This window comes from Azonexus hydrophilus (assembly GCF_001956855.1).
GTDB classification, from domain to species: domain Bacteria; phylum Pseudomonadota; class Gammaproteobacteria; order Burkholderiales; family Rhodocyclaceae; genus Azonexus; species Azonexus hydrophilus_A.
The window spans coordinates 336,904-452,246 of sequence record NZ_MTHD01000001.1; the positions used below are offsets into that span (position 1 = coordinate 336,904).

The 115,343-nt window shown below is 62.0% G+C and carries 97 protein-coding genes and 1 riboswitch (2 of these 98 only partly in view); of the genes, 61 read left to right on the forward strand and 36 right to left on the reverse strand.

Annotated features, from left to right (window positions below):
• From dapF to BJN45_RS01695, 9 genes are all read left to right on the forward strand, one after another.
• Positions 1-360, forward strand: the end of a protein-coding gene (dapF, locus tag BJN45_RS01660; RefSeq protein WP_076091427.1) for a diaminopimelate epimerase. Its footprint begins 471 nt before the window's first position; the window shows 360 of its 831 coding nt (coding positions 472-831); its start codon lies off the left edge, out of view; its stop codon occupies positions 358-360.
• Positions 357-1,028 carry a DUF484 family protein gene (locus BJN45_RS01665; protein ID WP_205750527.1) on the forward strand — a complete coding sequence of 224 codons (672 nt, stop codon included), beginning with the start codon at positions 357-359 and terminating at the stop codon, positions 1,026-1,028. Before dapF ends, BJN45_RS01665 begins: the two co-directional genes overlap by 4 nt.
• Positions 1,025-1,918: a tyrosine recombinase XerC gene (gene xerC, locus BJN45_RS01670; protein ID WP_076091429.1), complete on the forward strand. Its 894-nt coding sequence runs from the start codon at positions 1,025-1,027 to the stop codon at positions 1,916-1,918. The genes BJN45_RS01665 and xerC overlap by 4 nt, the downstream gene beginning before the upstream one ends.
• A 114-nt stretch (positions 1,919-2,032) precedes the next feature.
• Complete coding sequence (locus tag BJN45_RS17730) at positions 2,033-2,185, forward strand: hypothetical protein (RefSeq protein ID WP_170873004.1); 153 nt, start codon at positions 2,033-2,035, stop codon at positions 2,183-2,185.
• A 73-nt stretch (positions 2,186-2,258) separates the two neighbouring features.
• Positions 2,259-3,452, forward strand: a complete 1,194-nt coding sequence (locus tag BJN45_RS01675; protein WP_076091431.1) for a class I SAM-dependent rRNA methyltransferase — start codon at positions 2,259-2,261, stop codon at positions 3,450-3,452.
• An 87-nt stretch (positions 3,453-3,539) separates the two neighbouring features.
• Positions 3,540-4,823 (forward strand): STAS domain-containing protein, encoded by a 1,284-nt coding sequence (locus tag BJN45_RS01680; protein WP_076091433.1) that lies wholly within the window; start codon positions 3,540-3,542, stop codon positions 4,821-4,823.
• A 10-nt stretch (positions 4,824-4,833) separates the two neighbouring features.
• The gene (hslV, locus tag BJN45_RS01685; RefSeq protein WP_076091435.1) at positions 4,834-5,370 is read left to right on the forward strand and encodes an ATP-dependent protease subunit HslV; all 537 of its coding nucleotides are present in this window, start codon (positions 4,834-4,836) and stop codon (positions 5,368-5,370) included.
• Positions 5,367-6,710: an ATP-dependent protease ATPase subunit HslU gene (gene hslU / locus BJN45_RS01690; protein WP_430793408.1), complete on the forward strand. Its 1,344-nt coding sequence runs from the start codon at positions 5,367-5,369 to the stop codon at positions 6,708-6,710. The genes hslV and hslU overlap by 4 nt, the downstream gene beginning before the upstream one ends.
• Positions 6,711-6,783: 73 nt before the next feature.
• The gene (locus BJN45_RS01695; RefSeq protein WP_083650718.1) at positions 6,784-7,674 is read left to right on the forward strand and encodes an AEC family transporter; all 891 of its coding nucleotides are present in this window, start codon (positions 6,784-6,786) and stop codon (positions 7,672-7,674) included.
• A 56-nt stretch (positions 7,675-7,730) separates the two neighbouring features.
• Here the strand turns inward: BJN45_RS01695 and BJN45_RS01700 are convergent, their stop codons facing one another.
• From BJN45_RS01700 to lptM, 4 genes are all read right to left on the reverse strand, one after another.
• The gene (locus BJN45_RS01700) at positions 7,731-8,027 is read right to left on the reverse strand and encodes a hypothetical protein (RefSeq protein ID WP_076091437.1); all 297 of its coding nucleotides are present in this window, start codon (positions 8,025-8,027) and stop codon (positions 7,731-7,733) included.
• A gap of 86 nt (positions 8,028-8,113) precedes the next feature.
• Positions 8,114-8,491 carry an RNA-binding S4 domain-containing protein gene (locus BJN45_RS01705; RefSeq protein WP_076091439.1) on the reverse strand — a complete coding sequence of 126 codons (378 nt, stop codon included), beginning with the start codon at positions 8,489-8,491 and terminating at the stop codon, positions 8,114-8,116.
• Positions 8,488-9,750: a diaminopimelate decarboxylase gene (gene lysA / locus BJN45_RS01710; RefSeq protein ID WP_076091441.1), complete on the reverse strand. Its 1,263-nt coding sequence runs from the start codon at positions 9,748-9,750 to the stop codon at positions 8,488-8,490. The genes BJN45_RS01705 and lysA overlap by 4 nt, the downstream gene beginning before the upstream one ends.
• Positions 9,747-9,893 (reverse strand): LPS translocon maturation chaperone LptM, encoded by a 147-nt coding sequence (lptM, locus tag BJN45_RS17570; RefSeq protein ID WP_139326270.1) that lies wholly within the window; start codon positions 9,891-9,893, stop codon positions 9,747-9,749. Before lptM ends, lysA begins: the two co-directional genes overlap by 4 nt.
• A 42-nt stretch (positions 9,894-9,935) precedes the next feature.
• Here lptM and cyaY point away from each other — a divergent pair, with 42 nt between their 5' ends.
• Complete coding sequence (gene cyaY, locus BJN45_RS01720; protein WP_076091443.1) at positions 9,936-10,253, forward strand: iron donor protein CyaY; 318 nt, start codon at positions 9,936-9,938, stop codon at positions 10,251-10,253.
• Here the strand turns inward: cyaY and BJN45_RS01725 are convergent, their stop codons facing one another.
• On the reverse strand, positions 10,254-12,614 hold the full coding sequence (locus BJN45_RS01725) for a penicillin-binding protein 1A (RefSeq protein ID WP_083650724.1): 2,361 nt from the start codon (positions 12,612-12,614) through the stop codon (positions 10,254-10,256). It abuts the gene before it with no gap.
• A 164-nt stretch (positions 12,615-12,778) separates the two neighbouring features.
• On the opposite strand from BJN45_RS01725, the gene BJN45_RS01730 reads away from it, so the two are divergent.
• From BJN45_RS01730 to fusA, 13 genes are all read left to right on the forward strand, one after another.
• Positions 12,779-13,864 carry a pilus assembly protein PilM gene (locus tag BJN45_RS01730; protein ID WP_170873005.1) on the forward strand — a complete coding sequence of 362 codons (1,086 nt, stop codon included), beginning with the start codon at positions 12,779-12,781 and terminating at the stop codon, positions 13,862-13,864.
• A complete protein-coding gene (locus BJN45_RS01735) occupies positions 13,861-14,424 on the forward strand; it encodes a PilN domain-containing protein (protein ID WP_076091444.1) in 564 nt (187 codons plus the stop codon). The genes BJN45_RS01730 and BJN45_RS01735 overlap by 4 nt, the downstream gene beginning before the upstream one ends.
• Positions 14,421-15,122, forward strand: coding sequence for a type 4a pilus biogenesis protein PilO (locus BJN45_RS01740; RefSeq protein ID WP_076091446.1), 702 nt, complete (start codon positions 14,421-14,423; stop codon positions 15,120-15,122). The genes BJN45_RS01735 and BJN45_RS01740 overlap by 4 nt, the downstream gene beginning before the upstream one ends.
• On the forward strand, positions 15,119-15,664 hold the full coding sequence (locus BJN45_RS01745; protein ID WP_076091448.1) for a pilus assembly protein PilP: 546 nt from the start codon (positions 15,119-15,121) through the stop codon (positions 15,662-15,664). The genes BJN45_RS01740 and BJN45_RS01745 overlap by 4 nt, the downstream gene beginning before the upstream one ends.
• Entirely contained in the window at positions 15,661-17,826 is a 2,166-nt protein-coding gene (pilQ, locus tag BJN45_RS01750) for a type IV pilus secretin PilQ (protein WP_076091450.1), read from the forward strand. The genes BJN45_RS01745 and pilQ overlap by 4 nt, the downstream gene beginning before the upstream one ends.
• 79 nt (positions 17,827-17,905) lie before the next feature.
• Positions 17,906-18,436 (forward strand): shikimate kinase, encoded by a 531-nt coding sequence (locus BJN45_RS01755; protein ID WP_076091452.1) that lies wholly within the window; start codon positions 17,906-17,908, stop codon positions 18,434-18,436.
• Positions 18,436-19,518, forward strand: coding sequence for a 3-dehydroquinate synthase (aroB, locus tag BJN45_RS01760; protein ID WP_076091454.1), 1,083 nt, complete (start codon positions 18,436-18,438; stop codon positions 19,516-19,518). Before BJN45_RS01755 ends, aroB begins: the two co-directional genes overlap by 1 nt.
• A gap of 185 nt (positions 19,519-19,703) precedes the next feature.
• Complete coding sequence (gltB, locus tag BJN45_RS01765) at positions 19,704-24,341, forward strand: glutamate synthase large subunit (protein WP_076091456.1); 4,638 nt, start codon at positions 19,704-19,706, stop codon at positions 24,339-24,341.
• The gene (locus BJN45_RS01770) at positions 24,341-25,810 is read left to right on the forward strand and encodes a glutamate synthase subunit beta (RefSeq protein WP_076091458.1); all 1,470 of its coding nucleotides are present in this window, start codon (positions 24,341-24,343) and stop codon (positions 25,808-25,810) included. Before gltB ends, BJN45_RS01770 begins: the two co-directional genes overlap by 1 nt.
• Positions 25,811-25,903: 93 nt before the next feature.
• Entirely contained in the window at positions 25,904-26,638 is a 735-nt protein-coding gene (locus BJN45_RS01775; RefSeq protein WP_076091460.1) for a YEATS-associated helix-containing protein, read from the forward strand.
• 39 nt (positions 26,639-26,677) lie between these two features.
• Positions 26,678-28,036 carry a bifunctional UDP-N-acetylglucosamine diphosphorylase/glucosamine-1-phosphate N-acetyltransferase GlmU gene (gene glmU / locus BJN45_RS01780; protein WP_076091462.1) on the forward strand — a complete coding sequence of 453 codons (1,359 nt, stop codon included), beginning with the start codon at positions 26,678-26,680 and terminating at the stop codon, positions 28,034-28,036.
• Positions 28,036-28,341, forward strand: a complete 306-nt coding sequence (locus BJN45_RS01785) for a hypothetical protein (protein WP_076091464.1) — start codon at positions 28,036-28,038, stop codon at positions 28,339-28,341. The genes glmU and BJN45_RS01785 overlap by 1 nt, the downstream gene beginning before the upstream one ends.
• A gap of 38 nt (positions 28,342-28,379) precedes the next feature.
• Positions 28,380-30,431 carry an elongation factor G gene (fusA, locus tag BJN45_RS01790; protein WP_076091466.1) on the forward strand — a complete coding sequence of 684 codons (2,052 nt, stop codon included), beginning with the start codon at positions 28,380-28,382 and terminating at the stop codon, positions 30,429-30,431.
• Positions 30,432-30,440: 9 nt separating this feature from the next.
• Here fusA and BJN45_RS01795 read toward each other — a convergent pair whose 3' ends face one another.
• Both BJN45_RS01795 and BJN45_RS01800 read right to left on the reverse strand, forming a co-directional pair.
• Positions 30,441-31,181, reverse strand: coding sequence for a response regulator transcription factor (locus BJN45_RS01795; RefSeq protein ID WP_076091468.1), 741 nt, complete (start codon positions 31,179-31,181; stop codon positions 30,441-30,443).
• Positions 31,178-33,196: a PAS-domain containing protein gene (locus BJN45_RS01800; RefSeq protein ID WP_076091470.1), complete on the reverse strand. Its 2,019-nt coding sequence runs from the start codon at positions 33,194-33,196 to the stop codon at positions 31,178-31,180. Before BJN45_RS01800 ends, BJN45_RS01795 begins: the two co-directional genes overlap by 4 nt.
• Positions 33,197-33,472: 276 nt before the next feature.
• On the opposite strand from BJN45_RS01800, the gene BJN45_RS01805 reads away from it, so the two are divergent.
• The 3 genes from BJN45_RS01805 (at position 33,473) to BJN45_RS01815 (ending at position 38,145) form a co-directional block, all read left to right on the forward strand.
• Complete coding sequence (locus BJN45_RS01805) at positions 33,473-35,251, forward strand: acyl-CoA dehydrogenase C-terminal domain-containing protein (RefSeq protein ID WP_076091472.1); 1,779 nt, start codon at positions 33,473-33,475, stop codon at positions 35,249-35,251.
• A 9-nt stretch (positions 35,252-35,260) separates the two neighbouring features.
• Positions 35,261-36,898 carry an electron transfer flavoprotein-ubiquinone oxidoreductase gene (locus BJN45_RS01810; RefSeq protein WP_240494473.1) on the forward strand — a complete coding sequence of 546 codons (1,638 nt, stop codon included), beginning with the start codon at positions 35,261-35,263 and terminating at the stop codon, positions 36,896-36,898.
• A gap of 176 nt (positions 36,899-37,074) precedes the next feature.
• Positions 37,075-38,145 carry a GGDEF domain-containing protein gene (locus BJN45_RS01815; RefSeq protein ID WP_076091474.1) on the forward strand — a complete coding sequence of 357 codons (1,071 nt, stop codon included), beginning with the start codon at positions 37,075-37,077 and terminating at the stop codon, positions 38,143-38,145.
• Here the strand turns inward: BJN45_RS01815 and BJN45_RS01820 are convergent.
• From BJN45_RS01820 to BJN45_RS01860, 8 genes are read right to left on the reverse strand one after another with little or no spacing between them, the layout of a single operon-like run.
• Positions 38,142-40,121, reverse strand: coding sequence for a bacteriohemerythrin (locus BJN45_RS01820; protein ID WP_083650726.1), 1,980 nt, complete (start codon positions 40,119-40,121; stop codon positions 38,142-38,144). The two genes, BJN45_RS01815 and BJN45_RS01820, sit on opposite strands and share 4 nt — an antisense overlap.
• Entirely contained in the window at positions 40,118-42,358 is a 2,241-nt protein-coding gene (locus BJN45_RS01830) for an ATPase, T2SS/T4P/T4SS family (RefSeq protein ID WP_076091476.1), read from the reverse strand. Before BJN45_RS01830 ends, BJN45_RS01820 begins: the two co-directional genes overlap by 4 nt.
• Positions 42,355-43,560, reverse strand: a complete 1,206-nt coding sequence (locus BJN45_RS01835) for a sensor histidine kinase (protein WP_076091478.1) — start codon at positions 43,558-43,560, stop codon at positions 42,355-42,357. The genes BJN45_RS01830 and BJN45_RS01835 overlap by 4 nt, the downstream gene beginning before the upstream one ends.
• The gene (locus tag BJN45_RS01840; protein ID WP_076091480.1) at positions 43,557-44,201 is read right to left on the reverse strand and encodes a GTP-binding protein; all 645 of its coding nucleotides are present in this window, start codon (positions 44,199-44,201) and stop codon (positions 43,557-43,559) included. Before BJN45_RS01840 ends, BJN45_RS01835 begins: the two co-directional genes overlap by 4 nt.
• A 3-nt stretch (positions 44,202-44,204) precedes the next feature.
• Positions 44,205-44,762: a response regulator gene (locus BJN45_RS01845; protein WP_076091482.1), complete on the reverse strand. Its 558-nt coding sequence runs from the start codon at positions 44,760-44,762 to the stop codon at positions 44,205-44,207.
• The gene (locus BJN45_RS01850; protein ID WP_076091484.1) at positions 44,759-46,075 is read right to left on the reverse strand and encodes an HD domain-containing phosphohydrolase; all 1,317 of its coding nucleotides are present in this window, start codon (positions 46,073-46,075) and stop codon (positions 44,759-44,761) included. The genes BJN45_RS01845 and BJN45_RS01850 overlap by 4 nt, the downstream gene beginning before the upstream one ends.
• On the reverse strand, positions 46,072-48,309 hold the full coding sequence (locus tag BJN45_RS01855) for a PAS domain S-box protein (protein WP_076091486.1): 2,238 nt from the start codon (positions 48,307-48,309) through the stop codon (positions 46,072-46,074). Before BJN45_RS01855 ends, BJN45_RS01850 begins: the two co-directional genes overlap by 4 nt.
• On the reverse strand, positions 48,309-51,263 hold the full coding sequence (locus tag BJN45_RS01860; RefSeq protein ID WP_076091488.1) for an EAL domain-containing protein: 2,955 nt from the start codon (positions 51,261-51,263) through the stop codon (positions 48,309-48,311). Before BJN45_RS01860 ends, BJN45_RS01855 begins: the two co-directional genes overlap by 1 nt.
• 160 nt (positions 51,264-51,423) lie before the next feature.
• Between BJN45_RS01860 and gpmI the strand changes: the two genes are divergently transcribed.
• From gpmI to BJN45_RS01875, 4 genes are read left to right on the forward strand one after another with little or no spacing between them, the layout of a single operon-like run.
• Complete coding sequence (gpmI, locus tag BJN45_RS01865) at positions 51,424-53,064, forward strand: 2,3-bisphosphoglycerate-independent phosphoglycerate mutase (protein ID WP_076091490.1); 1,641 nt, start codon at positions 51,424-51,426, stop codon at positions 53,062-53,064.
• Positions 53,065-53,072: 8 nt separating this feature from the next.
• A complete protein-coding gene (locus BJN45_RS17735) occupies positions 53,073-53,297 on the forward strand; it encodes a hypothetical protein (protein ID WP_170873006.1) in 225 nt (74 codons plus the stop codon).
• Positions 53,275-54,600 carry a PAS domain-containing sensor histidine kinase gene (locus BJN45_RS01870; protein ID WP_170873007.1) on the forward strand — a complete coding sequence of 442 codons (1,326 nt, stop codon included), beginning with the start codon at positions 53,275-53,277 and terminating at the stop codon, positions 54,598-54,600. The genes BJN45_RS17735 and BJN45_RS01870 overlap by 23 nt, the downstream gene beginning before the upstream one ends.
• On the forward strand, positions 54,600-55,238 hold the full coding sequence (locus BJN45_RS01875) for a response regulator (RefSeq protein ID WP_076091494.1): 639 nt from the start codon (positions 54,600-54,602) through the stop codon (positions 55,236-55,238). Before BJN45_RS01870 ends, BJN45_RS01875 begins: the two co-directional genes overlap by 1 nt.
• A 44-nt stretch (positions 55,239-55,282) precedes the next feature.
• Here the strand turns inward: BJN45_RS01875 and BJN45_RS01880 are convergent, their stop codons facing one another.
• The 3 genes from BJN45_RS01880 to BJN45_RS01890 form a co-directional block, all read right to left on the reverse strand.
• Positions 55,283-57,982: a response regulator gene (locus BJN45_RS01880; protein ID WP_076091496.1), complete on the reverse strand. Its 2,700-nt coding sequence runs from the start codon at positions 57,980-57,982 to the stop codon at positions 55,283-55,285.
• A gap of 5 nt (positions 57,983-57,987) precedes the next feature.
• The gene (locus BJN45_RS01885; protein WP_170873008.1) at positions 57,988-58,833 is read right to left on the reverse strand and encodes a phosphate/phosphite/phosphonate ABC transporter substrate-binding protein; all 846 of its coding nucleotides are present in this window, start codon (positions 58,831-58,833) and stop codon (positions 57,988-57,990) included.
• A 90-nt stretch (positions 58,834-58,923) separates the two neighbouring features.
• Entirely contained in the window at positions 58,924-59,940 is a 1,017-nt protein-coding gene (locus tag BJN45_RS01890) for an AraC family transcriptional regulator (RefSeq protein WP_240494474.1), read from the reverse strand.
• 196 nt (positions 59,941-60,136) lie between these two features.
• On the opposite strand from BJN45_RS01890, the gene icmF reads away from it, so the two are divergent.
• From icmF to BJN45_RS01910, 4 genes are all read left to right on the forward strand, one after another.
• Complete coding sequence (gene icmF, locus BJN45_RS01895; RefSeq protein WP_076091502.1) at positions 60,137-63,400, forward strand: fused isobutyryl-CoA mutase/GTPase IcmF; 3,264 nt, start codon at positions 60,137-60,139, stop codon at positions 63,398-63,400.
• A gap of 223 nt (positions 63,401-63,623) precedes the next feature.
• Positions 63,624-65,249 (forward strand): methyl-accepting chemotaxis protein, encoded by a 1,626-nt coding sequence (locus BJN45_RS01900; RefSeq protein WP_076091504.1) that lies wholly within the window; start codon positions 63,624-63,626, stop codon positions 65,247-65,249.
• Positions 65,250-65,396: 147 nt separating this feature from the next.
• Positions 65,397-67,805, forward strand: coding sequence for a cache domain-containing protein (locus BJN45_RS01905; RefSeq protein WP_076091506.1), 2,409 nt, complete (start codon positions 65,397-65,399; stop codon positions 67,803-67,805).
• A gap of 104 nt (positions 67,806-67,909) precedes the next feature.
• Positions 67,910-69,238, forward strand: coding sequence for a M48 family metalloprotease (locus BJN45_RS01910; RefSeq protein ID WP_076091508.1), 1,329 nt, complete (start codon positions 67,910-67,912; stop codon positions 69,236-69,238).
• A 39-nt stretch (positions 69,239-69,277) separates the two neighbouring features.
• On the opposite strand, the gene BJN45_RS01915 is transcribed toward BJN45_RS01910, so the two are convergent.
• The gene (locus BJN45_RS01915) at positions 69,278-69,952 is read right to left on the reverse strand and encodes a Crp/Fnr family transcriptional regulator (protein WP_076091510.1); all 675 of its coding nucleotides are present in this window, start codon (positions 69,950-69,952) and stop codon (positions 69,278-69,280) included.
• A 182-nt stretch (positions 69,953-70,134) separates the two neighbouring features.
• Here BJN45_RS01915 and BJN45_RS01920 point away from each other — a divergent pair, with 182 nt between their 5' ends.
• Genes BJN45_RS01920 through BJN45_RS01955 form a run of 8 tightly spaced genes read left to right on the forward strand, consistent with a single transcriptional unit; the run spans position 70,135 to position 78,919 of the window.
• Positions 70,135-72,102 carry an AMP-dependent synthetase/ligase gene (locus BJN45_RS01920; protein ID WP_076091512.1) on the forward strand — a complete coding sequence of 656 codons (1,968 nt, stop codon included), beginning with the start codon at positions 70,135-70,137 and terminating at the stop codon, positions 72,100-72,102.
• Between the two features lie 12 nt (positions 72,103-72,114).
• Positions 72,115-72,897 (forward strand): ABC transporter ATP-binding protein, encoded by a 783-nt coding sequence (locus BJN45_RS01925; protein WP_076091514.1) that lies wholly within the window; start codon positions 72,115-72,117, stop codon positions 72,895-72,897.
• 12 nt (positions 72,898-72,909) lie between these two features.
• Entirely contained in the window at positions 72,910-73,839 is a 930-nt protein-coding gene (locus BJN45_RS01930; RefSeq protein ID WP_076091516.1) for a branched-chain amino acid ABC transporter permease, read from the forward strand.
• A 15-nt stretch (positions 73,840-73,854) separates the two neighbouring features.
• Positions 73,855-74,931, forward strand: coding sequence for a branched-chain amino acid ABC transporter permease (locus BJN45_RS01935; protein ID WP_076091518.1), 1,077 nt, complete (start codon positions 73,855-73,857; stop codon positions 74,929-74,931).
• A 50-nt stretch (positions 74,932-74,981) separates the two neighbouring features.
• Positions 74,982-76,310 carry an ABC transporter substrate-binding protein gene (locus BJN45_RS01940; protein WP_076091520.1) on the forward strand — a complete coding sequence of 443 codons (1,329 nt, stop codon included), beginning with the start codon at positions 74,982-74,984 and terminating at the stop codon, positions 76,308-76,310.
• Positions 76,311-76,362: 52 nt separating this feature from the next.
• Positions 76,363-77,178: an ABC transporter ATP-binding protein gene (locus BJN45_RS01945; RefSeq protein ID WP_076091522.1), complete on the forward strand. Its 816-nt coding sequence runs from the start codon at positions 76,363-76,365 to the stop codon at positions 77,176-77,178.
• The gene (locus BJN45_RS01950) at positions 77,175-78,404 is read left to right on the forward strand and encodes a phenylacetate--CoA ligase family protein (RefSeq protein ID WP_205750528.1); all 1,230 of its coding nucleotides are present in this window, start codon (positions 77,175-77,177) and stop codon (positions 78,402-78,404) included. Before BJN45_RS01945 ends, BJN45_RS01950 begins: the two co-directional genes overlap by 4 nt.
• A 14-nt stretch (positions 78,405-78,418) precedes the next feature.
• Positions 78,419-78,919, forward strand: a complete 501-nt coding sequence (locus tag BJN45_RS01955) for a hypothetical protein (protein ID WP_076091524.1) — start codon at positions 78,419-78,421, stop codon at positions 78,917-78,919.
• A 5-nt stretch (positions 78,920-78,924) separates the two neighbouring features.
• Here BJN45_RS01955 and BJN45_RS01960 read toward each other — a convergent pair whose 3' ends face one another.
• Positions 78,925-80,118, reverse strand: coding sequence for a CaiB/BaiF CoA transferase family protein (locus tag BJN45_RS01960; RefSeq protein WP_076091526.1), 1,194 nt, complete (start codon positions 80,116-80,118; stop codon positions 78,925-78,927).
• 108 nt (positions 80,119-80,226) lie between these two features.
• Between BJN45_RS01960 and BJN45_RS01965 the strand changes: the two genes are divergently transcribed.
• Complete coding sequence (locus BJN45_RS01965; RefSeq protein ID WP_076091528.1) at positions 80,227-80,823, forward strand: hypothetical protein; 597 nt, start codon at positions 80,227-80,229, stop codon at positions 80,821-80,823.
• Here the strand turns inward: BJN45_RS01965 and BJN45_RS01970 are convergent.
• Together BJN45_RS01970 and BJN45_RS01975 are read right to left on the reverse strand one after the other, a co-directional pair.
• Entirely contained in the window at positions 80,820-81,674 is an 855-nt protein-coding gene (locus tag BJN45_RS01970) for an SPFH domain-containing protein (protein ID WP_076091530.1), read from the reverse strand. The genes BJN45_RS01965 and BJN45_RS01970 overlap by 4 nt on opposite strands.
• A 3-nt stretch (positions 81,675-81,677) precedes the next feature.
• The gene (locus tag BJN45_RS01975) at positions 81,678-82,127 is read right to left on the reverse strand and encodes an NfeD family protein (RefSeq protein ID WP_083650815.1); all 450 of its coding nucleotides are present in this window, start codon (positions 82,125-82,127) and stop codon (positions 81,678-81,680) included.
• A gap of 106 nt (positions 82,128-82,233) precedes the next feature.
• On the opposite strand from BJN45_RS01975, the gene BJN45_RS01980 reads away from it, so the two are divergent.
• The gene (locus BJN45_RS01980; protein ID WP_076091534.1) at positions 82,234-83,130 is read left to right on the forward strand and encodes an AEC family transporter; all 897 of its coding nucleotides are present in this window, start codon (positions 82,234-82,236) and stop codon (positions 83,128-83,130) included.
• On the opposite strand, the gene BJN45_RS01985 is transcribed toward BJN45_RS01980, so the two are convergent.
• Positions 83,131-83,586, reverse strand: a complete 456-nt coding sequence (locus BJN45_RS01985; RefSeq protein WP_076091536.1) for a PhaM family polyhydroxyalkanoate granule multifunctional regulatory protein — start codon at positions 83,584-83,586, stop codon at positions 83,131-83,133.
• Between the two features lie 88 nt (positions 83,587-83,674).
• Here BJN45_RS01985 and BJN45_RS01990 point away from each other — a divergent pair, with 88 nt between their 5' ends.
• Positions 83,675-84,337: a response regulator transcription factor gene (locus BJN45_RS01990; RefSeq protein WP_076091538.1), complete on the forward strand. Its 663-nt coding sequence runs from the start codon at positions 83,675-83,677 to the stop codon at positions 84,335-84,337.
• Here BJN45_RS01990 and BJN45_RS01995 read toward each other — a convergent pair.
• The 3 genes from BJN45_RS01995 to BJN45_RS02005 form a co-directional block, all read right to left on the reverse strand.
• Positions 84,334-86,415: an ATP-binding protein gene (locus tag BJN45_RS01995; RefSeq protein ID WP_076091540.1), complete on the reverse strand. Its 2,082-nt coding sequence runs from the start codon at positions 86,413-86,415 to the stop codon at positions 84,334-84,336. The genes BJN45_RS01990 and BJN45_RS01995 overlap by 4 nt on opposite strands.
• Positions 86,416-86,421: 6 nt before the next feature.
• On the reverse strand, positions 86,422-87,171 hold the full coding sequence (locus BJN45_RS02000) for a class I SAM-dependent methyltransferase (RefSeq protein WP_076091542.1): 750 nt from the start codon (positions 87,169-87,171) through the stop codon (positions 86,422-86,424).
• Positions 87,172-87,268: 97 nt separating this feature from the next.
• The gene (locus BJN45_RS02005) at positions 87,269-88,171 is read right to left on the reverse strand and encodes a LysR family transcriptional regulator (protein ID WP_076091544.1); all 903 of its coding nucleotides are present in this window, start codon (positions 88,169-88,171) and stop codon (positions 87,269-87,271) included.
• A 135-nt stretch (positions 88,172-88,306) separates the two neighbouring features.
• Between BJN45_RS02005 and BJN45_RS02010 the strand changes: the two genes are divergently transcribed.
• Complete coding sequence (locus tag BJN45_RS02010; RefSeq protein ID WP_076091546.1) at positions 88,307-88,906, forward strand: FMN-dependent NADH-azoreductase; 600 nt, start codon at positions 88,307-88,309, stop codon at positions 88,904-88,906.
• Between the two features lie 37 nt (positions 88,907-88,943).
• A complete protein-coding gene (locus tag BJN45_RS02015; RefSeq protein ID WP_430793409.1) occupies positions 88,944-89,822 on the forward strand; it encodes a pirin family protein in 879 nt (292 codons plus the stop codon).
• A 24-nt stretch (positions 89,823-89,846) separates the two neighbouring features.
• Here BJN45_RS02015 and BJN45_RS02020 read toward each other — a convergent pair whose 3' ends face one another.
• The 3 genes from BJN45_RS02020 to BJN45_RS02030 form a co-directional block, all read right to left on the reverse strand.
• The gene (locus BJN45_RS02020; RefSeq protein ID WP_076091550.1) at positions 89,847-90,737 is read right to left on the reverse strand and encodes an HDOD domain-containing protein; all 891 of its coding nucleotides are present in this window, start codon (positions 90,735-90,737) and stop codon (positions 89,847-89,849) included.
• 73 nt (positions 90,738-90,810) lie between these two features.
• Positions 90,811-90,903: riboswitch (cyclic di-GMP riboswitch) on the reverse strand.
• A gap of 171 nt (positions 90,904-91,074) precedes the next feature.
• Positions 91,075-94,557, reverse strand: coding sequence for an indolepyruvate ferredoxin oxidoreductase family protein (locus BJN45_RS02025; protein ID WP_076091552.1), 3,483 nt, complete (start codon positions 94,555-94,557; stop codon positions 91,075-91,077).
• Positions 94,558-95,243: 686 nt separating this feature from the next.
• Positions 95,244-96,623 carry an FAD-binding oxidoreductase gene (locus BJN45_RS02030; RefSeq protein ID WP_076091554.1) on the reverse strand — a complete coding sequence of 460 codons (1,380 nt, stop codon included), beginning with the start codon at positions 96,621-96,623 and terminating at the stop codon, positions 95,244-95,246.
• A 163-nt stretch (positions 96,624-96,786) separates the two neighbouring features.
• Between BJN45_RS02030 and BJN45_RS02035 the strand changes: the two genes are divergently transcribed.
• The 7 genes from BJN45_RS02035 to BJN45_RS02065 all read left to right on the forward strand — a co-directional run bounded on the left by BJN45_RS02035 (position 96,787) and on the right by BJN45_RS02065 (position 105,051).
• Positions 96,787-98,055, forward strand: a complete 1,269-nt coding sequence (locus BJN45_RS02035; protein WP_076091556.1) for a branched-chain amino acid ABC transporter substrate-binding protein — start codon at positions 96,787-96,789, stop codon at positions 98,053-98,055.
• A gap of 70 nt (positions 98,056-98,125) precedes the next feature.
• Positions 98,126-99,049 carry a branched-chain amino acid ABC transporter permease gene (locus tag BJN45_RS02040; protein WP_076091558.1) on the forward strand — a complete coding sequence of 308 codons (924 nt, stop codon included), beginning with the start codon at positions 98,126-98,128 and terminating at the stop codon, positions 99,047-99,049.
• Complete coding sequence (locus BJN45_RS02045) at positions 99,046-100,119, forward strand: ABC transporter permease subunit (protein WP_076091560.1); 1,074 nt, start codon at positions 99,046-99,048, stop codon at positions 100,117-100,119. Before BJN45_RS02040 ends, BJN45_RS02045 begins: the two co-directional genes overlap by 4 nt.
• On the forward strand, positions 100,116-100,877 hold the full coding sequence (locus tag BJN45_RS02050) for an ABC transporter ATP-binding protein (protein ID WP_076091562.1): 762 nt from the start codon (positions 100,116-100,118) through the stop codon (positions 100,875-100,877). The genes BJN45_RS02045 and BJN45_RS02050 overlap by 4 nt, the downstream gene beginning before the upstream one ends.
• Complete coding sequence (locus tag BJN45_RS02055) at positions 100,870-101,574, forward strand: ABC transporter ATP-binding protein (protein ID WP_076091563.1); 705 nt, start codon at positions 100,870-100,872, stop codon at positions 101,572-101,574. Before BJN45_RS02050 ends, BJN45_RS02055 begins: the two co-directional genes overlap by 8 nt.
• A gap of 177 nt (positions 101,575-101,751) precedes the next feature.
• Positions 101,752-104,334 (forward strand): bifunctional diguanylate cyclase/phosphodiesterase, encoded by a 2,583-nt coding sequence (locus BJN45_RS02060; protein WP_076091565.1) that lies wholly within the window; start codon positions 101,752-101,754, stop codon positions 104,332-104,334.
• A gap of 108 nt (positions 104,335-104,442) precedes the next feature.
• Positions 104,443-105,051 carry a TetR/AcrR family transcriptional regulator gene (locus tag BJN45_RS02065; RefSeq protein WP_076091567.1) on the forward strand — a complete coding sequence of 203 codons (609 nt, stop codon included), beginning with the start codon at positions 104,443-104,445 and terminating at the stop codon, positions 105,049-105,051.
• Positions 105,052-105,054: 3 nt separating this feature from the next.
• On the opposite strand, the gene BJN45_RS02070 is transcribed toward BJN45_RS02065, so the two are convergent.
• Positions 105,055-105,669 (reverse strand): LysE family translocator, encoded by a 615-nt coding sequence (locus tag BJN45_RS02070; RefSeq protein ID WP_076091569.1) that lies wholly within the window; start codon positions 105,667-105,669, stop codon positions 105,055-105,057.
• A 2-nt stretch (positions 105,670-105,671) separates the two neighbouring features.
• Positions 105,672-106,679, reverse strand: coding sequence for a CDP-6-deoxy-delta-3,4-glucoseen reductase (locus BJN45_RS02075; RefSeq protein ID WP_076091571.1), 1,008 nt, complete (start codon positions 106,677-106,679; stop codon positions 105,672-105,674).
• 33 nt (positions 106,680-106,712) lie between these two features.
• Between BJN45_RS02075 and BJN45_RS02080 the strand changes: the two genes are divergently transcribed.
• From BJN45_RS02080 to BJN45_RS02110, 7 genes are all read left to right on the forward strand, one after another.
• Positions 106,713-107,603: an SDR family oxidoreductase gene (locus BJN45_RS02080; RefSeq protein WP_076092504.1), complete on the forward strand. Its 891-nt coding sequence runs from the start codon at positions 106,713-106,715 to the stop codon at positions 107,601-107,603.
• The gene (locus BJN45_RS02085; protein WP_076091573.1) at positions 107,591-108,007 is read left to right on the forward strand and encodes a CopD family protein; all 417 of its coding nucleotides are present in this window, start codon (positions 107,591-107,593) and stop codon (positions 108,005-108,007) included. The genes BJN45_RS02080 and BJN45_RS02085 overlap by 13 nt, the downstream gene beginning before the upstream one ends.
• Position 108,008: 1 nt before the next feature.
• Positions 108,009-109,151: a THUMP domain-containing class I SAM-dependent RNA methyltransferase gene (locus BJN45_RS02090; RefSeq protein WP_076091575.1), complete on the forward strand. Its 1,143-nt coding sequence runs from the start codon at positions 108,009-108,011 to the stop codon at positions 109,149-109,151.
• Between the two features lie 102 nt (positions 109,152-109,253).
• A complete protein-coding gene (locus BJN45_RS02095) occupies positions 109,254-110,549 on the forward strand; it encodes an acetyl-CoA hydrolase/transferase family protein (protein ID WP_076091577.1) in 1,296 nt (431 codons plus the stop codon).
• A gap of 7 nt (positions 110,550-110,556) precedes the next feature.
• Complete coding sequence (locus BJN45_RS02100; protein ID WP_076091579.1) at positions 110,557-110,886, forward strand: hypothetical protein; 330 nt, start codon at positions 110,557-110,559, stop codon at positions 110,884-110,886.
• Between the two features lie 86 nt (positions 110,887-110,972).
• Positions 110,973-111,308, forward strand: a complete 336-nt coding sequence (locus tag BJN45_RS02105) for a hypothetical protein (protein WP_076091581.1) — start codon at positions 110,973-110,975, stop codon at positions 111,306-111,308.
• Positions 111,309-111,320: 12 nt separating this feature from the next.
• Positions 111,321-111,848, forward strand: a complete 528-nt coding sequence (locus tag BJN45_RS02110) for a YMGG-like glycine zipper-containing protein (RefSeq protein ID WP_076091583.1) — start codon at positions 111,321-111,323, stop codon at positions 111,846-111,848.
• A 1-nt stretch (position 111,849) separates the two neighbouring features.
• Here the strand turns inward: BJN45_RS02110 and lipA are convergent, their stop codons facing one another.
• The 5 genes in view from lipA to BJN45_RS02135 are tightly spaced (at most 7 nt apart) and all read right to left on the reverse strand, a layout consistent with a single transcriptional unit that may run on beyond the window.
• A complete protein-coding gene (gene lipA, locus BJN45_RS02115; RefSeq protein WP_076091585.1) occupies positions 111,850-112,803 on the reverse strand; it encodes a lipoyl synthase in 954 nt (317 codons plus the stop codon).
• Positions 112,796-113,407 (reverse strand): lipoyl(octanoyl) transferase LipB, encoded by a 612-nt coding sequence (gene lipB / locus BJN45_RS02120; protein ID WP_430793410.1) that lies wholly within the window; start codon positions 113,405-113,407, stop codon positions 112,796-112,798. Before lipB ends, lipA begins: the two co-directional genes overlap by 8 nt.
• 7 nt (positions 113,408-113,414) lie before the next feature.
• Positions 113,415-113,684: an HP0495 family protein gene (locus tag BJN45_RS02125; protein WP_066882903.1), complete on the reverse strand. Its 270-nt coding sequence runs from the start codon at positions 113,682-113,684 to the stop codon at positions 113,415-113,417.
• 1 nt (position 113,685) lies between these two features.
• Positions 113,686-114,561 carry a D-amino acid aminotransferase gene (locus BJN45_RS02130; RefSeq protein ID WP_076091589.1) on the reverse strand — a complete coding sequence of 292 codons (876 nt, stop codon included), beginning with the start codon at positions 114,559-114,561 and terminating at the stop codon, positions 113,686-113,688.
• Between the two features lie 4 nt (positions 114,562-114,565).
• A protein-coding gene (locus BJN45_RS02135) for a D-alanyl-D-alanine carboxypeptidase family protein (protein ID WP_076091591.1) crosses the window boundary here: on the reverse strand, positions 114,566-115,343 show its 3' portion. It continues 359 nt past the right edge of the window; only the last 778 of its 1,137 coding nucleotides appear in the window; its start codon lies off the right edge, out of view; it ends in the stop codon at positions 114,566-114,568.

Consider the following 115,343-nt stretch of genomic DNA (forward strand, 5'->3'; position numbering starts at 1 on the left):
GGCAACCCGCACGCGGTCCAGGTGGTCGACAGCGTCGACCTGGCGCCGGTCGGCATGCATGGGCCGCTGATCGAGTCGCACGAACGCTTTCCGCAACGGGTTAACGCCGGCTTCATGCAGGTTGTCGACCGGCATGCGATCAAGCTGCGGGTCTATGAGCGCGGCGCCGGCGAGACCATGGCCTGTGGTACCGGTGCCTGTGCTGCAGCGGTCGCCGGCATTCGTCGCGGCCTGCTTGAATCGCCGGTACGCGTGACCACGCGCGGCGGCGACCTGACCATTGCCTGGGGCGGTGAAGGGCGTCCGGTGCTGATGACCGGGCCGGCCATGACCGTCTTTTCCGGAGAAATCGAATTATGAGTGCCATGTTTCCCGACGAAATTGCCGACTACCTGAAGAACAATCCCGGTTTCTTCGAGCATTACGCCGATTTGATGGCGCAGATCTTCGTCCCGCATCCGCACGGCGGCCGCGCCGTTTCGCTGGCCGAGCGCCAGATGCTGACGTTGCGCGAGAAGAACCGGGCGAGCGAGAGCAAGCTGGCGGAACTGATCGCCTTCGGCGAGGAAAACGACCAGATCAGCGAAAAGGTGCATCGGCTGGCGGTCGGCCTGATCGCTGCCGAAACCTTCCAGGCGGTCATTCACCTGCTCAATTTCCACCTGCGCGACGACTTCTCCGTTCCGCATGTTGCCTTGCGCCTGTGGGACAAGCCGGCGGGGATCGAGGATCTGCCGGAATTTGCGGCGGTCAGCGAGGAATTGCAGGTGTTCGCCGAAACGCTTTCCCGTCCATATTGCGGGTCGACCGCAGGATTTGGCACGGCTTCGTGGTTTGGCGAAGCGGCACCGCATATCCGCTCGCAGGCCCTGATTGCCCTGCGCAACGGGGGCGGCACGATTGGCATGGTGGCGCTGGGCAGCGAGGAAGCGCAGCGCTTCTACGCCGACATGGGCACCCTCTACCTCGAACGCATCGGCGAAATGGTTTCTGCCGCGCTGGCGCGGGTGACCAAGAGCGCGCTGTGACCCCACAGCAGGCGGTTGATGCCTGGCTGGCCGAGTTGGCCGAGCAGCGCCGCCTGTCGCCGCTGACCGTGGCCAACTACCGGCGCGATCTGGCAAAGCTGCTGGCAGCGGCGGGTGAGCAGCCGCTGGATAGTCTGCTGGTGCATCACGTCCGTCGCTTTGTCGCCCGTTTTCATGGTCAGGGACTGTCCGGGCGCTCGCTCGCCCGCACGCTCTCGGCATGGCGCGGCTTCTTTGCCTGGCTGGGCGAGCGCGGGCTGGTTCGCGCCAATCCCTGTGAAACCATCCGGGCACCCAAATCGCCGCGTCTGTTGCCGAAGGCCTTGTCGGTCGACGAGGCGGCGCAGTTGATGCAGCCGGCTGAGAGTAGCGACGAGCCGCTGGAAGCCCGCGATGCGGCGATGTTCGAACTGATCTATTCATCGGGCTTGCGTCTGGCCGAACTGGTGGGTCTCGACCGCGATGCGCTCGACAGCATCCTGCACGAAGGCGAGGTCAGGGTGCTCGGCAAGCGTGCCAAGTTGCGTCTGGTGCCCGTTGGCACCCTGGCACGCAAGGCGCTGGCGGCGTGGGCGCAGGTGCGCGAGCAACTGGCGGCGCCGGATGAGCCGGCTTTGTTCGTCAATCAGCGCGGGCGTCGCATCAGTCCGCGCACGGTGCAATTGCGCCTGGCGCAACGGGCGATCCGTCTCGGACTGCCCGGGCATGTCCATCCGCACATGCTGCGTCACTCCTTCGCTTCCCATGTCCTGCAGTCGTCCGGTGACCTGCGGGCGGTGCAGGAAATGCTCGGCCACGCCAGCATTGCCTCAACCCAGGTCTATACCCATCTCGACTTCCAGCATCTGGCCAGTGTCTACGACAAGGCGCACCCGCGCTCCCGGCGTTGAGCCTTTTGCGGTCAACGAACAAAAAGCGTAAAAAATCAAGCTGTAATTGACCTCTTCCGCCGCAAGCCCCATAATTCGCGTCTTTCAAAATTCTGCCGAAATCCGGAGTCATCCATGGCCATCAACCGTACCCGCCGCAACATTCTGGAACGCCGCTGCGTTTCCAAGTCCGTCAAGCGCCTGTTCAAGGGCCTGGGCAAGACCATGTTCAAGACCATGTATGCGGTCGAATGCCATCAGCGCAATCGCAAGCAGCTGGGCAACTAAGCAGCAACCGTCATTCAGGGCCCCGGTTATCGCAAGGTAACCGGGGCTTCTTGCATTTGCAGTCGAGGAAATCATGGCTCAGTTGATACTCATGCCCGGCAAGGAACGTTCCGCGTTCAAACAGCATCATCCGTGGTTGTTCGCCGGCTCGGTCGGGCGCCTGGAAGGGCGTGCCCGTCCCGGCGACACGGTCGAGGTGCTGGCTGACAACCTGCGTCCGCTGGGGCGCGCCGCGTATAGCCCGCAATCGCAGATACGGGCGCGTTTCTGGACCTTCGATCCGGAAGAGGCGGTGGACGATGCCTTCTTCAAGCGTCGCATCGAGGCTGCCGTCGAGCGTCGCCGGGCATTGCCGGGCTTGCGCGGCCAGCAGGGACTGCGCCTGATCCACGCGGAGTCCGACGGCCTGCCCGGGATCATTGCCGATCAGTATGGCGATACCGTGGTCGTGCAGCTGACTTCGGCCGGGGCCGACAAGTGGCGCAAGGCTATCGTTGCCGGCCTGATCAAGGCGACCGGTTGTGCCCGCATCTACGAGCGTTCGGATTCCGAAGTGCGCGGCCTCGAAGGCCTGGAGCCGACCACCGGCTGGTTGCACGGCGAGGCCTCAGGAGAAGTGCTGGCAATCGAGGAAAACGGCGTGCGTCTTGCGGTCGACATCGCTGGCGGGCATAAAACCGGTTTCTATCTCGACCAGCGCGACAATCGCCAGCTTCTCGGTCAGTTATCCGCCGGCAAGGATGTCCTCAACTGCTTTTGCTATACCGGGGGCTTTTCGCTGCAGGCGCTGGCCGGCGGTGCTGCCAGCGTCCTGTCGATCGACTCCTCCGGGCCGGCGATCGCCCAGGCCCGGGCTAATCTGGCGCTGAATCCGCAATTGCCGGCGGCGCGTGCCGAATGGCTGGAGGCCGATGTCTTCCAGGCACTGCGCGATTTTCGCCAGGCCGGCAGGAAGTTCGACCTGATCGTCCTCGATCCGCCCAAATTCGCTCCGTCGGCCGCGCATGCCGACCGGGCGGCGCGCGCCTACAAGGACATCAACGTCCTCGGCTGCCGTCTGCTGCGTCCGGGGGGCTTCCTGATGACCTATTCCTGTTCCGGCGGCATCGGTCTTGAGCTGTTCCAGAAGATCGTCGCCGGCGCGGCGCACGACGCCGGGCGGCCGGCGCGTATCGTTCAGCGCCTGTCCGGTGCGGCGGATCATCCGGTGGCACTGAACTTTCCTGAAGGCGAGTACCTAAAGGGCTTGTTGGTTCAAGTCGACTAAAGCGGGGTTGATGACATTTGCCGGCGCCAACCGTTGCCAGAAACGGTCGGTGCATGCTAAAACAATCACTCAGCACGCGGAGTGGTCATGGTTTTCTCTTTCTTCAAGAAACAGCCCGAGAAAATGCCGGAACGGACGGCGGCCCGTCCGCGCGCGCCGCTGCCGGAAATGAAGCTGGCGCCAGCGCCGGCCGAAGTGTCCACGCCGCTGGCCGAACCACTGCCCGATCTGGAATTTTCGGTCGAGAAGCTGCCGACGCCGGCGAAACCTGTAGCGGGACGGCACGATTCACTGGTTGCCGCCAGCGCGCCGCAGCGAAAAATCGACCTGGCGATGGCCATCGATGATTTCGAGGCCGACTTCACCGAGTCGAGCGTCATGGCCATCGATGTCGAACATGACATCGATCCCTTGCAGGCGGATGTCGAACAGGTCGCCGTGCTGTTTGCCAATGGTCAGGATGCTGCCGCCCGGAGCATTCTCGAAGGCTTGCTGAAAGCCTACCCGAATGATGATGGTGTGCGTTTGTGGCGCTTGCTGTTCGACTTGCTGCAGATTCTCGGGGATCGTGCGGCATTCGATCGCTTCGGTGTCGAGTTTGCCGAGCGTTTCGAGATGTCGCCTCCCGCCTGGCGCGATGAACAGTGCATCAAGGCGGGGCAGGTCAGTGCCGGCCAGGTTTTTGCGCTGCAGGGCGTGTTGACCGATGATGACCGGAAGCCTCTGCAGAATCTGGCGACCCTGCTGGCCCAGCCGGGTGATCTGCTGCTTGATTGCAGTCGCCTTGCGGGTTGCGACGATCTGGCTGCCGGTATTCTGGCGGATGCCCTGATCGCTGCACGTGGTGCGCGCAAACTGGTCGCGTTGCAAGGCGCCGATGCCTTCATCACCCGTCTCGATGAGCGTCTGAAAGCCGGCGAGCAAACCCACGAGCCGTCCTGGCATCTGCTGCTGGAGCTGCTGCAGCGACAGGGAACGCAAGCGCATTTCGAGGAACGGGCGGTCGATTACGCGGTCACCTTCGAGCGCTCCCCGCCGTCCTGGGAAACCTTACCGGTGGGTTTGGCCGAGAAAAAGCCCGGTGCCGGCGCTGGCAATGTCGTTGGCGTGCATTATCTGTCCGGTGATCTCAGGAATCAGCGTTTCGAAGAGTTGTTGCCCCTGCTGGAAGGCAGCGAACAGCCCATCGTCGATTTTTCCTGTGTGCGTCGCGTCGATTTCTTTTCCGCTGGTCAGCTGGTCAACCGGCTGGCACCATTCAAGGCGGCTGGCAAGGAAATCATCATCCGCAGTCCGAACCATCTGGTCGCCGAGTTGATGGCCGTGGTTGGTCTCAACAAGCAGGCACGCATCATCGTTCCCAAGTCTTAAAGGTCATTCCATGGAGCAATATCACGGCACGACAATCCTGTCGGTGCGCCGGGGCAATGTCGTCACGATGGGTGGCGATGGTCAGGTGACGCTGGGCAATATCGTCATCAAGGGCACCGCGAAAAAGGTACGTCGTCTCTATCAAGGCAAGATTCTCGCCGGTTTTGCTGGTGGTACCGCCGATGCCTTCACGCTGTTCGAGCGTTTCGAGGCCAAGCTGGAGAAGCATCAGGGCAATCTGGTGCGTTCCGCCGTCGAACTGGCCAAGGACTGGCGTACCGATCGCGCGCTGCGTCGGCTGGAAGCGATGCTGTCGGTGGCCGATCGCGAATCGTCGCTGGTCATCACCGGCAACGGCGACGTGCTTGAACCGGAGCACGGCATCGTTGCCATCGGCTCGGGCGGCGCCTACGCGCAGAGTGCGGCGCGGGCGCTGCTGGAGAACACCGAACTGAGCACGCTCGACATCGTCACCAGGTCGCTGGAGATTGCCGGCGATCTGTGCATCTACACCAATCGCAACTTCACGCTGGAGACGCTGGAATGAGTGGCGCCACGATGACCCCGAAGGAGATCGTCTCCGAACTCGACAAGCACATCGTCGGCCAGAATGCGGCCAAGAAGGCGGTGGCCATCGCCCTGCGCAACCGCTGGCGGCGCGCCCAGGTGGCCGAGCCGCTGCGCCAGGAAATCACGCCCAAGAACATCCTGATGATCGGCCCGACCGGCGTCGGCAAGACCGAGATCGCCCGCCGTCTGGCGCGGCTGGCCGATGCGCCCTTCATCAAGGTCGAGGCGACCAAGTTCACCGAGGTCGGCTATGTCGGCCGCGATGTCGAGACGATCATCCGCGACCTCGTCGAGATGGCGATCAAGTCGAACCGCGAGCGGGCGATGAAAGCCAACCGCGCCCGTGCCGAGGACGCCGCCGAAGAACGCATCCTCGACGCGCTGCTGCCGCCGGCGCGCAGCCCGGGTTTTTATGCCGAGGATGCGGCGGCGAATGCCGATAACGCGACCCGCCAGAAATTCCGCAAGAAGCTCCGCGAAGGCGAACTCGATGACAAGGAAATCGACATCGAAGTCGCCGCGCCGTCGATGCAGGCCGAAATCTTCGCGCCGCCTGGCATGGAGGAACTGACCCAGCAGATCCAGGGCATGTTCCAGAACATTGGCGGCGGCAAGAAGAAATCGCGCAAGCTGAAGATCAGGGAAGCTTTCAAGTTGCTGACCGACGAGGAAGCGGCGAAGCTGGTCAACGACGAGGAAATCAAGCTGGAGGCGGTCAAGGCAGTCGAGCAGAACGGCATCGTTTTCCTCGACGAAATCGACAAGGTCGCCAGCCGTTCCGACGTGCAGGGCGCCGACGTTTCGCGTCAGGGCGTGCAGCGCGATCTGCTGCCGCTGGTCGAGGGCACGACGGTGTCGACCAAGTACGGCATGATCAAGACCGACCACATCCTGTTCATCGCTTCCGGTGCTTTTCACCTGTCGAAGCCGTCGGACCTGATTCCGGAACTGCAGGGTCGTTTCCCCATTCGTGTCGAGCTCGAGTCGCTGTCGGTCGCCGATTTCGAATGCATCCTGACCCAGACCGACGCCTGCCTGACCAAGCAGTACCAGGCCTTGCTGGCGACCGAGGGGGTGAGCGTAGACTTCGCTGCCGACGGTATCCGCCGGATGGCCGAGATCGCCTACCAGGTGAACGAGAAGACCGAGAACATCGGTGCCCGTCGCCTGCACACGGTGATGGAGAAATTGCTTGAGGAAGTGTCATTCGAGGCTGGCAAGGCCGGTTTTGAAAATCTTGCGGTCGACGCCGCCTACGTCAATGAAAAGCTTGGCGAAGTGGCAGCGGACGAGGATCTGTCGCGCTACGTCCTCTAGGGACATTCCCTGATGTGCGGGTGGTCTTTTCGCCCGCACAATTCCTTTTTTCCTGATTTCGCGAGGCCACACGGTGGATGAGCAAAGCCTGACCTTCCGCCTGCTGGCCATCCTCTTTCCGATTTTCGGTATCGTCGCCGCCGGCTATTTCTACGCCCGCAAGCACAAGCCGGAAATGGCAGTGGCCAACCGGCTGAACATGGACGTCTTCGTGCCGGCGCTGGTGTTCGCGGCGATGGCCGGCAAGTCCTTCGACCTCGCTGCCTACGCGCCACTGGCGCTTGGCGGTTTCATCGTGCTCGCCGTGTGCGGTCTGATCGCCTGGCCGCTGGCGAAAGTCTGCGGCGTGCAGGCGAAGACCCTGGCGCCGCCGATGATGTTCAATAACTCCGGCAACATCGGTTTGCCGCTGGCCGTGCTCGCCTGGGGCGAAGCGGCGTTGCCGGCGGCGGTGATCCTGTTCATGGTCGAGAACACGCTGCACTTCTCGTTCGGTGCCAAACTGCTTGACCCGAAAACGCGCATCCTGATGCTCTGGCGCATTCCCGTGGTTTTTGCCGCAATTGCCGGGTTGACCGTAGCAGTTCTGAAAATTCCGGTCTGGCAACCCTTGGTCATCGCCATCAAGATGCTCGGCGATGTCTCGGTGCCGCTGCTGCTGTTCTCGCTCGGCGTGCGGATGACCGACGTTTCATTTGGCGAGTGGAAGCTGTCGGTTGGCAGCGCGCTGCTGCGCCCGCTCGGCGGCATGCTCATCGCTTGGGGCGTCATTCAGCTGCTCGGCCTGGAAGGGCGCGATGCGGCAATGCTGCTGGTGTTTGGTGCGCTGCCGCCGGCCGTGCTCAACTTCCTGTTTGCCGAACGTTACAAGCAGGAGCCGCAGCGGGTGGCGTCGATCGTGCTGGTCGGCAACCTGGCGGCGCTGATCTTCCTGCCGCTGGCGTTGGCAATGGTGCTTGAGTAGCTGGCTCAAAAAATAACCGGGTGCTGGATCGCAGCGCCCCGGTTATTTTCCTGGCACTATTCAGCGCAGGCTGGATCGTCCGGGTTGGCGACGCAGTAATCGACATCCTCGGCTACGCATTCCCAATGGTTGCGATGACCGGAAGCCTTGTTCCCCGGTGCTTCGATATGGCCGTTGCCTTTACACCAGCCGGTGTGCTTGCCGTTGTCGCGTGCCTTGAAGTCGAAGCCGCCGTTGCTGCTTACTGTGCTGGGGTTTACGCCCTGCTTTGCGGCAACGGACGAGGGACTGCTGGCATGAGCCAGCGGGGCTGAACAAAGCAAGGCAGCGAGAAGGTAGTTGTGAGTTTTCATGGCTTTCTCCGTGGGTGGCCTTAAACAGCGCTTCTGCTTGTAGCTTAGGCAGTGTCTGCCCCAAATGCGTAAATTTTTGTAATTGGCTACTGGCGGCCTACCTGGCCAAGCCGTCGCCGATCGCGCTTGGTCGGGCGGCCGTGGATCTCGGCAGCCGGTTCGTTGGTGCACTTGCGCCGCATCTGTTCCGCCTCGCGCGCGGCGATGCTGTCCGGCGTTTCTTCGTAGAGCTGCCGCGCCTCGCTAGCCGGGCCACGTTTTTCCGACAGACCGAGAACGATCACTTGCCAGCGTGTTTCGCCGTTGAAGATGTCGAGCCGGTCGCCAGGCTTGACGTCGCGTGCCGGTTTGGTCGGCGCGCCGTTGAGTCTGGCCTTGCCGCCACTGACGGCGTCGGTGGCCAGGCTGCGCGTCTTGAAGAAACGCGCGGCCCACAGCCATTTGTCGATGCGGACGCCGCTCACTGCGGCAGGACGGATTCGCCGGCGTAAAGCTGTTCAACCGTCTCGCGCTGACGGATGACGTGAACCTGCCCGCCATCGACCATGACTTCGACGGCACGCGGGCGGGTGTTGTAGTTCGACGCCATCGCCATGCCATAGGCGCCGGCCGACATTACCGCCAGCAGATCACCCGCTTGCAGGTTGAGCGGACGGGCCTGGCCGAGGAAGTCGCCGGTTTCGCAGACCGGGCCGACGACGTCGTAATCGCGCGTCGCGCCTGCGCGCGGTACGACCGGGTCGATGTCGTGCCAGGCTTCGTACAGCGCTGGCCGCATCAGGTCGTTCATGGCCGCATCGATGATGGCGAAATCCTTGGCTTCACCATGCTTGAGGAATTCGACGCGGGTCAGCAGCAGGCCGGCATTGCCGACCAGGCGGCGGCCCGGTTCGAGCACGACCTGCAGGCCACGGCCCTGCAACTTGTCGAGCAGCGGATTGAGATAGGAAGCGACGGTTGGCTGGACCTGGTCGGCCTTGTACTTGATGCCGAGGCCGCCACCAAGATCCAGGTGGTGAATGTGAATGCCTTCTGCGGTCAACTGGTCAATCAGCACCAGAATGCGGTCAAGCGCCTCGACGAACGGCGACGGATCGAGCAGTTGCGAGCCGATGTGGCAGTCGATGCCGGCAATGGCGATGTTCGGCAGCGCGGCGGCGCGACGGTAGAGTGCCAGCGCGTCGTCGTAGGCGACGCCGAACTTGGCTTCCTTCAGGCCGGTCGAAATATACGGGTGCGTCTTCGGGTCGACGTTCGGATTGACGCGCAGGCTGATCGGGGCTTTCTTGCCGCTGCGACCAGCCACCTCATTGAGGCGCTCAAGTTCCGGGATCGATTCGATATTGAAACAGAAAATGCCGACATCAAGGGCCTGCTGCATTTCTGCAGCCGTCTTGCCAACGCCTGAAAAGACCACTTTTTTTGGATCGGCACCGGCAGCCAGCACACGCTTCAGTTCGCCACCGGAAACGATGTCGAAACCGGCGCCGAGGCGGGCAAACAGGTTCAGGATCGCCAGGTTGGAATTGGCCTTGACCGCATAGCAGACCAGTGCATCAGTACCGGCTGGATGGGCGCCGAGGACATCCTGGAACTCGCGCAGTGATTCGGTCAGCGCTGACCGCGAATAAACATAGGCCGGGGTGCCGAATTGTTCGGCAATTGCCGGCAGGGCAACGGATTCGGCGTGCAGGACGCCGTCGTTCAGGGCAAAGTGGGTCATTGGGTATTGCTGCGTTGAGCCGTGCTAACATCCCCGGCACCGGCAGATGCCGGCTTGCCGGCTTGTGGCGGCAATTCGAGCGGGCCTTTCATGCCACAGGCGGCAAGGCTCAGGATGATCAGTACGGCTGCGATTCTGGACATGATTCGGGTCGCGGTCTGCGGAATTCGGGATGGTAGCACACGATGGATGACAGCGAATTCAATACCCTGGCCGACCAGACACTGAGCCGGATCGATGCCGCCCTTGAGGCCTGTACGGCCGATATCGACTTCGAACTGGCAGCAGGCGGTGTACTGGAAATCGAGTTTTCCGACGGCAGCAAGATCATCGTCAATCGTCACGGCGTCGCCAGGGAAATCTGGGTCGCTGCGCGTGCCGGCGGCTTCCACTTCCGCCGGGATGGTGAAGTGTGGCGTGATACCCGGGACGGTGCGGAACTGATGGAAAAACTGTCGAGACTTGCCAGCCAGCAGGCCGGCGAGTCCATCGTCCTTGCCTGATCAGTTGCCGCCGGTCAGGTGACGTAACTCGGCTGGCCAGCCGTTGGGGGGGGCAGCCGTGCCGCCTTGTTGTCCCGGTGACGGGGACGTTGCCGGTGGGATGGTGTCCGGGATTTGCGGCGGCGTCCTGGGCAGGTTCTCGGTATAGATGAAACTGCCGCCTTCTCCTGCTGCGTCGGTGACGGTGCTGAGTCCTGACGGAGCGGCCGGAACCTGGTGCGGAACATTTTTCAGGGCAGTAGCCATGTAGCCGATCCAGACTGGCAGCGCAGCAACGCCACCGGTTTCCCGGCTACCGAGCTTTTTCGGCTGATCAAAGCCAACCCACGCACATCCGGCAACTGTCATCTGATAGCCGCAGAACCAGGCGTCTACATACTCGTTGGTCGTTCCGGTCTTGCCTGCCAGGTCACGTCGTTTCAATTGGGCGGAAGCGCGGCCGGCCGTGCCGTAGATGGTGACGTCGCGCATCATTGAATCCATCAGGAAAGCATTGCGCGGATCGATCGCACGGTTGGCCTCATCGCCGGCTTGGGGTGCATTGGCCATGGCTACAACCTGATTCTTTTCATCGCGGATTTCCCGAACCACATATGGGGTGATGCGATAGCCACCGTTGGCAAAGATCGCATAGCCGGCAACCATCTGCCATGGAGTAACCGAGCCGGCACCCAGTGCCATCGTCAGATAGGGCGGGTGCTTGGCGGCATCGAAACCGAAGCGGCTGACATAGTCCTGGGCATATTGGGGGCCGATCGCCTGCAGCAGCCGGATGGAAACCATGTTTTTCGACTTGGCGAGGGCAGTCCGCATGCTCATCGGGCCATCGTACTTGCCATCATAGTTCTTGGGTTGCCATGCTTGGGACCCAGTTTCTCCCGCCGAAATGACAAGGGGTTCATCCTCGATCATGCTGCCCGGGTGAAACCCCTTTTCCAGCGCCGCCGAATAAATGAACGGCTTGAAGCTCGAGCCTGGCTGGCGCCATGCCTGGGTGACATGGTTGAATTTGTTGCGGTTGAAGTCGAAGCCGCCGACCAGCGCGCGAATGGCACCGTCGCTCGGGTCGACCGCGACAAAGGCTGATTCCACTTCCGGCAACTGACTGATCTGCCATTTGCCGTTGCCATCCTTCTGGACGCGGATGATCGCGCCTCGTTTGATGCGTTTGTTCGGTGGGGCCTGCTCTTCCAGCATGCGGGCGGCAAATTTGATGGCGTCGCCGCTCAAAATGGCTGTTTCTCCTCCCTTGATGTAGGCCTGTACCTGCTTTTTGTCAGCCTGCATGACGAGCGCCGGGAGGAGATCGCCTGCATCGTTGACGTCCTGAAGCATGACGTCGATGGTCTCGTCATGCTCCGAGGTGATGTTCTTCATGTCGAGGTAGGATTCCGCCCCGCGATAGCCATTGCGCCGGTCGTAATCGAGCACTCCCTTGCGCAGTGAGCGATAGGCTGCTTCCTGGTCGGCCTTGATCAGGGTTGTGTAGACCTTCATGCCCCGGGTGTAGACGTCTTCAGGGAAGCTTTCGGCCGCAATCTGGCGGGCCATTTCTGCTGCGAATTCGGCGTTGACCGCATATTCGGAAAGCTCGCGCTTGATAACAAGCGGTTCCTTGAGCGCCTGTTCGTGCTGCTCGTCGGAAATGAAAGACAGTTCGTGCATCCGGCGCAGGACATATTGCTGCCGGATTTTTGCCCGGCGCGGATTGGCGACCGGATTGTAGGCTGACGGCGCTTTGGGAAGGCCGGCCAGCATTGCAGCTTCGGCAATGGATATTTGCTGGAGGGGTTTTCCGAAGTAAATCTGGGCCGCAGCGCCGAAGCCATAGGCGCGCTGTCCGAGGAATATCTGGTTGATATACAACTCAAGAATCTGGTTTTTGCTCAGATTGCTTTCAATTTTGAGTGAAAGCAGCGCCTCGTAGAGTTTTCTCGTGTAAGTTTTTTCGGTGGTCAGGAAAAAATTGCGGGCCACCTGTTGGGTAATTGTCGATGCTCCCTGCTTTTTTCCTCCGCTGAGCAGATTTGAACTGGCTGCACGTATGATCCCGGTATAATCAATGCCGATGTGTTGATAGAAACGATCATCTTCAGCAGCCAGGATCGCTTGTTTCATGATTTCCGGAACGTCATTGATGGCTACAACAGCCCGTCGTTCTTCGCCGAATTCTCCGATCAGGTGGCCGTCTGCTGTGTAAACACGCAGCGGGACCTTGGGGCGGTAGTCGGTCAGTACTTCGAGCGACGGAAGGTTGGGGTATGCCAAAGCGACCACAATGGCGATGATTGCCAGTGCGATGGCGATCAATCCGGTCAGGGCGAGGATGGGGTAGGCAAGCAGGCGAAGCGCAGAGGGCATCAGGAGTAACAGTCACGAGTGTGGCAAGCGTGGGCGCATTATACGCTGAGGTCATTGGGGGGTATAAAAGTGCTTTACACTACCAATGCTTGTTGCTAGCATCTGAAGTGAATTATTGGTTTTCCGTCTAAGATCGTAATCTGTAAGGACTTTTTGGGGGTCTGGTGGGCTTCGATATCTCCGCTTTGCTAAATCCGAAGGCGCGTCCCTTGCTGGGGCTCGACATCAGTTCATCGGCGGTGAAGCTGGTTGAACTGACTGCCAACGGTAAAGAAGGGTATCGCGTCGAGCGCTACGCCATAGAGGTGTTGCCCAAAGATGCGGTTTCGGACGGCAATATTGCCAATCTTGAGGCGGTTGTAGAGGTTGTCAGGCGAGCTTGGAAGCGCCTTGGTACTTCCACTAAGAATGTGGCCATGGCCCTGCCCGCCTCGGCAGTAATTACCAAAAAAATCATCGTGCCGAGTGGCTTGCGTGAGGAAGAACTGGAGGTGCAGGTTGAAACCGAGGCAAACCAGTACATTCCGTTTTCAATCGATGATGTAAATCTGGATTATCAGGTTCTCGGCCCCGCGCCATCCGTTCCGGACGAGGTTGAAGTGCTGATTGCAGCCTCCAAGAAGGAGCGCGTCGAAGACCGGGTTGCGGTCGCTGATGCTTCAGGCTTGAAGGCTGTCGTAGTCGATGTCGAATCTTTTGCCACCTTGTCAGCATTCGAGTTGATTGAGCGTCAGTTGCCCGATGGTGGGAAAAATCAGGTGGTGGCATTGATTGATGCTGGCGCCAATGTGATGAATCTCACCGTCATGCGTAACGGTCTTCAGGTGTATGCACGGGAGCAAGCGTTTGGGGGCAGCCAGTTGACGCTGGATATTTCCCGCCATTACGGCATGACCATCGAAGATGCTGAAGTGGCAAAGCGTGCAGGCAATTTGCCGGAAGGCTACGAGGCAGAATTGCTCAATCCGTTCATGGAGAATCTGGCTCTTGAGGTTTCCCGTGCGCTACAGTTCTTCTTTACCTCGACCCAGTTCAATCAGGTGGATCACGTCGTCCTTGCCGGTGGGTGTGCTGTCATTCCGGGGATTGACGAGGTTGTCGCGACAAGAACACAGTTCAATACCCTGATAGCAAACCCGTTTGCCAACATGCTTCTGTCGGATCGAGTAAGGGCGCGTAATCTGCTGGCTGATTCTTCGTCCTTGATGGTTGCCTGTGGCCTGGCGCTGCGGAGGTTTGACCCAGCATGATACGTATCAACCTATTGCCGCACCGTGAAGAGGCCCGGAAAGCCCGGCGTGAACAGTTTGTCGTTCTGGCAGGTTTGATCGTTTTGTTGGGCGTGGTTGTCATCTTTGCGGTTTATTCGCTAATTGATGCCAGTATTCAGGGACAAAACGGGAAGAATGCATTTCTGAAGCAGGAAATTGCCGTTCTGGACAAGCAGTTGGATCAGATCAAGCGCCTCAAGGAGCAGACCCAGGCACTCTTGGCGCGCAAGCAGGTTATCGAGAATCTGCAGCGTGATCGTGGTGAAACCGTTCATCTGTTGAGCGAGATGGTCGGCCAGGTTCCCGAAGGCGTTTACCTCAAGTCCCTGAAGCAGGATGGGCTGAACATCAATGTCACCGGCTATGCCCAATCGAATGCCCGGGTTTCTGCGCTGATGCGCAATATCGATGGTTCGCCCTGGCTGGAAAATCCACGTCTCATCGAGACAAAAGCAGTGGTCCTGAACGGGCGTCGGGTCAATGAATTCGGTATGGATTTCACCTTGAGTCGAACGGCTACTGAAGGGGCTGAGCAATGAAATCGAAAAAGCTCGGACTGCCATCCACCATGCCCAAAGTAGACATTCAGGCAATCCTTGACGACTTCCGCTACATGAACCCGAATGATCCGGGGGCGTGGCCGGTCGTGCCCAAGGTCACAATTCTTGTCGGATTGTTTTTTGCGTTGTTGCTGGCAGGGTGGTGGTTCCTGTGGAGCGATCAACTGAGCGTGCTTGAGCGCAGTGAGCAGGAGGAACTGACGCTCAAGGATCAGTTCATCGCTAAAAAGCGCCAAGCGGTTAATCTTGATCTTTATACCCAGCAACTTGCCGAAATTGATCGTTCTTTTGGCGCGTTGCTGAAGCAGTTGCCCAATAAATCCGAGATCGAGGCGCTGTTGATCGAGGTCAATCAGGCGGGGCTGGGAAGAGGCTTGCAATTTGAGCTTTTCCGCCCTGGTGCCGAGCAAATCAAGGATTTTTACGCTGAATTGCCGGTCACAGTGAAGATCAATGGCTCGTATCATGATATCGGTACGTTTGCCGCAGATATTGCCAAGTTGCCCCGTATTGTCACGCTCAATGGGGTTTCCGTTGCGCCGCTCAAGAGTAGCGAGTTGCTGACCCTCGATGCAACAGTAAAAACATTCCGTTATCTGGACGAAAACGAGATTGCACAGCAGAAAAAACCCGAACCGGATGGCAGTAAAAAGCCGGTGAAAGGAGCTGCCAAGTGAAACACGTTGCGCTTGTAAGCTTGTGCCTGGCGCTTGTTGCGTGCTCGGGTGGAGAGCATGAAGATCTGCGCCAATGGATGGAAGACAATACCAAGGATCTGCGCGGCAGGATCACCCCTCTTCCTGAGGTCAAGCCGTATGAGCCGGTTCCTTATGAAGTCGAGGCACAGGTTGATCCTTTCCGGGCCAGCAAGATAGAGCCGGACTCGAAGTTTCGTCAGGGGGCTGGCAAGGGGGGGCAGTTTCAGCCGGATTTCGAGGCACGTGAGGTTCGTAACAGCGTGCTTGAAAAATATCCGCTGGAGTCGCTTTCAATGATTGGGCGACTGGTCATGAACAATCGTCCGATTGCGGTGATCAAGTATGAAGATAATGTCAGGCAGGTAAAGGTTGGCGATTATCTCGGGCTGGATTTTGGCATGGTGACCGAAATCGGCGAAAACGAACTGAAATTGCGAGAATTGATTCAGGATTCTGCGGGGGACTGGAGCGAGCGTCAGAGCTCGTTGTACCTGCAGACCACGGAGGGGAGCGGTAAATGAAATTGTTCAACTACGCAGCTGTCGTTGCGGCAACCTGTATTGCAATGATATCTCCTCTGAAAGCGGAGACGGTCCCGGCAAATGCCATCGAAGCGGTGAATGTTGCTCAGCAGGGTAATGAAATTGCCGTGAAGATAGACATGCGTGAAGCCTTGGGTGCGCCTCCCGCTGGCTTTGCAGTAGCAAATCCTGCAAAAATTGCTTTTGATTTTCCGTTGACCGCAAATGCGCTGGGGAAAACCACTCAGGTCCTTAACGAGGGTGATTTGCGCAGTCTGAATGTTGTTCAGGTGGCTGACAGGACGCGCTTGGTGCTGAACCTTGTACGAAACATGAATTACCGTACCCGGATTGAAGGCAAGGCGCTTTACGTAACGCTCTCGCCGATCGAGCGCTTGACTGATGCTGTGGCCGAAAGATCGGTCCGCTTTGCCGAGGAAAGTCTGGTTGGTGCCAAGCATACTGTCCGGGATGTGATGTTTCGTCGTGGTAAGGACGGAGAGGGACGGGTCGTCGTCGAGCTTGGCGATTCGGGAACCGGAATCGATATCCGCAAGCAGGGCTCCAATCTGATTGTTGATTTCATGAAAACGGGTATTCCGGAACATCTGCGCAGGAAGCTCGATGTGACTGATTTCGCTACGCCGGTTCTGGGGGTTGAAACCCGGGCGATGGGTGAAAACGTTCGCATGACCATTTCCCCGAAGGGCCTTTGGGAACACAACGCTTATCAGACTGACAACCAGTTTGTAGTTGAAGTAAAGAAAATAGTCGAAGACCCGAACAAGCTTGTCCAGGGTAGCAAGATTGGCTATCAGGGTCCGCGGGTCAGCATCAACTACCAGAATGGTGATGTTCGGGCGCTGCTGCGTCTGATGGCCGAAGAGCTTGGATTGAATGCAGTGATCAGCGAAACGGTGACGGGCACGACGACGCTGGTGCTGAAGGATGTGCCGGCAGACCAGGTAGTTGACATCATCTTCCAGCAAAAAGGCCTTGATATGCGGAAGAATGGCAACATCATCATGATCGCGCCGCGTGATGAAATTGCGACCCGAGAAAAGCTGGAATTCGAATCGAAGCAGCAAATCAACGAGCTCGAGCCGCTGCAGATGGAGCAGTTTGTCCTGAATTACCAGCGAGCCGTCGATGTGGCGCGGCTCCTGTCGGGGGCTTCTTCTGACGGTTCGGCAGGGGCTGCAGGTGCGGGCGCTGCTGGAGCGGGCCCTACGACTACGCAGCAAATCCTGAGCAAGCGCGGTAATGCGGTTGCTGATCCGCAGTCAAACATCCTGTTTGTGAACGACATTCCGTCCAAGCTTGAAGAAATCCGGTCATTTATCAAGACAATTGATATTGGTGCAAGGCAGGTTTTGATTGAAGCGCGGGTTGTTGAAGCCAGTGACGACTTCAATAAATCCATTGGTGTCAAGCTGGGATTTGCCAATAATAAAAAATTCATAAATGGCAGTGGTAGCGGAATAGGAGTTTCGGGCGGCGCAGTCAATGTCACGGGAAATACGACCGACGGATTTACTGCAACCCAAACAGGCAATATGGTTGGCGTCAATCTTCCTTCTTTCGAGTCGACTGGTGGGACACTGGCTTTTTCTCTGTTCAATTCCAGTCTCACACGAATTCTCAACATGGAAATTGCGGCCTTGCAGGCGGATGGTTTGGGCAAGTTGATTTCAAGCCCCAGAGTTGTCACTGCCAACAACGTCAAGGCGAAAATCGAGGATGGCACAGAGATTCCTTACGTCACCACGTCGAGCAGTGGTGGTGTGGTGACTCAAACGGTGAGTTTCAAGCCGGCCAAGCTCTCGCTGGAAGCGACCCCGCAAATCACGCCTGAAGGTACTGTCAAGATGGCGCTGGTGGTCAAGAAGGAAGAGGCTGATTGGACGCGGGCTGTTCTGGGTAATCCTCCAATCAAGAGTTCAATCGTTGAAACCAACGTGGTGGTTGAAAACGGCGGAACCGTCGTGGTCGGTGGTGTGTATGTGACCAACCAGCAAAGTGCTGTGGAAAAAGTCCCCTTGCTTGGCGATATTCCGTTCTTTGGCTGGATGTTCAAATACAAGAATGACTTTGGTAATCGCCGGGAGTTGCTGATTTTCATCACGCCGCGGATTATTTCCGAAAAATTGCGTCTCGATTGAGCGCTGTCTGATAGATGAAAAGGGCCGGCAATGCCGGCCCTTTTTTTGTCCCTTGGCTGGAGTCAGCTAGAATCACGCCGTGGATACTCATACAAACATCTATCTGGTCGGCCTCATGGGGGCTGGCAAGACGACCATCGGGCGGCAACTGGCCAGGCGTCTCGGGCGAAATTTTCATGACTCCGATCACGAAATCGTGGAGCGGACCGGGGTGCCGATTCCGACGATTTTTGAAATCGAGGGAGAGGATGGATTTCGGCGTCGTGAAGTGCAGACCATCGCAGAGCTGACGGCGATGAGCAACATTGTCATGGCGACAGGTGGCGGTGTCGTGCTTGATCCGGAAAATCGGCAGCGTCTGCACGATACCGGTTGGGTCGTTTATCTGAATGTTCCGCCGTTCATGCTGTACCAGCGAACCCGTCACGACCGGAACCGGCCGCTGCTGCAGGTTGAGGACCCGCTGGCGCGCCTTGAAGGTTTGCATGCTGCGCGCGATCCCTTGTACCGTGAAGCTGCGCATATGGTGGTGGAGGGCGGGCAACTTGTCGCCTCGGGGGTTGTTCAATATTTGATGAGGGAATTTGGTCGTCTATGTGCAAAGACTTGATGCATACCTTGCAGGTTTCCCTGGGTGAGCGCAGCTACCCGATCCATATTGCCTCCGGCTTGCTTGATCGCGCCGACTTGCTCGCGCCGCATGTCAAGGCTGCACAAGCGGTGGTGGTAACCAATGAAACGGTGGCGCCGCTTTATCTTCAGCGCTTGAAAAACACCCTCGAAAAAGCCGGAGTTTCAGTAATTCCGGTGATTCTGCCAGACGGCGAGCGTTTCAAGACCTGGGAAACGCTCAATTTGATATTCGATGCCTTGCTCGGCGCTCACTGCGAGCGGAGTACCCCGCTCATCGCGCTTGGTGGCGGTGTCATCGGTGATATGGGGGGGTTTGCAGCTGCCTGTTACCAGCGCGGCATGCCTTTCATACAAGTGCCGACAACCCTGCTTTCGCTGGTGGATTCATCGGTTGGTGGCAAGACCGCGATCAATCACCCGTTGGGTAAGAACATGATCGGCGCTTTCTATCAGCCGAGGCTTGTACTGGCTGATATTGCGACTCTGGATACCTTGCCGGAGCGTGAACTGAGGGCTGGCTTGGCAGAGGTCATAAAATACGGCCTGATTCGTGACCCGGCCTTCCTAGTCTGGTTGGAGAGCAATCTCGAAAAGCTGCTCGCTCGGGACAGGGAGTCGTTGATCTACGCCGTTCATCGCTCCTGTGCCAACAAGGCCGAGGTGGTTGCCGCGGACGAGCGGGAAAGTGGCGAGCGGGCCCTGTTGAATCTCGGTCATACATTCGGGCATGCCATCGAGACCGGAATGGGGTACGGGGCGTGGTTGCATGGGGAGGCGGTTGCTGCGGGCACGATGATTGCAAGTGAGCTTTCCAGGCTTCTTGGCTGGTTGACCGCAGATGACGTGGAAAGAGTGCGCAGGATTTTTTCCCGGGCCGGTTTGCCGGTTGTGGCTCCCGGGCTGGGCGTGGCGCGCTATCTTGAGCTGATGCGCCACGACAAGAAGGTACAGGACGGTCGTTTGCGCCTGGTTCTGTTGCGCAGTGTCGGGCAAGCGGTGCTTTCCGATGTTGCCAGGGAGGATCAGATTGGTGAGGCAATAGAGTTGATGTGCACCTGATTGGGTTTTGCAGCGAAAAGATGCGCACGACATTGGTGCGGCGCAGTTGGTTGAATTGCAAGGGGTATATCCGCTACAATCGACGGTTGCCTATTATTTCGTACAGGCCGTAGCGAAGGAATCGTCGCTCGGCTTTTTCATGATTGGCCAGCCTAAAGGCCGAATTAATTGAAGGAACGCGTGTGATGGAATCGGCTGTACCTGATCGGCAGGGTTTGTACGACCCCGCCAACGAGCACGACGCCTGTGGCGTGGGCTTCGTTGCCCATGTCAAGGGTCAGAAGAGTCACGGCATTATCGAGCAGGGTCTGCTGATCCTGAAAAATATCGATCACCGTGGCGCGGTTGGGGCCGATCCGTTGCAAGGCGATGGCGCCGGCCTGCTGATCCAGATCCCGGACTTGTTCTACCGGGAAGAAATGGCGCTTCAGGGCATCGAATTGCCGCCGCTTGGCGAATACGGTGTCGGCATGGTTTTCCTGCCCCAGGAAGCAGCGTCCCGCCACGCCTGCATGGAAGAGATCGAGCGTTCCATCGCTGCGGAAGGCCAGCGCCTGCTTGGCTGGCGTGATGTCCCGGTCAATCGTGACATGCCGATGTCGCCGGTGGTGCGTGCCACCGAGCCGGTGATCCGTCAGGTTTTCGTTGGGCGCGGTCCGGATGTGTTCGTTACCGATGCGCTTGAGCGCAAGCTTTACATCATCCGCCGCCGTGCCGCGAACGCCATCAAGTCGCTGCACCTCAAGCACGGCCAGGAATTCTACGTGCCCTCCTTCTCGGCGCGCACGATCAACTACAAGGGCCTGCTGCTGGCCGATCAGGTTGGCGTGTACTATCTCGACCTGCAGGACAAGCGGACGGTTTCGGCGCTGGCGCTGGTGCACCAGCGTTTCTCGACCAATACCTTCCCGACCTGGGACCTGGCGCATCCGTTCCGCTATATCGCCCATAACGGCGAAATCAATACGGTGCGTGGCAACGTCAACTGGTTCAAGGCCCGTGAACAGGCAATTTCTTCGCCGATCCTCGGCGATGATCTGAAGAAGGTCTGGCCGTTGCATTATCCGGGTCAGTCCGACTCCGCCGCATTCGACAACGCGCTCGAACTGCTGGTCATGGGTGGTGGCTACTCGCTCGCTCAGGCCGTCATGCTGATGATCCCGGAGGCCTGGGAAAAGCATTCGACGATGGACGAGAATCGTCGCGCCTTCTACGAATATCATGCTGCGATGATGGAGCCGTGGGACGGTCCAGCCGCCGTGGCCTTCACCGATGGCCGCCAGATTGGCGCGACGCTCGACCGTAATGGTCTGCGTCCGGCGCGTTACCTGGTGACCGATGACGATTTCGTTGTCATGGCTTCCGAGTCCGGCGTGCTGCCGATTCCCGAGAAGAAGATCGTCAAGAAATGGCGTCTGCAGCCGGGCAAGATGTTCCTGATCGACATGGAGCAGGGCCGCATCATCGACGACAAGGAACTCAAGGATTCGCTGGCCAACGCCAAGCCGTATCGCGAGTGGATCGACAAGATTCGCATCAAGCTCGACGAAGTGCCGCCGGCTGTCGAGTCGTGCAATGCCACCAGCGCCAGCCTGCTTGATCGCCAGCAAGCCTTCGGCTTCACCCAGGAAGACATCAAGGTCATTCTGGAGCCGATGGTCCAGAACGGTGAAGAAGCGACCGGTTCGATGGGGACGGATTCCGCACTGCCGGTGCTGTCGGCGAAGAACAAGACGCTCTACGCCTACTTCAAGCAGTTGTTCGCCCAGGTGACCAATCCGCCGATCGACCCGATCCGTGAGGAACTGGTCATGTCGCTGGTGTCCTTCATCGGGCCGAAGCCGAACCTGCTGAACACCAACGACATCAATCCGCCGATCCGTCTCGAGGTTGCCCAGCCGGTGCTGACCTGTGCCGACATGGAAAAGCTGCGCAATATCGAGAAGTACACCTCGAACAAGTTTCGTTCCTTCGAGCTGGATATCTGCTATCCGGTTGCCTGGGGCAAGGAAGGTATCGAGGCGCGTCTCGCCTCCCTGGCGGCCGATGCGGAAGACGCCGTGCGTTCCGGTGCCAATGTGCTGATCGTTTCCGATCGCAAGCTGGATGCCGAACATGTAGCGATTCCGGCGCTGCTGGCGACTTCCAGCATTCATCAGCACCTGGTCAAGCAGGGGCTGCGCACCAGCGCTGGTCTGGTCGTTGAAACCGGCTCTGCGCGTGAAGTGCATCACTTTGCCCTGCTTGGCGGCTTTGGTGCCGAAGCCGTGCATCCGTTCCTGGCGCTGGAGACGATCGAGTCGCTGGCCAAGGGCGATGCCGAGAAGGCCGACAAGTACGTCAAGAACTTCATCAAGGCGGTTGGCAAGGGTTTGTGCAAGGTCATGTCCAAGATGGGCATCTCGACCTACATGTCCTATACCGGTGCGCAGATTTTCGAAGCCATCGGTCTGAAGAAGGACTTTGTCGAAAAATATTTCACCGGTACGCCGTCGAACATCGAAGGCATCGGTCTGTTCGAAGTTGCAGAGGAAGCCATCCGCATGCACAAGGATGCCTTCTCGGCCGATCCGGTGCTGGCCAGCATGCTGGATGCCGGTGGCGAATACGCCTTCCGCATCCGCGGCGAAGAGCACATGTGGACGCCGGATTCGATCGCCAAACTGCAGCACGCAACGCGTTCGAACAAGTACGAGACCTACAAGGAATACGCCAAGCTGATCAACGACCAGACCAAGCGTCACCTGACGCTGCGCGGCCTGTTCGAGTTCAAGCCGCAGGGTGTCGCGATTCCGCTGGATGAAGTCGAGCCGGCCAAGGAAATCGTCAAGCGCTTTGCGACTGGCGCGATGTCGCTCGGTTCCATTTCGACCGAAGCGCATACGACGCTGGCTGTTGCCATGAACCGTATCGGCGGCAAGTCGAATACCGGCGAAGGCGGTGAGGATGCCAAGCGCTTCCAGCCGCTGAAGGCCGGGCAGACGCTGGCGGAAATCGTCGGTGCGTCGCGCATCGAGCGTGACTACGTATTCAAGGAAGGCGATTCGCTGCGTTCGGCGATCAAGCAGGTTGCTTCGGGACGCTTTGGCGTGACTGCCGAGTATCTGGTCAATGCCGACCAGATCCAGATCAAGATGGCGCAAGGCGCCAAGCCGGGCGAAGGCGGCCAGTTGCCGGGGACCAAGGTCTCCGAATACATCGGCAAGCTGCGTCACTCGGTGCCGGGCGTGACCCTGATCTCGCCGCCGCCGCACCACGACATCTACTCGATCGAAGATCTGGCGCAACTGATCCACGACCTGAAGAATGCCAATTCGCAGGCTTCGATCTCGGTCAAGCTGGTTTCCGAAGTCGGCGTCGGTACGGTGGCCGCCGGTGTTGCCAAGGCCAAGGCCGATCACGTCGTGATCGCGGGTTTTGACGGTGGTACCGGTGCATCGCCGGTGTCGTCGATCAAGCACGCCGGTACGCCGTGGGAACTCGGGCTGTCCGAAACGCAGCAGACGCTGGTGCTGAACCGCCTGCGTTCGCGTATCCGCTTGCAGGTCGATGGCCAGATGAAGACCGGCCGCGATGTCGTCATCGGTGCGCTGCTCGGTGCCGACGAGTTCGGCTTTGCCACGGCGCCGCTGGTTGTCGAAGGTTGCATCATGATGCGCAAGTGTCATCTGAACACCTGCCCGGTCGGCGTTGCGACGCAGGATCCGGAGTTGCGCAAGCGCTTCTCCGGTCAACCGGAGCATGTGGTCAATTATTTCTTCTTCGTTGCTGAAGAAGTACGCGAAATCATGGCCGAACTGGGCATCCGCAAGTTCGACGATCTGGTTGGCCGGGTCGACCTGCTCGACACCCGTCCCGGTATCGAACACTGGAAGGCCAAGGGCCTGGATTTCTCCAAGGTCTTCCACCAGCCGAACGTACCTGCCGATGTGCCGCGGCGCCACACCGAAGGCCAGGATCACGGCCTCGACAAGGCGCTCGACCACAAGCTGATCGAGCAGGCCAGGCCGGCGCTCGAAAAGGGGCAGAAGGTCCAGATCGAGACGAAGATCATCAACGTCAACCGGACCTGCGGCACCATGCTGTCGGGCGAAGTTGCCAAGCGCTACGGCAATGTTGGTCTGCCGGACGACACCATCCACGTCAAGCTGACCGGTACCGCCGGTCAGGCCTTCGGTGCCTTCCTGGCACGTGGCGTGACGCTGGAGCTGACCGGCGAAGGCAATGACTACGTCGGCAAGGGCTTGTCGGGTGGCCGGATCATCATCAAGCCGAGCCCGGACTTCCGCGGTGATACGCAGCACAACATCATCTGTGGCAACACCGTGATGTATGGTGCGACGGATGGCGAGTCCTTCTTTGCCGGCGTCGGTGGTGAACGCTTCTGCGTGCGCAATTCCGGCGGTACTGCGGTGGTCGAAGGTGTTGGCGATCATGGTTGCGAATACATGACCGGTGGCACCGTGGCCGTGCTCGGCATGACCGGGCGGAACTTCGCTGCCGGCATGTCGGGTGGTATCGCCTATGTGCTGGATGAGGATGGCAGCTTCAAGCATCGCTGCAATCTTGCCCAGGTGGCGCTGGAGAAGGTTGTGCCAGCAGGTCGCCATGTTGCTGGTGAGCCGTTGCACGGCAATCAGGCCGACGAGACTCAGCTCAAGGAGCTGATCACCCGTCAAGCCGAATACACCGGCAGTTCAACCGCCAAGCGAATTCTTGCCGACTGGGATGTCTACCGCGAGAAGTTCGTCAAAGTCTATCCGCACGAATACAAGCGCGCCTTGACCGAAATGGCCGCTGCTGCACGGAAGGAGGCCGCATAATGGGCAAGCCGACTGGTTTCATGGAGTTCGAACGTCTCGAAGAGGCTTACGAACCGGTTGAGAAGCGTCTGACGCACTACAAGGAGTTCGTCCAGACCTTGTCCGACGACGCTGCCAAGACACAGGGCGCGCGCTGCATGGATTGCGGCATTCCGTTCTGCAACAACGGTTGCCCGGTAAACAACATCATTCCGGACTGGAATGATCTGGTTTACAAGGGCAACTGGAAGCAGGCGCTGGATGTCCTGCACTCGACCAACAACTTCCCGGATTTTACCGGCCGCATCTGCCCAGCCCCCTGCGAAGCTGCCTGTACGCTGGGCATCAATGCAGCGCCGGTCGGCATCAAGTCGATCGAGCATTTCATCATCGACAAGGGCTGGGAAATGGGCTGGGTCGTGCCGCAACCGGCCAAGACCAAGACCGGCAAGAAGGTTGCCATCGTCGGCTCCGGCCCCGCAGGCATGGCTGCGGCACAGCAGTTGGCACGCGTCGGGCACGCCGTTACGGTGTTCGAGAAGAGCAGCCGGGTGGGCGGTCTGCTCGGCTTCGGCATTCCCGACTTCAAGCTGAACAAGTCGGTGATCGACCGTCGCGTAGCGCAGATGGAAGCCGAAGGTGTGGTCTTCCGCACCAAGGTCATCGTCGGCGACAGGAATCTCCCGGCCGGCATCAACAACGATGCGACCGAGACCATTTCCGCCGAACAGCTGAAGAAGGATTTCGATGCCGTCATCCTTGCTGCCGGTTCTGAAGTTCCGCGCGATCTGCCGGTTCCGGGGCGTGAATACAAGGGTGTTTACGCTGCCCTGGAATTCCTCATCCAGCAGAGCAAGGAAGTCCAGCAGGGCATCAAGAATCCGATCAGCGTCAAGGGCAAGCACGTCATCGTCATCGGTGGCGGCGATACCGGTTCCGATTGCGTCGGCACCAGCTACCGTCACGGTGCGGCGTCGGTGACCCAGTTCGAATTGATGCCGGCACCGCCGGAGCAGGAAAACAAGGCGCTGACCTGGCCGTACTGGCCGCTGAAGATGCGTACTTCGTCTTCCCACAAGGAAGGTGCGACGGTGCGTGAATTCGCGGTGGCGACCAAGGCTTTCGTCGAGGACGGCCAGGGTAATGTCAAGGCACTGAAGGGCGTGCGTGTCGAATGGAAGGACGGCAAGATGAGCGAAGTCGCCGGTTCAGAATTCGAACTGCCGTGCGATGCTGCCTTCCTGGCAATGGGCTTCGTCAATCCGGTCGGCAGCCTGCTCGATGCCTTCGGCGTTGACAAGGATGCCCGTCAGAATGCCAAGGCGACGACCGATGGCGAAGGCTGCTACCGCACCAGCGTCGACGGCGTTTTTGCTGCTGGCGATGTGCGCCGTGGTCAGTCGCTGGTGGTCTGGGCGATTCGCGAGGGCCGTCAGGCTGCCCGTGAGGTTGATGTCTTCCTGATGGGATCGTCGACCCTGCCGCGTTGATTTTCCCCGGACACTGTTGCAAAACCCCGCCGGTTTCGACCCGCGGGGTTTTGTTTGTGTGAAAATGCGGAATCGATCCAAGGGGGGAAACCGATGTCCAACGATTTGCAATCGGCGTTTCAGATCAGCATGCCCAGCGGCGCACTAGACGGTCATATGCTGCTGATTTTTGCCATCATGGTGCTGGCCGGCATCCTCGGTGGCGCCGCCAACTATTTCCTGGCCGAACGCCAGGGTGAGCAGGGTTCCAAAGACTGGATCAAGTATCCGGTTTTCGGCATGGTGGCGGCGTTGACCGTACCATTGTTCCTGAACATGATCTCCAGCACATTGCTTGAAGGCGCGCGGACCAAACCTGTCGACTTCTACGTGTTTGCCGGTTTTTGCCTGATCTACGTGGTGGCCTCGCGCCGGCTGTTCGAGAACATCGTCCAGCGCCTGCTCGGACAGATGGAACAGGTCCGGCGCGATGTCGGTCAGCTCAAGCAGAAACGTGACGAAGCGCCGCTGGTCATGCCGGTCAAGGCCGAGTCCGAACCTGCCAGGGCAGCCGAACCCGATCCGCGCGAAGTGCTGTCGTACAACGACGTGGAAATTCTCCGCGCGCTGGCCGAAGAGCGTTTCGTCTACGGCAATCTGGCCGGTGTCTGCGAGCGTACCGGATTGCCGCGCGATTTCGTCAGCCAGCGTCTGACGGTGATGAAGTCGCTGGGCGTCATCGAAACCCGGATCAACGACAAGAACGTCCTGCACTGGTTCGTATCGACCCGCGGCAAGGCCGTGCTCGATGAACTGGTCGGCGCCCAGGGTGAAAAGCGTTCAGCCTGACAACCGGGCGACCTCAGTCGCCCCAACGACTGCTTAATCATGAACATCGTCATTCTCGCTGCCGGCCAGGGCAAGCGCATGCATTCCAATCTGCCCAAGGTCCTGCACCCGGTTGCCGGCAAGCCGCTGGCCGGGCATGTCATCGATACCGCGCGTGGTCTGGCGCCGGAAAAACTGGTGGTGGTGTATGGCCATGGCGGCAGCGTCGTGCGGTCGACCCTCGCCGCCGACGATATTTGCTGGGCCGAGCAGGCGCAGCAACTGGGGACCGGGCACGCCGTGGCGCAGGCCATCCCGTTGCTCGGGCCGGGCGCGCAGACGCTGGTGCTTTACGGCGATGTGCCGCTGACCACGGCGGCTACGCTGAAACGCCTGTTGCAGGCGGGCCGCGACGGCCTGTCGATCCTTACCGTCGACCTCGCCGATCCGTCTGGTTACGGGCGCATCGTTCGAGATGCTGACGGCAAGGTGCTGTCGATCGTCGAGGAGAAGGATGCCTCGCCAGCGCAGAAGGCGATCCGCGAGGTCAACACCGGGATCATGGCGATCCCGACGGCGCGCCTGGCCGACTGGCTGGGGCGGCTGAAGAACGACAACGCCCAGGGCGAGTACTACCTGACCGACATCGTTGCGCTGGCCGTCGCCGAAGGCTTGCCGGTGCATACCGCGCAGCCGCAGGGCGAGTGGGAAGTGCTCGGCGTGAACAGCAAGGTGCAACTGGCTGAACTGGAGCGCCAGCACCAGCGCAATATCGCCGACGGGCTGCTGGTCGCCGGCGTCCGTCTGGCCGATCCGGCGCGCATCGACGTCCGCGGTGAGCTGAAGCATGGGCGCGATGTCGCGATCGATGTCGGCTGCGTTTTTGAAGGCAGTGTCGAGCTGGGCGATGCCGTCGATGTCGGGCCTTACTGCGTGCTGAAGAACGTCAAGATCGGTGCCGGGACGCGGATTGCCGCGTTCTGCCATTTCGAGGACGCGGTGATCGGCCCGGACGGGGTGCTGGGTCCTTACGCCCGCCTGCGTCCGGGGGCAGAGCTGGGGCCCGAGGTCCATGTCGGCAATTTCGTCGAGATCAAGAAGAGCCGCATCGGCGCGCAGTCGAAGGCCAATCACCTGGCCTACATCGGCGATGCCGAGATCGGCGAGCGGGTCAATGTTGGTGCCGGTACGATCACCTGCAATTACGACGGGGTGAACAAGCACAAGACAGTCATCGAAGACGATGTCTTCATCGGCTCCGACACGCAGCTGGTGGCGCCGGTGACCGTCGGTCGCGGGGCGACGCTCGGCGCCGGTACGACGCTGACCAAAAATGCGCCGCCGGAGGCGTTGACCGTATCACGGGCAAAACAGGTCACGCTGGCCGGCTGGCAGCGACCGCAGAAAGTGAAGAAGTGATGGATATCTGGTTCACCTTGTTCGTCACGCTGGTGGCGCTTGTCGTCGCGGTCGGCGGGGCGCTGCTGCTGGTCGGCTACCTCGGCACGTTGCCGGCGTCGTTCGATCACGGCTGGCGGGTCTGGGTGCCGACCGTCCTGCTGCCGATTGCCGGTCCGTTGTGGTTCGTCCGGCGGCAGTCGCCGGAGTTCAACCGGCCCGGCCTGCAATTGCTGCTCGGGGTCATCCTGCTGGTCATTGCCGGCGCCCTCCTGCTCGGCTTCGGCCCCTATTTTGTCGAACGCATGATGCCGGGCGTAAAATGACCTGAAACGCTTTTCAGCCATAGAGGGAGAACAAGAAAATGTCCGGATATGCTACCGCAGCCCTTCGTTCAATCGCACTTGTCGGCCATGGTGCCGCCGGCAAGACCTCTCTGGCAGAAGCCCTGTTGCATGCGGCGGGCGCGATTCCCGCCAAAGGCAGTATCGACAGGGGCAACACCGTCTGCGACTTCGATCCCCTGGAAAAGGAAGCCGGTCACTCGCTGAATTCTGCGCTGGCCGGCTTTTCCCTTGCCGACACCCGCGTGCATCTGGTCGACACGCCGGGATATCCCGATTTCGCCGGCCCGGCGATTGCCGCGCTGGCCGGCGTCGACACCGCACTGATCGTGATCAATGCCCAGGCCGGCATCGAGGTCATGAGCGAGCGCATGATGCGCCATGCCGGCGAGCGCAAGCTGTGCCGGATGATCGTCATCAACCGCATCGATGCCGACAATCTCGACCTGCCCGGGCTGGTCGCCGACATCCGCGAACGTTTCGGCAAGGAGTGCATGCTGCTCGACCTGCCGGCACATGGCGGCGCCGATGTCGTCGAAGTCCTCGAGCACGTGGCCGGCGATGCCGATTTCGCCTCGGTCGCAGCGGCGCACCGGGCGCTGATCGACCAGATCGTCGAGGAAGACGAAGACCTGCTGGCGCAATACCTGGAAGACGGTGCCGATCCGGCGCTTACCCGCTTGCATGCACCGTTCGAGAAGGCGCTGCGTGAAGGTCATCTGATCCCCATCCTGTTCACTTCGGCCAAGACCGGCGCCGGCATCCGCGAACTGCTGCATGTGTTGACGACGCTGGCGCCGAATCCGGCCGAGGGCAATCCGCCGCCTTTCTTCCGCAGCCAGGCGGGCAACGAGAGCGAAGCTTTCGCCGCCGAACCGGACCCGGAAAAGCATGTGCTGGCGCATGTCTTCAAGGTTGTCGCCGATCCCTACATGGGCAAGATCGGCATCTTCCGCGTGCATCAGGGGACGCTGAAAAAAGACATGCAACTGTTCGTCGGCGACGGCAAGCGGCCGTTCCGGGTAACCCATCTCTATCGCCTGCAGGGCAAGGACAGCATCGAGGTCGAGGCGCTGTTGCCGGGGGATATCGGGGCCATCGCCAAGGTCGATGAAATCGAGTTCGATTGCGTCCTGCACGATTCGCACGACGAGGATCACATCCATCTGGTGCCGCTGGAATTCCCGCGGCCGATGGCCGGGCTGGCGGTCGAGACGAAAAAGAAAGGCGACGAGCAACGCCTGTTCGACATTCTCGGCAAGCTGGCGGCCGAAGATCCGACCTTCATCGTCGAGCGTCATCCGAACAGCAACGAGACGGTCATCCGCGGCCTCGGCGAAATCCACCTGAAATCCAAGCTGGCGCGCATGGCCGCTCAGTACAAGCTGGAAGTCGACACCCGGCCGCCGCGCATTCCCTACCGCGAAACCATCACCGGCCACGCCGAGGCGATGCACCGGCACAAGAAGCAGTCGGGCGGTGCCGGCCAGTTCGGCGAGGTGCATCTGCGCATCGAGCCGAAAGCACGTGGCGAGGGTTTCGAGTTCGTCGATGCGGTCAAGGGCGGCGTCATTCCCGGCGTCTTCATGGCGGCCGTGGAAAAGGGCGTGCGTCAGGCGCTGGACGGTGGCGTCGTTGCCGGCTATCCGGTCGAGGATATCAAGGTCACGGTGTTCGACGGCAAGACGCATGCGGTCGACGGCAAGGAAGTGGCATTTTCCATCGCCGCCCGCAAGGCAACGGTCGACGCCATCCGCAACGCCCGGCCGATCGTGCTCGAGCCGATCGTCAGCATCGAGATCGTCCTGCCGGAAAGCGCCATCGGCGATCTGAGCGGCGATCTGGCCGGTCGGCGCGGCCATATCACCGGTACCGACGGGCGCGGCCACGGCATGGCGGCGATCACCGGTGAAGTGCCGCTGGCCGAACTCAACGACTACCAGTCACGCCTGAAATCGCTGACCGGCGGCCAGGGCAGCTACAGCATCGAGTTCTCCCGCTACGCCGCGGTGCCGCCGAACATCCAGCAGCAACTGGCCAGCCGCTTCCGGCTGCACGACGAGGACGACTGAGGCCAGCCCTCAGGCCGGGGTATCCCCGGTTTTTGGCTCATCCGACCAGTCGACCGCAGCCAGGAAGAGGTAGCCGGCACCGTAGACCGTCTTGATGAACGACGGGCTCTGCGCATCCGGCTCCAGCTTGCGCCGCAGCCGCGAGATGCGGACATCGATGGCGCGGTCGCTGGGGCTGACGTCGCGCGTGCCCATCAGCTTTTCCCGTTGCAGGATGCGGTTCGGATGCCTGACGAAGACCTTCAGCAATTCGGCTTCGGCAGTGCTCAGCAGATGCTCGTCGCCGGCCGGACCTGTCAGCGTGTTGTTGCCGAGGTTGAAGCGCCAGCCGGCGAACGTGGCGGTCTGGCTCGGCGGATCGTCGCTGACGCTTTCGCGCCGGCGCAGGATGCTGCGTACGCGGGCGACCAGTTCGCGCGGTTCGAACGGCTTCAGCATGTAGTCGTCGGCGCCCAGCTCCAGGCCCATCACGCGGTCGCTGACGTGCGCCCGACCGGTCAGGATCATGATGCCGCAGGCGGTCTGCGCGCGGACCCGCTGCATTGCCTCGATGCCGTCCATGTCGGGCAGGCCGAGGTCGATGATGCACAGCGCCGGCGCCAGGTTGCGCAGGCGCCGCAGCAAGTCGCCGCCGCTGCGGCACCACAGTGTGCGGAAGCCGAAATCGGCGAGGACCTGTTCGATGATGCGGGCGACGTCGGGATCATCCTCGACGATGGCGATCAGCTTGCCGCTGTCGTTCTCTTTCATGCCTTCTCCTTGCTGGCCGTGCGCTGCAGGGCGCGGGCCAGATCCTGGCGGACGAAGGGCTTGGCCAGGAGCGGCCAGCTTTCGATCACGCCTTCTTCGTCGGTGTAGCCGCTCATCAGGACGATCTGCATGTGCGGGTAAGCCTGTTGTATCCGTTCGGCCAGTTGCCGGCCGTTGAGTTCGCCCGGCATCAGGATGTCGCTGACGACAATCGCGATGTCGGGAATCTGCGCCACCATGGTCAGCGCCTGGTCGGCGTCTTCCGCCTCGATCACCGGGTGGCCGAGATCGATCAGTTGCTGGCGGACGACGCGGCGGACATTCGGATCGTCTTCGACCAGCAGCACCAGCGCGCCGTTGGCGTCGGGCAGCAGCGGTTCGTCGATCGGCGAACTGGCGGTCGGCGGTGTCGTCTGTGGCAGCACGATGCTCACCCGGGTGCCGTGTCCTGGTTCGCTGTCGATGCGCAGGCCGCCGCCCGACTGGCGGATGAAACCGCAAGCCATCGGCAGGCCGAGGCCGCTGCCCAGGCCGAGGCGCTTGGTCGTGAAGAAGGGCTCGCAGGCGTGGGCCAGCGTCTGTGCATCCATGCCGCAGCCGTTGTCGCTGACGATGACCCGGACGTAATCGCCGGGAGCGACATCGAAGTCGGCGGCATCCGTCGCCAGCGTGCACGGGGCGGCCGAAATTTCCAGCTGGCCGCCGTCGGGCATGGCATCGCGGGCATTCAGGGCGAAGTTGAGCAGGGCGCTTTCGAACTGCGCGGGATCGACGCGGGCATGCAGCAAATTTCCCTCGAAACGGCTGTCGACCGCAATATTTTCCGGCAGCGAACGCCGGATCAGGCGGGTCAGGTCGCCGATCAGCTGGCCGATGTCGACCGCCTGCGGTTCCAGCGGCTGCTGCCGGGAGAAGGTCAGCAGGCGTTTGATCAGTTCGGCGCCGCGGCGGGCGGATTGCAGCGCGGGGGCAACGAAATCGCCGATCGCCGGATCGTCCGGCCGTTGATCCTGCAAGGCTGCCAGATTGCCGATGATGACCGTCAGCAGGTTGTTGAAATCGTGCGCCAGACCGCCGGTCAACTGGCCGATGGCTTCCATTTTCTGCGCCTGCAGCAGCGCGGCCTGCATGCGTTTCTGTTCGGTGATTTCGTAGGAGAAGACAAAGAAACCCAGGGCGCTGCCGTCGCTACCGATCTCCGGAACCAGCGTGCTGCGGGCGAATGCCGGCTGGCCCTGGCGCAACATCCGGTACTCGTAGGTGACCTGCTGTCCGGACAGCGCCTTGCGCACCGAATCGACCACCTGCTCGTACACCTCGGCACCGGTGACCTCGTGCACGGCGCGGCCGGTGACGCTGCCTTCCGGCAAGCCGTACCAGTCCGAGTAGCTCTTGTTGGCGTACTGATAGACCTCGTTGTGATCGACGTAGCCGATCAGGATCGGAATGGTGTCGTTGATCAGCCGCAGGCGGGCTTCGCTGCGCCCGAGCGCGGCGGCGATCCGGGCGTTATCGGCGTTGGCGCGGCGCAGGTTGGCGTTGGCGTTTTCCAGCTGGGCGGTGCGCCGGCGCACGCGTTCGTCGAGCTGGATGTTCTGGTGCTCGGTCAGATGCTCGAGATAACGTTGCTCGGTGATGTCGCTGTACAACGTGACAAAGCCACCATTCGGCAAAGGTTCGCCGCGCAGCAGCAGCAAGCTGCCGTTCGGACGCCGGCGTTCGCGGATGTGGGCCTGGAAATTCCGCGCCTCGGCCAGGCGCTCGGCAACCTGGGCTGCCGGGTCGCCGGGTCCGTATTCGCCGCGTTCGGCGTTGTAGCGGATGAAATCGACGAAGGGTGTGCCGACGCGGGCCAGGCTGGCCGGGAAGTCGAGTAGTTCGAGAAACGGGCGATTCCAGGCAACCAGCCGCAACTCGCCGTCGAACACGCTGATGCCCTGGTCGAGCAGGTCCAGGCCGGCCTGCAGCATGTCCTGGCAGCGTGAGGGATCGGCAGTGGGTGGGAAATGCGGCATCGCAGGATTCTAGATCAAGCGGGTACGGGTGTTCGAGTGTGCAATGATTCGTTACATTGCACCAATAGTTGCGCAAGAGTGTTCTGCGATGCTTCGGCCAACAAAAAAGAATGCTTGCGTAAAAGGAGAACAGCACTCCAGCAAGTGTCGAGAGGAGATAGGCCGGGCCATCAGGTCCGGCCATCCTTTTCAGTCAATTTCGTAGTCGGGCCCGCGCGAGGCGGGCATCCGGACGTCTGTCCACCGGACGTCGCCTACCCTGAAAGGAAGCTGTAAATGAGTACTTACATTGCCCCGCTGCGCGACATGCAGTTCATTCTCAACGACGTGGCCGGTCTGGACGAAATTTGCGCCCTGCCGGGGAACGAGGAATGTTCGGTCGATCTGGTCGAGTCCATTCTCGACGAAGCTTCCAAGTTTGCCACCGGCGTGCTCGATCCGATCAACCGCGCCGGCGACACCGTCGGTTCCGTCTGCAAGGATGGCGTGGTGACCACCGCACCCGGCTTCAAGGATGCCTACAAGCTGTTCTGCGAGACCGGCTGGAACGCCATGCCCTTCTCGCCGGAATTCGGCGGTCAGGGATTGCCGGCGGTCGTCACGATGGCGGTCAATGAAATGTGGAAGTCGGCCAACATGGCCTTCGCGCTGTGTCCGATGCTCACCGGCGGCGCCATCGAGGCGATCGCCCACCATGCTTCGGATGAACTGAAACAGAAATACCTGCCGAAGATGGTCGAAGGCACCTGGTCCGGGACGATGAACCTGACCGAACCGGCCGCCGGCTCCGATCTCGCCGCCATCTCGACCAAGGCCAAGGCGGTCGGCGACGGCACCTATCTGGTCAGCGGCACCAAGATCTTCATCACCTGGGGCGAGAACGACTGCGCCGAAAACATCATCCACCTGGTACTCGCCCGTCTGCCGGACGCGCCGCCGGGACTGAAGGGCATCTCGCTGTTCCTGGTGCCGAAGTTCCTGGTCAATGACGACGGTTCGCTGGGCCAGCGCAACGACCTGATCTGCGCCTCAATCGAACACAAGATGGGCATCCACGGCAGCCCGACGGCGGTGATGTCCTACGGCGAGAAGGAAGGCGCCGTCGGCTACCTGATCGGCGAGGAAAACAAGGGCATCGGCTACATGTTCACGATGATGAACCACGCCCGCGTCAATGTCGGCCTCGAAGGCGTCGGCATCGCCGAGCGCGCCTACCAGCATGCGCTGTGGTACGCCCGCGAACGCATCCAGGGGGCGATCGTCGGCGACAAGTCCGGCGTCAAGAAACCGATCCTGCATCACCCGGATGTCCGCCGTCTGCTGATGGACGTCAAGGCGCGTACCGAGGCGATGCGTACGCTGGCCTACTACGCCGCTGCCCAGATCGACAAGGCACATGCCGGCGATGCCGTCGCCCAGGCCCGCATCGACCTGCTGACGCCGGTGGTCAAGGGCTGGAGCACCGAGCAAGGGGTTGAACTGTCGTCCGCTGCGCTGCAGGTCTTCGGCGGCGTCGGCTTCATCGAGGAAACCGGTGCCTGCCAGTACTACCGCGATTCGCGCATCACCACCATCTACGAAGGCACGACGGCGATCCAGGCGAACGACCTGGTCGGCCGCAAGCTGGCCCGCGAGAAGGTGCCGGGCGCCGGCATGAAGGCGATGCTGGCCGAAATCAACGCAACCGCCGCCGAACTCGCCGGCAATCCGTCATTGGCGAATATTGCGGTCAACCTGAAAAACGGGGCAAATTCGCTGTCGACCGCAACTGACTGGGTCATTGCCAACTACGAGAGCAATCCGCAGGCCGTGCACGCCGGTTCGGTGCCCTTCCTCCACCTCACCGGCATCGTTGCCGGCGGCTGGCTGATGGCCAAGTCGGCAGCCATCGCCGCGCAGCGTATTGCTGCCGGTGACAGCGATGCCTTCTACCAGGCCAAGCTGGCAACCGCCGAATACTTCGCCACGCACCGCCTGCCGTTCGCGGCGGCTTACGCCAGCGAAGTCACCGGTGGCGCGGCGGCGGTATTCGGCTTGCCGGAAAACCTTTTCTAAGGCGCCATCATGCGGACTGATCGCGATGCGATGGAATACGATGTCGTGATCGTCGGCGGCGGCCCTTCGGGGCTGTCGGCGGCGATCCGCGTCAAGCAACTGGCGGCCAAGGCCGGTCGTGAAGTTTCGGTGTGCCTGCTGGAAAAGGGCTCGGAAATCGGGGCTCACATCCTCTCCGGCGCCGTCATCGAAACCCGGGCGCTGGCCGAACTGTTCCCGGACTGGCAAGAGCGCGGCGCGCCGCTGAACACGCCGGCCGCCGAGGACCGTTTCCTGTTCCTCACCGAGGGCGGCTCGTTCAAGCTGCCGACGCCGCCGCAGATGGCCAACCACGGCAACTATATCGTCAGCCTGGGCAACTTCTGCCGCTGGCTCGGCGAGCAGGCGGAAGCGCTCGGCGTCGAGATCTATCCGGGTTTCGCTGCCGCTGAAGTCCTCTACCACGAGGATGGCTCGGTCAAGGGCGTTGCCACCGGCGATCTCGGCATCGGCAAGGACGGTCAGCCCGGCCACAACTTCCAGCCGGGCATGGAACTGATCGCCCGCCAGACGATTTTTGCCGAAGGCTGCCGCGGTTCCTTGACCGGCCAGCTGTTCGAGCGCTTCAAGCTGCGCGATGGCGCCGATCCGCAGACCTACGGCATCGGCATCAAGGAATTGTGGGAAATCGATCCGGCGAAGCATCAGCCGGGCCTGATCGTGCACTCGGTCGGCTGGCCGCTGGCCAACGACACCTACGGCGGCTCCTTCCTGTATCACCTGGAAAACAACCTGGTCGCCGTCGGCTTCGTCGTCGGCCTCGACTACAAGAACCCCTGGCTGTCGCCGTACGAGGAATTCCAGCGCTACAAGACGCACCCGGCGATTCGTGGCTTCTTTGAAGGTGGCCGGCGCATTTCCTATGGTGCCCGGGCGCTGTCCGAAGGCGGCATCCAGTCGGTGCCGAAACTGACCTTCCCCGGTGGCCTGCTGGTTGGCGACACCGCCGGCTTCCTCAATGTGCCGAAGATCAAGGGCACGCACATGGCCATGCAGTCAGGCCTGCTTGCTGCCGATGCCGTTTTTGCCCTGCTGGAAAAGGAAGACTGGGGCATGGAAGCGGTCGAATACAGCGGGCAACTGAAGAAGAGCTGGCTGTGGGACGAACTGCACGGCGTGCGCAACATCCGTCCGGCGTTCAAGTGGGGCTTGTGGGGTGGCCTGGCTTACGGCGCGCTCGACACCTTCGTGTTCCGCGGCAAGGCGCCGTGGACCATGGGGCATCACGACGATCACAGCCAGCTTGGCTACAAGACGGCCTACGCGAAGATCGATTACCCGAAGCCGGATGGCAAGCTGACTTTTGACCGCCTGTCGTCGGTTTTCCTGTCGGCGACCAACCATGAGGAAAACCAGCAGTGCCACTTGCGCCTGAAGGACGAGTCGGTGCCGGTGTCGCTCAATTACGCGAAGTACGGTGCGCCGGAAACGCGTTACTGCCCGGCCGGCGTCTACGAAATCCTCGGTGAGGACGAAGGCCAGCCGCGACTGCAGATCAACGGCCAGAACTGCCTGCACTGCAAGACCTGCGATATCAAGGACCCGACCCAGAATATCGTGTGGACGGTGCCGGAGGGCGGTGGCGGGCCGAATTACCCGAACATGTAAGCGTACTCTGCGTAAGAGACCAGGGAGAACAGCAAACGACTTGGATCTCTTTCCTTTCGGGGCCTTCGGGCCCCTTTTTTTGTGTCATTTTTTACAAAAATTGATCAATCGATCGATGCCGGGGATTAAGATACGAACCCGGTCATAAGCAGGCAATAAAGGCCTTGAAAATGCGCATGTTGAACAACCCCAGCCAACTTCGGGTGCCAGGCCTGCTTGGCAAACTCGGGGTGATGACTTCGATCCGTGATACCGAGCTGCTCGAGCAAAGCCTGTTGCGTACGCTGGGGCCGCTGCTCGGTGTTCTCGACACCTCGCTGTACCGGCTCGACGATGGCCAGTTGCTGGCGCGCGTCATCCACTATCATCGTTCCAAGGTGGTGGATGGTGACGGGGTTGCGCGCATGGTCGAGCGCATCGAGGAAATCGTCCAGCTATCCGAAGTGCCGCCTGAAGTCATTGCCCTGACCGAGAATGTTCGTCTGCTCGGCAAGCCGTGCACGCGCGCGCTCGATGGCCAGATGCTGATTGCCTATCCGTTGCTGGGAGGCGATGAAGTGTGCGGTTACTTCGTTTTCCAGCGTGACCGGGAGGCGTCACCAAACGAAGATGCGACGATACGTGGCGTCCTCGAAGTGTTCTCGAATTACTACGCGCTGCTCGATGTCAGCCAGCGTGACCGGCTGACCGGCCTGCTCAACCGCCAGGCGCTGGAAAACAATTTCGAGCGCATCTGGTCGGCAATGGTTCGTCCCGATGCCTTCAACGAGCGCGAAGACGGTCGGCGCAGCCAGTTGCCCGACAAGTTCTGGCTGGCAGTCATCGACATTGACCATTTCAAGCGGATCAACGATACCTTCGGCCACATGGTCGGTGACGAGATCCTGTTGCTGGCTGCGCGCCTGATGCAGACCACCTTCCGTTCTTCGGACCTGCTTTACCGCTACGGCGGCGAAGAATTCGTCGCCATCATCTCGGCCGAGAACGAGGCGATTGCCCGGAATGTCTTCGAGCGTGTGCGCCTGGCCATCGAGGCGCACATTTTCCCGCGGATCGAGGCGTTGACCGTAAGTATCGGCTACGCCGAGGTCGATGCCACGATCCTGCCGGTCGAGGTTCTCAGCCGTGCCGATCGCAGTCTCTACCAGGCGAAGCAGGACGGGCGGAACCGGGTGTACGATTTCCACGAACTGGTCGAACGCGGCACTTTCGCCAATCCGACCTACGGCGACGCCGAGCTTTTCTAGTCGTTGGCGGGGGCGTCGATGGGCAGCCAGATGCGGAAGCAGGTGCCCTTGCCCGGTTCGCTGCGCACATCCACCCGGCCATGATGTTTCTTGACGATGATGTCGTAGGAAATCGACAGCCCGAGACCGGTTCCCTTGCCGACCGGTTTGGTCGTGAAGAAGGGTTCGAAGATGCGATGCCGGGTTTCTTCGCTCATCCCGCTACCGGTGTCCTCGATTTCAAACCAGACATGATCGCGCTCAAGTCCTGAACGGACGAAAATCTTGCCGCGTTCGGGAATGGCCTGGGCGGCATTGACCAGCAGGTTCATGAAGACCTGGTTCAACTGTGCCGGAACGCAGTCGATCTCTGGAATTTCGCCAAGTTCGATGATGACGTCGGCTTTGTATTTCAGTTCGTTGCGCACGACATTGAGCGTGCTGTGCAATGCGGCATTGAGATCGGCGCGCTGCCGCTCGGCCTGATCTACGCGGGAAAAATCCTTCAGGTCCTGGACGATGCGTGTGACCCGGTCGAGCCCTTCCTGCGATTCCGCCAGCAGCGACGGCAGATCTTCCCGCAGGAACTCCAGGTCGGCCTGGCGCTTTGCCTCGGCAATTGCCGCCGCTTGACCGGATTCGTAGGCATCGATCAGGTGCAGCAGATTGGTCGTGTAGGTTTTCAGCGAGCCCAGGTTGGAATTGACGAAACCGATCGGGTTGTTGATTTCGTGGGCGACGCCGGCAGCCAGTTGGCCGATCGCCGCCATCTTCTCCGATTGCAGCAACTGTTGCTGGGCTTCCTCGATCTTGCGCAGCAGGTTGGTCAGCTCCTCGTGTTCCTTTGCCAGTTGCTGGTTGGCCCGTGCCAGTGCCTGCGTACGGCTTTCCACCTGGGCTTCCAGTTGCCCCTGGTATTGCAGCAACTGTTCTTCGGCCAGGCGACGCTCGGTGACATCCTGCAGGGTTTCGATGGCACCGATGATCTTGCCGTCACTGTCGCGGATGGGGGCTGTGGTGAAGAACAGCCAGCGGCCGCTGCTGCCGAGATGCGGGAAGAAGCTCTCGGCCTCGAAGGCGTCGGCGATGGTTTTCGAGCGCCGGAAAAGGTTGTGGTAATAGTTGTCGAAACGTTCCTCCAGGCTGCCGTCGACGATCAGGTCGGCCATGATCGGGCGCGATTCCGGGTAGAAAGCCTTCCACTGGTCCCAGGTGCCAACCATCTGTTCCGCCGGCAGGCCGCTGATTGCAGCGCAGGCCTTGTTCCAGTGGGTGATGCGGTGGCTGGCATCGATCACCAGTGTCGGCACCGGGTCACCATCGATGATCTGGGAGAGGAACAGCTGCAGGTTGCGGCGGGAATCGCTGGCCCGTTTGTGCTCCGACTCTAGTAGCTTGCGGTTGCTTTCCTTCAGGGCGTTGGTGCGTTCGACGACCTTGCCCTCAAGATTGCGGTTCAGTTCCGTCAACGCATCGTTACGCGTGCTGATGATGCGGTACAACGCAGCCATGGCGTCGAGCATGCTGGAGGTTGCCGGATCAGTGGCGTGCTGTGCCTCTTCCTCGTAGGCGGTCTGGGCGCTGGTGCCGGCGCGGATACGGGCGATCTGGCGGGCCATTGCCTTGTCCATGCCGAGAATGTGCTGGGCCAGCCAGCTGGTCAGATAGTTCAGCAACTGCTCCAGTTCGACGCTGCCATCCGGCATTGCGCGCAATTTGCTCACCTGCTCGGCGAAGCTGCGATGGATGGCCGTGTGCCTGGCAGTGAAGCGCGGATCGCAGCCGCTGGCGACCATCAACTCTTCTTCATGGGCAAAGTGCACGACGGCGTATTGCACAAGCTGGTCGAGCACGCCGGCGACGGTTGCCGTATCGGCGTACTTCGACTGCAGTTCGATGATCGTGTTGATCAGGCGCACCAGTTCCTGGTGCTCGCCGTCGACGAGGGTTTCTCCCGTCACGTAGCGCTGGTCCCAGACGAAGGCGTCCATGGTCATTCCTCTCCTGCCTGCGGGCCGAGCACACGCAGGACTTCCTCGAAAGTGGTGGCGCCGGCGGCGATGCGTTCGGCGGCGTGGTGGGCGATGTTGCGCAGCCCCTTCTGGCGGACCAGGCGGCGGATTTCCAGGATGCTGGCGCTGCTGCCGATACGGTCGCGCAGGTCATCGTCGAGCGTCAGCACCTCGTAGATGCCGACACGGCCCTTGTAGCCGCTGCCGTGGCAATGGTTGCAGCCGGCGCCGTGGCTGGTTTCCACGATGCTGGAAAAGACGCCGCCGAGGCGGGCCCGCAGCATCGGGTCAGCAGCCCTGGTTGTACTGCATTCGGGACAGACACGGCGGACCAGGCGCTGGGCGATGATGCCTTCCAGGGCGGTGGCGATGACATAGGGTTTCAGACCGAGATCGAACAGGCGGGCGATGGTGGCAATGGCCGAGTTGGTGTGCAGCGTCGAATAGACGAGGTGGCCAGTCAGCGCTGCGTGAAAGGCGACTTCCGCAGTTTCGAAATCGCGTATCTCGCCGAGCAGGATGACGTCCGGGTCCTGGCGCAGCAGCGAGCGCAGCACGGCCGGAAAGGTCAGGCCGATCTTTTCCCGGATCAGCACCTGGCCGGCCATGTCGAGGTAGTACTCGACCGGGTCCTCGATCGTCACGTAGTTCTTTTCCGGGGTCGCATCGTGCTGCAGCAGTGAGTACAGCGTCGTCGTCTTGCCGCTGCCGGTCGGGCCGGTGGCGAGGATGATGCCTTGCGGTCTGGCCACCATGTCGGCGACACGGCGCTGGTCGCTGGCGGCAAAACCGAGCCGGTCGAGCGAGTGCACCGCAGCATTGCGGTCGAGGATGCGCATGACGATTTTTTCGCCATTGATCGTAGGCAGCGTCGAGATGCGCAGGTCAACCATGCGCATCGGGGTCTTCACCGTGATTCGTCCGTCCTGCGGCCGCCGGCGTTCGGAAATGTCGAGCTCGGCCATGATCTTCAGCCGCGACACCAGCGACTGATGCAACTGGTGCGGGATCTGGATCTTGTCGGTGAGCACGCCGTCGATGCGGTAACGGACGACGACGCTCTTGGTTCTCGGCTGGATGTGTATGTCCGACGCGCCCAGGCGAATGGCTTCGAGAATGATCGCATTGGCCAGACGAATGGCCGGTGGCGCCTCGGTGTCGCGCAGCAGGTCTTCAAGGCGGGCATCGTCGCTGTCCTCGATGACGATCTCGATGCCTTCGTACGGATCGGGAGAACCGACCAGGGTTTCCAGATCCTTGAAATCGACGTCGTCGCCGCCGTAGATTTCGTTGATCTTCTTGCGGATCGCAGCGACATCGGCAGTTACTGCGTCGATGTCGAGGCCGGCGGTGAAGCGGACTTCGTCGATCAGGCCCTCGTCGAGCGGATCGGCCATGGCCAGCAGCAGGCGGCGTCCCTGCAGTTTCAGCGGCACCACCAGTTGCCGGCTGCAGAAGCTGTGCGGAATCAATTCGGTCAGCGCGCTGTCGACCTGGAACTCCGGCAACTGCACCTCGTCGATCAGCATTTCGCTCTTCAGCAATTGCCGGATGCGCCTTTCCGGGACCCAGTCCTTTTCCAGCAGCAGGACGATCAGTGATTCCTTGCGCCGCTCCTGGAGCTGGCTGAGTTCCTGCAGTTGCGCGGAGGACAGCAGGTTCTGCTTGTGCAGCATGATGCCCAGGCGGCTGCGGTTCGACGCGGCGAGGCGGGAAAGCGCCGATATCTCCTTGCTCTTCTTGTCGTTCTCGGCCTTCAGCGCGCGATTGCGGCTGATCAGGTCGTGCTGTTCGAGGGCCAGGGCGACCGTGATGCGCAGGTCGTCGTCGTTCCAGGGTTTGAGAATGAACTTGTAGACGGCCCCCTCGTTGATTGCCCCCATCACCGCATCAGTGTTGGCATGGCCGGTGAGCATGATGCGGATGGTGTCCGGCGAGCGCTGCTTGACCTCGCGCAGGAAGCGGGCGCCATCCATGCCGGGCATCATGAAGTCGCTGATCACCAGATGGAAGCTGCCTTCGGCCATGCGTTGCAGGCCTTCCTCGCCGTTTCCGGCAGTGACCACCTCGTAGTTTTCCTGGCGGAAGACGCGGCTCAACGCGCGCACGATGCCTGGCTCGTCATCGACCAGCAGCAGGCGGTAGCGCGGTGGTGTCAGATGGCTTGCCGGGGCCTGGGGGGCAGGGGTCTTGCCGGTGAACAGGGCTGAATAATCGGTCATGGCGGGGCCGGAAAGGTCATCGTGACGGTGGTGCCGGCATCCGGCTGGCTGCTCAGCGAAACTGTTCCACTGTGCGCGAGGATGATGCTGCGGGCGGTGGACAGTCCGAGGCCGACGCCATGGCCGACCGGTCGCGTGGTGTAGAAAGGTTCGAAGGCATGCTCGATCTGCTCCGGGCGCATGCCGATGCCGGTGTCGTGAATGCGGATGTACAGTCCGCTCACCGTGGCTTCCGAACTGACCTTGATGGTACCGGGCTGGCCACTGTCGGTGATCGCCTGCATGGCATTGCGCAGAATGTTGAACAGCGCCTGCTTGAGATGGCCGGGCAGGCAGACGATGGACGGCAGCGGCAGCAGGTCGAGTTGCAGGCTGATGCCGGCGGGCAGCTGGGCTTCAATGACGGCTGCTGCCTGGCGGATGCAGTCGTTGGGATCGGTGAACGCCTCGCTGGCGCGGTCGACATTGGAAAAAGCCTTCAAATCGCCAACGATGCGGGCAATACGCTCAAGCCCCTGATCGCTCTCGCGCAGCAGGTCGCCGCCATCTTCCACCAGGAAATCGAGATCCAGTTCCTGCCAGGCTGCCAGATCAGCGCTCAGGCGCCCGCGCAACGCAGCGAACTGTGTCAGGTAGCGCTGGAAGCTGGCCAGGTTGCTGCGCACGAAGCCCAGCGGGTTGTTGATTTCATGGGCCATGCCGGCAGCGAGCTGGCCGACTGACGCCAGTTTTTCCGCTTCGTAGAGCATCTGCTGGCGCTCTTCCAGTTGCGCCACCTGTGCCTTGACGCGCGCATCGAGTTCAGCGGCGAGCTTGCGGTAACGGGCTTCCGATTCAAGCAGGTGGGCATGTTCCCGCTTCAGCGATTCGAAATCCTCGGCGATGGCTTCAAGGTGCAGCGCCGATGCCATGCGGAAGCGGACCTGGGCGCGCAGCACGGCGTGCAGCAATTCGCCGGCAGCAGCGAGTTGCCGGTCGTCGGCACTGGCACTGTGGAGGATGGCCACCGGTTCCAGTTCGAGGGCGATGGCCTGGCGTCGGGCAGTCGGTGCAATGTGGCCGAGCAGCGGCTGCCCGTTGCCGTCGGCGATGGCGCAGTCACCGCCAAGGAGGCTGGCGAGGGCTGCGCCGAGGCGGCTCAGTTGCGCGCTGTCGAGCAGTTCGCCAAGTTGCCATTCGCGGTCGAAGCCGGACGGATTCATGCTTGCCCCAGCAAACCTGCGACAAAAGCCGCTTCACTCAGGCCATGTTGTTCGGCCAGGGCGTACTCGGCATTCTGGCGCCGGTAGAGCAGGGCCAGCAGGGTGGCGAAACTTTCGCGTACGCCCAGCCCGTTCAGTGCCGAGGCAAATTGCAGCGGCCACGGGGTGCTGCCCCAGCGGCTACGGATTTCGGCTTCGGGGACGGCCGTCGGCAGGTCGCATTTGTTGAACTGGACAAGCAGCGGCAGGTGTTCGATGTCGATGCCGACGCGGGCGCAGTTTTCGGTCAGGCTGCGGAAAGACTCGGCATTGTTGGTTTCCTGGTTGCGCTGGTTGTCGGCGATGAAGGCAACGCCATCTGCCCGCGACAGCACGGCCTTGCGTGTGCCGTCATGAGCGACCTGACCAGGCACGGTAAACAAGCGGCACTTGATCAGCAGGCCGGAAGGGGCGCGAAAGCCGAGGGGCAGCAGGTCGAAGAACAGCGTGCGGTCGTCCTGTGTCTCCATGGTCATCACCTCGCCCTTCAATTCCGGCGCCAGCAGATCATGCAGGCGCAGGAGATTGGTCGTCTTGCCGCTTTGCGCCGGGCCGTAATAGACCAGCTTGAAACTCAGGCGCTTGTCGTCCAGTTCGGGCATGCGTCAATCCACGCCGGGGTCGAGCACCACTGAACCATCGGCACCCCAGTTAACCTTGGTGATGCCGGGTTCCAGGCGTTCCAGGCGTTCCGCTTCCAGCTGTTCCGCTGTCTTGTCACCCATTTCCAGGCGCACCAGATCGGCCAGCTGGCGATTTTCCAGCAGCAGGTCGCGATGGGCCAGGGCCTGGCCGATGGCCGACATCAGGTCGTAATCGTTCCATGGCTTGCCGATGAAACGTTCGATGCCGACTTCGTTGACCGCACGGACCAGCGCATTGAGGTCGGCATAGCCGGACAGGATCAGGCGCGCGGCATCGGGCTGGATCGCCTTGGCCGCCTTGAGGAATTCGATGCCGTCCATTTCCGGCATGCGGTAATCGCTGATGAACAGGTCGAAATCTTCCTGGCGGGCGATCTTCAACGCCTCCAACGGAGAATTGGCAGCGACCACGTCGAGCGTGAACTGCTTGCTGCCGTACGTGCATGGTGCGACGCGCAGCAGTCGCTGCAGGGCTTTGAGAATGGAGGCCTCGTCGTCGACGATCAGGATGCGGCTCATTTTTCCTCCTGGCGGATGTAGACCGTAAGATTCTGTTGTTCTGCCTGCTCGAGGCGCAGCAACTGGCCGATGATTTCGGCGTTGAGGACGCTGCCGGTGGCGAGCAGCAGGTAGCCGTCCCGATGCATCAGGTCGCGACTCACCGTCATGCCCGGCTTGAGGTGCATGGTGCGCAACGGCAGTTCGACCGGGCCGGTTTTCAGGGTTTCGGAAATCAGCTTGACGAAGACGTCGACCGCAGCAGGGTCGTAACGCTTGCCCCGGTTCTCGATCAGGAAGTCGATGGCCTCGGTCGGCTTCAGCGGGCGCTGGACCAGCGTGCCGATCTGGAGTGAATCATATTCGTTGACCACCGTCAGGATGCGCGCGCCCTGCGGAATGGCGATGCCGGCGATGCGGTCCGGGTAGCCGCTGCCGTCGTAGCATTCGTGATGGTGGCGGACGATCAGCGCGGCGTCCTTGAACTTGTCGATACCGATCAGGATGTTCTGGCCAATCACCGGGTGCTTCATGACCAGCGCACGCTGCTCGGCGCCGAGCATGTTGTAGGGTTTGCCGAGCAGGTCGTCGGGCAGCCCGAGCTTGCCGATGTCGTGCAGCAGGCCGGCGAGCATGATGTTCTGCACTTCGCTGTCGTTCAGTCCCATGCGTTTGGCGACGGCGCGCGCATGCTCGGCCACGCGCCGGCCATGGCCGGCCAGCTGTTTGCCGACCGGGCCGCTGCGCAGTTCGATCAGGCCGGCGAAGACCTGGACGCTGGTCATGAAGGATTTCTTCAGTTCGCTATGCGCCTGTTCGACGAAGCTCAGCGCCTGACGCAATTCGGCCGTGCGCTCGGCAACCTTCTGTTCGAGGCTGGCGTTGAGCGATTTCAGTTCCTCGTTCTGCGCCTGGGTCAGGGCGGTCAGGCGGCGGTTTTCGGATTCCAGGCGCTGCCGCTCGGTCGCCTCGCGGACGACGGTGAGCATTTCGGTATCGTCCCAGGGCTTGGCGATGTAGCGATAGATCTCGCCTTCGTTGATCGCCGATACCGTCGAGGTGATGTCGGCGTAGCCGGTGAGCAGGATGCGCATCGCCTGCGGCCAGCGCTGGCGAACCTGCTTGAGGAAGGTGGCGCCATCCATTTCTGGCATGCGCATGTCGGAAATGATCAGGTCGATGCTTTCCTGTTCCAGGATGGCCAGTCCGGCAGCACCGCTTTCGGCGGTGAAGATGCGGTAGCCGTGGGGCCGGAACAGCCGGCGCAGGGCTGACAGGATGCTCGGCTCGTCATCGACGAGGAGCAGGGTGGGCGCGTCGCTCGCCTCGGTCATTGTGGATTCTCCTGTGCGGCGCTGGTGGTCGGGTGGATGGGCAGCGTGATGCGGAAGGTGGTGCCTTGTCCGGGAATGCTGTCGACGGCAATTTCGCCTTGATGCCGCTGGACGATATTGTAGGAGACCGACAGCCCGAGGCCGGTGCCCTTGCCGATCGGTTTGGTGGTGAAGAAGGGTTCGAAGATGCGGCGCAGGTTTTCCGGGTCGATGCCGTTGCCGGTATCGGAAAACTCGATGCAGACCTTGTCGTCGCCAGCCCGTTGCGTACGGATGGTGATCGTGCCCTTCTTTTCGATGGCGTGCCCGGCATTGACCAGCATGTTCATGAAAACCTGGTTGAGTTGCGATATCAGGCAATAGACCGGCGGGATGTCGCCATATTCCTTGATCACCTGACACTTGTACTTGAGTTCGTTCCAGACGATGTTCAGCGTTGAATCGATGCCCTGATGCAGGTCGGCTTCCTGCCATTCCTGTTCGCCGACGCGCGAGAAGGTCTTCAGGTCCTGGACGATCTTGCGTACCCGGCCGATCCCGTCCTTCGACTCGGCGAGCAGTTTGAAGATGTCTTCGCGCATGAAGTCGAAATCGCGCTCTTCACGCAGCTGTTCGATGGCCCTCAGGTTTGGGCGGCTTTCGTCCTGCTGTTCGGCGGCCGTGGAGTAGGCATCGACGATGGTCATCAAGTCGTGGAGATAGCCGTCCAGCGTGCCAAGGTTGGAATGGACGAAGCCGATCGGATTGTTCAGCTCATGGGCAATACCGGCGGCGAGCTGGCCGATCGAGGCCATTTTTTCCGACTGCAGCAACTGGTTGTTGGCTTCTTCCAGGCGCTTGTTCAATTGCCTCTGGTGGGTCAGGTTGTCGGAAATCAGCAACTGCTGCTGCTTGCGTTCGGTGATGTCGGTGAGCACGCCATCGTAGAACACCGGCAGGCCGTGCTCGTCGCGCGTCACCTTGGTGCGGTCGACGACCCAGATCACCTTGTTTTCTGCGGTGATCAGGCGGTATTCCTGTTCGTAGCCGGGGGCGCCGGCGGCCGTGTGTTTCATCACCTCGTCGGCGATGCGGCTGAGGTCGTCAGGATGGACGATGCTGGCAAAACCGGGCTGTCCGGATTGCAGTTGTTCCGGGGTGTACCCCCACTGGCGGACGTTTTCCGAGACAAAGACGACCGGCCAGCCATTGCTGGCGGCCCAGCGGAAACAGACGACCGGGCTGGCGTTGACCACCTGCATGGCCAGGCGCAGTGCCTTGTCGGCACGCTGGCGGCGGACGATCCGCCAGGTTTCGTTGCCGATAAGCTGGACGGTTTCGATGTCGTAGGTGGTGTAGTTTTCGTCCTTGTTGCCGACGCCGGTCATCATGCGCACGATGCCGTTTTCGATGACCGGCACGCTGATCAGGCGGGTCATCTTGGAGTGGCCGTCGGGCAGTCCATGTCGATTGGTGGCAGTGGCGTAGTCATTCACCATCAGCGGTTCGCGCGTGCGCGCCGCATCGGCCCAGATGCCGGCTTTGCTGAGCGGGTAATGGCGATCGGCGACGGCCGTGCAGTATTTTTCCAGCGTGTTGCGCGACCAGGCAATCAGTTCGATGCTTTCGCCGTCATCGTTGATGAAATGCATGAAGCCGATGCGGCTGCCGGTCAAGGATTCGGCGCGCTCCAGCGCGTATTGCATGAAGCCGTGCTCGTCGAGGGTTTCCGCCTTCTGCGGCAGTTCGATCAGGACCATCGAGCGATCGACCTGGTTGGCGAACTGCTTTTCCGCCAGCTGGCGCTGGGTGATGTCCTCGATGACCACGGTGAAGTAATCAACCTGCTTGTTGGATAGGCGGATCGCTTGCGCCGCCAGGTTGACGAAGACGACGCTGCCGTCGGGGCGCAGGAAACGTTTTTCCAGCGCGAACCCGTCACATTCGCCGCGCAGAACGGATTCGAACAGCTGGATGTTGGTCTGGCGGTCGTCGGGATGCGTCAGGTCGATCCAGTCGCAACTGGTCAACGCTTTGGCCGAGTAGCCGAGCATCTGGCACAGGGCTGGATTGACCTCGATCCAGCGTCGCTCGACCGAGGAGCGGGCCATGCCGACCATGGCGTTTTCGAAGATGGCGCGGAAATGCTTCTGTTCGCGATGCAGGCGGGCCAGCAGGACACCGGGCAGCAACAAGGCCATCACGCCGATCAGGACGATGACCGGCCAGTGGGCGTCGAAACTGGCTGCCGGCATCAGTGTTCCTCTCCTGCGTTGCGGCGCTGGTTTTCCTTGGCCAGCCGGAATGCCTGGCGGACTTCCTCGCGCAATTGATCATCATCCCAGGGCTTGGTCAGGAACTTGTAGATGGCACCGCGATTTATGGCACCGGTGACCGAGTCGAGGTCGGTATAGCCGGTGAGGACGATGCGGATGGTGTCCGGGTAGAGCTGGCGAACGCGCGAAAAAAACTCGGTGCCGGACATTTCCGGCATGCGCTGGTCGGAGAGGATGACGTGAACCGGTTGCTTGGCCAGATGTTCGAACGCATCGAGCGGCGAGGTCGCAGTCAGGATCTGGAAACCTTCGCGGCGGAGCAGGCGTGACAGGGCATTGAGAATGTTCGGCTCGTCGTCGACGATGAGCAGTGTCTGCTTGCCATCTGACGGCAAGTCGGCAATCGGCAGGCTGCAGCGTCCGGCCAGCAGTTGTTCGAATTCGGCAGCGGGCAAGGCCGGGCTGAACAGGTAGCCCTGGATGGCGTCGCAGCGTCGCCCGCGCAGGAAGCGCGCCTGGGCTTCGGTCTCGACGCCCTCGGCAAGGATCGACAGGTTCAGGCTGCGGGCCATGACGATCGCCGAGGTGGCGATTGCCGCATTCACGGGGTTTTCGATGATGTCGCGGACGAAGCTCTGGTCGATCTTGATCTTGTCGAAGGGAAAGCGCGAAACATAGGACAGCGACGAGTAGCCGGTGCCGAAATCGTCGAGCGAGAGCTTGATGCCGAGTTTCTTCAACTTGTGGCACATCGCAATCGCTTCGTCGACGTCGTCGATGAAGGCGCTTTCCGTGATTTCGAGTTCCAGCGCGTTGGCCGGCAGGCCGCTTTCGGCCAGTGCCCGGGCCACCGTCTGCGCCAGGTTGGCCTGGCGAAATTGCCTGGCGGAGAGGTTGACCGCAAGACGCAGCGGCGAGGCCAGTCCCAGGTCATGCCAGCGCCGGGCCTGGTGGCAGGCGGTGTGCAGGACCCATTCGCCGATCGGCAGGATGAGCCCGTTGTCTTCCGCCAGCGGAATGAACTCGGCCGGCGAGACCGAGCCGAACTGCGGATTGTTCCAGCGCAGCAGGGCCTCCATGCCGATCACCTTGCCACTGTCGAGGCTGACTTGCGGCTGGTAGAAAACGGCCAGCTCGTTGTTGGCGAGGGCATCGCGCAAGGCCGTTTCCAGGCCGAGGCGACGGGCAGCATCGGCATCCATCTCCGGTGAATAGAAGCGGAATGTATTGCGGCCGGCCTGTTTGGCGCGGGCCAGCGCGATGTCGGCGGTTTTCAGCAGTGTGTCGGGGGTGTCGCCGTCGCGCGGGGCGAGGCTGATGCCGATGCTGGCGGTCAACAACAGTGACTGGCCGTTGGCGGAAAAGGGAACAGCGATGGCTTCCAGCAGGCGCTGGGCCAGGGCGAAGGCATCGCGTTCGTGGCCCATGTTGGCCATGACGAAGCCGAACTCGGTGCCGGAGCGGCGACCGACGGTGTCGCCATCGCGCACCTGCAGCATCAGGCGGCGGGCAACTTCCTGCAGCAGCGAATCGCCGACCGGTGGGCCGAAGCTTTCGTTGACCAGGCGGAAGCGGTCGAGGTCGAGCAGGATCACGGCCGTCTGCCGGTCGAAGCGGTTGGCGTTGATCAGCGCCTGCGACAGACGGTCGGTCAGCAGGTTGCGGTTGGGCAGGTCGGTCAGCGGATCGAAACTCGACAGGTACTGGATGCGCTCGGCGGCCTCCTGGCGTTCCGACAGGTCGCTGAACAGGCCGACATAGTGGGTCAGGGATCCGGCCTTGTCGCGGACGGCCGAAATGTTCAGCCATTCGGTGACCAGTTCGCCGTCCTTGCGCCGGTTGGTTATTTCTCCCTGCCAGTTGTCCTGCTTGTTCAGGGTTTCCCACAGGCCCTGGTAGAAGGCGGTGCCGTGCTTGCCGGATTTGAGCATGGCAGGGGTGCGGCCGATGGCTTCCTGTGCCGAATAGCCGGTGACACGCATGAAGGCATCGTTGACCGTCAGGATGCGGGTGTCGCGATCGGTAATGCAGATGCCGTCGCTGATGCCGGTAAATACGACGGAAGCCAGTTGCTGCTCGATTTCTACCTGCTTGCGCTGGCTGATGTCGGAGATCGTGCCAGCGGTCAGCAGTGTTTTTCCCTGGCTATCCAGATGCAGGGCCTGACCGCGTCCCTCAACCCACAGCCAGTGGCCGTCGGCGTGCTGCATGCGGAATTCCTCGATCCGGATTTCGGCGCCTGGCGGCGGTGGGTGGCGCATCGCCTGTTCGATGCGCGCACGGTCTTCCGGATGGATGTGCTCGAAACTTTCGGCCAGGGTTACGGGAGAGCGCTCGAGTCCGAGCATCTGGCAGAGGTCGTGATTCCATTCGATGCGATCGCTGGCGTAGTGGTATTCCCAGATGCCGAGTCCGGATGCGGACAGGGTGAGCTGCAGCCGGGTGGCAAGTTGCTGGTTTTCCAGCAGGCGGCGTTTTACTTCCTGTTCCAGCCCGGCATTTTGTCGGGCCAGCTGGTCGCGCGCCCGTTTCAGTTCGATGTGGTTCTGTACCCGGGCACGAAAGACGGCGGCCTGCAGCGGTTTGGTGATGTAGTCCACGGCGCCTTCGAGCAGCCCGGACTGCTCGTCGCTGGGCGAATCAAGGGCGGTGACGAAAATGACCGGGATGTGCCGTGTGGCGGTATTTGCACGTAGCCGGGCGAGCACGGTATGTCCGTCCATGCCGGGCATCATGACGTCTAGCAGGATCAGGTCGGGCTGCGGTTCCAGTTCGGCATATTGCAAGGCGGTCGGTCCGTCTTCGGCCAGCCGGATATCGACATCAAGGGCCTCCAGCATGGCCGAAGCGACTGCCAGATTGGCCGGCACATCGTCGACGGCGAGCACGACCGGTCGAGACGCTTTGCCGATCAGGGAATCCGGTTCTGCCATCGGGCACTCCTTGCAGATTTGTCAGTGTTTTTAGTTTGGCTCCGTGTTTCTGTCGAGGCAAGCGCTAACGGTTAAAATGTGCAACTTTTCTGTGCCATTCAGCAACTGCTCGGCCGGTTGCTGAATGGCACGCCCGGCTCATTTTTTCGCAGGAACGCCCATGCTGCAAAAACTCTCTTCCTTCCCCGGCGTTACCGGTCCGGTCGTCGTTATCGTCATGGACGGCTATGGCTTGCCGAAAAGCGACGTCGGCAGTGCCATTGCCGCCGCGCAGAAGCCCAATCTCGACCGTCTCTTCGCCAGCTGTCCGAATATCCGGTTGCGTGCCCACGGTACGGCCGTCGGCATGCCGTCCGACGACGACATGGGCAATTCCGAAGTCGGCCACAATGCCATCGGGGCCGGCCAGGTCTATAGCCAGGGGGCGGCGCTGGTTGCCGATGCGATTGCCGACGGTGCCATATGGGCCGGCGAAGCCTGGCAGCAGATCGTTGCCGGTGCGAAGGCCGGGCGCGGTGTGATCCACTTCATCGGCCTGTTTTCCGACGGCAACGTGCATAGCCACATCGATCACCTGAAGGCCATGGTGCTGCGTGCCAAGGCGGAAGGCGTTGCCTGCGTGCGCATTCATGCGCTGCTCGATGGTCGCGATGTGCCGGAAACCAGTGCGCTCGACTACGTTGTGCCCTTCGAAGCCTTCCTCGCCGAACAATCGACCGCCGGTTTCGATGCCCGCATCGCCTCCGGTGGCGGTCGCCAGTACATCACGATGGATCGCTACGATGCCAACTGGGCGATGGTCGACAGGGGCTGGAAGACGCACGTGCTCGGTCAGGGGCCGCAGTTCGCCAATGCGACTGCTGCGGTCAACGGCCTGCGCGAGCAAAATCCGGGGACGATCGACCAGGATCTGCCGGCATTCGTCATCGCCGACGATGGCCAGCCGATCGGCACCATCGAGGATGGCGACTCGGTTGTCTTCTTCAACTTCCGCGGCGACCGCGCGATCGAAATCACCCGCGCCTTCGTGGAAGCCGATTTCGACCGCTTCGACCGCGTCCGCCATCCGCAGGTCACTTTTGCCGGCATGCTCCAGTACGACGGCGACCTGCAGTTGCCGAAGCGTTTCCTGGTGGCGCCGCCGGCGATCCGTGACACTTCCGGCGAGTGGTTCAGCAAGATGGGGCTGGCCCAGTTCGCCTGCTCCGAAACGCAGAAATTCGGTCACGTCACCTATTTCTGGAACGGCAACCGCTCCGGCAAGTTCGCCGGCGAAACCTGGCAGGAAGTGCCGAGCGACGTCGTCCCGTTCGAGCAGCGGCCGTGGATGAAGGCTGCCGAAATCGCCGATGCGATGATCGCGGCAATCCAGTCAGGCAGCTACAAGCTGCTCCGCTGCAATTTCGCCAACGGCGACATGGTCGGCCATACCGGTAACTTCCGCGCCGCGACGATGGCTGTCGAAGCCGTCGATCTGGCGCTCGGCCGCTTGTTGCAGGCCGTCGAAGCTGCCGGCGGGGTAGCGTTGATCACGGCCGATCACGGCAACGCCGACGAAATGTTCGAGCTGGACAAGAAAACCAGACAGCCGGCGCAGAACCCGGATGGTTCGTTCAAGGCCAAGACCGCGCACACGCTCAACCCGGTGCCGCTGATCCTGTTCGATGCAGCGACGGGCGGCAGGCTTGGGCTGCAGCAGACGGAAACCTGTGGCTTGTCGAATATCGCCGCGACCGTGGCCAATCTGGTCGGCTACCAGAAACATCCTGTCTGGGACGAGAGCGTGTTGACCGTCGCCTGAAGCGAAGCATGACTGCAGAGATTTCGCGCCATCAGCCTGGTGACTTCCAGCGCCAGGTCGAAACGCACGAGCATCCGCACCGGCGCGAACAACAGCTGCAGAGCATTCTCGACAATGTTCCGGCAAAGATCGGTTACTGGAACCGTGAATTGCGTAACGGTTTTGCCAACAATGCACTATCGTGCGTGGTTTGGTCTGGATCCGGCAACGTTGCCGGGAAAGCATATCCGTGAGGTGATCGGGGAAGAGCGTTATCTGGCAAATCTACCGTACATCGAGGCGGTGTTGCGGGGTGAGGCGCAGTTGTTCGAACGGGAGATTCCGTCGCCCGACGGCCGGCACATGCGGCATTCACTGACCAACTACATTCCGGACGTCGTCAACGGCGAAGTGTGCGGATTTTATGTCCTGGTTTCCGATGTGACCGTGATCAAGGAGACGGAGCGTCGCCTGCAGGTCAGTGAGGCGCGTTACCGGGCCGTGCTGGAGGATCAGACGGAACTGATTTCCCGCTTGCGCGCCGATGGTGGCTTCCTGTTCGTCAATGAAGCCTACTGCCGTTTCTTCGGCAGAAAGCGAACCGAGCTGATCGGGCGTCGCTGGCACCCGGTTACCCATCCGGATGATCTGCCGATGATTGAACAGGCGCTGACCCGCTTGTCCCGGGATTGTCCGGTCGTGACGGTTGAGAACAGGGTCTTTGCGGCTTCTGGTGAACTGCGCTGGATGCAGTTCGTCAATCGCGGTTTTTTCGATGCGGCAGGCAAGCTGCTGGAAATCCAGTCGGTAGCCCGGGATATCTCCGAGCGCAAGGCTGCCGAAGCGCAAGCCAGACTGGCGACGGAACAACTGGAGCAGCGGGTGGCGGAACGCACCGAGCAGTTGCGAAAACTTGCGGTCGACATGACCCTGGCGGAAGAAAAGGAGCGCCAGGTAATCGCCAGGGATCTGCACGACGATCTCGGGCAACTGCTGCACGTCGTCAAGATCAAGCTGGAAATGCTGATGCCACAGCAGACAACTGAAGACGGCGAGAGTCTGGTCCGTCAGATCGATCACCTGGTTCGTGATGCGAGTTCGCGGGTTCGCTCGCTGACGGCCCAGCTCAGTCCGCCGGTACTCGAACGTCTCGGGCTGGTGCCTGCGCTTTACTGGCTGGCGGCGGAGTTCGGGGATGCCTACGGAATCGACATCCAGGTGCTTGACGATGGCTTGCCCAAACAATTTGCGCCGGTTCAGGCATTCATATTGTTTCGCTGCGCCCGGGAACTGCTGGTCAATGTCGCCAAGCATGCCGCGTGTTCGGAGGCTCAGGTCGAGTTGACCTCAAATGAAGCCTCATGGGTGTTGCATGTCCGTGATTCGGGCAAGGGCTGTCCCGATCTTGACGCGGCGGCAGCGGCTGGCGGGGGGTTTGGCCTGTCCAGCATTCGCGAGCGGATCGCTTACCTGAACGGGCAAACCCGCTATCGCTCGGTGCCGGGAGAAGGTAGCGAAGTGACCCTGAGCATCCCGCAACGATGGGAGACGGATTGATGAAACCGATCACGATAGTGCTTGCCGATGATCACAAGATGTTTCGGGAAGCCCTGAAACTGTCATTGAGTTCTGTTGCAGACATCCTGCTGGTCGGTGAGGCGGGCTCTGGGGCTGAAACGCTGGCTGCAGTCACAGCGACCCGGCCGGATGTCCTGATCCTGGACATCGCCCTGCCGGACATGAATGGCATCGAAGTGGCAAAGGAACTGAAACAGAGTTTCCCGGCGTTGGGGATCGTCGCCCTGTCAGGTTACGCAGACCGGATGTTTGTCGAGGAAATGCTCAAGGCTGGGGCGGCTGCCTATGTCGTCAAGTCAGCCGGCGCGGATGAACTGGTGGCAGCCATCCGGGCGGTGGCGCTCGGTGAGCGCTACATGTCTTCCGATGCCCAGAACAGCGTAATGCAGGGGGTTGTCCAGAAAGACACGCCGCCGCGCAGTGTGCTCAGTCCGCGCGAACAGCAAGTGCTGCGCCTGCTGGCCAGGGGCATGCGCAGTACGCAGATCGCCCAGGAACTGGGCATCGCAGCGACAACGGTCGAGGTGCACCGCAGGAACATCAAGGAAAAGCTGGGCTTGCATTCGGTGGTCGAGTTGACTCGCTATGCGATCCGCGAAGGCTTGGCCGTTGCCTGATAAAGGCTTGGAGCCGGATCCTGGACATCCAGAGTCGGCGCCAATCAATGGAGCGCGGGCGAAGCCAGCCACTTGTCGAGCGTGGCGAACAGGTCTTCCGGCCGAACCGGCTTGGCAATGAAATCGTTCATGCCGGCCTCGAAGCAGCGCGCTTTATCCTCAACGAAGGCATTTGCCGTCATTGCCAGGATGGGCGTATTGGCATAGCCCGGCAATTCGCGAATGCGCCGGGTGGCTTCCAGTCCGTCCATGTTCGGCATCTGCATGTCCATCAGGATCAGGTCGTAGCTCTGGGCTGACGCCATGCGCAGGGCCTCGCGGCCATCTTCGGCGCAATCGGCATGCAGGCCGATTTCGTCGAGCAGTATCTGGGTGATTTCGCGGTTGATCGGCTCATCTTCGGCGAGCAGTACGCGGTGCTGGCGCGAAGACAGCGTGCTTGCGGCCAGTACGCTATGTTCCGGTGCTGCGCCATTGCCGGCAGCCTTGTCGCGGCGCAGGCGAGCGGTGAACCAGAAGGTGCTGCCGTGACCCGGGACGCTATCGGCGCCTGCCTGTCCGCCCATCAACTCCGCCAGCTTGCGGGTGATGGCCAGACCGAGGCCGGTGCCGCCGTATTTACGGGTGGTCGTGTTGTCGGCTTGTTCAAATGCCGAAAACAGCCGCCCCAGCGCATCCGGATCGATGCCGATGCCGGTGTCGGTGACCGTGAAGCGCAGCAGTACCGAGTGTTCGTCGCTTTCCTTGAGCTCGGCTGACAGGCGGACGCTGCCTTGCTCTGTAAATTTGACGGCGTTGGTGGCGTAGTTGAGCAGGGCTTGTTGCAGCCGGGTGGGGTCCCCGTGCAGGCAGTCCGGCAGCCCCGGGTGTTCGACCAGCAGACGGATGCCCTTGCTGTCGGCGCGAGACTGCAGCATCGAGACAATGTTGCTGAAGAGACTGTCGACGTTCAGCGGCAGGTCTTCCAGCGTGAATTTCCCGGCTTCGATCTTGGACAGGTCGAGTACCGCATTGATGATTTCCAGCAGGTGGGTACTTGCAGTCTCCAGCTTTTCCAGGCGCAGGTTCTGTTCTTCCGTGAGTCCGGCGCGGCGGATCAGGTGCGCCATGCCGGTGATCGCATTCAACGGCGTACGGATTTCATGGCTCATGTTGGCGAGGAAGGCGCTCTTCGCGATATTGGCGCTTTCTGCGGCTTCCTTGGCAATTTCCAGTTCGCCGGTGCGGCGGACAACGAGTTCTTCCAGGTGTTGGCGGTAATGCGCCAGTTCGGCTTCGGTCTGTCGTGCTTCCGTGACGTCGCGGGCGATCACCATCAGGGCGAGGCGTGCGCCATCCTCGGTGAACAACGGGATTTTCCGGACGTCGCAGATGCGTTGCGCCTCGTTGCCGGCATTCAGGTATTCGATGCTGTGCGCAATACTGCCGGTGCGCCAGGCTTTTTCATCGGTGATCGCGGCATTTTCGTGGAAGGCCCGATAAGCCGGCCGCTCGCTGGCCAGTTCCCGATTGCTCTTGCCCAGCCAGGGAAAGTTTCGCAGTCCGAGTACCTTTTCTGCCGCCGGGTTGATCTGTTGCCAGCGACCCTGGCCGTCCTTGAGCACGACGCTGTCAGGCAGGGCGTCGATGAAGCTGGAGAGACGGGCGTTGCTGTCACGAAGTGCGGCAGTGGCCAGGTGGATGTCGGTAATGTCGCGGAAGGCCACTACCGAGCCGCAGTGTTCTCCCTCCCGCCACAGGGGATTGATGGTCACGATCACCGGAAAGCAACTGCCGTCCTTGCGCCAGAACCACTCGTCACCACTGCGCCGGATGCCGTCCATGCTCGTCTTGTGCACGGGGCATTCGCAGCTCGGGTAGGGCGTACCGTCGTGGCGGCTGTGATGAAACAGCGCGTGGATGTCGGCGGCAAGGATTTCTTCGGCACTGTAGCCCAGCAATTCGCAGGCGGTCGGGTTGACGAAGATGCAGCGCTGTTCGGCATCCAGACCGAAGACGCCCTCACCCAGGGCTTCCAGGATCGAGTGCTGACGGGCGAGGTGGGTGGCCAGTTCGTCGACCCGGGCCTCGATGGCGCGGGCCATGACCGAGAAGTTCTGGCTGAGTTCACCGATTTCGTCGGTGCCGGTCAGCGGGAGGGGGGCCCGGAAATCGCCGGCGGCGATGCGGCTGCTGGCGGCGGCCAGTGTCGTCAGGTGGCGGGTCAGCCAGTAGCCGACGGCAAAAAGCACGAGTGCAGTCAGCAATATGCCGGCGAGAGCAATCAAGACGCCCTGCAGCAACAGTTCCCTGCGCGCCTCGGCAAGAAATTTCAGCGACAGGCCATATTGCAGTTCGCCATAGTGTTGACCGTAGATTTCAATGGGAAAGCGCGTATGCAGGATGCCATCGTCCCGGACATCGCTGCCGGGTTCAGGCAGGGCCTGGGTTTCCGGCCAGCGGCTGCTGGCCAGGCGGTGTCCCTGCGGATCGCTCAGCACCAGGTACTCGATTTCCTCGTTCTGCTGCCAGCCATCGAGGATGTCGCGCAGGGTGGCGTAGTCGCGCGTGGCCAGCGGTACCGCAACGGCGACCTTGTAGGCTTGCTGGATGGTTTCCTGGTGGCGCAAGGTCTGTTCGCTCAGGCGCTGGTCGATCAGGCGCAGGCCGTTGCCGATCAGGATGGTCAGCACCAAGATCTCGATCGCCAGACTGGCGATCAACAGGCGGAAGCGCAGACTGCGGGTGAAGGCCGGGAGTTTCAAGGCATCTACCTCATCATCCGGACGGTCAGGTCGATGAAGGGGCGGAGTTTTTCCAGGTCATCCGGCGAGACGGCAACATAACCCCGGTAGCCGGTATCGCGGAAAAAGGCCTGGCCGGCTGGTGTCAGCGGGAACTCCGCCAGTGCCTTGCGGATGCGTTCGATATCGCGGCTGCCCAGGCGGGCGTGGGCCAGCGTCATTACGTGGGGGACGTTGATGTCGCTGCCCAGCAGGCGGGTGCGGGCCCGGATGTCCTCGGGAATCTGACGCAGCGGTGTGTGCGTGGTGATCGCGGCGTCGGCCTCGCCGGCAGTGACGGCCGCGACTGCGGCTCCATGGGAGTTGTATTCGACGACGCGAAAATCGCGGGCGAGCAGGAAACCGTGATCCTGCAGCCATTTGACGCCACCGATCGAGGCAATCGACAGTCGGCTCGACAGTGCCAGGGTCTTGCCACGCAGATCGGCGGCCGTGTGGATGGCCGAATCGGTGCGGACGACGAAAATCGGCTGCAGTTCGATGGCGTAACGGTAAAGCAGCAGCATGTCCTTGTCTGCAGCCATGGCACCGAAGTGTGGCCCGGTGATGGCCAGGTCGAAATCGCCGGCGAGCAACTGGTTGATGTGGGTGAAGTAATCGGGTGAGGTATGGACAATGATTTTCCTGCCCAGCGCCCGTTCAAGGTGCGCGGTCAAAGGCTGGTGGGTCTTGATCAGTGCCAGCGGACTGTTGAACGGCATGATGCCGAGTTTCAACGGGAGCGGCTCGGCGGCGATGGTGTGTGTGGCTGCCAGCAGGCAGAGCAGTGCTGCTCGACGCAGGATGCCCGTAAGGCGAAACAGTGCTGGCATGGCAGTATCCATGGAGTAATTAAGGGGATTGTGGCGCAGAGCGGGGATTCGGGCAATGTCTCGCCATACTGTTTCCTGAAAATTGTATTTTCAGTGCTGCCGTGCCTCCCACTGGCGCCGGTAATGGGCCGGGGCCATTCCAGTCCATTCGACGAAGGCCCGGTAGAAGGCCGATGTGTCGGCGTAACCGAGATCGGCAGCGACCCGGGCGATCGGATCGCGGGTCTTGGCCAGGCGGGCGAGCGCCATGTCGCGGCGCAGCGCATCCTTGATGCTGCGAAAGCTTGAGCCTTCCTCTTCCAGCCGGCGGTGGACGGTGCGCGGTGACAGGTACAACTGCCCGGCAATGTCGTCCAGGCTGAGGGTTTCCGGGAGGGCTGCGCGCAGCAGGTCGCGGACACGGGTGACCATTTCCCGGTCGCGCCGGTACAGCGTCGTGATCTTGCCCGGGGCGCCGTCGAGAAAGCTGTTCAGCGCTGCTTCGTCGCGGCGGATTGGCAGTTCGAGCAGATTGGCGTTGAAGGCGGCGACCAGCGTTCCGGTGCCGCCGGGCACGGTCGGCGCGAAGCGGGAATCCTCGGTGAAGATCAGTGCGTAATCGGCAAAATGCGCCGGTTTGCGGTAAGGGAAGATGACGCTGTCGAGTGCCAGGCCGCGTCCGGCAAGCCAGCACGAAAGCCCGTGCAGCAGGCGCAGCAGCCACTCGAAGGCGAAGATGCGACCGGGATCGTCGGGGTTGTCGGACAGCTTGCGCGTTTCGCTGATGACCAGTTCGGCGTGGCCGTGCGAACGGCGCACGCTGACGGCGAGATCGGGCAGTACGACATGCAGGAAGCGGCAGGCGCGCTGCAGCGCTTCGGCCAGCGTCGGTGCCGACAGGCAGCCACGACAGAGGAATTCGAAACTGCCGACCCGCATCGGCTGGGCGAAGAGGCCAAAACCTTCATCATCGAGTTCGCGGTTGAGCAGGTTGTACAGCTTGGCATAGCTGGCAACGGGAATCCTTCTGGCGGTGTCTGCAATATCGATGCCGCTGCTGGCAAGTAGCGCCTGCGGATCAATCTTGCGCCGCTGCAGGCCGGCCAGCATGCCGGTGACAAATCCCATTGCGACAGTAGCTTGCGTTCGGTTTCCGGCGGTTTGCATGTTGCGCTGCAGCATTATTGCTGCTTCTGGAAGGTTGACCGCAACAGCTTATCACCTTGGCGGAATTTGCACGATCGACGTCAATCCCCACAATGGTGCGAGGGGGAAAGCGGCCTAAGATGAAGCCCTTTCCATCCGCATTGCCGAGGTTGCCGTCATGACCGATCTTTCCGTTGCCAAGAAGCTGCTTCCCTACAAGCCGAAGAACAAAGTGCGTTTTGTCACCGCCGCCTCGCTGTTTGACGGCCACGACGCATCGATCAACATCATGCGGCGGATTCTGCAGTCGACCGGTTCCGAGGTCATCCACCTCGGCCATAACCGCTCGGTGCAGGAAATCGTCAATGCGGCGCTGCAGGAAGACGCGCAGGGCATCTGCATCACCAGCTACCAGGGCGGCCACGTCGAATTCTTCAAGTACATGATCGACTTGCTCAAGGCCAACGGCGGCGAGCATATCAAGGTCTTCGGCGGCGGCGGTGGCGTCATCGTGCCGTCCGAGATCAAGGAACTGCACGCTTACGGCGTGACCCGCATCTACGCGCCGGAAGACGGCGTGCAGATGGGCCTGCAGGGGATGATCAACGAAGTCGTCGAACACTCCGACTACGATGTCGCCGACCAGGGCGTGCCCAGTGCCGAGCAGGTGCTGGCCGGCCTGCGTGCCGGTGATCGCCGGCTGCTGGCGCGGGTCATCACGCTGCTCGAAAACGGTTCGGCGCCGCAATTGAAGGAGCCGCTGCTCAAGGCTGCCGCCGAAATGACGATTCCCGTGCTCGGCATCACCGGCACCGGTGGCGCCGGCAAGTCGTCGCTGACCGACGAAATCGTCCGCCGCTTCCGTCTTGACCAGGGCGATACGGTGAACATCGGCATCGTCTCCATCGATCCGTCGCGCAAGCGCACCGGTGGCGCATTGCTCGGCGACCGCATCCGGATGAACGCGATCGAGCATCCGAACATCTTCATGCGCTCGCTGGCCACCCGCGATACCGGCAGCGAAATCTCCGCCGCGCTGCCCGAGGTCATCGCCGCCTGCAAGCTGGCCGGTTTCGATCTGGTCATCGTCGAAACTTCCGGCATCGGTCAGGGCAACGCCGCCATCGTGCCCTACGTCGATCTGTCGCTGTACGTGATGACGCCGGAGTTCGGCGCTGCCAGCCAGCTCGAGAAGATCGACATGCTCGACTTCGCCGATTTCGTCGCCATCAACAAGTTCGACCGTAAAGGTGCCGAGGATGCGCTGCGCGACGTGCGCAAGCAGTACCAGCGCAACCGCGAAGCCTTCATGACGCCGACCGAAGACATGCCGGTGTTCGGCACCCAGGCCGCCCGCTTCAACGACGATGGCGTCACCGCGCTGTATCAGGCGCTGGTGCCGGCGCTGAGCGAACGCGGCCTGAAACTGGCTGCCGGCAAGCTGCCGCTGGTCACCGTCAAGCAGTCGTCCAGCCAGCGCGCCATCGTGCCGGCCCAGCGCGTGCGCTACCTGGCCGAAATTGCCGACGCCGTCCGCGGTTACCACGCGCATACCGGCGAACAGGTGAAGATTGCCCGCGAACGTCAGTCGCTGCGCATCGCCAAGGGCATTTTTGCCGCCTGCGACAAGTCGACCGCAGATTTTGACGAAATGGCCGCGTTCAAGGACAGCCAGCAGGACCCGAAGGCGAAGAAGCTGCTCGACATGTGGCCGCAGACTGTCGAAGCCTACAGCGGCGACGAATACGTCGTGAAGATCCGCGACAAGGAAATCCGTACCCAGCTGACCAGCCAGTCGCTGTCCGGCACGAAAATCCGCAAGGTGATCCTGCCGACCTTCACCGATGACGGCGAGATTCTGCGCTTCCTGATGAAGGAAAACGTCCCCGGCTCCTTCCCCTACACTGCCGGCGTCTTCGCCTTCAAGCGCGAGGGCGAGGATCCGACCCGGATGTTCGCCGGCGAAGGCGATGCCTTCCGCACCAACCGCCGCTTCAAGCGCGTTTCCGAAGGCATGCCGGCACACCGCCTGTCGACGGCTTTCGACTCGGTGACGCTGTACGGCTGCGACCCCGACGAGCGCCCGGACATCTACGGCAAGATCGGCAATTCCGGCGTCTCGATTGCCACGCTCGACGACATGAAGGTGCTCTACGACGGCTTCGACCTGGTCTGCCCGACCACCTCGGTGTCTATGACGATCAACGGCCCGGCGCCGATCATCCTGGCCTGTTTCTTCAATACCGCGATCGACCAGCAACTGGCCAAGTTCGAAAAGGACAACGGTCGCCAGCCCACCGAAGACGAAGCCGAGAAGATTCGCGAATGGGTGCTGAAGTCCGTGCGCGGCACTGTTCAGGCCGACATCCTCAAGGAAGACCAGGGCCAGAACACCTGCATCTTCAGCACCGAATTCGCGCTGAAGATGATGGGCGACATCCAGGAGTTCTTCGTCCATAACCAGGTGCAGAACTTCTACTCGGTCTCGATCTCTGGCTACCACATCGCCGAAGCCGGCGCCAACCCGATCAGCCAGCTCGCCTTCACGCTGTCCAACGGCTTCACCTACGTGGAAAGCTACCTGGCGCGCGGCATGCACATCGACGATTTCGCGCCGAATCTGTCGTTCTTCTTCTCCAACGGCATGGACCCGGAATACTCGGTCATCGGCCGCGTCGCCCGCCGTATCTGGGCGGTGGCGATGAAGAACAAGTACGGCGCCAACGAACGCAGCCAGAAGTTGAAGTACCACATCCAGACTTCCGGTCGTTCGCTGCACGCGCAGGAAATGGACTTCAACGACATCCGCACGACGTTGCAGGCGCTGATCGCCATCTACGACAACTGCAACAGCCTGCACACCAACGCCTACGACGAAGCGATCACCACGCCGACCGAGGAGTCCGTGCGCCGCGCGATGGCCATCCAGCTCATCATCAACCGCGAATGGGGCGTTGCCAAGAACGAAAACCCCAGCCAGGGCGCCTTCGTCATCGACGAACTGACCGACCTCGTCGAAGAGGCAGTGCTCAAGGAATTCGAAGCCATCGCCTCGCGCGGCGGCGTGCTCGGGGCCATGGAAACCGGCTACCAGCGCGGCAAGATCCAGGAAGAGTCGATGTATTACGAGCACAAGAAGCACGACGGCTCGTACCCGATCATCGGCGTAAATACCTTCCTGAATCCGAAGGGCATGGCGCAGCAGGAAATCGAACTGGCGCGTTCGACCGAAGAAGAAAAGCAGGGACAGATCCAGCGCCTGCGCGACTTCCAGGCCCGTAACGCCGACCAGGCACCGGCCATGCTGGAGAAGCTGAAGCAGACGGTGATCGAGGATGGCAACGTCTTCGCCGTGCTGGTCGATGCGGTGAAATATTGCTCGCTCGGTCAGATCAGCAGCGCGCTCTACGAAGTTGGCGGTCAGTACCGCAGAAGCATGTAAGCAAGCCCCCGAAAGGGGAACAGCAAACCATCCCGGACCCGTCAGGGCGGAGGAGCGACAACACGGCGAGGCTATGTACCTCGCCGTTTTCATGTCATGAGGGCTGGAAGTCTGTCGTTCGGTTTGCCATGCGCTTGTCTTGCGACAACGCAATCTTGATAGTGCTTTAGGCTACCATCGTAATTTTCAGAATCTGGCGAAGCCAGATGCAACAGGGGGAATCATGTTGGCGAATCTGTCACTCAAAGGGCGTCTGTGGCTGCTTGGCATTGCCGCAGCTCTCGGTATGGGCATACTGGCAATCTCTTCGATCATGTTCACTGTCAGCAGTGAAGGCATTTTCGTCAGCTTCGTTGATCAACGGATCGCTACCCGCCATACGGCGACGCTCGCCTACGCCAATGGTCTGCAGAAAGGTCAGGCGATCCGCAATATTTTGCTCGATCCGGGCAGGAAGACCGCCTACGACAACTTCGACAAGGCGCATGAAGTGTTCACCCGGGAAATCGACAAATTGCTTCCCCTGCTTGCCGCAAACAGCGAAACACAGAACATCGCGACGCGTCTGAAAGCCAATGTCGAACAGTGGCAGCCCTTGCAGAGCAAGGTCATCGAACTGGTCAAGGCCGGCAACAGGGATGAGTCTCAGGCGCTGCTGGTGGAGCAGGAAACACCAGCCTGGCGAAAGGTCCGCGACGATCTGCTGGAAATCGGCAAACTGGCTGAAAGCGAAGCTGAAAAGGATCGGGTGGCGCTGGTCTCCGGTCTCGAGCGTTCCGGCAAGCTGGCGATCATCCTTGGTATTGTCAGCTTGTTCGCGGTGGCCGCGATCATCGTTCTGGTCGGGCGTGGCATCTACCGTCAGGTTGGTGGCGAGCCAGTGGCTACGGCTGCAGCACTCAACCGGATTGCCCAGGGTGACCTGACTGAAAGGCTGCAGGTTCTGCCTGGAGACAGTACCAGTATCGTTGCTGCGATGCAGGCCATGCAAAGCCAGATCCGCCAGTTGATCGCCGATACCGTCAAAAGCGCTGATTCGGTCGTACAGGAGAGCGAATCGATGCTGGCGGATGCCTCGCGCCTGGCGAAAACGGCCGAGGAACAAAGTACGGCAACCTCCGCCATCGCCGCTGCAGTGGAGGAATTCACCGTCAGCATCGGAGTCATGTCGGAAAATGCCAATGACGCCGGACGATTGTCTGAACAGTCGGAACATCAGGCGCACAACAGCCTCGATGTGGTCTCCAACGCCACCGAGATCATCCATCAGGTCGCTGCCGGCATGTCTGACGCAGCAGCGACGATGGATGAACTGTCGGCCCGGGTTGCCGACATCACCGGCATCGTCAAGACCATTCGCGATATTGCAGACCAGACCAACCTGCTCGCCCTGAATGCGGCGATCGAAGCGGCAAGAGCCGGTGAGCAGGGGCGCGGATTTGCCGTGGTTGCCGATGAGGTGCGCAAGCTGGCAGAACTGACCACGAAGTCGACCCAGGAGATTTCGGTGATCGTCAGTGGTGTCCGGCAAACGACCGATGCCGCCTTCGCCACCATGTCATCAGCCAAGGAGCGCGCGCTGGCTGGTGCCAGCCGGACGGAGGAGGTGCGTAGCGCGGTCGACAGCATGGACCAGTCATCGGTCCGTGTCGGCAAGACCATCGAATCGATTGCCGAATCGCTGCGTGAACAGACGGCCGCCAGTACTGACATTGCCCAGCGTGTCGAGATGATTGCGCAGGGTATCGACCAGACGCACGCAGCATCGTCCGAATCGAGCCGACGCTCTGGCGTCCTAGTCAGTCTTTCGCATACCCTCAAGGAAAGCGTGCGCCGCTTCCGGGTATGAGCCGGGGGCCGCAGCACGGATGATTCCCCGTTCCGGGCGTCGACGCGACAGCACGGCGAGGCGATCTGCCTCGCCGTTGCTTTATCTGCTGCAACTATGACTTTCGTGATAGATTTTAAGCCTATGTGCTATTGAGGTTGTCCGGCCGTGCCCTTTGTTGCCAACGAAAAAACCATACCCAGGGTCCATCTGGCCGGTACCTTGCTCATCGTCGTTTTGCTGGCGCTGGGGCTGGGCGGTTTTCTGTCCTGGAAACATCTCAGCGAAGGCCAGGCATCGCTGCAGCGGATCGAGCAGCTGGCCAGCCAGCAGGTTCGCAACCGTCTGCAGGCGGAAATGGACAGTGCCGTCAGTTTCATCGATTTCACCCGCCAGCGAACCGAGGAGGTCCTGCGCCGCAGTCTGGTGGCCCAGGTCGATACCGCCTTCCAGATCGTCGAGGCAGTGCATGCCCGCGAATCGGGACGGCGGCCACCGGCCGAGGTCAAGCGGCTGATCGTCGAGTCCCTGCGCTCGGCGCGCTTCTATGACGGTCGCGGTTATTACTTCATCGATGACATGCAGGGGCAGTTCGTCCTGTTGCCAACCGCGCCACAACTGGAAGGAACGACCAATCTGGACAACCGGGACGATACCGGTCATTACATCATGCGCGGCCTGATCGAGGCTGCCGGCAAACCCCGCGGCGAGGGGTTTTCCCGCTATCGCTGGTACATGCCGGACAGGCCGCAGGAAATGGCCGACAAGCTGGCCTATGTCCGGTATTTTGCGCCCTACGACTGGCTGATCGGGACCGGTGACTATCTCTATCAATGGGATGCCTTGCAGCAGCAGGCGGCGCTGGCCCGCCTGCGCGCCCTGCGTTTCGGCAGCAGCGGCTACATCGGGGTCATCGATCGCAACGGGGTCGGGCTGTTGTCGCCTGCCATCCCTGAAATCGAGGGGCGGTCGGTGACCGAGTTGACGCCGGAGCAACGCGTTTCAGTCGATCGGATCGTTGCTGCGGCAACGCCGGAGGGGGCGTTCGTCCGTTACGACTGGCGCAATCCGGCGACCGGTGCCTTCGAGTCGAAAACAGCCCAGGTCCGGATCGTTGAGCCCTGGGGCTGGATCGTCATCGCGACGATGTACGACGACGAGGTACATTCGGCGATGGCCGAGGAGTTGCGCCGCAATACCGATGCCGGATTGTCGAACTGGAACGAATTGCTGATTGTCCTGCTGGGCATGTTGGTTGTCGGGGTCATCGCTTCGCTGCTGTTTTCCCGGTGGACGCGACGTTTCTTCCTGGAATACGTGGCTGCCCGCCGACAGGCGGAGGCTGCGCTCGAGGAGCACCGGCAGCAACTGGAAACCCAGGTCAGCCTGCGTACTGCCGAACTGGCCGAGGCCCGGGATGCGGCAGAGGCTGCCAGCCGGGCAAAAAGTGCCTTCCTGGCCAACATGAGTCATGAAATCCGGACGCCGATGAATGCCATCATCGGCCTGACCCACCTGTTGCGGCGCGATGAGGTGGACGATGGCCGACGCATCCGTCTGGGCAAGATCGGCGATGCTGCCCAGCATCTGCTGGGGATCATCAACAGCATTCTCGACCTGTCGAAGATTGAGGCCGGTCAGTTCGGGCTGGAGGCGGTGGAGTTTTCCCCGCAGGCGCTGTTTGACAAGTCGCTCGACATGCTCGACGAACGCGCCGCAGCCAAGGGCTTGCGTCTGAGCTTGCGCATCGATCCGGCAGTGCCTGTCCGTCTGCTCGGCGACGCCTTGCGTATCGAGCAGGCGCTGGTCAATTTTGTCGGCAATGCCATCAAGTTCTCGGATCGCGGTGAAATCCGCATTGCCCTCGAACGGTTGCCGGATGTCGGTGAACGCGTCTGCCTGCGCATGGTGGTCGAGGACGAGGGGATCGGTCTGAGCGAGGCCGAGCAGGCCCGGCTGTTCACCGCCTTCGTCCAGGCTGACGGGTCGACGACGCGCAAATATGGCGGCAGCGGGCTCGGGCTGGCGATCAACCGGCATCTGGCGGAAATGATGGACGGCGAAGTCGGCGTCGATAGCCGGCCGGGTGAGGGCAGTCGTTTCTGGATGCGCTTCTGTGTCGATCCGGTTGATCCCGCGCCGCAGGTGTGGCACGACAACGGTGGGGTGCCGGCGCTGGAGGTGCAGATTGCCGGCCTGCATGCCGGCAAGCGGGTGTTGCTGGTCGAGGACGAGCCGATCAGCCGGGAAGTGGCGGTCGATTTGCTGGAGCTTGCCGGACTGCTTGTCGATACCGCCGAGGACGGCAGCGAGGCGGTGCGCAAGGTGGCGACGGGCGATTATGCGCTGGTGCTGATGGACATGCAGATGCCGGTGATGGGCGGGCTGGAGGCGACGCGTGCCATCCGTCTTCTGCCGGGCAAGGCGCAGTTGCCGATTCTGGCGATGACGGCCAATGCCTTCGACGAGGATCGCCAGGCCTGTCTTGCTGCCGGAATGAACGATCATGTCGGCAAACCGGTCGATCCGGACATCCTGTACGCGGCGCTGTGGCGCTGGTTGTCGGCCGAGCGCTGAATTTTCCCTGATTCCTGCGGTCGACCGCAGGAATCCAGCACTTTCTCCGCTGCCCCTTTTGCCGGACAATCGGTGCTTGTCGCATAACAGCCAAGGAAATCGCCATGCATGAGTACGACGAACTCGCCGCCAGCCTGCAACGCAATTGTGTGACCCGTCGCCAGGTGCTCTGGCTGTTCGGTGCAGCGGCCCTGTCCGGCTGTGCCCAGTCGCCGGTCGGCGGCAAGTCGATCCTGGTCGGCATGAGCGAAGCGCAGGAAAAGGCCGTCGACCAGCAGGTGGCGCCACAGCAGTTTTCCCAGGATCTCGGCCCGGTCCAGGATGCCCAGGTCAACAATTACCTGAGTTCGGTCGGCCAGCGCCTCGACAAGCTGACGCATCGGCCGCAGATGCCGTATTCCTACCGCGTGCTCAACGCCAATTACGTCAATGCCTACACCTTTCCCGGCGGCGCCATGGGCGTCACCCGCGGCATCCTGGTCGACCTGAACAACGAAGCCGAACTGGCGGCGCTGCTTGGTCACGAGATGGGCCATGTCAATGCCCGCCACGCGGCGCAGCGCCAGGGCCAGGCGATGGTCGCGCAGGTGGCGGTGATGGGGGCCAACATTGCCGCTTCCGGCAGCGAGTGGGGCGGCCTGGTCGCCATCGGCAGCCAGCTCGGCGCCAGCGCGATGCTCTCCAGCTATTCCCGCGACAACGAGCGTGAAGCCGATGAGCTGGGCCAGGAATACATGGTCCGGGCCGGTTATCCGGCCAGCGGCATGACCGGCCTGCACCAGCTGCTGGTCAATCAGCAAAAGGAAGAGCCGGGGCTGCTGCAGACCATGTTCTCGACGCATCCGATGAATCGCGAGCGGCGCGATACCGCGCAACGCCTCGCCGAAACGAAATACGCATCGACCCTGAAACGCGATGTTGGGCGCGAGCGTTTCATGGATAGCACCGCCAGCATGCGCCGCATCAAGCCGACCATTACTGCCTGCCAGAACGGCGAGGTGGCGATGGCCGGCAAGCAGTACGGCAAGGCCGAGGGTGAATACCGCGCGGCGCTGCAGAAGACGCCGCGTGATTACGCAGCCAATGTGCTGATGGCGCAGTGCCTGCAGGCGCAGGACAAGGATCGCGAGGCGCTGGGCTACGCCGAAGCGGCGAAGAAGATCTATCCGCAGGAAGCGCAGGCGCACAAGCTGTCCGGCGTGCTGGCGCTGGGGCTGAAAGACCCGGCTGCCGCCTATGCCGGCCTCGATCGCTACGACCGGATGCTGCCCGGTGACGCTGGCGTCGGTTTCCTCAAGGGCGTCGCGCTCGAGGGTATGGGGCGCCGCCAGGATGCGGCCAGCCAGTACGCGGGTTTCCTGCGCAACAATCGCCAGGGCAAGGCGGCCGAGTATGCCTACAGCCGCCTGAAGGGCTGGGGTTACGTGAAGTGAAGCGGATTATTGCGGTCGACGCCGGTCGACCGCAATAAATCAGTCGCCGAAGCTGCGCAGTCCGTCGAGATCGATGACGTTGATGCCGCCGTATTCGCTGCGCACCAGGCCAGCCTCCTCCAGCACCTTCAATCCCTGGTTGGCGCGCTGGCGCGAGACGCCAGCGAGGTAGCCGAGTTCTTCCTGGGAAATCTGCAGCAGGCGGTTGGTGCCCGGGTACAGCACCGGGTTGAACAGCGCCGCGAGAACGCGGGCAATGCGCGTGTCGATGTCGAGCATGCGCTCGTTTTCCATCATGCCGATGAACTGGCCGAGGCGTTCGTTCAACTGCGCGATCATGTAGCGGTTGAAGGGAATGCTGTGATCGAGCAGCCACAGGAAGGTGGCGCGGTTCATGAAAGCGACGCGCGTTTCACGGATCGCCATGACGTCGTAACGGCGCGGCTCTTCCTTGAGCAGCGAGCCTTCGCCGAACCAGCCGCCAGTACTGATGCCGGTCAACGACGTGGTCTTGCCGCTGGTCCAGTGGCTGGCCATTTTGCCCAGGCCGTCCACGATGCCCATCCAGTGCGATACCGGTTCGCCCTTCATGCAGATGAAGGCGCCCGCGGCGTAGCTGCGCTCCATCGTGCCGGCCAGCGCCCGCTGCATCTCCTCTTCGCTCAGCGCCTGTCCCCACTGCGAGGTTCGCAGCAGCTCCTCAGCGTTTTTCATTTTTTTCCTGGATTGTCTGCTCAATGACAATTATACGACGCCCTTGTCCCTACACTGGACTGCAAATGTGGGCGTAGGGCTTGGTGCACCGCAAGGTTTACGGGCCTGGCAGTAACACCCACAATGCTTCAAACGAACGTTAGACCGCGTTACCCAGAAGCGCGGCAAGAGGAGACAAATATATGCCCACGCAGGCGAACTACGCCGCGCTGGATGGTTTGCACACCTTCCCGCGGCTGATCTTGCATCATGCAATAACCCGTCCCGATGCCCCGGCGATCCGCGAGAAGTCGCTGGGTATCTGGCAGACCTGGACCTGGTCGGATGTCGCCGACCGTGTCCGTGCGCTGGCTTGCGGCCTGTCGGCGCTGGGTTTCAAGCGCGGCGACAACCTGGCGATCATCGGTGACAACCGGCCACACCTGTACATGATGATGGCGGCTGCCCAGAGTGTCGGTGGCGTGCCGGTGCCGCTCTACCAGGATGCGGTGGCCGGTGAAATGCTGTTCGTGCTGCAGGATGCCGAAGTGCGTTTCGCGCTGGTCGAGGATCAGGAGCAGGTCGACAAGCTGCTGGAAATCAAGGATCAGTTGCCGGCCCTCGAACACATCGTCTATGACGATCCTCGCGGCATGCGCCATTACACCCAGACCTTCCTGCATGACGTGCATGAACTGATGGAGATGGGCCGCATTCACGACCGCAACCATCCGGACTTCCTCAATGGCGAGATCGAACAGGGGCATTTCGACGATGTCTCGGTGATGCTCTACACCTCAGGCACCACCGGCAAGCCCAAGGGCGTCTGCCAGACGCACGCCTCCTTCATCGCCGCCGCCCGCGGCGGCATCGAGGTCGACCGGCTGACGGCCGACGAGGACATCCTTTCCTACCTGCCGATGGCTTGGGTCGGCGACCATCTGTTCTCCTTCGCCCAGGCCACGGTCGCCGGCTTCACCATCAACTGCCCGGAATCCGGCGAGACGGTGATGACCGACCTGCGCGAGATCGGGCCGACCTATTACTTCGCCCCGCCGCGGGTGTTCGAAGGCTTGCTGACCTCGGTGATGATCCGCATGGAAGATGCAGGCAAGATCAAGCAGAAGCTGTTTCACCACTTCATGGCGGTGGCCAAGCGCTGCGGTGCCGACATTCTCGACGGCAAGCCGGTTTCCGGTGCCGATCGGCTGCAGTACTGGCTCGGCAACCTGCTGATCTACGGCCCGCTGCGCAACGTGCTCGGCATGAACCGCATCCGCGTCGCCTATACCGCCGGCGCAGCGATCGGGCCGGAGCTGTTCAGCTTCTACCGTTCGATCGGCATCAATCTCAAGCAGCTTTACGGTCAGACCGAAACCTGTGCCTACGTCTGCCTGCAGCCCGATGGCCACGTCAAGTCCGATACCGTTGGCGCACCGGCGCCGGGCGTCGAGATCAAGATTGCCGATAACGGCGAGGTGCTGGTCAAGGGGCCGATGCTGCTCAAGGGCTACTACAAGCGCCCGGATGCCACGGCCGAGTCGATCAATGCCGACGGTTATTTCCTGACCGGCGACGCCGGCTTCCTCGACGCCGACGGCCAGCTGAAGATCATTGACCGCGCCAAGGATGTCGGCAAGCTGTCGAACGGCGGCATGTTCGCGCCGAACTACATCGAAAACAAGCTGAAGTTCTTCCAGTTCATCAAGGAAGCCGTCTGCTTCGGCAGCAATCGCGACATGGTCTGTGCCTTCATCAACATCGATGTCGGCGCCGTCGGCAACTGGGCCGAGCGGCGCGGCATCGCCTACGCCGGCTATACCGACCTGGCGACCAAGCCGCAGGTGCTCGAACTGATCCGCGAATGTCTGGAAGAGGTCAACGAGGCGCTGGCTGGCGACGTCATGGTCGCCGACTCGCAGGTACATCGTTTCCTGGTGCTGCACAAGGAGCTCGATCCCGATGACGACGAACTGACGCGTACGCGCAAGGTGCGGCGCAATTTCGTTTCGGATAAATACAAGGTGCTGATCGATGCGCTGTACGAGGGCAAAGCCTCGCAGTTCATCGAAACCGAGGTCAAGTTCGAGGATGGACGCCGCGGCAAGGTATCAGCCGACTTGAAGATCGTCGACGCCAGGACCTTCCCGGTCGCTGGCAAGACGGCGTAAGGAGAACAGAACGTGAGCAGAAAAATTGGCGACGTCATCCTCGATCTGCAGAACATTTCGCTGCGTTTCGGTGGCGTCAATGCACTGACCGATATTTCCTTCGACGTCCGCGAGCATGAAGTGCGGGCGATCATCGGCCCCAACGGGGCGGGCAAGAGTTCGATGCTCAACGTCATCAACGGTGTCTATCACCCGCAGGACGGAAAGATCATGTACCGCGGCAAGGAGCGGAAGAAGATGGAGCCGCACATGGCGGCGAGCACCGGGATTGCCCGTACCTTCCAGAATATCGCGCTGTTCAAGGGCATGAGCGTGCTCGACAACATCATGACCGGGCGCAACCTGAAGATCAAAAGCAATCTGCTGCTCCAGGCCCTGTGGCTTGGTCCGGCGCAGAAGGAAGAAATCGAGCATCGCAAGAAAGTCGAGGAAATCATCGACTTCCTCGAAATCCAGCACATCCGCAAGACGCCGGTCGGCCGCCTGCCCTATGGCCTGCAAAAGCGCGTCGACCTCGGTCGGGCGTTGGCCATGGAACCGCAGATCCTGCTGCTTGACGAGCCGATGGCCGGCATGAACGTCGAGGAAAAGCAGGACATGTGCCGCTTCATCCTCGACGTCAATGACCAGTTCGGCACCACCATCGTGCTCATCGAGCACGACATGGGCGTGGTCATGGATATTTCCGACCGCGTGGTCGTACTCGACTACGGCAAGAAGATCGGTGACGGCGTACCGGACGAAGTACGTGCCAGTCCCGAAGTCATCAAGGCCTACCTGGGCGCCGGACACTAAGCGGAGCAGATCATGGGATTTTTCGTTGAAACACTGATTGGCGGCCTCATGGCCGGCATGCTGTACTCCCTGGTGGCATTGGGCTTCGTGCTCATTTTCAAGGCTTCCGGAGTATTCAATTTTGCCCAGGGCGCGATGGTGCTGTTCGCTGCGCTGGCGATGGCACGCTTTTCCGAATGGGCGAACATCGCATTGGGTGGTGACAACCTGTTCCTGGCCAACGTCATCGCCTTTTTTGCGGCCGGTGTCGTGATGTTCATTGCGGCCTGGGCCATCGAGCGCCTGGTGCTGCGCAACCTGGTCAACCAGGAAGGAGCGACCTTGCTGATGGCGACGCTGGGCATCGCCTACGTGCTGGAAGGCATCGGCCAGACGATCTTCGGCAGCGAGGTTTATCCGATCAACGTCGGCATGCCGAAGGACCCGGTGATCATGTTCGAGTCGCTGTTCGAAGGCGGCATCATGATCAACAAGGAGGACTTCATTGCCGCGCTGATCGCCGCCATCCTGGTCGCCGTACTCACCATCTTCTTCCAGAAGACACCGGTCGGCCGGGCGCTGCGGGCAGTGGCCGACGACCATCAGGCCGCCCAGTCGATCGGCATCCCGCTCAATCGCACCTGGGTCATCGTCTGGTTCGTTGCCGGCCTGGTCGCGCTGGTCGCCGGCATCATCTGGGGCTCCAAGCTGGGCGTCCAGTTCTCGCTGGCGACCGTCGCCATGCGAGCCCTGCCGGTCGTCATCCTCGGCGGCCTGACCTCGGTCCCGGGCGCCATCGTCGGCGGCCTGATCATTGGTGTCGGCGAAAAGCTCTCCGAGGTCTACCTCGGTCCCTATGTCGGCGGTGGCATCGAAATCTGGTTTGCCTACATGCTGGCCCTCGTCTTCCTGCTGTTCCGTCCGCAAGGGCTGTTCGGCGAGAAGATCATCGACCGCGTCTAACGGGGAGAGAACAAAGTGATTTATCGTGAAAACGGCCAGTTCAAGACAACGTATGCGGCCGATCAGCAAATCTTCACCATTGCCCAGGACAAGGTATTCGTCCTCGGCGTGATCGCCTTCGCCTTCATCGGCATTCCGCTGCTGGCCGACGAATACATGTTCCGGGCCATCCTGATCCCGTTCCTGATCCTGTCGCTGGCAGCACTCGGGGTCAATCTGCTGGTCGGCTATTGCGGCCAGATCACGCTGGGGGCGGGCGCCTTCATGGCGATCGGGGCGTATGCGGCGTACAACTTCATGATCCGCATCGACGGCATGCCGCTGATCTTCGGTCTGCTGCTCGGCGGGCTGGCGTCGGCCGGCATGGGTATCCTGTTCGGGATTCCAAGTCTGCGGGTGCGCGGCCTTTATCTCGCTGTGGCAACGCTGGCGGCACAGTTCTTCTGCGACTGGGCGTTCCTGCGGCTGGGCTGGTTCACCAACTATTCCTCCTCCGGCTCGGTGTCGATTTCCAATCTCAGCGTTTTCGGCTGGGGCATTGATTCGCCGCTGGAGAAATACCTGTTCTGCCTGTGCTTCATCGTGGTCTTTGCCTTCGTTGCCAAGAACCTGACCCGGGCCAGTATCGGTCGTCAGTGGATGGCCATCCGCGACATGGATGTGGCTGCCGAGGTGATCGGCATCCGGCCGATGTGGGCCAAGCTCTCGGCCTTTGCCGTCAGCTCCTTCTTCGTCGGTGTCGCCGGTGCGTTGTGGGGCTTTGTTCACCTGGGCTCCTGGGAGCCGGCGGCTTTCTCGGTCGACCGTTCTTTCCAGCTGCTTTTCATGGTCATCATCGGCGGCATGGGTTCGATCCTGGGCAGCTTCTTCGGCGCAGCCTTCATCGTTGTGCTGCCGATTTTCCTGAATCAGGTCCTGCCGGCACTGGGGCATCTGTTCGGTATCGAGATCTCGACTGCCGGCATCTCGCATGCCGAGCTCATCATCTTTGGTTCGCTGATCGTCTTTTTCCTGATCGTCGAACCGCATGGCCTCGCCCGTCTCTGGTCGATCGCCAAGGAGAAACTGCGTCTGTGGCCATTCCCCCACTGACGCGGCACGCGTAGTACCCACGCTTCACTAATAACAGGAGGAGACAACCCATGAAATTTCGTTCCCTGGCCCTTGCGGCCGCCATCGCCTCGGTTGGCCTGAGTGCCGCTGTCGTCAGTCCCGCTGCCTACGCCCAGGCAAAGGAGCAGTACTTCCCGGTGATCGTGTATCGCACCGGTGCCTATGCCGCCAACGGTGCACCTTGGGCCAACGGCTATGTCGATTACCTGAAGCTGGTCAACGCCAAGGGCGGCATCAACGGCGTCAAGGTATCGTTCGAAGAATGCGAGACCGGCTATGCCACCGACCGTGGCGTCGAGTGCTACGAGCGTCTGAAGGGTAAGGGCGCGACTGTCTTCCAGCCGCTGTCCACCGGTATCACCTTTGCCCTGACCGAAAAGGCGCCGATCGACAAGATTCCGGTCATCACCGCCGGTTATGGCCGCAGTGAATCGCAGAACGGTGCCGTATTCACCTGGAACTTCCCGCTGCTGGGCACTTACTGGGTCGGTGCCGACGTTGCCATCCAGCACATCGCCAAACAGGCCGGCGGCCTCGACAAGCTGAAGGGCAAGAAGATTGCACTGGTCTACCACGACAGTCCGTACGGCAAGGAGCCGATCCCGGCACTGCAGGAGCGCGCCAAGATGCATGGTTTCGACCTGCAGTTGCTGCCGGTTGCCCACCCGGGCGTCGAGCAGAAGGCGACCTGGCTGCAGATCCGTCGCGACCGCCCGGACAACGTGCTGCTATGGGGCTGGGGTGTGATGAATTCGACCGCGCTGAAGGAAGCCCAGGCAACCGGCTATCCGCGGGAAAAGATGCTGGGTATCTGGTGGGCCGGTGCTGAACCCGATGTCAAGGACGTTGGTGCCGGGGCCAAGGGCTACAGCGCGCTGACGCTGCAGCACGGCGCGGAGCCGAACAGCAAGGTGGTCAAGGACATGCTGGCGATGGTTCATGCCAAGGGCCAGGGGACCGGCCCGAAGGATGAAGTCGGTTCCGTGCTCTACATGCGTGGCCTGATTTCCGCGATGCTGGGTGTCGAAGGCGTGCGCAAGGCGCAGGAGCGCTATGGCAAGAAGGTCATGACCGGCGAGCAGGTTCGCTGGGGTCTGGAGAATCTCAATCTCGACCAGAAGATGCTTGATGACATGGGCTTTGCCGGCGTGATGCGGCCGGTCCAGACTTCCTGCACCGACCACCTGGGATCTTCCTGGGTACGTGTCCACACCTGGGATGGCGCCAAGTGGAACTTCACGTCCGACTGGTACCAGGCTGACCAGAAGGTGCTGCGTCCGATGGCGATGCTGGCTTCCGGCAAGTATGCCGAAGAGAAGAAGATCACGCCGCGTACGCCGGAGCAGTGCAAGCAGTAAGGTGAATCACGCCTGCGCCTCCGGGCGCAGGCGTTCTATTCGAGAGTCGACGATGAACGCTCCCAACACAGCATTCCTCAATGTGAACAACATCGAGGTCATTTACAACCACGTGATCCTGGTCCTCAAGGGTGTCTCGTTTTCCGTCCCGGAAGGGCGCATTGTTGCGCTGCTCGGCGGCAACGGTGCCGGCAAGACGACGACGCTGCGCGCCGTCAGCAACCTGCTGCACGGCGAACGCGGCGAGGTGACCAAGGGCTCGGTCGAGCTCAAGGGCGAGCGCGTCGAAGCGCTGACCCCGGGCGACCTGGTTCGCCGCGGCGTGGTTCAGGTCATGGAGGGCCGGCATTGCTTCGGTCACCTGACCATTGAAGAGAATCTCCTGACCGGTGCCTATACCCGCACCGATGGCAAGGCGGCCGTCCAGGAAACCCTGGACAAGGTCTATGACTTCTTTCCCCGGCTGAAAACCCGGCGGACCAGCCAGGCGGCCTATACCTCCGGTGGCGAGCAGCAGATGTGCGCGATCGGTCGCGCCCTGATGGCCAAGCCGAAACTGGTACTGCTCGACGAACCGTCGATGGGCCTGGCGCCGCAGATCGTCGAGGAAGTGTTCAGTATCGTCAAGCAACTGAACGAAAAGGAAGGCACGACTTTCCTGCTGGCCGAGCAGAACACCAGCATTGCCCTGCGCTATGCCGATTTCGGCTACATCCTGGAAAACGGCCGGGTGGTGATGGAAGGGGCGGCGGCCGATCTGCGCGATAACGAGGACGTCAAGGAGTTCTATCTTGGCCTGTCGTCAGCCGGGCGCAAGTCCTTCCGCGAGGTCAAGCACTATCGCAGAAGAAAGCGGTGGCTTTCGTGAGCTACTACGATCCGCTGGAAACCCGCGATCCCGAGGAGCGCGAAGCGCATCTGATGGACCGGCTGGCGCGTCAGGTGGGGCATGCGAAGGAAACGACGCACCACTACTTCCAATTGCTGGCCGGCATCAATCCGTTCGACTGCGCCAGCCGCGAGGCACTGGCGAAGTTGCCGCTGACCCGCAAGCGCGACCTGATCGATCTGCAGAAACAACACCCGCCGTTCGGCGGCCTGAACGCCTTGCCGCGTTCCCGGGCCAAGCGGGTGTTTGCTTCACCTGGACCGATCTACGAACTGCAGGGCATGGAAACCGACCACTGGCGCATGGCCCGCGTGCTGTACGCCGCCGGTTTTCGCCATGGTGACCTGATCCACAACTGTTTTTCCTACCACTTCACGCCGGGTGCCTTCATTTTCGAGGGTGGCGCCCGCAAGCTGGGTTGTTCGGTCTTTCCAGGCGGTACCGGACAGACCGAGCAGCAGGTCCAGGCGATGGCCGATTTACGTCCGGACGGTTATGTCGGGACGCCGTCCTTCCTGCGCATCATCATCGAAAAGGCCGAGGAAATGGGGGCGGATCTCGGTTCGCTGAAGAAAGCTTGCGTTTCCGGCGAAGCGCTGCCTGGCGTCACGCGTACCTGGCTGGGCGAGCGCGGCATTACCGTGCGCCAGTGTTACGCGACCGCCGATATTGGTGTCATCGCCTATGAAACCGAGGCGGAAGAAGGGCTGGTCGTCGAAGAGGACGTGCTGGTCGAGATCGTCCGCCCGGGAACCGGCGACCCGGTTGCCGATGGTGAAGTCGGTGAGGTGGTGGTAACCACTTTCAATGCCGATTATCCATTGATCCGTTTTGCCACCGGCGACCTGTCGGCGATCATGCCCGGGCGCTCGCCCTGCGGGCGCAGCAATATCCGCTTGCGTGGCTGGCTTGGTCGGGCCGACCAGACGACCAAGGTCAAGGGCATGTTCGTGCATCCCGAGCAGGTCGCAGAAATTGCCCGGCGCAATCCGGAAGTGTCGCGCCTGCGTCTGGTGGTGGACAACCCGGATGCCCAGGACCGGATGGTGCTGCATTGTGAAGCAGCGGATGCGGTCGGCGGACTCAGGGAGAAGCTGGTCGATGCGCTGCGCGAACAGACGAAATTGCGCGGTACGGTCGAATTTGTTGCACCGGGGGGCTTGCCGAATGATGGAAAGGTGATCGAAGATAAGCGGGTCTATTGACCTGGAATCCTGTGATGCGTGTTTTAGCCTTCGCACTGGCCGTGCTGGCCCTGCCGGCAGTGGCCGACGAGCCCGCCTTGCGACCCTCCGCCGGGCTGTTGTTCAAGCATCCGGACCTGTTGCGCCCGGGTACCTGCGTCGTCTATCGGGAAGGCGGTGCCGGCTGGATACTGACCGAGCCGCTGTTCTTCCTGAAGGGGAAAGTCCTCGGTGCGGCGGTCAGTACCCGACAACTGGGGCAGTGCCCGGTGGTGCCGGGCAAGACCGTTGATCAGTACAACCGTGAGGAATTCGTCCGCCACGTGCGGGCGACCCCTTGCCTGGCACCCGGCGTGCCGGATCGCGACGAGCAGATCGGCATGGTCCGCGTCAGCGTCAGCGACTGGGAAACGCCGCATGTGCGCAAGGCGGAGAACGCCGGTCGCCTGTATCGCGGCATGTTCCTCGACCGGCCGCTGGAGAAGGGCATGGAAATCGAGCTCGAGGCCGACCTGCTCGGGGCCTGCGAGCCGTAACAGGATCAGTCGCCGCTGCTGGGGCGAGCCAGTGAAACGGCACCCAGCGCGACCAGCCGTGTAATTTCCGCTGCCGACAGTCCCAGCGTCGCCAGGCGTTCCTGGGTGTGTTCGCCGAGCAAGGGCGGCGGGTTGCTGACCGATGCGGGCGTTCGTGACAGGCGTGGGGCCGGGGCCGGCTGGCGGACGCCGGCAATGTCGATGAAGGCTTGACGCGCCTGGTTGTGCGGGTGTTCCGTCGCCTCTTTCATGGTCAGCACCGGCCACACGCAATCGTCGCTGTCGGCGAACAGCTTTTCCCAGTAGATGCGCGGTTGACCGCAGAATATTGCGGTCAGCCGGCGTTTCATCGCCGGCCAGCGCGTGGTGTCGTACTGGGCGCCGGAAAAATCCGGGTCGTCCGCCAGACCCAGACGCTGGATGAAGGTCGCGTAGAACTGCGGCTCCAGCGGGCAGACGCTGAGCCACAGGCCGTCGGCGCAGGCATAGACATCGTAGAACGGGGCACTCGAATCGATCGCGCATTGACCCTGCCACTCGCCCAGCGCGTCGAGATTGAACAGGCCGTGCGCGAGCAGTGCCGCACCTTCGCACATCGCCGCATCGATCACCTGCCCCTGGCCGCTGCGCTGCGTTTCGAGCAGTGCACAGGCGATGCCCCAGGCCAGCACCAGGCCGCCGCCTCCCATGTCGCCGACCAGCGTCGGTGGCGCCCACGGGGCGCCACCGTGCCGGCGTCCGCTGTCGAGCACACCGGCCAGCGCGGCGTAGTTGGCGTCGTGGCCGGCGCGCGGCGCCAGCGGACCATCCTGTCCCCAGCCAGTCATGCGCCCGTAGATCAGGCGTGGATTCAGCGCCAGGCATTCGTCCGGACCGAAGCCGAGGCGTTCCATGACCCCGGGCCGAAAACCCTCGATCAGCACGTCGGCGTCGGCGATCAGCTTGTGTACCAGCGGTCGGGCTTCCGGACTCTTCAGGTCGATGCACAAGGATTTCTTGCCGCGATTGGCCACCGCCTTGCGCCCGCCGCCGAACAACTGCGAGGCAAAGGTGCCGCCGGCACGCTCGAGCAGCGTTACCTCGGCCCCCATGTCGGCGAGTAGCATGCCGCAGAACGGGCCGGGGCCGATGCCGGCGAATTCGACGACCTTGATGCCGGCCAGCGGGCCGCGCTTTTCCTGAGTCCGGACTGTCTCCATGGTTCTCTCTTTTTCTCGTCAAAAGGGCTGTCGACCGCAGTATCGCACGTCGGCGTTTGCCTGCGGCAGCGGCCTTCGGGCATGATTCGGGGCTTCCGGAGGATGGTTATGAAAAGCAGAATCGACGAGTTGCTGGCCCGTATCGAGGCCTTGCAGAATGAACTGGAGGGCGAGTATCTCAAGACGCGCGAGGAGTGGGCGCGCAAGAAAGCCGAGCTGGCCGACGAACTGGCCCGCCAGCAGCGCCGCTACAAGACCGGGCTGTTCCGCTTCCTCATCCGCTCGCGCATCCTGGTCCTGCTGACCGCGCCGGTGATCTACGCCGGCTGGATTCCCTTCCTGCTGATGGACCTGTTCGTCACGCTGTACCAGACGATCTGCTTTCCGGTGTATCGCATTCCGCGGGTCCGGCGTGGCGACTACATTGTCTTTGATCGCGCCGATCTGCCTTACCTGAACCTGGTCGAGAAGTTCAACTGCTTCTACTGCTCATACGGCAACGGCGTTGCCGCCTATACGCGGGAAGTGGCGGCGCGGACCGAGCAGTACTGGTGCCCGATCAAGCACGCACGGCGGATCAAGGCGGCGCATGACCGCTATCCGAAGTTCTTCGATTATGGCGACGCCGAAGCCTTTCAGCAGGGGCTGAATCGCTTGCGCCGCCAGTACGACGAGCCGACTGACGGCGACGGCAAGCAGCCCTAGCCCCGGCGCCCGAACAAGCCCTTGACTGCTTCCTGCAGATCGGCCGGCAGCACGACGACCTTGGCATTGTCCTTCTCGCCCATGCGCTCCAGCGCGGCGATGTACTTTTCGCCGAGCATGTAGGACATCGGGCCGGTCTGGTCGCCGATGGCGGCAGTGATGCGGCGGATCGCTTCGGCTGAGGCCTCGGCCAGCATGACCTGGGCGTCGGCGTCGCGCTTGGCCGATTCCAGCCGTGCTTCAGCTTCGAGGATGGCCGCCTGCTTGGCGCCTTCGGCCCGGATGACGACAGCCTTGCGTTCGCGTTCGGCCGCCGCCTGCATTTCCATCGCCTTCTGCATCGACGGTGACGGCTTGATGTCCTGGATTTCCACCGACTTCACCGTCAGGCCCCAGTCGACGGCCTCGTCGGCGATGCTTTCGCGCAGCCGGGCCTTGATCTTGTCGCGCGATGACAGTGCCTCGTCGAGCTCCATTTCGCCGACGATCGAACGCAGCGTGGTCATGATCAGGTTGCGGATGGCTTCGGAAAAATCGGTGATGCCATAGACCGCCTTGACCGGATCGGTGACCTTGATGAAGGCGATGGCATTGGTCAGGATCACCGCATTGTCGCGGGTGATCACTTCCTGTTCCTGGACGTCGAGGATGATGTCCTTGGTGACCAGTTGATAAGCGATCTTGTCGATGTAGGGAATGACCACGTTGAGACCGGGCTTGAGCGTGCCATGGTATTTGCCCAGCCGCTCGACGATCCATTCCTCGCCCTGCGGCACGATGCGCACGCCCTTGGCGATGGTGACGACGACAAAGACCAGTAGTACCAGACTGACGATGAGTCCTGCTTCCATGTTTTACTCCCGGGTTTTTGCAACTTTGAGAAAACTGCCTTCGACGCCGACAACGCGGACGCGCTCGCCGGCAGGGATGGCGTCATCGGCCAGACAGATCCATTCGTCCGAGCCGAGCAGGGGGCGCTGGAAACGGACCTTGCCCTTGCCGAAGGGCACGATGGCGCTGACCAGCAAGCCGATTTCGCCAATGGCTTCACCATCGGCGGTGCCGCTGCGGGTCCGATCGAAGTTCTGCTTGAAGACCCGGAACCAGAGTATGACCATGGCCAGCGAGGCGACGATCCAGAGCATGACTTGTGCGGTCGACGACAGATCCGGGGCAAAAACCAGCAGGCCGCCGACGAGCAGCGCGCCGAGGCCGAACCAGATGACGTAGAAGGCCGGTATGGCCAGTTCGGCGAGGGTCAGCAATATGCCGACGACGATCCAGTGCCACCATTCAGGATGCATGTTGATCTCCATGTGTGTCGAGTATTTCGGGTTTGCCGGAGCGGGTCAAGGCGAATTGTGGTTTTCACGGATTATTGGCGGTTGACCGCAGGATTAGAATCGACGCATGCAAACCGTCCTGCTGCTGCTCCCCGATTTTGCCCTGATCCTGCTCGGCGCCATGATCCGGCGCTGGATGCATCTGGGCGACCATTTCTGGAATGGCGTCGAGAAACTGGTCTATTTCATCCTCTTCCCGGCCCTGCTGGTCAATGCCATCCTGCGCACGACGCTTGACCTGGGCGCTGCCATGCCGCTGCTGGCTACGGCCTTCGCCGCGATGTTCGGCGGCATGCTGCTGGCGCTGGTGCCGAAACTGTTCACCCGGATGCCGGCGCTGACCTACGCGTCGATGTTCCAGTGCGGCTACCGGTTCAATTCCTATATCGCGCTGGCCGTCGCCGGTATGCTTTTCGGCTCGCCCGGCATCGCCACCATGGGCCTGATCGTCGGTGCCGCCGTACCTTTCGCCAACCTGGCCTCGGTCTGGATGCTCGCCCGTCACGGCAATGTCGGCCTGTGGCGCGAAGTGGCGCGCAATCCACTGATCTGGGCGACCGCAACCGGCTTCGTGCTCAACCTCGCGGGCTTCGTGCCGCCGGCACCATTGCAGTCTTTTCTCGGTCGTCTGGCCGATGCCTCGATCGCCCTCGGCCTGATCACCGTCGGCGCGGCGCTGCGCCTGGACGGCACCAGCGGTGTCCGGCTGTTCTCGGGCTGGCTGCTCGCCGTCAAGCTGCTGGCTCTGCCGCTGATCGCGGTCGGTGTTGGCAGCCTGCTTGGCTTGTCGGGCCTGTATTTCCAGGTGGTGGTGCTGTTTGCCGCGATGCCGACGGCGTCGTCGGCCTACATCCTGGCGATGCGCATGGGGGGCGACGGCCGCAGCGTCGCCTGGCTGATTTCGGCAAGCACGCTGGCGGCGATGCTCACGCTGCCGCTATGGGCAGCGTGGCTGATCGGCTGACTACTTTTTTGCGGTCGACCGCTTGGCCTTGGGTTTTTCCGTTTCCGCCTCGACGGCCTGGGCTGCGGCTTCGGCATTCTGCTGCATCTGCTCGCGCATCTGCTGCATCATCTGCCACGGCCACATCGCCGCTTCGGACAGGCCGCCCGGCGCTTCCGCCGGGGCTGCTTCGGGGGCCGGCTCCTCGTTCATCTTGCGCGCGGCATCGGTGGCCATCTGGCCCATCGCCTGCACGGTGCTGACGGTGGTACGCTGCATCTCCAGGCCCTGAATGGTCATCTGCAGCATCGAGAGATTCATGCGTAGCCAGCCTTCAACCGCCTTCAGGTCCTTGATGCGCTTGTCGAGTTCTTCAAGGTCGAATGTCGGCGCGACCATGCCGGGAAGGGAGAAGCCCATGTTGCCCCACATGTTGCGCATGAAATTGAGCGGATCGTTTGCTTGTTGGTCAGCCATGTCTCTCTCCTTCGGGTTGTATTCAACGATCTTAAACCACTTTGTAACGCAAAATGATAAATTAGCCGCCGTTATGAAAGGGGAATAGATGCTTAAATTGCTCGTGGTGGAAGATCATGCGCTGGTCCGGGAGGGCCTGGTCGGATTGCTGTCGCAGATCGAGGAGGGCGCCAGCGTTTTTGAAAGCGCCGATTTCGAGAGCGCGCTGGGGGTGCTCGACAGCGAAGGCGACTTCGACCTGGTCCTGCTCGACCTGGCACTGCCCGGCATCGACGGCTTCGCCGGTCTCGACATCCTGCGCCGACGTTATCCGGCGATGCCGGTGGCGGTCGTTTCCGCCTTCGACGACATGCCGACGGTGACACGCGTGATCAATCTCGGTGCTTCCGGATTCATTCCCAAGGCGCTCAACGGCGAATGCCTGCTGCAAGCCGTGCGCGAGGTGCTGGCCGGCAACATCTTCCGGCCGAGCGGTCAAGCCCTGGCCCGGATGGACGACGCCGTGCCGGTGCCGCCATCGAGCGTCAGCGTCCGGCCCGAGGATATCGGCCTGACCGATCGCCAGGCGCAGGTGCTGTGTCTGATGGTCCGTGGCTTGTCGAACCGGGATATCGCCGAACAGCTGGATCTTTCCGAAGGTACCGTGAAGATCCACGCGACGGCGGTATTCAAGGCGCTGGGCGTGAACAGCCGGACGCAGGCGCTGGTGACAGCCGCACGCTACCGCATCGACTTCGCCGACGTTTTCTAGACGGTTTGTGCCGCCGCCGGGTTGCGCGAGGAACTGGCGCGCAACAGGGCGCGCAGGCGGGCCGGACGCAGCGGCAGGGTCAGGGTATGGGTGCCGCGCGGTGCTGCCGTTGCCGGATTGCTGCCGAGAACGATCAGCGCCATTTCCGGATCGATGTCCGGGATGCTGTCGGCGTCGCAGATGACGATGGTGTCGCTGCGCAGCCGCTCGACCGATTGGCGGTCGCCGCTGCTGGTTTCGTAATGCCACGAGGTGATCAGTTCCCGGCAGGCGGCAAGTTCGGCCGAGTTGCCGATCAGGTGCACCAGGCCGACGCTGGCTTTCTGGCGCTGGCTGCTGCTCGCGATACTCTTTTCCCGGGCGACCAGCAGACCGAATCGGGTTCCGTTGCCGATCTGCGAAGCCAGTGTGACCTGGATGTCCAGCCCCTTGGCCAGGCGTTCGACAATGGACAGGCCGAGGCCGAGGCCGCCGTCGTGTTCGCGGGCAACATTGGCAACCTGGAAAAACTCGGCAAACACGGCGGTCCGGTATTCCCGGGCGATGCCGATGCCGCTGTCGCGGACTTCGATGCGCACCTTGTCGCCCTGCAGACGGGCGCCGACGAGTACCGAGCCGCCGGCTGGCGTGTAGCGCAGTGCGTTGGAAATCAGATTGCCGATCATGCGTTCGAGCAGGCGCGGGTCGGTACGCAGGTACAGGCGGGTCGGATGGAAACGCAGGCGTAACTGCTGGGCATCGGCCTGGCGGTGGAAGGCGTCGTGCAGGTGACGGAAGACCGCGTCGAGCGGAAAGGCCTGGATGTCGGCCCGGACACCATCGATATCAAGGCGCGAAATGTCGAGCAGGGCGTTGAGCATTTCGCCCAGCGTCTGGGTCGAGGCGCTGATCTGTTCGGCAATGCGGGGAACTTCGCGCAGGCGGCCGGCACTGGCCTGGCGCAGCAGGTCGGTGGTGAACAGCGACAGCGCGTGCAGCGGTTGTCGCAAGTCGTGGCTGGCTGCAGCCAGAAAGCGGCTTTTTGCTGCATTGGCCCGTTCTGCCGCATCCTTTTCAGCCGCCAGCGCTGCGGTGGCAGTGTCGATCCGGTCTTCCAGCTGATCGCGGCTTTCGGCCAGCGCTTCGGCCATGGCGCGCAATTCGCCGACCTGGCGGCGGACCAGCAGGGCACCGAAGAACAGCAGTGCGCTGAGCATGGCGCCGAGCGTACCGATCTCGAACAGCCGGTTGTACCAGTTGGTCAGCACCGATTCGGTCGGCATGATGGCGACCAGGCGCAGATCGGAAAAGCCCGGTACCGGCGAGGTCGAGATCAGGAGTCCGTTGCCGCGGGCCAGGCCGGTTTCCGGGATCCGCCCGGCCGGCCGGCCGCCAAACAGGATGTCACCGGCCGGCCGGCCGAGAATGCCGGAGTGTGTGCTGAGGTCGGCGGGGCGGCAGGAGGCGATGACTTCGCCCCGGAGATTGGTCAGCACCGCATCGAAATTGTCCGACAGGCGGTTGGCCCAGCAGAAATCCTGCATGTAGGCCGGTTCGATGGCGGCGAAGGCGGCGCCGGCGAAACGTTTTTCCGGACCGTTGATGCGGTGCGCGATGGCGTAGGTGTAGCGTCCCGAGTTGCGCCCGACATAGGGGCCGAAAGTGGACCACAGGGCGCCGTTTTCCAGCGTGATGAAATAGGGGCGGTCGCGGACGTTGATCGGCGGCGGCGGAAAATAGGTCGAGATGAACCGCTGGTTGCCCTGTTCGTCGAAGACGATCAGGTCGCGCAACTGCGGCATCGCGCGCGAGTGGCGCTGGGCGATGTATTCCCAGCCGCGCACGGACTCCCATTCGGGCCAGTCGATGCGGTTGCTGGAGAGGTCGGTGGCGACTTCCTTGACCAGTACGTCGACGGCCTCGAAGGAGCGCGCCGTGTGTTCGGCCATCATCACCGTGAACTGCTGCAGGCGTTTTTCGCCGCTGTCGATGTCGCGCTGGTAGGACAGCGTCAGGTCGGTCAGGAAGACGAGCAATACCGTCAGTGTCCCCGCCAGGGCAACGATCAGGGCGAGCTTTTCCGGCTTGCGTGTAAGCATTTCAGGTCAGATGCGGTAGCAGTAAAGCGGTCGCGGCGGCGTGCAGTCGACCTCGATGACCTTCAGCGGCACTTCGCCGGGTACCGGGAAACTGTTGCTGACGAACAGGCTGCCCGGCTTCATCTCGGCTTTCACCTTTTCCCACAATTCGGGCATCGGGGCCGGCGAGAGGAAGGCGTAGACCAGGTCGTGGTTGTGCAGCGGTGTTGCCCACAGGTCGTCCCAGCGCCAGTCCAGGTTGCTGCGGCCGACGCCGAGGATGCGACCGGCCAGCCAGGTCAACGGGGCGTTCTCGACGCCGGTGAAGTGCTTGTCCGGCCAGCGGTCGGCGAGCGGGATGACGGTGCTGCCGAGGCCGGCGCCGAGGTCGAGGAAATGTTCCGCTTCTTCCTTGCCCAGCAACTCGTCGAGGGCGGCGACGGTTTCGCGGTTGGACAGGTAGAGCGGCACCTGGCCGCTCAGCGCGCCGCGATAGACCAGCAGCAACAGCACGAAGGCGAGCAGGAACCAGCCCGGGTCGATGGCCAGGCTGTAGGTCACCCAGACCAGCGGCATGAAAAATGCGTGGATGACGCGCCACCACCATGGCTGGCGGCTCAGCGTGGCCAGCGCCAGCGCAACGGCGCCGATCAGCAGGCTGGTCTGCAGCCAGGGCATGGCTTCCGCCTGCCAGCCGTAATACGGCCAGGCGACGGAGAGGACGAGGATGACGGCAGCCCCCTGCAGGGCGAATTGACGCTTGGGTGTGGCAGACATGGCGAGATTCTAAGGGAAATATGTCGGCGAAATCAGTTTTGCCGGCTCATGCGTGGTTTTTGCCGTTTTATTGCGGTCGACCGCAATAATCGACAGTTTATGGCGCATGGCCGAGAACGCCGCGCAGCAAGTCGATGAAGGCGGTGGTGCGTGCCGGCAGCAGACGGCGGCCGGGCGTGACGCACCACAGCGTGATGCCGGGAAGTTGCCAGTCGGGCAGTACGCGGCGGAGCAGTCCTTCGGCAACCCGCGTGCCGGCAAAGCGCTGGTCCAGGGCGACGATGCCCAGGCCATGCGCCGCCAGGTCGCGCTGCAGCGCCGGCGAATTGGCGGCTAGCGGCCCGTTCGGCATGCCTTCCCAGGATTCGTCGCCGCGCGACAGGCGCCACGGAATGGCCTCGCCGTTGCCGCCGATCAGGCCGAGGCACACATGCCGCGCCAGATCGTCCGGGCTCGTTGGCTCGCCGTAGCGCGCCAGGTAGGCCGGGCTGGCGTAGAGGCGGTTGTCCAGCCGGCTGATCTGGCGGGCGACCAGGCCGGCATCGTCGGGCAGGCGGCTGGCGGCGCGGATGGCGATGTCGAAACGCTCGGCCAGCAGGTCCACGCGTCGGGGCGACAGGTCGAGTTCGAGCCGCACTTCCGGGTAAGTGGCGGCGTATTGCAGCAGCAGGCGGGTCAGGTCGAGCTCAACGAAATCCGGCGGCATCGACACGCGCAGCACGCCGCGCGGCGTCGCCTGCCGGTGCTGGGCGATGGCAGTCGCTGCCTCGGTTTCCTCGAGCAGTCGCTTGGCGTGATCGAGGATGCGCTCGCCGAATTCGGTGATGCTCAGGCGCCGCGTGCTGCGGCTGAGCAGGCGCTCGCCGAGTTTTGCCTCAAGCGCGGTCAGCCGCCGCGACAGCGTCGACCTGGGCAGCCCGGCGCGCTCGGCGGCGCGCGCGAAACTGCCGGTCTCCATGATCAGGGCGAACAGCAGCAGATCGTTGGCATCCAGCTTCATGTCTTGGCCATTGGTTCAATAATGGAACAATGTTACCCATTTCAACGGCTTCTGGCGCGGCATTGTTGCAAATATCATCTGCTCCATGGTGTCGGCTAGGCCGAAACCGAAACCTCAACCCCACGGAGAAAAATCATGAAGATCCTGCAAATCAACGCCAGCGCCCGCTCTGCCGGCGCCAACTCGACCCGTCTCGCCGACGCAGTGACTGCCCGTCTGCTGGCTGCCAACCCGCAGGCTGTCGTCGAACTGCGCGACCTCGCCGCCAACCCGCACCCGGTACTCGACGAGCCGGCCCTGGGCGCGTTGTTCACCCCGGCCGATCAGCGCACCCCGGCGCAGGCTGACCGGGTCGCGCTCGACGATGCGTTGATCGCCCAGGTTCAGGCTGTCGATGTGATCGTACTCGGCGTGCCGATGTACAACTTCGGCGTCCCTGTGCAACTGAAGACCTGGATCGACGCCATCGCCCGCGCCGGCGTCACCTTCCGCTACACCGCCAACGGTCCGGAAGGCTTGCTCAAGGGTAAGAAGGTCTACGTTGCGCTGGCGCGCGGCGGTCTCTACCGCGACACCCCGGCCGATTCGCAAGTGCCCTACCTGAAGAGCGTGCTCGCCTTCCTCGGTCTGACAGATGTCGAGTTCATCTACGCCGAAGGCCTGGCGCTGGGCGCGGAATCCGCCGACAAGGCGTTTGCCGAAGCCGATGCGCATCTCGACCAACTTTTTGCCTGAACCGGCGTCTGACCAGAGCCGGTTCGTTAACAGGAGCATGAGCATGAGCCAAACATCCACCGCCTTCCGTGGTGTCGAACGTCTCGTCGCAGGGCAGCAGACCGCCGACGGCGCAGGCGTGCGCCTGACCCGCGTGCTGACCCAGAACCTGCAACGTCGTCTCGATCCCTTCCTGATGCTCGACGCCTTCCGCAACGAAAACCCGGACGACTACATCGGCGGCTTTCCCGACCATCCGCACCGCGGTTTCGAAACCATCACCTACATGCTGGCCGGGCGCATGCGCCATCACGACAGCGCCGGCAACCAGGGCCTGCTCGGCCCCGGCGGCATGCAGTGGATGGTCGCCGGTAGCGGCCTGATCCATTCCGAACTGCCGGAGCAGGAATCCGGGCTGATGGAAGGTTTTCAGCTGTGGCTGAACTTGCCGGCGGCGGACAAGATGATGGCGCCCAACTACCGCGACGTGCCGTCGGCGGCGATCCCGGAATACACCAGCGCCAGCGGTGTGCACGTCCGCGTCATTGCAGGCGAAAGCCACGGCACGGTCGGTGCGGTACAGCGACCGGTGACCGAGCCGCTCTACCTCGACATCCACCTGCTGGCCGGCAGCCGCTTCGAGCAGGCCATTCCAGCCGGGCACAATGCTTTTGCCTATGTCTATCGCGGCCGGGCCGAAATTGCCGGTACTGCGGTCGACGACCGTCAGATGGCAATTTTGGCCAACGATGGCGCGGCTGGCGTGGTCATCGAGGCGCCGGTGGACAGCCGCCTGATCCTCGTCGCCGGCCACCCGCTGGATGAGCCGATCGCCCAGTACGGGCCGTTCGTGATGAACACCGCCGAGCAGATCGAGCAGACCTTGCGCGACTACCGGGACGGCAAGTTCGAGGCGGCGGTGGTGCAGGCGCTATAGCCGGCTGCAGACTGCGGGTAGCGTTTAACCCCGGTCGAGGCGAATGGCGTTGAGGTCTTCTTCGACGTCGCACTGAAGCTCTGCCAGTTCTTCTTCGTCGAAGTTCAGGTAGTTCAGTGCGGCGGCGCCATGCGCCATCCATTCCGCCTCGTCCGGCACATCGAGAAAACGCGCGATCAGGTGGTCGGCAAGCAGGGAGATGGCGGTCAGCGCACGCACCTCGTCGCTCACACTTGATGAGGTGTCGGCAAGGATTTCAAAATTGTGATGCATGCGGATCGCCTTCACGATCAGCTCCGGCAAATGCCAGTTGTGGGCGAGCATGGCGCCAACCGCCACATGGTCCGTGCCATGCCGCTCGGTTTCCACTTCCCAGACCGCCCTGGCCGAACGGTTGGCCAGCAGCAGCGTCTCCTTGTAGTCGGCAAAACGCTGCATCAGGATGGGAATGCCGCAATCATGGAAGAGACCGAAGGTATAGGCGTCTTCCCGGGTAATGCCGGGTACTCGCCGCGCCAGCCGGGTCGATACGGTCGCGTGGTAATTCGAGCGTTCCCAGAAGCGTTCCATGCTGACGCTGACGTCGTCGGGGGATAGCGAACGTTTCAGTGCCAGGCCGTTGACGATGCACAGGATGTTCTTCAAGCCAAGCACCGCCGCCGCTGTTTGTACCGTCTCGACCTTGTTGCGCAGCGCGAAGATCGGCGAATTGGCAGTCTTCATCATCGACGCTGCCAGGCCAAGATCGCCGGTAATCAGACGGATGATCTTGTTGAAATCGACTTCCGGGCGGCGTGCCTCGTCGAGCAGCGCGGCGACCACCACTGGGCAGGGTGGAATGAATATGGTCTTGAGAATATCGGAAACCGACTCGGCGGCAACTTCGGTATTGACGGCTTTATTGAGCATCTGCATGGCAACAACCTCCGGAAATAACGAACCATTCGGAGATCAAGGGCATCGTGCCCGCGTGCTGCCATAAAGCCATATTGGCGACCCCACTATCATCGAACCAAGATCCTGGTTCATTAGACTGGAAGCTTTGCGTCCCCGCCTTTCGACGGGTTTGCCCTGATCAATGAAACGTCATGGTAACTGCAGTTGTTGTCATGCTTTTGCGCTAAATCAAACAATATTGAGCGCTAGTGAAAAACAGCCGTCTGGTGATCAGCTGGAACGCAGGTTGCGTTGAACTCAGGGAGGCTGCGCGCTGCAATCGCACGCCTCCCTTGGCAAGTTCCTGAAGTGCTGGTTATTTCGGAGCCTGGCGCAACTGTTTTCGCTTCCTGTCAGCCTGCTCGGCGGCAAGCTGGCGCACCGGGCCAAAACCCCTGACCGCTTCCGGCCAGGTGGCAAGGGCCAGGCGTTCGGGGCCGGGGGCTTGTCCGGAAATACTGTCGAGGTCGGCTTCGTAGTCGGCCAGCAGTTGGCGGTCAAGTCGACTTTCCTCGCTGTTTTTCCACGGGTCGAGCCAGGTGCCGCGCCAGCGGCGGGCCAGGCTCAGGGCGCGCAGTACGGGCAGCAGCCAGGGACCGAAGCGGATTTTCTTCGGCCGGCCGTCGGGGCAGCTGCCGCTCAGGCCGGGCGGGGCCAAGTGGAAGTTGAGGCGCAGTTCGCCGTCGAAGCGCTGGTTCAGGCTGTCGAGGAAATCGGTTTGTGTATACAGGCGGGCGACTTCCCAGGCGTCCTTGGGGGCGAGCAGACGGGCGTACTGGGTGGCGACGGCGCGGGTCAGGGCGTCGTCACCGAGCTGGCGGATGGCTTCGATCCGGCGGCCATAGCGCTCAGCCAGGTGGCTGTCCTGGTAGGCGGTAAGGTGTTCGCGGCGGCTGGCGATCAGTTCGTCCAGCGTCTGTTCGGCGCTGCCGGGGCGGGTGGTTTTTGCCCCGGCGATGGCGTCGACCGCAGCAGGCTGGGCGGCGGCGCGACGGCCCCACATGAAGGCCTGGCGGTTGGCATCGATGGCCGTGCCGTTGAGTTCGATGGCGCGGTCGAGGGCGGCAGCGGATACCGGGACCAGTCCCTTTTGCCAGGCGTAGCCGAGGAGCAGCATGTTGGCGTAAAGCGCATCGCCCATCAGCGCGCTGGCCAGATGATTGCTGTCGATGAACTGGATCTGCTCGCGCCCCAGGGTGTCGGTAAGTTGCTGCTGCAGGCCGGTTTGCGGGAAGTGCCAGTCGCGGTTGCGGGTGAATTCGGCGGTCGGGGTTTCGGTGCTGCTGACCACCGCGCGGGTCCGGCCTTCGAGCATTTTGGCCGTCGCTTCCGGGCTGGCGCTGACAACCAGGTCGCCGCCGAGCACGGCGTGCGCTTCGCCGGTGGCGATGCGGGCGGCGTGGATGTCTTCGGGGCGGTCGGCAATGCGCAGGTGCGAGAAGACGGCGCCGTATTTCTGCGCCAGGCCGGTCATGTCCAGTGTCGAGATGCCCTTGCCGTCGAGGTGGGCGGCCATGCCGACCAGGGCGCCGAGGGTGATCACGCCCATGCCGCCGACACCGGTGATCAACAGGTTGTACGGCTGTTCGGTCGATGGCAGTTGCGGCGCCGGCAAAATTGCCCAGTTGTTGGCGTCGACCGCAGTCGTGCTGCCTTTCTTTGGTATCGCCCCGTCGATGGTGACGAAGCTTGGGCAGAAGCCCTTGAGGCAGGAGAAATCCTGATTGCAGGATGACTGGTCGATCTGGCGCTTGGTGCCGAAGGCGGTTTCGACCGGTACCACCGACAGGCAGTTGGATTGCACCGAACAGTCGCCGCAGCCTTCGCAGACGGCTTCGTTGATGACCACGCGTTTGCTCACCGCCGGCATTTTGCCGCGTTTGCGCCGGCGGCGGGCTTCGGTGGCGCAGACCTGGTCGTAGATCAGGATCGAAACGCCGGGAAACTCGCGCAGTTCGCGCTGGACGGCGTCGAGTTCGTCGCGATGGCGGACTGGAACCGCATTTCCTCCCGGTCGGGCGAGATCGGTGATCTGCGCGTATTTCTCTGGTTCGGCAGCGACGATGATCATCTTGCCGACGCCTTCTGCTTCCAGCTGCCGGGTGATGCGGGCGACGCTGAGAATGCCATCGACCGGCTGGCCGCCAGTCATCGCGACGGCGTCGTTGTAGAGAATCTTGTAGGTGATCGGCACTTTCGCCGCGATTGACTGGCGGATGGCGAGCAGTCCGGAATGAAAATAGGTGCCGTCGCCGAGGTTGGCGAAGATGTGCTTTTCCTCGGTGAACGGCGCCTGGCCGACCCAGGGCACGCCTTCGCCGCCCATGTGGGTGAAGGTCGCAGTCGAGCGATCCATCCACGTCACCATGTAGTGGCAGCCGATGCCGGCGACGGCGCGCGAGCCTTCCGGCACTTTGGTGGACGTGTTGTGCGGGCAGCCCGAGCAGAAGTGCGGCTTGCGTTCGGCCAGCACGATCGGCGTCTTTGCTGCCTGCTGCTTGGCTTCGATCAGTTGCAGCCGCGCTTGGATGGCCGGCGAGGTGAAGAAGCGGCCGATGCGCCGGGCGATGACACGGGCGATGACGGCCACCGGCAGTTCGCCGGCGGCCGGCAGCAGCCAGTCGCTGTGCGCCAGGTAACCGCCTTCGCCGCCTGCGGTCCACTCGCCTTTTTCATCGAATTTGCCGACGATGCGCGGGCGGACATCGTCGCGCCAGTTGTACAGCTCTTCCTTCAACTGGTATTCGAGCAGTTGCCGCTTTTCCTCGACGACCAGGATTTCCTCCAGGCCTTCGGCAAAGTGGCGCACGCCTTCCGGTTCCAGCGGCCAGACCATGCCGACCTTGTACAGCCGGATGCCGATCTGCGCGGCCAGCGCCTCGTCGATGCCGAGTTCGTCGAGCGCCTGGCGCACGTCAAGGTAGCTTTTGCCGGCGGTGAGAATGCCGAGGCGGGGCGTTGGCGAATCGATGATCACGCGATCAAGCTTGTTCGCCCGGCAGTAGGCCAGCGCCGCGTACAGCTTGTGGTTGAGCAGGCGGGCTTCCTGAACCAGCGGCGGGTCCGGCCAGCGGATGTTGAGACCGTCGGCCGGCAGGCTGAAATCGGTGGGGATTTTGATGTCGACCGCACTCAGATCGATATTCACCGAGGCCGAGGTTTCGACGGTGTCGGCCAGCGCCTTGAACGCCACCCAGCAGCCGGAATAGCGGCTCATCGCCCAGCCGTGCAGGCCGTAGTCGAGATATTCCTGGACGTTGGCCGGGTACAGCACCGGCATCATCACCGCCTTGAAGACGTGTTCAGTCTGGTGCGGCAAGGTCGAGGATTTGGCCGCGTGGTCGTCACCGGCGATGACCAGTACGCCGCCAAACTGCGCCGAGCCGGCAGCGTTGGCATGGCGGAAGACATCGCCGCAGCGATCGACGCCCGGCCCCTTGCCGTACCACATGCCGAATACGCCGGCGTATTTCGCGCCGGGGAACAGCCCGACCTGCTGGCTGCCCCAGACGGCGGTGGCGGCGAGGTCTTCGTTGACGCCGGGCTGGAAGGTGATGTGGTGGTCGGCGAGGTGCGCCTTGGCTTTCCACAGGCCGAGATCGAGATTGCCCAGCGGACTGCCGCGATAGCCGGAAACGAAACCGGCGGTATTCAGTCCGGCAGCGAGATCGCGTTCGCGCTGCAGCATCGGCAGGCGGATCAGCGCCTGGGTGCCGGTCAGGAAGACGCGGCCGGTGTTGCGGGTGTACTTGTCATCCAGCGTCGCGGATACCGACGCCGGCAAATCGGGCTTGCCCATGTTTTGTCTCCATTTTTTCTCGGCCTTGTGGGCCGGTTACTGTGTTCCCGCACACCGGGGGTGGTGGTGTTCGGGCGTTGGAGATTGGAGTATCGGGGAGGGGGGATGGTTCGGGCAATAAGGGTTTTTGCTGAGGGTTCCGCGCTTGAGGCGCGTCTTACTTTCTTTTGCTTCGCCAAAAGAAAGTAAGCAAAGAAAAGGCGACCCTGGGTCGGTGCCGGCTGCGCCGGTTCCCTGCGCTACTCGAAACGCCGGGCGGCTGCGCAACTCGGGGCTGCGCCCCTCAAACAGTGCTCGCCGACTGCCCCCGGCGTTCCTGCGTTGCTCGGCACCTCCCAAGGGGCCCGGAAAGGCGTCCGGGCTCAGCGGACGGAACTGATTTTTGGGCTTTTTTGCTTGTTGACCGCAATATTCAATACAAAAGCTTGCTGCTTGATCTGCGACGCATTTGGGGCCCCCATGTGCAGCGCCGAGCAACGGAGCTGGCGGCGGAAAAAGGGCGAGGACTGTCTGAGCCGCGTAGCGGCGAGTTCCGCAGCCCCCGCCGACAGCGAGTAGCGCAGGGGAGTCGGCGCAGCCGACCGCGTAACCTGGGGTCGCCTTCTTCTTTGCTTACTTTCTTCTTGGCGAAGCAAGAAGAAAGTAAGACGCCCTCAGGCGGAACCCCCAGCCAATTCAAGAATCCCCTACGGCAAAACCTTCCCCGGATTCAACAATCCCGCCGGATCAAGCGCCCGCTTCACCGCCCGCATCACCTCAACCGCCACCTCACCATGCTCGGCAACAAGATATTTCCGCTTGCCCAGCCCGATGCCATGCTCGCCAGTGCAGGTGCCTTCCATCGCAATCGCCCGTTCGACGACGCGCCGGCTGATCCAGGCGGCTTCTTCCATTTCCTTGATGTTGTCGGGATCGACCAGCACGACGAGGTGGAAATTGCCGTCGCCGACATGGCCGAAGAGTGCGATCGGGATGCTGACCTGGGCGATGTCCTCGTTGGTTTCTGCGATGCATTCGGCCAGCCGCGAGATCGGCACGCAGACGTCGGTCGGGAAGCAGCGGCAACCGGGTTTCAGCTGCAGGCAGGCGAAGTAGGCGTCGTGGCGGGCCTGCCACAGGCGCGTGCGGTCTTCCGGCCGGGTTGCCCACTCGAAGTTGGCGCCGCCGAGATCGCCGGCGATGGCTTGCACGGTTTCGGCCTGTTCCTCGACCCCGGCGGGGCTGCCGTGAAATTCGAAGAACAGCGTCGGCGCTTCCGCCAGCGTGGTCTTGCTGAACTGGTTGATGGCCTTGAGTGACAGCGCATCGAGCAGTTCGATGCGTGCCACCGGCACGCCGAGCTGGATGGTCTGGATCACCGTCTGCACCGCTGATTCGATGTCGGGAAAGGTGCACACCGCGGCCGAGATGGCTTCGGGAATCGGGTACAGCTTGACGGTCAGTTCGGCCATGATGCCGAGCGTACCTTCCGAGCCGACCAGCAGCCGGGTCAGGTCGTAGCCGGCCGACGACTTGCGGGCGCGGCCGCCGGTTTTCATGACGCGGCCGTCGGCGAGCACCGTCGTGGTCGCCAGCACGTTGTCCTTCATCGTCCCGTAGCGCACGGCGTTGGTGCCCGAGGCACGGGTCGCCGCCATGCCGCCGATGGTCGCGTCGGCGCCGGGGTCGATCGGGAAGAACAGGCCGCTGCCTTTGAGCGCGTCGTTCAACTGCTTGCGCGTGACGCCGGCCTGCACCGTTGCGTCGCCGTCTTCGGCGTGGATCGCCAGCACCTGGTTCATGCCGGAGAGGTCGAGCGAGATGCCGCCGCCCGGTGCCAGTACGTGGCCTTCGACCGAGCTGCCGACGCCGTAGGGAATGAGCGGCACACCGTGCGCGGCGCAGAGTTTTACGGTCGACACGATTTCTTCGATGTTTTCCGCGAGCACGACGCCGTCCGGCATCTGTGGCTGATGTACGGATTCGTCGCGGCCATGCTGCAGGCGGGTCGATTCGCCTTGCGAGAAGCGTTGTCGGAATAGCGTCCTGAGGGCGTTGCACAGGGCTTCGGGAAGTCTTGAGGTCATCGTTGTCAGGGGGAAATGTGCGGCCGGCAACGCTATCACAAGTCATCCGTCCGTGCGCTGGCAGGCGGAACGGCGCCAAATTACGCCTTGACGTTGGACTATCGTGTGCGCAGAATCGACATCTGTTGTTTTGACCCCATCCCCCGATACAGGAGACTTACCGATGCAAGCGAAGCTTTCCGTAGTTGCCCTTTCCGTTGCTGCTGCCTTTGCACTCTCCGCCTGTGGCGAAAAGGAAGCGCCGCCGGCGCCTGTCGCCGCACCTGCTGCGCCCGCCGCCAAGCCGGAAGTCGTCGTCAAGCTCGGCCATGTCGCGCCGATGACCGGTCCGCAGGCTCACCTGGGCAAGGATAACGAGAGCGGCGCCATTCTCGCCGTCGAGGAACTGAATTCGCAGGGTCTCGAAATCGGCGGCGCCAAGGTCAAGTTCGAACTGGTTTCCGAAGATGACCAGGCCGATCCGAAGCAGGGCACCATCGTTGCCCAGAAGCTGGTCGATGCCAAGGTCAATGGCATCATCGGTCACCTGAATTCGGGCACCACGATCCCGGCTTCCAAGCTGTATTTCGATGCCGGCATGCCGCAGGTTTCGCCGTCGGCGACCAATCCGAAGTACACGCAGCAGGGCTTCAACACCGCGTTCCGCGTCATGGCCAACGACATCCAGCAGGGTAAGGTGCTCGGTGAGTTCGCCGTCAAGCAGGGCGCCAAGACCGTCGCCATCATCGATGACCGCACGGCTTACGGCCAGGGTCTCGCCGACGAATTCCGCAAGGCTGCTGAAGCTGCCGGCCTGAAGGTCGTCGCCAACGAATATACCAACGACAAGGCGACCGACTTCAAGGCCATCCTGACCAAGATCAAGTCGAAGAAGGCCGATCTCGTCTTCTTTGGCGGCATGGATGCCCAGGGCGGCCCGCTGGTCAAGCAGATGAAGGATCTCGGCATCAAGGCCAAGTTCCTCGGCGGCGACGGTGTGTGTACGCCGGAGTTCATGAAACTGGGTGGCCCGGCTGCTGATGGCCAGTACTGCTCGCTGCCGGGCATGCCGCTCGAACAGCTGGCCAAGGGACCGGAGTTCAAGAGCAAGTTCACGACCAAGTTCGGTTATGAAATCCAGCTCTACGCCCCGAACGTCTACGATGCCGTGATGGTCATCGCCGATTCCATGAAGCGTGCCGACTCCATCGAGCCGGCCAAGTACCTGCCGGAAATCGGCAAGACCAACATGGAAGGTGTCAGCGGCAAGATCGAATTCGACGAATTCGGCGACCTGAAGGGCGGCGCGATTTCCGTCTATCAGTACCAGGGCGGCACGCTGACCTACGTCGAGACGCTGGGTGGCGCGCCGGCCCCGGCCGCCGAGGCAGCGGCAGCACCGGCAGCCGATGCGGCAGCAGCTCCGGCTGCAGCGGTCGAAGAGAAGAAGTAAGCAGCCAGTCTGCTCAGAGAAACGGCACCGCAAGGTGCCGTTTCCATATCTTGCGGTCAACGGATTCAAAATGGATATTTTCCTGCAGCAGATCATCAACGGCCTGGTCCAGGGCAGCATCTACGCGCTTGTCGCGCTGGGCTACACCATGGTCTACGGCATCATGGGGCTGATCAATTTCGCACATGGCGAAGTGGTGATGATCGGTGCCCTGGTCAGCATTACCGTCACCAGTACCCTGGCTGCCGCCGGCATGCCGATCGGACTGGCCGGCCTGTTCGGGCTGGTGGCTGCGATACTGGTGTGCATGGCGCTTGGCTGGAGCCTGGAGCGCATTGCCTACCGGCCCCTGCGCGGTTCGCCACGACTGACGCCGCTGATCACCGCGATCGGCATGTCGATCGTGCTGCAGAACCTGGCGATGATCATCTGGGGACGCAACTACCTGACCTTCCCGCCCTTGCTGCCGAAAGTCAATTTCGAAGTAGCGGGCGCTCACTTCACGCTGGTTCAAGTGGCCATCGTGCTGCTGTCGGCCGCGATGATGAGTGGTCTGGTCTTCCTCGTCTATCGCACCAAGCTTGGCATGGCGATGCGCGCGACGGCGCAGAATCCGGCCGTGGCCAGCCTGATGGGGGTCAATATCAACCGCGTCATCGCCGCCGCCTTCGTTGTCGGCTCGGCACTGGCCGCGGTCGCCGGCGTGATGGTCGGCAGCTATTACGAAATCGCCCACTACCAGATGGGCTTCATGCTCGGCCTGAAGGCCTTCACCGCCGCCGTCCTCGGCGGTATCGGCAATCTTGCCGGGGCGATGGCCGGCGGCGTGCTGCTCGGCGTCATCGAGGCGCTGGGCGCCGGTTACATCGGCGATCTGACCGGTGGTTTCCTCGGCAGTCACTATCAGGACATCTTTGCCTTCGTCGTGCTGATCGGCGTGCTGATGTTCAAACCTTCCGGACTGTTCGGCGAGAAGACGGGAGACCGCGCATGAAGAACTGGCTCAATCCCAAATCGATGACCGGCATCGCGCTGATTGCCATCGCCCTGATCGTGCTGCCGCACGTGGTCGGCATGGGCGGCCAGGCCTGGGTGCGCATCCTCAATTTCGCCATCCTCTATGTTTTCCTGGCGCTCGGCCTGAACATCGTCGTCGGCTTTGCCGGCCTGCTCGATCTCGGCTACATCGCGTTCTACGCGGTCGGCGCCTATACCTGGGCGCTGCTGGCGAGTCCTCACTTCGGCCTGCATTTCCCGCTCTGGGCGATCCTGCCGATCGGCGCGCTGATGGCCTGCGTCTTTGGTGTGCTGCTCGGTTCGCCAACGCTCAAGCTGCGCGGCGATTACCTGGCCATCGTCACGCTCGGCTTCGGCGAAATCATCCGCATCTTCCTGAACAACCTGAATTCGCCAGTGAACATCACCAATGGCCCGCAGGGAATCACCCTGATCGATCCGGTCAAGATCGGCGATTTCAGTTTTTCCGGGACGACGCAGATTTTCGGCTTTGCGCTCAGTGGACCGCAGAAATACTATTACCTGCTGGTGGCGCTGGCGATCCTCGTCATCATCATCAACGTGCGCCTGCAGCATTCGCGGATCGGGCGCGCCTGGCAGGCCATCCGCGAGGACGAGATCGCCGCCAAGGCGGTCGGCATCAACACCCGCAACATCAAGTTGCTGGCTTTCGCCATGGGGGCTTCGTTCGGCGGTATCGCCGGCGGCATCTTCTCAGCGATGCAGGGTTTCGTCTCGCCGGAGAGTTTCTCGCTGATCGAATCCATCATGGTACTGGCGATGGTCGTGCTCGGCGGCATGGGTCATATCCCCGGCGTCATCCTCGGTGCCGTGTTGCTGACTTTCCTGCCCGAAGTGCTGCGTTACGCGGTGGGGCCAGTGCAGATGGCCCTGTTCGGCAAGATCCTGATCGATCCGGAAAGTCTGCGCATGCTGATCTTCGGCCTGGCACTGGTGCTGGTGATGCGCTTCAAGCCGGCCGGTCTGTGGCCGTCGCCGGAGCGCAGCCGGGAACTGAGTGACAAGCCGGTGGAGGCCGTCAAATGAGCGACATCCTTCTCGAAGCGAAAGCGGTGGCCAAGCACTTCGGTGGGGTCAAGGCATTGCAGGATGTTTCGCTGGCCATCCGGCGCGGCGAGATTTACGGCCTGATCGGACCGAACGGTGCCGGCAAGACGACTTTCTTCAACTGCATGACCGGGCTGTACATTCCCGACGGCGGCGGCTTTGTTTTCGACGGCCAGCCGCTCAAGGCCGACGCGCCTGACCGCGCCGCCGAGCGCGGCATTGCCCGGACTTTCCAGAACATCCGGCTGTTCGGCAACATGACGGCGCTGGAAAACGTCATGGTCGGCCGTCATGTGCGGACCAAGGCCGGCGTCTTTGGCGCGATGCTGATGAACGCAGCGACGCGTGCGGAAGAGGCGGCGATCCGCCAGCGGGCCATCGACCTGCTGCATTACGTCGATATCGCCGACCGTGCCGACGACCTGGCCAAGAACCTGTCCTACGGCGACCAGCGGCGGCTGGAAATCGCCCGGGCGCTGGCCACCGAACCGAAACTGCTGTGCCTCGACGAACCGGCGGCAGGCATGAACGCCACCGAAACCGAGGAACTGCGCGTGCTCATCGAAGGCATCCGCAAGGACGGCACGACGGTGCTGCTGATCGAGCACGACGTCAAACTGGTCATGGGCCTGTGCGACCGCGTCGCGGTGCTTGACTACGGGGCGCTGGTCATCGAGGATGTACCGGCGGTGGTACAGAAAGATCAACGTGTCATTGAGGCTTACCTAGGTGCTTGAAGTAACCGGACTCCACGTCGCCTATGGCGGCATCCAGGCGGTGCGCAGCATCACCTTCCATGTCAACGAAGGCGAGACGGTGGCGCTGATCGGCGCCAACGGCGCCGGCAAGACGACGACGCTGAAGGCGATTTCGCGGGTGGTCAACGCGGTCGGTGGCGATGTGCATTTCTGCGGCGAGAAAATCATCGGCGTCGCGCCGCACGAGATCATCCGTAAAGGCATCGCGCTGGTGCCGGAAGGGCGCGGCGTCTTCCCGCGCCTGTCGGTGCTCGAGAACCTGCGCATGGGCGCCTTTGTCCGCGACGACAAGGCCGGGATCGCGGCCGACATCGACCGCATGTACGCCTATTTCCCGCGGCTGAAGGAACGTGCCGACCAGTTGGCCGGCACGTTGTCAGGCGGTGAGCAGCAGATGCTGGCAATCGGCCGGGCGCTGATGAGCCGGCCGAAGATGTTGCTGCTCGACGAGCCGTCGATGGGTCTGGCGCCGATCATGGTGCAGAAGATCTTCGAGGTCATCCGCAACGTGGCTGCGGCCGGCATGACCATCCTGCTGATCGAGCAGAATGCCAAGCTGGCGCTGGAAAGCAGCCAGCGTGCCTACGTCATGGAAAGCGGTGAAATCACCCTGAATGGCGAATCGGCGGCATTGCTGCACGATCCCAAGGTCAAGGCGGCCTATCTGGGCGAATAAATCGGTATTCCCCTAAGGCAAGCAGGTGCTTGTTACCTTCGGGCAACAAAGCATGCCGGACGGCTGAAAAATGGGATTTGGCGGTTGCCTGTAACAATGTGACGGGACAGAATTCGCCCCGGCATTCAAAATCCCTTTTCATCAGATGCAATCACGTTGCCGCCCGGCCCGATTCTCATGACGCACGCCCTTGCCTACGAGCGCATTACCGCCCTCTATGCGATAACGGCCGATCACCAGTCGGCCATGGACGAAAAGTTCAGCGCCCTGCTTGATCTCGGGCGTCAGACTTTCGAGCTGGATTTTGCCAGCATTGCGCACATTGCCGATGATACGTACGAAGTCCTTGCTGTCTCGCCGGACAACGGCCTGCTGATGCCCGGTACCTGCCTGCCGCTGCGCCGGACTTACTGCAGCCGCACCATTGCCTCACCCGAGCCGGTCGGTTTCGACCGGGCCACCGGGTCCGACTGGGAAAGCCACCCCTGTTTTCGCGAATTCCGTCTTGAAGCCTACCTCGGTGCGCGCATCCTGGTCGACGACGTGCCCTGGGGGACGCTGAGTTTTTCCAGCCGGGAACGCGTGGATCATCCGCATCCGGAAGAGGATTTTCTGTTCATCAAGCTGATGGCCCAATGGATTGGTCATGAACTTGAGCAGGGAATCCATGACGACAAGGTGGCCAGGCTCAACGAGGCGCAGAAAATGCTCGAAATCCAGGCAGCGCTGGCCCGGGCCAACGAGATCAGCCAGAGCATCGTGCATGCCATCGGTGAAGGCGTGGTCGGCGTCGAGGACGTGGCGCCGCATCGCATCCGTTTTCTCAATCCGGCGGCACAGGAATTGTTCGGCGTCAGGGAGGGCGAGGTCATTGACCAGCCGCTGGCCGCCATCATCCGGCGTTTTCCCGATGCGCCAGGGCAGACCGAGTGCCTGCTCAGCCGGCTGGTGCATGGCCAGACCTTCGAATGCATGATTTCAACGCCGGGTCGGGAAATGCCGTTCCCGGCGCAATTCGTGTCGTCGCACACGCTCGACGAGAGCGGCTTGATCGTGCTTACCGTGCAGGATGTCACCAGCCGCTGGGAGGCCGAGGAACAACTGCGCCTGGCCGAGCAGGTGTTCGAATACAGCCCGGAAGCCATTCTGGTGACCGATGGCGACGGCACCATCCTGCGCGTCAATCCTGCCTTCACGCTGATTACCGGCTATCCGCCGGAAGATGCGATTGGCCGCAATCCGCGCATTCTCCGTTCCGACCGCCATGATGAGGCCTTCTACCGGGAAATGTGGCGCAGCCTGGCCGACGAGGACCACTGGCACGGCGAGATCTGGGACCGGCGCAAGAATGGCGAAACCTATCCGAAGTGGCTGTGCATCAACGCGGTACGCCTGGCGCAGGGAAATACCCGCTATGTCGCCCTGTTTGCGGATATTTCGGAGCGCAAGGCGCACGAAGAGCGGATCGATTACCTGGCGCGCCACGATGCGCTGACCGGGCTGGCCAATCGCCGGCTGCTCGAAGACCGTTTCGCCAAATTGCTGGCGGCAGCCCGTCGCAGCGACGAAGGGGTGGCGCTGATGCTGATCGATCTGGATCGCTTCAAGCAGGTCAATGACAGCCTCGGCCACCAGGTCGGTGACCAGTTGCTGGTCGAGGTGGCGCGCCGCCTGAATGTCAGCGTTCGCGCCGGCGATACGGTTGCCCGTCTCGGCGGTGACGAATTCGTGGTCCTGCTGGCTGGTATCGAGAGTCATCGGGATGTCGTGCCGGTTGCCGAAAAGATCCAGGCGGCACTGGTGCAGGCAGTGCATACACCCATGCATCTGCTGCATACCTCGCCGAGTATTGGTGTCAGCCTGTTTCCCGGGGATGGCGGCGATCTGGACAGTCTGCTGCAGGCGGCGGACATTGCCATGTATCAGGTCAAGGCAGCCGGCAGGAATGCCTGGATGTTCTTCGAATCGCGCATGAACGACGAAGTGCGCATTCGTCACCGCCTGGAAACGGATCTGCGACTGGCGCTGGAACGCGGTGAGTTCCAGTTGCATTACCAGCCGCAGTTCGATGTCGACGGCGACGAAGTGATCGCCTGGGAAGCGCTGTTGCGTTGGCAACACCCGCTGCATGGCTGGATCGAGCCTGCTGATTTCATTCCGGTGGCCGAGGATATCGGCTTGATCCTGCCGCTCGGCGAATGGGTGCTGGAGGCAGCCTGCCGGGAAGCCGTGAAGTGGACTGACCAGCGATATGGCAATGAACGTGTGGCAGTCAATGTTTCTGCCCGTCAACTGGAGCAGGGGGATCTGGCTGGCATCGTCGCCCGGATTCTGCGTGAAACCGGACTGGCGCCGGGGCGACTGGAGCTTGAGCTGACCGAAAGCGCGCTGATGAGCAATACGCCACGGGTACAACAGACCCTGCGCGATCTGAAGGCACTTGGCGTGCATCTGACGCTGGACGATTTCGGTACCGGCTACTCCTCTCTCGCCTATCTGAGCACGTTCACCGTGGATCGGCTGAAAATAGACCGCTCGTTCATGCGCGATATTGAAAACAAGCCGAACAATGCGGCGATCATTCTCGCTGTCGTTGCCCTGGCCAAGGCGCTTGGCATGGAGGTCGTGGCCGAGGGGGTTGAAACCCTGCAGCAGCGGGCGTTTCTGGTCGGCAGCGGATGCCTGAAGGCGCAGGGCTTCCTGTATGCCAGACCCATGCCGGCCGGATCGGTGGCAGCATTCATGCCGGCCAGGCAATAACCCTACTCGCGAAATAGTTGGCCTTGCGACGCATTCTCATCTAGTGTTGAGCCGGATGCGACGCGTTTCAACAAGCGCCGGGACACCCCAGGCAAGGGAGATGGACCGATGAAAAAGAAAAGCAATGGTCAGTATTTGGAAAGCAGCCGGCGCGGCGAGATTCTTGTCGCAGCAGCCGAGCTGTTCCGGGCGAAGGGTTACGAGGCAACCACCATTCGCGACATCACCACGGCGGTCGGCATTGCCTCGGGCTCGACCTTTTGCCATTTTCGCAGCAAGCGGGAGATTCTTGACGCGGTTGCCATCGAGGGCATGCGCCATGTGCTTTCGGGGGCCGAGGCCGTCGTCAGGCGCAGTCTGGCGCCGGAAGAGTGCCTGCGGGTGCTGATGCGCCAGCACATCGGATTCCTCCACGACCCGCCGGCCCGGGATTTCGTGACGGTGCTGCTGTACGAATCGCGGGCACTGTCTGTCGCAGCGCAAAAGGAAGTCAGGTTGCTGATGACGCGCTACGAGGAAATCTGGAAAGCCTGCCTGCAAGGTCTGGCGACGGTTCCGGTCGGGCCGGTCCGCGAATCGCTGCTGCATCGTCTGCTGTTCGGTGCGCTGAACTGGAGTGTGCACTGGTATTCGCCCGGTGACGATCCGCCGCCCGAGGTGCTGGCCGAAGAACTGGCCGGGCTGGTCCTGCCGGCCATGCGGGTCAGTGCCGAATGAGCTTCAGCGGCCGCTCAGCAACTTGATGCCGAAACCGATCAGGACCATCCCGGCGAGCTTTTCCAGCAGCTTGCCGATGCCCGGATTGGCGCGCATCCGCCGGCTCAGCGTGCGGGCCAGGAAAATCGCCGTCAGGCAGTAGAGCAGGGTCAGGCCGGCAATGCTTGCGGCCATGAAGGCAAAGGTCGCCAGCCCGCGGTGCTGCACCGGGTCCACGAACAGTGGAAAGAAGGCCATGTAGAAAATGATCGCTTTCGGATTGAGCAGCGTGATCATCATCGCCTGACGCAGATAATGGTAGGGCTTGATGTCGAGGATCGGCGTGGCGCCGGGCCTGGTCAGCAGCATCCGGGTGCCGAGCCAGGCCAGATAGGCGGCGCCGCCCCACTGGATGGCGGTGAATACGGCCGGATGGGCGGCCAGGGCTGCAGCAACGCCGGCAACCGCCAGCCACATCAGGACCTGATCGCCGAGGATGACGCCAAAGGTCGCCGCCAGTCCGCCACGAACGCCGCCCTTGGTGGTCGAGGTCAGCAGCGCCAGGTTGCCCGGCCCCGGAATGGCCAGGAAAACCAGCACGGCAACGACGAAGGCGGGGTAGTCGGCAACGCCGAACATGCTCAGGTGGCCGAGAAGGTGAAGGCGTCGGCGAAGAATTCCTCTTCCGGCAGAGCGCATTGCGCGACGAAATCCTTGCGCGCAATGTCGATCATCACCGGCGAACCGCAGGCGTAAACCTGGTAGCCCGACAGGTCGGGGAAGTCGCTGACCACCGCCTGGTGCACGAAGCCGGTGCGCCCGGTCCATTGGTCATCCGCCGCCGGCTCGGAGAGCACGGGAACATAGTGGATATTGGCGTGGCTGGCAGCCCAGTGCTCGGGCAGTGCATTCTGGTAAAGATCGACGCGGGTCTTGGCGCCCCAGTAGATATGCATGGGGTGTGGATAGCCGTCGGCGATGGCTTGCTCGACAATCGACTTGATCGGTGCGAAACCGGTGCCGCCGGCGAGCAGGATGACGGGTTTGGCGGCGTCGTTGTGCAGGTGGAAACCACCGTGCGGGCCGCTGAAACGGACGATGTCCTTGACCTTCATCGTCGTGAATACCTGCTCGGTAAAGAAACCGCCGGGCACGTGGCGGATGTGCAATTGCAGCAGGTTGTCTTCGCCGGGGGCGTTGGCCAGCGAAAAGCTGCGCTTGCGCCCTTCCTTGAGCAGGATGTCGATGTACTGGCCGGCAAGGAACTGCAGGTGTTCGCTGGCCGGCAGGCGCAGGTGCATGTCGATGACGTCGGGGGCCAGCTTGTCCAGCTTCTCGATGCGTGCCGGCAGCGTTTTTACCGGGATGTCGTGCGCTGAGCGTAATTGCTTGCATTCGATGACCAGATCGGCGGTTGGCTTGGCGCAGCAGTAGAGCGCCAGGCCGGCGGCCTTGTCGGCATCGGAAAGCTGCGCCTTGCCGTGGTCGACGCTGCCTTCGAGAACCTGCCCCTTGCAGGCCCCGCAGGCCCCGTCCTTGCAGCCGTAGGGCATGCTCAGGCCTTGGCGCAGCGCGGCGTCGAGCAGGGATTCATCGGCTTCGGCCGCGAACTGGCGGCCGCTCGGCTGGACTGTCACTTGGTAGCGCATCGGTTCCCCTTGGTCGTCGGCTACAATGCCGACGTGCAAAAAATCCTGATTGTCGGCAGCGGGGACGTCGCCCGCCGCATCCTTACCCAACTTGCCCCGCATTATCGCGTCTACGCCCTGCTGCGCGACATTTCACGCAGCAACGCCTGGCGTCTGGCCGGGGCGATCCCGGTGCCGGGTGATCTCGACAACCCGGACAGCCTGAAACGTCTTGGCGGGCTGGCCGACATCGTCCTGCATCTGGCACCGCCGCCGACCAGCGGCGAGACCGATCCGCGTACCCGGCATCTGCTGGCGGCACTGGGCAAGGCGAAAAGTCTACCACGGCGCCTGGTTTACGTAAGCACGACAGGGGTTTACGGCGATTGTGCCGGTGCCGTCATCGATGAAACGCAGCGCCTGAACCCGGATAACCTGCGTGCCGTACGCCGGGTCGATGCCGAAAACTGCCTGCGCGCATGGGGGCGGCGCTCGGGCGTCGATGTCTGCATCCTGCGCGCGCCGGGTATTTACGCCGCCGACCGGCTGCCGCTGGAGCGCCTGGAAAAAGGCCTGCCGGCGCTGGTCGACCGCGAGGACGTGTTCACCAATCACATCCACGCCGAAGATCTTGCCGCCGCCTGCATCGCCGCCTTGCGGCGCGGTGCCTGCAATCGTGCCTACAATGCGGTCGACGACAGCGACTTGAAGATGGGCGAATATTTCGACAAGGTGGCCGATGCCTTCGCGCTGCCGCGCCCGCCGCGCCTGGCAAAGACGCAACTTGCGGCAGTCGTGTCGCCGGTACAGATGTCGTTCATGCGCGAATCGCGGCGGATCGGCAATCGTCGTTTGAAACAGGAATTAAAACTGAGCCTCGCCTATCCGACGGTGGACGTCGGAATTGCCGAGGCCGTCTCAAGGAGAAACGCATGCTCGTTCTGAAGACCCTGCATATCTGGATGGTCATTTCCTGGTTCGCCGGCCTGTTCTACCTGCCGCGCATCTACGTCAACCTGGCGATGGTGCCGGCTGACAGCATCGCCGAGCGCGAACGGCTGCTGCTGATGTCGGGCAAGCTGTACAAGTTCATGACCCCGCTCGGCATTCTGGCGGTGGCCACCGGCCTGTGGCTGTGGTTCGCCTACGGTTTCCAGGGTGGCTGGCTGCACGCCAAGACTACGCTGGTCGCGGTGCTGGCGATCTATCACGTTTATTGCGGTCAACTGCTGAAAAACTTCAAGAACGGGCGCAATACCAAGTCGCACGTGTGGTTCCGCTTTTTCAACGAAGTCCCGGTGATCGTCCTGCTGGTCGTTCTTTTCCTCGTCGTCCTGAAGCCTTTCTGACATGAACAAATATTTCGCCATTTGCCCGCGCGGGCTCGAAGAACTGCTGCTCGAAGAGTTGCGCGCCATCGGCGCCGAAGAGTTGCGGTCGACCCACGGCGGCGTGCATTTTTCCGGCGACTGGTCGGTCTGTTACCGCGCCAACCTGGAATCCCGGCTGGCCACCCGCATCCTGCTGCACATCGTCACCGGGCCGTACGCCAAGGAAGACGACATCTACCGCCTGGCCGTGCGCCAGTTGTGGCCCAACCATTTCGCCGTGTCGCGGACGATGCGCGTGGTGACGACGGCGATCAAATGCCCGCTGAAGTCGCTCGATTTCGTCACGCTACGCGTCAAGGATGCTGTCTGCGACCGTTTCCGCGAGGACCTCGGCGAGCGCCCGAATATCGAGACGCGCAACCCGGATGTCAGCGTCCATGTCTTCCTGACCGAGAATACCTGCACGCTGTACCTCGATACTTCCGGCCAGCCGCTGTGGCAACGCGGTTTCCGCAAGGCCAGCGTGGATGCGCCGCTGAAGGAGAATCTCGCTGCCGGCATCCTCAAGCTGAGCGGCTGGCAGCCGGGCATGCCGCTGATCGACCCGATGTGCGGCAGCGGCACCTTCCTGCTCGAAGCCGTGCAGATGGCGCTCGACCGCGCGCCCGGGCTGGATCGTGGTTTCGCCTTCGAACTGCTGAAGAAGTTCGAAGCTCTGGAATGGGCACGCATCCGCGCCGCTGCCGAAGCCCGCGTCAAGCCGGCCGAGCGCATGGACATCCGTGGCTGGGACAACGACGACCGCGCCGTGCGCGCGACCCGGCGCAACCTGCAGGAAGCCGGTTTCGGCAATATTGTTACGGTCGACCAGGGCGATATCCTGGAAATCGCGCCGCTCAACGAAACCGGCATCCTCGTCACCAATCCGCCGTACGGCGAACGCATTGGCGAAGCGGACGATCTGGCCGCTTTCTACCCGCAACTGGGGACGGCGCTGAAGCGGCACTGGGCTGGCTGGAACTGTTTCTTCTTCACCGCCGATCTGCGCTTGCCCAAGCTGGTCGGTTTGAAGCCGAGCCGCAAGACACCGCTGTTCAACGGGCCGCTCGAATGCCGGCTGTTCGAGATCCGCATGGTGAGCGGGAGTAACCGCAAGGTCTGAATGCTGCACTGCGCCATGGAAGGTGTTTGATTCCGTGCGGAATTCCGCAGACAATGCTGGGCGACTTTTGTCGTTTCCAATAAAAAAGCTCAGGAGAACAGCATGTCCGTCCAATCCCTTTACCAGTCCAAACGCATGTCGGCCGCCGACGCCATCCAGGTGCTCAAGGATGGTGACACCATCGTCGTCCCGACCGGCGTCGGCGAACCGCCCAGCCTGCTGACGGCCCTCTCGGACGCGCGCCGCAATTACCGCGACATCAAGGTGTCGCAGATCCTGCCGCTGCGCAAGTACGGTTACATCGACCCGGAAACCACCGAACATGTCCGCCACAGCGCCTATTTCTTCGGTGGCGCGACCCGTCCGGGCGGCCAGGAGGGCTGGATCGACTTCGTGCCGGCCTACTTCTCCGAACTGCCGATGCTTATCAAGCGCGGCCTGACGCCGTCGGAAGTGGTGTTCTCGATGGCCTCGCCGATGGACGAACATGGTTTCTTCTCGCTGTCGCTGGCGCCGGACTACACCATGGCCGCCATCGAAAAGGCGCGCGCGGTGGTGCTCGAAGTCAATCCGAACGTGCCGTTCGCCAACGGCGATTGCCACATCCATATTTCTCAGGTGGCGGCTCTGACCGAAAGCAGCGATCCGCTGCTCGAAGTCGGCCTGCCCAAGATTGGTCCGGTCCAGGAAGCCATCGGCAGCTATGTCGCCGAAATGATCCCCGATGGTGCGACGCTGCAGATCGGCTACGGCGGCATTCCCGACGCCGTGGTCATGCAGCTGACCAACAAGCACGACCTCGGCATCCATACCGAAATGGTCGGTGACGGCATCATGACGCTGGTCGAAGCCGGCGTTGTGAACAACCTGAAGAAGAACTACCACCGCGGCAAGATGCTGGCGACCTTCGCGCTGGGCTCGAAGAAGCTGTACGACTTCATGCACCGCAATCCGGCGCTGGAAATGCACCCGGTCGACTTCACCAACGATCCGTATCTGGCTGGGCAAAACGACAACCTGCATTGCATCAATGCGACGATGCAGATCGATTTCATGGGCCAGTGCGGCTCCGAAAGCCTCGGCGCGAAGCCGTATTCCGGCACCGGTGGTCAGGCCGACTTCGTCCGTGCGGCCAACCGCTCCAACGGTGGCAAGGCCTTCATCGTGCTGCCGTCGACGGCCAAGGATGACACCATCTCGCGCATCGTACCGACGCTGACGCCGGGGACGCATGTGTCGACCAGCAAGAACGACATCAACTACGTCGTCACCGAGCACGGTGTTGCCCAGTTGCGCGGCAAGAGCGCCAAGCAGCGGTGTGAAGCACTGATTGCCATCGCTCACCCCGCTTTCCGTGCAGAATTGCGTGAAACCGCGAAGAAGATGAACCTGTTGTGAGGAACTGATGCACCTGCCTAAACGCTTTTCCGACCAGGAACTTGAGCAGATCGTAGAAGAAGCGACGATCTACATGTGTGCCTGTCCGGGGCAGGTGGCGGTGCAGTTGCGCGCTCTGCGTGAACTGCACCGTTATCAGGGCAATTGCGAGATCGAGCCTAGCAACGATATCGAGGTGCATCGGACGATCGCCGAAGCTGCGGTGCGCGCGCACGCGCTGATGGAAGACTGCATGGAGCGGGTGCTCGCGATCGAAGGCTGGGACCGGAGTACGCTGAAAATGCCGGAAGGTTTGCGGCGCAAGCGTAATGAAATGATCGAGCGCGACGTTTACTGAGCCGGCGGCTTACAAACTGTAGCAATTTCCCGCTGCTGTTCCGGTTGTCCTTGGACTATGCTTGATCCACAAGCACGGGGACGCACATGAAACTCGCCAGGATTTTTCCGGTATTGCTCTGCCTGTGCATTCTGGCCGGCCAGAATGCATGGGCGCACGCGCCACGGGCCCGGGTTGGCGTCTTCTTCGGCCCGGTCTGGTCGCCGTTCTGGTACCCGTCGCCCTGGCCCTACTATCCGCCGCCGATCGTTGTCGCGCCTGCGCCACCGCCGCCTCCGCCGGTGTATATCGAGCAGTCGTCGGGCAATGCGGAAGCGACCGGCGACTACTGGTATTTCTGTCACAGTGCCCGAGCCTATTACCCGGCGGTCACGACATGTCCCGAGGACTGGTTGCCCGTCCTGCCCGTGCCGGAAAAATGAAAGGTGTCAGTCATGCAACGCTTGCGAACGCCATGTGTCCTGCTGTCTTCCCTGTTGTTTCTCGGCGCCTGTACGGTCATTCCGACCGGGCCCAGCGTCATGGTCCTGCCCGGGACGGGGCAGAGTATTGAACGCTTCCGGGCCGACGAAGCATGGTGCAGGGATGATGCCATGCGTCAGATCGGTGGCAAAACGGCCGGTCAGGCGCAGCGGGAATCAGCCGTAACCAGTGCAGCGGTAGGGACGGCAGTCGGTGCGCTCGCTGGCGCCGCGATTGGTGGTGATGGCCGTGGTGCCGCAGTCGGTGCCGGTGTCGGCCTGCTGGCCGGCAGCGCCGCCGGCGGTGATGCCGGGCGGCGGTCAGGCGTGGGCACCCAGCAGCAGTACGACAACGCCTATATCCAGTGCATGTATGCCAAGGGCCACCGGGTGCCGGTGCCTGGCAACGTCAGCTATGCCAAACCGGTGAGGGCGGCGGAGGCGGGGATTCCTGTCCCGCCGGCCGGCAAACCGCCGGCTCCGCCACCCGGCGTGCGCTGACTCAGGCGACGCCGGCGCTGTGCGCCTGCTCGTCGGCCCAGTAGCTTGAACGGACCATCGGTGCGCAGGCGGCACCGGTGAACCCCATCTTCTTCGCTTCTTCCTCGTACATCTTGAAGATGTCGGGATGGACGTAGCGCGTTACCGGCAGGTGGTGGCCGGACGGCGCCAGGTATTGGCCGATGGTCAGCATCTCGACGTCGTGGGCGCGCAGGTCGCGCATGACTTCCAGAATTTCCTCGTCGGTTTCACCGAGGCCGACCATCAGGCCGGATTTGGTGGAAACCTTCGGGTAGCGGGCCTTGAACTGCTTCAGGAACTCGAGCGAGTGCTTGTAGTCCGCACCGGGGCGGGCCTGCTTGTACAGCCGCGGCACCGTCTCCATGTTGTGGTTGAGGACGTCGGGCAGGGCGCCACCGAGGACGTCGAGGGCGACGTCCATGCGGCCGCGGAAGTCGGGCACCAGGGTTTCGATGGTGGTCGTCGGTGACAGGGCGCGCGTGTTGCTGATGACGTCGACAAAGTGCTGGGCACCGCCGTCGCGCAGATCGTCACGGTCGACACTGGTGATGACGACATAACGCAGCTTCAGTGCGGCGACCGATTCGGCCAGTTCGCGCGGTTCGTCCGGGTTGGGCGGCAGGGGTACCCCATGACCGACGTCGCAGAACGGGCAGCGGCGGGTGCAGATGTCGCCGAGGATCATGAAGGTGGCGGTGCCGCGGCCGAAGCATTCACCGATATTCGGGCAGGTCGCTTCTTCGCAGACGGTGTGCAGCTTCTTTTCGCGCAGCATGGTCTTGATCTCGCCGAAGCGGCCGGCGCTGTTGCCGGCCTTGACGCGGATCCAATCCGGTTTGCGCAGCGGTTCGGCGACCGGCACGATCTTGATCGGGATGCGTGCGGTCTTCAGTTCGCCTTTTTGTTTGACGCCTTTTTGCTTGATTTCAGCCATTTTGTCGGTCCAGTTGCTGCAGCAGGTGCTGCGAGAGTTGCTCGCCGGCCTCGTCAGTGGTGAGCGGAATGTTCAGGTCGCGGGTCTGGGTCACTTGCAGACCCGGGTAGCCGCAGGGATTGATTGCGGCGAATGGCGTCATGTCCATGTCCACGTTCAATGACACGCCGTGGTAAGAGCAGCCGTTCCTGATGCGCAGGCCTAGCGCGGCGACCTTCGCGTCGGCGACGTAGACGCCGGGGGCACCGTCGCGGCGTTCGGCGGTCACGCCGTGTTCGGCAAGCAGGTCGATGACGGCCTGCTCGATGGCGGTGACCAGTTCACGCACCTTGATCTTCAGGCGCGACAGGTCGAGCAGCAGATAGATCAGCACCTGCCCAGGGCCGTGATAGGTGACCTGGCCGCCACGATCGATTTTGACGATGGGAATGCCGACGTCGCGCAGGATGTGCTCCGGCTTGCCGGCCTGGCCCAGCGTGTACACCGGCGGATGCTCGACGATCCACAACTCGTCCGGCGTTTCCGCTGTCCGGGTGGCGGTGAAATCCTGCATGGCCTGGAAGGTCGGTTCGTAAGCGACCCGCCCCAGGCGTTTGACGGTGATGTTCACGTTAAAGGACGACCTTCACCAGCGGATGGGCGGTCAGATCCGTGTACAGCGCATCGAGTTGCGGCTTTGAGGTGGCGACGACGGTACAGGTCAGGCTCAGGTAATTGCCGCCGGAACTGGCGCGCATTTCCATGCTGGCACCGTCGAAGTCGGGGGCGTGCCGGGTGACGATGGTCAGCACGACCTGGGCGAGTTCATCGTGCGCCTTGCCCATGATCTTCAGGGGAAAGTCGCAGGGAAATTCGAGGAGGGTGTCCTTGTACGAAGCCATGTCAGCCTTTGCGCATTACCGTGTTCTTGAAATCCTGGTACCACTGCCACATCCGTTCGCCCACGGGGCCCGGGCGCCCGCTGCCGACGGGTTGTCCGTCGAGCGTCGTGATCGCCAGCACTTCCTTGGTCGATGAGGTCATCCAGACCTCATCGGCGGCGCGAAGTTCAGTTTCTGCAATTTCGCGGATTTCCAGTGGTTGACCGCGAGATTCTGCGAGTTCGAGGATGACGTCGTAGGTGATGCCGGGCAGCATCAATTGCGTCTTCGGTGGTGCCAGCAATACGCCATCCTTGACGACGAAGATGTTCGACGCGGCGCCTTCCTTCAGCAGGCCATCGCGGATCAGCAGCGCCTCGGCGCAGCCTGCCTCGACCGCCTGCTGGCGGGCCAGTACATTGGCCAGCAGGGAGATCACCTTGAGGTCGCAACGTCCCCAGCGCAGATCGGGGACCGTGATCGCCGCAACGCCAGTTGCCCGGGTCTCGGCTGGCGTCGTCACCAGCGGCGAAGCGAAGGCGAAGGCGGTCGGCGCGACTGGAGGCGACGGAAAGGCGTGGTCGCGCTTGTTGTCGGCGCCGCGTGTGACCTGCAGGTAGATCGACTGGTCGTCCCACGGGGCGGCATTGATCAGCTTGAAAATCACCGTTTTCCAGTCGTCGACCGCAAGCGGGTTGGTCATGTGAATGCCGGCCAGCGTCGCCTGCAGGCGCTGCAGGTGTTCATCGATGCGGAAGGCCTGGCGCGAATAGACCGGAATGACTTCGTAGACGCCGTCGCCGTACAGGAAACCCCGGTCGAGTGGCGAGATGCCGGCATCGGCCAGCGGCAGATACTGACCGTTCAGGTAAACGGGGTCGGCGACGTATGGGGTCATGAGATCAGTTGAACCAGAGTTTGACGGAGTCGATGGCTCTACCGAATATGCCGGCGACCGGCACATTTTCAAGCGCCGGAACGGGATATTCGCCGTAGGCCTTGCCATCGACGGAAATCTTCAAGGTCGCTACGGTCTGCCCTGCCTGTACCGGTGCCATCAGCGGTTGCTGGGAAACCAGCTGGGCTTGCAGCTTGTTCGCCTGGCCCTTGGGGACGGCGAGAATGAAGTCGTTCGGGAAGCCGGCCTTGATCCGGTTCTGCGCACCCTTCCAGACACGCAGCGAAGAGATTGCCTGGTCCTTCCGGTAGAGCACGACCGCATCGTAGGACAGGAAACCCCAGTTGAGCAGCTTGAGCGATTCGCTGGTGCGTGCGGCATCCGAGCCGGTGCCGAGAACGACCGACAGCAGACGGCGCTGGTCGCGCATGGCCGAGGAAATGAGGCAATAGCCGGCGGCGTCGGTATGACCGGTCTTCAGGCCGTCGACCGAAGGATCGCTCCAGAGCAGGCGGTTGCGGTTGGGCTGGGTGATTTCGGCGTAGCGGAATTCCTTCATCGAGTAATACTGCTTGTACTCTTCCGGGAATTCCTTGATCAGCGCTGTGGCGAGCTTTGCCAGGTCGCGGGCGGTGGTGTAATGCTCCGGGTCCGGCATGCCGGTTGAGTTGCGGAAATTGGTGCTGGTCATGCCCAGGCGTCTGGCTTCGCGGTTCATCATCTGGGCGAAGTTTTCCTCGCTGCCGGCGATGGCTTCGGCCAGCACGATACAGGCATCGTTG

Coding starts and splice junctions, on each gene's coding strand:
- BJN45_RS01990 (WP_076091538.1), top strand. CDS start 83,675: ATGCTTAAATTGCTCGTGGTGGAAGATCATGCGCTGGTCCGGGAGGGC.
- BJN45_RS01820 (WP_083650726.1), bottom strand. CDS start 40,121: ATGACCATGGACGCCTTCGTCTGGGACCAGCGCTACGTGACGGGAGAA.
- BJN45_RS02095 (WP_076091577.1), top strand. CDS start 109,254: ATGTCCGTCCAATCCCTTTACCAGTCCAAACGCATGTCGGCCGCCGAC.
- BJN45_RS01775 (WP_076091460.1), top strand. CDS start 25,904: ATGTCCAACGATTTGCAATCGGCGTTTCAGATCAGCATGCCCAGCGGC.
- BJN45_RS01770 (WP_076091458.1), top strand. CDS start 24,341: ATGGGCAAGCCGACTGGTTTCATGGAGTTCGAACGTCTCGAAGAGGCT.
- BJN45_RS02020 (WP_076091550.1), bottom strand. CDS start 90,737: ATGCAGATGCTCAATAAAGCCGTCAATACCGAAGTTGCCGCCGAGTCG.
- BJN45_RS02130 (WP_076091589.1), bottom strand. CDS start 114,561: ATGACCCCATACGTCGCCGACCCCGTTTACCTGAACGGTCAGTATCTG.
- BJN45_RS01890 (WP_240494474.1), bottom strand. CDS start 59,940: ATGGGATTTGTCACCGGCATGCTGGCCGGCCTGCAGCGGCGCAAGATT.
- BJN45_RS01995 (WP_076091540.1), bottom strand. CDS start 86,415: ATGCTTACACGCAAGCCGGAAAAGCTCGCCCTGATCGTTGCCCTGGCG.
- BJN45_RS02030 (WP_076091554.1), bottom strand. CDS start 96,623: ATGACCTCAAGACTTCCCGAAGCCCTGTGCAACGCCCTCAGGACGCTA.
- BJN45_RS17735 (WP_170873006.1), top strand. CDS start 53,073: ATGACTGCAGAGATTTCGCGCCATCAGCCTGGTGACTTCCAGCGCCAG.
- BJN45_RS01985 (WP_076091536.1), bottom strand. CDS start 83,586: ATGGCTGACCAACAAGCAAACGATCCGCTCAATTTCATGCGCAACATG.
- cyaY (WP_076091443.1), top strand. CDS start 9,936: ATGGATGACAGCGAATTCAATACCCTGGCCGACCAGACACTGAGCCGG.
- BJN45_RS02045 (WP_076091560.1), top strand. CDS start 99,046: ATGAAGAACTGGCTCAATCCCAAATCGATGACCGGCATCGCGCTGATT.
- BJN45_RS01840 (WP_076091480.1), bottom strand. CDS start 44,201: ATGCCCGAACTGGACGACAAGCGCCTGAGTTTCAAGCTGGTCTATTAC.
- lysA (WP_076091441.1), bottom strand. CDS start 9,750: ATGACCCACTTTGCCCTGAACGACGGCGTCCTGCACGCCGAATCCGTT.
- BJN45_RS02085 (WP_076091573.1), top strand. CDS start 107,591: ATGCTCGTTCTGAAGACCCTGCATATCTGGATGGTCATTTCCTGGTTC.
- BJN45_RS17730 (WP_170873004.1), top strand. CDS start 2,033: ATGGCCATCAACCGTACCCGCCGCAACATTCTGGAACGCCGCTGCGTT.
- aroB (WP_076091454.1), top strand. CDS start 18,436: ATGCATACCTTGCAGGTTTCCCTGGGTGAGCGCAGCTACCCGATCCAT.
- BJN45_RS02065 (WP_076091567.1), top strand. CDS start 104,443: ATGAAAAAGAAAAGCAATGGTCAGTATTTGGAAAGCAGCCGGCGCGGC.
- fusA (WP_076091466.1), top strand. CDS start 28,380: ATGTCCGGATATGCTACCGCAGCCCTTCGTTCAATCGCACTTGTCGGC.
- BJN45_RS01845 (WP_076091482.1), bottom strand. CDS start 44,762: ATGAGCCGCATCCTGATCGTCGACGACGAGGCCTCCATTCTCAAAGCC.
- hslU (WP_430793408.1), top strand. CDS start 5,367: ATGAGTGGCGCCACGATGACCCCGAAGGAGATCGTCTCCGAACTCGAC.
- BJN45_RS02025 (WP_076091552.1), bottom strand. CDS start 94,557: ATGGGCAAGCCCGATTTGCCGGCGTCGGTATCCGCGACGCTGGATGAC.
- BJN45_RS01910 (WP_076091508.1), top strand. CDS start 67,910: ATGCATGAGTACGACGAACTCGCCGCCAGCCTGCAACGCAATTGTGTG.
- BJN45_RS01940 (WP_076091520.1), top strand. CDS start 74,982: ATGAAATTTCGTTCCCTGGCCCTTGCGGCCGCCATCGCCTCGGTTGGC.
- BJN45_RS02040 (WP_076091558.1), top strand. CDS start 98,126: ATGGATATTTTCCTGCAGCAGATCATCAACGGCCTGGTCCAGGGCAGC.
- BJN45_RS02015 (WP_430793409.1), top strand. CDS start 88,944: ATGAGCATGAGCCAAACATCCACCGCCTTCCGTGGTGTCGAACGTCTC.
- BJN45_RS01900 (WP_076091504.1), top strand. CDS start 63,624: ATGTTGGCGAATCTGTCACTCAAAGGGCGTCTGTGGCTGCTTGGCATT.
- BJN45_RS01860 (WP_076091488.1), bottom strand. CDS start 51,263: ATGGCAGAACCGGATTCCCTGATCGGCAAAGCGTCTCGACCGGTCGTG.
- BJN45_RS01785 (WP_076091464.1), top strand. CDS start 28,036: ATGGATATCTGGTTCACCTTGTTCGTCACGCTGGTGGCGCTTGTCGTC.
- BJN45_RS02050 (WP_076091562.1), top strand. CDS start 100,116: ATGAGCGACATCCTTCTCGAAGCGAAAGCGGTGGCCAAGCACTTCGGT.
- BJN45_RS01835 (WP_076091478.1), bottom strand. CDS start 43,560: ATGAATCCGTCCGGCTTCGACCGCGAATGGCAACTTGGCGAACTGCTC.
- BJN45_RS01875 (WP_076091494.1), top strand. CDS start 54,600: ATGAAACCGATCACGATAGTGCTTGCCGATGATCACAAGATGTTTCGG.
- BJN45_RS01960 (WP_076091526.1), bottom strand. CDS start 80,118: ATGGAGACAGTCCGGACTCAGGAAAAGCGCGGCCCGCTGGCCGGCATC.
- gltB (WP_076091456.1), top strand. CDS start 19,704: ATGGAATCGGCTGTACCTGATCGGCAGGGTTTGTACGACCCCGCCAAC.
- pilQ (WP_076091450.1), top strand. CDS start 15,661: ATGAAATTGTTCAACTACGCAGCTGTCGTTGCGGCAACCTGTATTGCA.
- BJN45_RS01915 (WP_076091510.1), bottom strand. CDS start 69,952: ATGAAAAACGCTGAGGAGCTGCTGCGAACCTCGCAGTGGGGACAGGCG.
- BJN45_RS02010 (WP_076091546.1), top strand. CDS start 88,307: ATGAAGATCCTGCAAATCAACGCCAGCGCCCGCTCTGCCGGCGCCAAC.
- BJN45_RS02005 (WP_076091544.1), bottom strand. CDS start 88,171: ATGAAGCTGGATGCCAACGATCTGCTGCTGTTCGCCCTGATCATGGAG.
- BJN45_RS01725 (WP_083650724.1), bottom strand. CDS start 12,614: ATGCCCTCTGCGCTTCGCCTGCTTGCCTACCCCATCCTCGCCCTGACC.
- gpmI (WP_076091490.1), top strand. CDS start 51,424: ATGCTGCAAAAACTCTCTTCCTTCCCCGGCGTTACCGGTCCGGTCGTC.
- BJN45_RS02090 (WP_076091575.1), top strand. CDS start 108,009: ATGAACAAATATTTCGCCATTTGCCCGCGCGGGCTCGAAGAACTGCTG.
- BJN45_RS02110 (WP_076091583.1), top strand. CDS start 111,321: ATGCAACGCTTGCGAACGCCATGTGTCCTGCTGTCTTCCCTGTTGTTT.
- BJN45_RS01740 (WP_076091446.1), top strand. CDS start 14,421: ATGAAATCGAAAAAGCTCGGACTGCCATCCACCATGCCCAAAGTAGAC.
- BJN45_RS01795 (WP_076091468.1), bottom strand. CDS start 31,181: ATGAAAGAGAACGACAGCGGCAAGCTGATCGCCATCGTCGAGGATGAT.
- BJN45_RS01920 (WP_076091512.1), top strand. CDS start 70,135: ATGCCCACGCAGGCGAACTACGCCGCGCTGGATGGTTTGCACACCTTC.
- lipA (WP_076091585.1), bottom strand. CDS start 112,803: ATGGCTGAAATCAAGCAAAAAGGCGTCAAACAAAAAGGCGAACTGAAG.
- BJN45_RS01970 (WP_076091530.1), bottom strand. CDS start 81,674: ATGGAAGCAGGACTCATCGTCAGTCTGGTACTACTGGTCTTTGTCGTC.
- BJN45_RS02000 (WP_076091542.1), bottom strand. CDS start 87,171: ATGTCTGCCACACCCAAGCGTCAATTCGCCCTGCAGGGGGCTGCCGTC.
- BJN45_RS01975 (WP_083650815.1), bottom strand. CDS start 82,127: ATGCATCCTGAATGGTGGCACTGGATCGTCGTCGGCATATTGCTGACC.
- BJN45_RS02125 (WP_066882903.1), bottom strand. CDS start 113,684: ATGGCTTCGTACAAGGACACCCTCCTCGAATTTCCCTGCGACTTTCCC.
- BJN45_RS01800 (WP_076091470.1), bottom strand. CDS start 33,196: ATGCCGCATTTCCCACCCACTGCCGATCCCTCACGCTGCCAGGACATG.
- BJN45_RS01815 (WP_076091474.1), top strand. CDS start 37,075: ATGTTGAACAACCCCAGCCAACTTCGGGTGCCAGGCCTGCTTGGCAAA.
- BJN45_RS01955 (WP_076091524.1), top strand. CDS start 78,419: ATGCGTGTTTTAGCCTTCGCACTGGCCGTGCTGGCCCTGCCGGCAGTG.
- BJN45_RS01665 (WP_205750527.1), top strand. CDS start 357: ATGAGTGCCATGTTTCCCGACGAAATTGCCGACTACCTGAAGAACAAT.
- hslV (WP_076091435.1), top strand. CDS start 4,834: ATGGAGCAATATCACGGCACGACAATCCTGTCGGTGCGCCGGGGCAAT.
- BJN45_RS01980 (WP_076091534.1), top strand. CDS start 82,234: ATGCAAACCGTCCTGCTGCTGCTCCCCGATTTTGCCCTGATCCTGCTC.
- BJN45_RS02075 (WP_076091571.1), bottom strand. CDS start 106,679: ATGCGCTACCAAGTGACAGTCCAGCCGAGCGGCCGCCAGTTCGCGGCC.
- BJN45_RS01680 (WP_076091433.1), top strand. CDS start 3,540: ATGGTTTTCTCTTTCTTCAAGAAACAGCCCGAGAAAATGCCGGAACGG.
- BJN45_RS01675 (WP_076091431.1), top strand. CDS start 2,259: ATGGCTCAGTTGATACTCATGCCCGGCAAGGAACGTTCCGCGTTCAAA.
- glmU (WP_076091462.1), top strand. CDS start 26,678: ATGAACATCGTCATTCTCGCTGCCGGCCAGGGCAAGCGCATGCATTCC.
- lptM (WP_139326270.1), bottom strand. CDS start 9,893: ATGTCCAGAATCGCAGCCGTACTGATCATCCTGAGCCTTGCCGCCTGT.
- BJN45_RS02100 (WP_076091579.1), top strand. CDS start 110,557: ATGCACCTGCCTAAACGCTTTTCCGACCAGGAACTTGAGCAGATCGTA.
- BJN45_RS01700 (WP_076091437.1), bottom strand. CDS start 8,027: ATGAAAACTCACAACTACCTTCTCGCTGCCTTGCTTTGTTCAGCCCCG.
- BJN45_RS02060 (WP_076091565.1), top strand. CDS start 101,752: ATGACGCACGCCCTTGCCTACGAGCGCATTACCGCCCTCTATGCGATA.
- BJN45_RS02105 (WP_076091581.1), top strand. CDS start 110,973: ATGAAACTCGCCAGGATTTTTCCGGTATTGCTCTGCCTGTGCATTCTG.
- BJN45_RS01855 (WP_076091486.1), bottom strand. CDS start 48,309: ATGCCGGCAGCCAGTTTCGACGCCCACTGGCCGGTCATCGTCCTGATC.
- BJN45_RS01945 (WP_076091522.1), top strand. CDS start 76,363: ATGAACGCTCCCAACACAGCATTCCTCAATGTGAACAACATCGAGGTC.
- BJN45_RS01810 (WP_240494473.1), top strand. CDS start 35,261: ATGCGGACTGATCGCGATGCGATGGAATACGATGTCGTGATCGTCGGC.
- BJN45_RS01930 (WP_076091516.1), top strand. CDS start 72,910: ATGGGATTTTTCGTTGAAACACTGATTGGCGGCCTCATGGCCGGCATG.
- BJN45_RS01850 (WP_076091484.1), bottom strand. CDS start 46,075: ATGACCGAGGCGAGCGACGCGCCCACCCTGCTCCTCGTCGATGACGAG.
- BJN45_RS01830 (WP_076091476.1), bottom strand. CDS start 42,358: ATGACCGATTATTCAGCCCTGTTCACCGGCAAGACCCCTGCCCCCCAG.
- BJN45_RS01885 (WP_170873008.1), bottom strand. CDS start 58,833: ATGCCAGCACTGTTTCGCCTTACGGGCATCCTGCGTCGAGCAGCACTG.
- BJN45_RS01805 (WP_076091472.1), top strand. CDS start 33,473: ATGAGTACTTACATTGCCCCGCTGCGCGACATGCAGTTCATTCTCAAC.
- icmF (WP_076091502.1), top strand. CDS start 60,137: ATGACCGATCTTTCCGTTGCCAAGAAGCTGCTTCCCTACAAGCCGAAG.
- BJN45_RS02035 (WP_076091556.1), top strand. CDS start 96,787: ATGCAAGCGAAGCTTTCCGTAGTTGCCCTTTCCGTTGCTGCTGCCTTT.
- BJN45_RS02070 (WP_076091569.1), bottom strand. CDS start 105,669: ATGTTCGGCGTTGCCGACTACCCCGCCTTCGTCGTTGCCGTGCTGGTT.
- BJN45_RS01965 (WP_076091528.1), top strand. CDS start 80,227: ATGAAAAGCAGAATCGACGAGTTGCTGGCCCGTATCGAGGCCTTGCAG.
- BJN45_RS01735 (WP_076091444.1), top strand. CDS start 13,861: ATGATACGTATCAACCTATTGCCGCACCGTGAAGAGGCCCGGAAAGCC.